Here is a 115,343-nt window from a genome sequence, read left to right on the forward strand (position 1 = left end):
CAAAAAAACCCGCCGTTAGGCGGGTTTTTCTTAATGGGACCTGGCAGTGTCCTACTCTCACATGGGGAAACCCCACACTACCATCGGCGCTAATACGTTTCACTTCTGAGTTCGGAATGGATTCAGGTGGTACCGTATCGCTATGGCTGCCAGGAAAAACTGGTAACAATTTGGGAAAGATAATATTAATTCAATCAGTGAGTAACTACTTTTTACTCTTACTTGCTTACTTTAGCTTGTCTACAACACTTCCAAAAGCCTAAAGCTTCTTGGGCGTTGTATGGTTAAGCCTCTCGGGCAATTAGTACAGGTTAGCTTAACGCCTTACAACGCTTCCACACCCTGCCTATCAACGTCATCGTCTATAACAACCCTTCCAGACCTTAAAGGTCAGGGATGACTCATCTTTGGGCCGGCTTCCCGCTTAGATGCTTTCAGCGGTTATCCGTTCCGAACGTAGCTACCGGGCAATGCCATTGGCATGACAACCCGAACACCAGCGGTTCGTCCACTCCGGTCCTCTCGTACTAGGAGCAGCTCCCATCAATCATCCAACGCCCACACCAGATAGGGACCGAACTGTCTCACGACGTTCTAAACCCAGCTCGCGTACCACTTTAAATGGCGAACAGCCATACCCTTGGGACCGACTTCAGCCCCAGGATGTGATGAGCCGACATCGAGGTGCCAAACACCGCCGTCGATATGAACTCTTGGGCGGTATCAGCCTGTTATCCCCGGAGTACCTTTTATCCGTTGAGCGATGGCCCTTCCATACAGAACCACCGGATCACTATGACCTACTTTCGTACCTGCTCGACGTGTCTGTCTCGCAGTTAAGCTAGCTTATGCCATTGCACTAACCTCACGATGTCCGACCGTGATTAGCTAACCTTCGTGCTCCTCCGTTACTATTTGGGAGGAGACCGCCCCAGTCAAACTACCCACCAGACACTGTCCACAATCCCGATAAGGGACCAATGTTAGAACATCAAACATACAAGGGTGGTATTTCAAGGACGGCTCCACACAATCTAGCGACTGTGTTTCAAAGCCTCCCACCTATCCTACACATGTAGGTTCAATGTTCAGTGCCAAGCTGTAGTAAAGGTTCACGGGGTCTTTCCGTCTAGGTGCGGGTACACAGCATCTTCACTGCGATTTCAATTTCACTGAGTCTCGGGTGGAGACAGCGTGGCCATGGTTACACCATTCGTGCAGGTCGGAACTTACCCGACAAGGAATTTCGCTACCTTAGGACCGTTATAGTTACGGCCGCCGTTTACCGGGGCTTCGATCAAGAGCTTCGTCCGAAAACTAACCCCATCAATTAACCTTCCGGCACCGGGCAGGTGTCACACCCTATACGTCCTCTTACGAGTTTGCAGAGTGCTGTGTTTTTAATAAACAGTCCCAGCCACCTGGTCACTGCGGCCTCCATTTGCTTACCACGCAAAGTGTTCACAAACAGAGGCGTACCTTCTCCCGAAGTTACGGTACAATTTTGCCGAGTTCCTTCACCCGAGTTCTCTCAAGCGCCTTAGTATTCTCTACCTGACCACCTGTGTCGGTTTGGGGTACGGTTCATATAATCATAAGTTTAGAAGCTTTTCCTGGAAGCAGGGCATCAACAACTTCACTCCCTTGGGAGCTCGTCTCGTGTCTCGGCCTTGAAAACCCGGATTTACCTAAGTCTTCAGCCTACGCACTTTCACTTGGACAACCAACGCCAAGCTTGCCTAGCCTTCTCCGTCCCTCCATCACTGATTATATAAGTACGGAAATATTAATCCGTTTCCCATCGACTACGCATTTCTGCCTCGCCTTAGGGGCCGACTTACCCTGCCCTGATTAGCATGGGACAGGAAACCTTGGTCTTCCGGCGTGGGAGTTTTTCACTCCCATTATCGTTACTCATGTCAGCATTCGCACTTGTGATATGTCCAGCAAGCTTTACAACTCACCTTCATCCACTTACACAACGCTCCCCTACCCAGCAAGTAAACTTGCTGCCGCAGCTTCGGTATATTGCTTAGCCCCGTTACATCTTCCGCGCAGGCCGACTCGACTAGTGAGCTATTACGCTTTCTTTAAAGGGTGGCTGCTTCTAAGCCAACCTCCTAGCTGTCTATGCCTTCCCACATCGTTTCCCACTTAGCAATATTTTGGGACCTTAGCTGGCGGTCTGGGTTGTTTCCCTCTCCACGACGGACGTTAGCACCCGCCGTGTGTCTCCCGGATAGTTCTCATTGGTATTCGGAGTTTGCAAAGGGTTGGTAAGTCGGGATGACCCCCTAGCCTTAACAGTGCTCTACCCCCAATGGAATTCGTCCGAGGCTCTACCTAAATAGATTTCGGGGAGAACCAGCTATCTCCCGGTTTGATTGGCCTTTCACCCCCAGCCACAAGTCATCCCCTGACTTTTCAACGTCAGTGGGTTCGGTCCTCCAGTTGATGTTACTCAACCTTCAACCTGCTCATGGCTAGATCACCGGGTTTCGGGTCTATACCTAGCAACTAAACGCGCAGTTAACACTCGCTTTCGCTACGGCTCCGCTATTCGCTTAACCTTGCTACTAAATATAAGTCGCTGACCCATTATACAAAAGGTACGCAGTCACCCCGAAGGGCTCCCACTGCTTGTACGTATACGGTTTCAGGTTCTATTTCACTCCCCTCACAGGGGTTCTTTTCGCCTTTCCCTCACGGTACTGGTTCACTATCGGTCAGTTAGGAGTATTTAGCCTTGGAGGATGGTCCCCCCATATTCAGTCAAGATAACACGTGTCCCGACCTACTCGATTTCACTGTAAAGATTGCGTCGTGTACAGGGCTATCACCTTGTATCGCTCCTCTTCCCAAAGGATTCCACTACATTCAATACAGCTTAAGGGCTGTTCCCCGTTCGCTCGCCGCTACTAGGGGAATCTCAATTGATTTCTTTTCCTAAGGGTACTTAGATGTTTCAGTTCCCCTCGTTCGCCTCGTTACGCTATGTATTCACGTAACGATACCTGTAAACAGGTGGGTTTCCCCATTCGGACATCTGTGGCTCAAATGCATTTTGTCGGCTCACCACAGCTTTTCGCAGACTTACACGTCCTTCATCGCCTCTAACTGCCAAGGCATCCACCGTATACGCTTCGTCACTTAACCATACAACCCCAAACAGCCTTTTGACTTCTGTCTAAGTTATGTCGCATGAATGACAAGCTAATCGGAAGAATTGCCTTGCTATCAATAAATTGATAACAAGCAATTCAGTCAAGTAGAGTAAAAAGTCATCTTTCGATTTCTCAGTTACTCAATTTTGATTGATTACTATTAATATCAGCTTTCCAAATTGTTAAAGAACATTCGATGTTTCCTGCAAAAGCAGTACTTTCATCTTTAGAGTAAAAAACCCTAATCAATGCTTACTGAAACAGTAAATATTCATTAGGATTTCGGGTCCAACGTGACACGTTTCTACCTTTGTTACCTTCCTTTCTTAAAGCAAGGAAATGGTAGGCTTGGGCAGACTTGAACTGCCGACCTCACCCTTATCAGGGGTGCGCTCTAACCAGCTGAGCTACAAGCCTTCAGTTTCTAAGCTTATGCAAGCTCAGTGTCAAGTAGATGGTGGAGCTAAGCAGGATCGAACTGCTGACCTCCTGAATGCAAATCAGGCGCTCTCCCAGCTGAGCTATAGCCCCATAAACTTGTGTCGTTCTTCATTTTAAACAAGACTATCTGTGTAGGCACTGCATCAAGTGCGTCTTTCGACGTAATGGTAAGGAGGTGATCCAACCCCAGGTTCCCCTAGGGTTACCTTGTTACGACTTCACCCCAGTCATGAAACACAAAGTGGTAATCGTCCTCCCGAAGGTTAGACTAACTACTTCTTTTGCATCCCACTCCCATGGTGTGACGGGCGGTGTGTACAAGGCCCGGGAACGTATTCACCGCAGTATTCTGACCTGCGATTACTAGCGATTCCGACTTCATGGAGTCGAGTTGCAGACTCCAATCCGGACTACGACATTCTTTAAGGGGTCCGCTCCACATCACTGTCTCGCTTCCCTCTGTAAATGCCATTGTAGCACGTGTGTAGCCCTACACGTAAGGGCCATGATGACTTGACGTCGTCCCCACCTTCCTCCGGTTTGTCACCGGCAGTCTCCTTAGAGTGCCCAACCTAATGCTGGCAACTAAGGACAAGGGTTGCGCTCGTTGCGGGACTTAACCCAACATCTCACGACACGAGCTGACGACAGCCATGCAGCACCTGTGTCAGAGTTCCCGAAGGCACCAATCCATCTCTGGAAAGTTCTCTGCATGTCAAGTGTAGGTAAGGTTCTTCGCGTTGCATCGAATTAAACCACATGCTCCACCGCTTGTGCGGGCCCCCGTCAATTCATTTGAGTTTTAACCTTGCGGCCGTACTCCCCAGGCGGTCTACTTAGCGCGTTAGCTTCGCTACTCACGACTTAAAGTCACAAACAGCTAGTAGACAGCGTTTACGGTGTGGACTACCAGGGTATCTAATCCTGTTCGCTACCCACACTTTCGCACATGAGCGTCAGTCTTTGGCCAGGGAGTCGCCTTCGCCACTGATGTTCCTCCAGATATCTACGCATTTCACCGCTACACCTGGAATTCCACTCCCCTCTCCAAGACTCTAGTCTGCCAGTTCTAAATGACCATCCCAGGTTGAGCCCGGGGCTTTCACATCTAGCTTAACAAACCGCCTGCGTGCGCTTTACGCCCAGTAATTCCGATTAACGCTCGCACCCTCCGTATTACCGCGGCTGCTGGCACGGAGTTAGCCGGTGCTTCTTCTGTTGTTAACGTCACGGCTAGCAGGTATTAACTACTAACTTTTCCTCACAACTGAAAGTGCTTTACAACCCGAAGGCCTTCTTCACACACGCGGCATGGCTGCATCAGGGTTCCCCCCATTGTGCAATATTCCCCACTGCTGCCTCCCGTAGGAGTCTGGGCCGTGTCTCAGTCCCAGTGTGGCTGATCTTCCTCTCAGAACAGCTAGAGATCGTCGCCTTGGTAAGCCTTTACCTTACCAACTAGCTAATCTCACTTGGGCCTCTCTTTGCGCCGGAGCCGAAGCCCCGTTTGGTCCGTAGACATTATGCGGTATTAGCAGTCGTTTCCAACTGTTATCCCCCTCGCAAAGGCAAGTTCCCAAGCATTACTCACCCGTCCGCCACTCGTCAGCGAAGTGCAAGCACTTCCTGTTACCGTTCGACTTGCATGTGTTAGGCCTGCCGCCAGCGTTCAATCTGAGCCATGATCAAACTCTTCAATTAAATATATCGAAATATGAATCGTCGTTGTGACACTCTTAACGAGTGCCCACACAGATTGTCTTGTCTAAATTGTTAAAGAACGTTGCGACTTCGTCGCAATTCACTAGAAGCCGTTGCTTCTTAGTGACTCACCCTGTTCGAGTGAGGTGCGCATTATACGCTGGAAGTTTTTGTTGTCAACACTTTTTGAAAATTTATTTTCTGAAGCGTTTCTTCTAAACTCCCGTCTTTACTGGCCTATATAGGTAGTAGAGACTTACTTCAGGAGGGTTGCTGTTTTGCTTTTCCCCCGAAGCGGATGCGCATTTTAGGGAAATGAGCGCTCACGTCAACACTTATTTCAAAAAAAACCTTATTTTTCGATCGTTTGCACAAACAACACACAAAACGTTCATTAAAACCACGAATTCACCTCACTTTTAACCATCTATAAGGTTAGTTAAGTGGTATCCGCTGTGTTGTACTATAAATTAAATAACTCGTAGCTATTAAAAAACGCCCTTATCAGGAGCACTCTATGAAGGTTTCGGAATTTAAGACCGCGGGAAAACTCATTACTGGACTAGGTGCTATTAAAGCCCTTACTGATGAAATGAAGCGTTTAGGCGTAAATAACTGTGCTGTGATAACTGATAAAGGCGTATCTTCTTCAGGGCTTCTCGACCAAATACTCACGCTAATTTCTTCTAAACCTGTACTTATTATTGATGACATACCTCCTGAGCCTGAAGTAGATGTTATAGAAAGGAAGTTGGGCTTGCTTCGGGAAAAACAGATAGACGGAATAATCGCGCTGGGCGGAGGCAGTGCTATTGATAGCGCGAAAGTACTTGCCTCTACATATGACTATACCGGACCTCTTGTTGATCTCTTCGGTGAAAATACGCTTACACAAAGAAACCTCCCCCTTATTGTTATCCCCACTACCGCAGGTACAGGTTCCGAAGTTACCAACATTGCTATATTGTCTGACCCAAAGGCGCAAATGAAAAAAGGCATTGTTAGCCACTGCTTATTACCCGATGTAGCAATTGTTGCACCTGAGATGACAAAAACGTGCCCGCCCTCCATTACAGCAGCTAGTGGAATAGACGCATTCGTTCACGCCCTTGAAGCCTATACAAGTGTTAATGCTAGCCCCATTACCGACGCGCTTGCAGAGAAGGCGCTTAAGCTTATCTTTAATTCATTAGTACACGCTTATAATAATGGTGAGAACCTGTCGGCTCGTGAAGATATGGCCACCGGCAGTTTAATGGCTGGTCTTGCGTTTGGAAATGCCGGCGTGGGCGCAGTACATGCACTGGCTTACCCCTTAGGCGGGCGCTTTCATTTATCACATGGCATGAGTAACGCGGTAATGCTTCCTCATGTTTTGAAAGTTAATGCGCCTTTCTGCCAAGACAAACTTTACTGCGTGGCCAAGCTACTGAAGGTATGTGAGCGTCACCATTCAAAAGAAGAAGCAGTTAAGCTGCTATTAGGTGCTATAGAAAAGCTGTGTAGGGATGTAGACATACCCGCTTCACTCACCCATTTTAATATTTCGCCAACTTGTGTAGGGGAACTAGCAGAAGAAGCGAGTAAAGTAACCCGCCTTCTTCGCAATAATCCCAAGCAATTAAGTATTGAAGAGATTGAAGATATATATCGGCTTGCGTTTTAAAGCGGTCTTACCCACATATTTTTGAAGCTCACTAAGTTACCGTGATCTTGCAATTGAAGTGGGGCACATCCGTGCGCTTTATATTTAGGTGCACCTATCCATTCTGTGGTTCCTTGGATCTCGGTATGGTTTTGAACTACTACGCCATTATGTATAACGGTAACATAGCCCTTTGTTGCTAAGTCTTCACCGTTAAAGGTAGGAGCTTTATAGATAATGTCATAGGTTTGCCACTCACCAGGGGCCTTCATAGCATTAACTAACGGGATAGTTTGCTTATATACACTTGCAGCCTGACCATTAGGATAGGTCTTATTCTGATATGAGTCTAATACCTGAATCTCGTATCTTTGTTGAAGGAAGATACCGCTATTATTACGCTGCTGTCCTTCCATACCGGCTTCTGGCTGGGGCGCTTTCCACTCTACGTGCAGTTGTACGTCACAAAACGCTTCGTTCGTTTTAATATCGCCCGCGCCCGGTTTTACGGTAAGTACACCATCTTGAAGCGTCCATTTAGCCTCACCTTCTTTTACCGAACTCCAATTTGATAAGTCATCGCCAATTAAAATGGTGGCATCAGAAGGCACGCCCGCCTTATCAAAAGAAACAACTTCCGGAACCGGCTCCCAAACTTCTGTTTTGGCTGCCTGCTGTTCACGAGTTAGACGTGACTCGCTTTTCTCCGTATCTGCTTCTGTTGTAGCGCACGCGGTAAGCGGCATAAGTAGCGCCACTGTAGAGGCAAGAAGAGTCTTTTTCATTGTGTTAGTACCTTTTCTAATCAGTTTCATCACTATGTAGCGATTGGCTTTTTTATTTTTTCTTTATTCGCACTTAGCTTTATATATCAAGCTTTTGTCTATCAAGCTTATGTATACCAAGCTTACGTGGCCCACGCTTTGTCGCCCTTCTTATAAGGAAATGCTCCGTCGTAACGCCCAGGAATAGCTACATATCGAAGTACTTTGGTAGCACCAACTTGTGACGTGAAAAAGCAATAAAGTGTCAGCTGCTTTAACAAGGTGAAGTAGTGAGGGGTTGGCTCATCGGTACCAGGCTCCCATTGACTTGGCTTGCCTGTTTCAACGCCTTGATAAACGCCACTAGAAAGATTCGCCGCTTTTGCTTCCACATCCAAATCGTTAAAGAAGGTTTCTCGCTCTTGCTTGGTAAGCTGGATAAATGGCTTATTGAAGCGACTTTGACTTAAAGAAGATATTTTCTTTATGCCATCGACAAACGTCTTTTGAAGTAAGGGTGTGTAGCAATCGGTTACCAGCACAGCTATTGTTGCACCAACGTTTGCAGCTTTTGCTCCAGGCGTATCTGTTTGGGGGATGATTACCTCCCCCAACTCGTTGAGTAGAGCCACGTCTTTTTCATTGAATAATGTGTCACTTAGCGGTACCGCAGGAATATCTTTGTAGGCAAACACATTCCCTGCAAATAACGCCGTACCCGTGGCTGTCGCGATAAGTTTAAGTAGTTCTCTGCGTTCCATTAAAGATTACCTCGCTTTAACTCTTCCACGGCAAATTCAGCAGCTCTTGCCGTTAGCGCCATATAGGTTAGCGACGGGTTAACACAACTGCCTGATGTCATTGCTGCACCATCTGTAACAAATACGTTAGGTGCGTCCCATACTTGGTTATGCGCATTTAACACAGACGTTTTTGGATCTCTGCCCATACGCGCCGTACCCATTTCGTGAATACCCATGCCAGGAGCATAGTCGGCATCCCAACCTTGAACATTCTTAAGCCCAGCTGCTTCGAACATATCAACGGCGTCTTGCTGCATATCTTTACGCATCTTGAGTTCGTTTTCCTTGATCTCAACGTCCATGGCAAGTACTGGCAAGCCCCACTTATCGGTGACTTTTTTGTTCAGGTACACTTTGTTTTCGTGATACGGAAGTATTTCACCGAAAGCTGTCATCCCAATGGTCCAAGGACCCGGCTCGGTGATCGCATCTTTTAGTCCTGCTCCTATACCAAGCTCGGCAATGTCTTTGCGCCAGCCTGAACGACTTGCGCTGCCTTGATAGCCGAATCCACGTAGATAGTCACGCTTATCACTACCCCAATTTCTAAACCTTGGTACATAGAAACCGCTTGGTCTGCGTCCGTAAGTATATTTATCCTCAAAGCCTTCTACTTCTGCCGATGCTCCTACTCTAAAATGGTGGTCCATAACGTTGTGGCCTAGCTCGCCACTACTGCTTCCCAATCCACCGTCCCACACATCCGTGGCAGAATTCATTAGTACCCATGCCGAGTTCAAAGCTGACGCATTAACGAAAACGATTTTACTTTTAAATACATAAGTCTCGTTGGTTTCTGCATCGATAATTTCAACGCCAGTGGCGCGCTTTTTGTCTTTGTCGAACAAGATCTCTTTTACAATCGAGAAAGGACGAAGGGTTAAGTTACCTGTTTTAACAGCCGCCGGAAGCGTAGATGCTTGCGTACTAAAGTAGCCACCAAACGGACACCCCAACCAACACTTATTGCGGTACTGACAATGAACACGCCCTTCTTCAGGTTTGCTTTGTGTCATGTTAGATGTTCGACCGTGTACTAAATGGCGCGAGCCTTCGTAAGCTTTTTTAACCCGTGCAGCGACACTTTCCTCTACAATATTCATTGGCATCGGCGGCTGGTAAATACCATCAGGCAACACGTCTAAACCATCTCGGTTGCCGCTGATACCTGCGAATTTTTCAACATAGTCATACCAGGGTGCTAAGTCTTCGTAGCGAATGGGCCAGTCAACCGCTATACCTTCTTTAGCATTGGCTTCAAAATCTTCTTTGTTTAAACGGTAGCTTTGGCGCCCCCATAACAGTGAGCGCCCGCCTACATGGTAGCCTCTGTACCAGTCAAAGCGCTTGTCTTCGGTATAAGGATTTTCTTTTTCATTTGCCCACATACCGTAGGTTTTTTCATTTAGTGGGTAGTCGCGTTTGAGCACGGGATAATCTACTTTCATCGCCTGTGTAGGTAAGTCGCGATGTGGATAATCCCAATCTTCTTTATGCGCATTCTTGTAGTCTTTTATATGTTCAATATTTTGACCACGCTCAAGCATAAGCACTTTTAAGCCTTTCTCGGTAAGCTCTTTCGCAGCAAAACCACCACTGATACCAGACCCAATGACTATTGCATCGTATTCGTTACTCGCCATAACACGTCCTTAAAACTTCATTCGTCGCTGTGCCTGTTCGCACGTTATACATCGCAGATTTGAATCGCTTGGTGTAGCGACGCTATTCTGCTGGCTTTGCTTTTCGGTGTGGGTATAAACTCTTGTGCTAGATAGCCTTTGAATCCGGTCTGAACAATGGCTTTAGCAATGGCTTCATAATTAAGTTCTTGTGAAGCATCTATTTCGTGACGTCCAGGAACGCCGGCCGTGTGATAATGACCAAAGTACTGATGGTTATCGCGAATAGTTCGAATGATATCCCCCTCATTAATTTGCATGTGGTAGATATCGTAAAGTAGTGAGAAGTGCTTCGAGCCAAGGCGTTTGCACAGCTCTATGCCCCACGCAGAGTTGTCGGCCATGTAATCAGGGTGGTCGACTTTACTGTTAAACAGCTCCATAAAAATCACCACATTGCGTTTTTCAGCGTGAGGTAAAATTCGCTGTAATCCTTTGACGGCAGTTTCAAGCCCGTCTTCCGGCGACATTCCTCTGGCATTGCCGCTAAAACAAATAAGGTTGGTGTAACCTGCATCAGCGACCAGATCGATGTGCTTTAAATAACGTGCTTCTAGTTCATCGTGTAACTCAGCATGAATAAAGCCATCTTCAAGGCTAATTTCAGCGCCATTACACATAGAAGAGTCGATGCCATATTGCTTTAGTACAGACCAATCTTCAGGGCCAACTAAGTCAATTGCTCCAAACCCTAATTGCTTAACAGTTTTGCACAACTCTTCAATGCTTAAATCGCCGTAAGTCCATCGACTTACCGAGTGATTCACATTGCCTTTAAGCGGTGTATTCATGGCATTACTACCTTTACCAGCTGTGGTTGACTCAGCTACCGCTAAACTAGAGGCGGTTAATCCTACTCCAGCTATTCCTACCCCAGTCACTGCCATGCTTTGAAGTAACTTTCTGCGGGCATTGTTATGCATCGGCATTAACCTTCTCCTTTCTAAATAGAATGGCAAAGAGTACTAACACCACCGCGGCAAACGCTGCTGGGAATAACCAAACCTGCTGCCAACTATGGGCACCTGTTTCCAACGTATAGGTATCGGTAATTGCGCCTGCTACAGCAAAGCCCACCAGCATACCCACGCCATATGTCGCCAAGGTAATTAGCCCTTGCGCTGCACTTTTTACATTCTCGCCCGCCTTTGCATTGGTATAGATTTGCCCTGATACAAAAAAGAAGTCGTAACAAATACCGTGCAGTGCAATACCGATAATAAGCATGAATAAACTTTCGTCAGCGTTCCCAAATGCGAACAACGCATAGCGAATTACCCAAGCAGCCATACCAATTACTAAGGTGGCTTTAATGCCAAAGCGATTCAAAAATACCGGTAGAGCCAACATGAACAACACTTCAGATACTTGGCCCAAGGTCATTTTTCCTGTGGCGTTTTCAACGCCTATTTCGGTAAGAAAAGGGTTAGCATTCTGGTAGTAAAAGGCCAGCGGAATACAAATGAGTACAGATGAAAGAAAGAACACAAAGAAGTTCTTATATTTGAGCAGTGCCAACGCATCTAAGCCAAGAATGTCGCGTATAGTTACCGCTTTGCCGCTAGATTGAGGAGGCGTGTTTGGTAGCGTAAAACTGAACACACCTAAAATTAACGAGGCAATGCTACATAGTAAGAAGGTGTTTTTGAGCATACCATCGGCAATAGATTGGGCAGAATCCCATGAGAATACATAGCTAATTATAAGACCTGCCACAATCCAGCCGATAGTGCCCCACACACGAACTTTTCCGAACTCTTTCGACGGGTCGACCATTTGCCCGAATGACACCGAGTTGACCAATGCCAGCGTAGGCATATAGGCAATCATGTACGCCAACACATAAGGGTAGAAGCTGGCAAAATCATTCGCTTGGTACATGCAATACATAAGTACGGCGCCAATGAGGTGTAAGAAACCGAGGATCTTTTCTGCATTAAAGAACCGGTCGGCAATAAGCCCCACAATGAAGGGGGCAATAATGGCGCCCCAACTCTGGGTTGAGAAAGCCATACCGATTTGACCGCCATTAGCAGCCAAGGTATTCGACAAGTACGTACCTAATGTTACAAACCAGCCTCCCCAAATGAAGAACTGAAGAAACATCATCAAACTCAGGCGTAGGGTTATCATAGTTATTGCTATCCTGTTGAAGGCGCTTAGCGCTCAAGCCCTAAAATACGATTATTCTTCGCTTCACTCACATCACCACCCGCAAAATCGTCAAACGCGTATTTACTTGGTTCGATAATGTGTGAAGTGATGAACGGTGCGCCTTCTGCAGCACCTTGCGCACTGTCTTTTAAGCAGCATTCCCACTCAAGTACTGCCCAGCCAGTGAAGCCGTACTGGGTAAGCTTGCTAAAAATTCCTTTGAAATCGACCTGCCCATCGCCAAGAGAGCGAAAACGTCCAGCCCGTTCTTGCCAGTCTTGATAGCCGCCATATACACCGTTTCTGCCGTTAGGGTTAAACTCGGCATCTTTGACATGGAACATTTTGATACGGCTGTGGTAACGATCGATAAAGTCGAGGTAGTCAAGCTGCTGTAAAACAAAGTGGCTTGGGTCGAAAAGAATATTTGCCCGAGGGTGGTTATCTACCGCACTTAAAAACTGCTCGAACGACGCGCCATCGTGCAAGTCTTCCCCGGGGTGAATTTCGTAGCATACGTCAACACCCGCATCGTCAAATGCATCCAGTATGGGCTTCCAACGCTTAGCGAGTTCAGCAAAGCCTTGCTCAACCAAGCCAGCTGGACGCTGAGGCCACGGGTAAACCAAGTGCCACATTAATGCACCTGAAAACGTAGCGTGGGCTTTTAACCCCAAACGTTTACTGGCAATAGCCGCACATTTCAGCTGGTTGATTGCCCACTCGGTTCGCTCTTGTGGCTTGCCATGTAAGTGCGCCGGTGCAAAATTATCGAATAACTCGTCGTAAGCAGGGTGCACAGCAACTAACTGACCTTGTAAGTGCGTAGAAAGCTCGGTTATTTCCACGCCAGCGTCTTTACAAATTTGCGCTATATTGTCGCAGTACTCTTGGCTTTCAGCCGCTTTCTCTAAATCGAAAAGACTAGGATCGGTAGGAACTTGTATTCCCTTATAGCCAAGCGACGCTGCCCACTTCGCCATATTTTCGAACGTATCGAAAGGCGCTTCTTTTCCCATAAACTGAGCAAGGAAGATTGCGGGCCCTTTTATAGGTTGTTGGTTAGTAGCCATAAGCGATCACCTTTTTCATATTAAGTTGTAGTTGCATTATTGCGTTTCTTCCTGACTAACCGACTCCCATTTAGTGTCACTGTCAGTACTAGCTAGCATGGCGTCGATAAATACCATCCCGCGTAAGCCTGAATTTATTCCAGGAACGCCGTCAGCTTTGCCTTTTCGATTAGCGCGCACTGCTTTGGCAAAGTCGGTATACAAATTTGCCATGGCTTCTAAGTAACCCTCTGGATGACCAGCTGGAACACGACAACGTTCAGATGCCTCATCACATAGACCAACTTGACCTTGGCCCGCTCTAAAGACTTGATAAGGGGCATCAACAGGGCGATAGATAACAGAGTTGGGCTCCATTTGGCGCCACTCCAGACCACCTTTGTCACCATATACACGGATCTTCAATGCGTTTTCCTCCCCGGCACATACCTGTGAAGCAATCAACACACCCGACGCGCCCTTTCTAGTTTTGATAAGCGCAGCACCGTCATCGTCCAATCGACGTCCTTCAACATGCGTGTTCAACTCGCCACATAGCGAAGTAACACTGTCGTTCAATACAAACTCAACCAGACCAAAGGCATGAGTACCTATGTCTCCCATTGCACCTGTTGCCCCAGAAATTGCTGGGTCGGTGCGCCACTGCGCTTGCTTATTGTGCGTTTCTTCTTCGCCAGACAACCAGCCTTGGGGATACTCAACATACACTTTTCGAATGTTGCCCAGCTTACCGCTTTCAATAAGATGACGAGCTTGCCAAACCATAGGATAACCAAGGTAGGTATGAGCCAAGCCATATAGCGATTCATTTGCGTGAATAACATCTTGCAGCTCTTTTACTTCAGCAAAGCTAACGCCAGCTGGTTTTTCACAGAAGACATGAAAGCCCGCTTTAATTGCGGCAATTGAAATGGGTACATGAAGATGATTAGGTGTGACGATTACTACCACCTGCATGCGCTCTTGCTCAGGCAACTTAGCTTCTTCGTCAAGCATTGCCTGCCAACTACTATATGCGCGAGTTAACGGCACGTTTAAAGATGCGGCAGTGCGTGAGTTATTGTCTTCATTTCGGCTAAATGCGCCACACACCAACTGGTAGTTCCCATCTAACCCTGCGGCATGGCGATGTACGGCACCGATAAATGCACCTTCACCGCCGCCGATCATTCCCATTCGTATTGGTTGCATCGAAATTCCTCTTTGTGCAATTGCACTATTGGTGTAGCTAATGCGATAAAATGTAACCCGTTACATTTTAATGGTCAATACAAAAAACAGCATTTTATTAATCTAAAGTTTACATTTGGCAGTGTAATATTGGCTATCAACCCAAATAAGTGGCGATAAAACGGGCTGAATATAGAAGACGGATGAAGTGAAATTTACAATTAATCTACAAATAACCTTTGACGTTCTCGTTAAAGTACGTATTCTTAAGTCGAAATGAAAACGGTTACATTCCACCTTTACGGTTAATTTTAATTCGCTACCATCGTATAACGCCTACCGTTAGCTGGTTGGGTTTACAATGCATACATGAACTAACAAACAACAAAAATAGAAATGGCAAATATTAGAGATGTAGCAGATAGTGCCGGCGTTTCGGTTGCTACCGTATCAAGAACACTACAACAACCTGAGCGTGTTTCTCCAAAAACACGCAACAAGGTGATGGCTGCAGTTCAGGCTGTGGGATACAAACCTAATTTAATGGCGGTTAAGTTTCGCTCGGGTAAAACCCACAACTTGGTGGTGCTGGTTCCCACTGTGGCGAACGTGTTTTTTGCCCGTGTTATTAGCGGAATGCAGGAAGCCGCTGCAGAGCTAGGTTATTCCATTTTGCTTGCCAACACCCTTGGTAACACTGAAATTGAAAGCCATTACGCCAAAATGGTAAGCACTTCTCAGGCAGACGGGCTTATTCAGCTACGTGCACATAATCCTTTTGATACCACTATGGTCAATGACAATGGTCTACTTCCCATGGTCAATGCTTGTGAAGTGATTGACGATGGCCAATATCCTGTTGTGTCGTTAGATAACCGCGCCGCGGCCAAAGCAATGACCGAGCACCTAATTTCGTTAGGGCATTCCCGCATTGCCATGATCAAGGGGCCAAACTCAAGCCCGCTGACCCAAGACCGGTTAGTTGGCTACCAAGACGCACTAACGCAAGCTGGTATTTCCTTTGATGAAAACTTGCTGTTCCCAGGCGACTTTACATTGCAGGCCGGATACAACGCCGGTGAAACTATCGCCCGTTTGAAAGACAGGCCTACCGCTGTTTTTTGTGAAAACGACGAAACAGCAATTGGTGCTATGCAAGCCTTCAAGCAAGCTAATTTGCATGTACCAAACGATATTTCTGTAGCAGGTTTTGACGACATTGCGTTCTCAGCATTTGTCGACCCGCCGCTCACGACTATTGCACAACCGGCAGAAGAGTTTGGTAGAACAGCAGTTACGCTTTTAGTGGACCTACTGAACGGCAAAATTCGCAAAGCCCCCAAGGTTATTATGCCGTTTGAACTTATTGTACGTGGGAGCACAGGCAAGGCTTTGAGTTAATTAGTGAGAGTAAAGCGCCAGCCCCTATGAAACTAGACATATAAAGGAGCACACAGTGAATTGGAGTAAAAAAGCTTTAAGCAAAACAGTAATTTTAGACGCGGCCAGCAACATTGGCTCTGGCGTTTCAAGACGACAGTTTATTAAATACTCGTCTGGTTTATTGGCGGCTATGAGCGCTCCTGCTGTTTTGGCAGATACGAGTTTGGCGAACGGGCATGGTGGTAATAAAGGAGCAATGATGAAGGGCATGCATAACAGCGCGGTTGGCCTGCAGCTTTATACCCTAAGAGATATTATGAAAGTAAGTGTACCGGCTACGCTTAAACTGGTAGCTGACGTAGGCTATACGGAAATGGAATTCGCAGGCTACTTTGACCATAGTGCAAAAGAGATTAAGCAACTGCTTGATGAAAACGGCCTAACTGCGCCCTCGGCTCATATTCAATTAGATGCGTTTGATACTAACCTTTCACAAATTTTAGATAATGCTCACACCGTTGGTCACAAGTACTTAGTGGTACCTTGGCTTAGCGAAGCACAGCGCGGTACGGGTATAGCGCCTTACCAAGCCCTTGCAGAAAAGCTAAACACCATTGGTGAAGCCTGTAAGAAAGAAGGCATTACCCTTGCCTACCACAACCACGATTTCGAGTTTGAAGTGCGCGATGGCAAGACACCGTTAGACGTACTAATTACCCAGACCGATCCAGACCTTGTTACCATGGAACTTGATTTATATTGGGCGGTAAAAGCAGGTAAAAACCCGGTTGATTATTTCAAGCGGTACCCAGGCCGCTTTAAGCTTTGGCATGTAAAAGATTTGGCGGAAGACGGCAGCTTTGCTGACGTGGGCACAGGCACTATTAACTTTAAAGAGATATTTGCGCACGGCAAGTTAGCTGGCATTGAACATAAATTTGTAGAGCGCGACCATACCACCGACCGCATAGCCACTATTGAACAGGGCTTTAAAGCAGTAAGCGCATTAAATAAAGGCGTTAGCTAACGCTTTAGACCGTACCGTGTTTATAATGGGCACATAGCAAAGCATCATAATAGTAGTAATTTTATGAGTGAACTTTTCAGTGCCCTTTCTCGCGCATTAAGCCCCTATTACACCGAAATGAGCATTATGCTTATGGCCACAATTTTAGTGGTGTACGGCGACCTGATTAACGGCCATGTAAAACGCATTCTTGCGCCTTATCACTTTATTATTCGCGTTAGTTTGTTTGTAGTGCTGTGCGCCTTCGGCTATGGCGCACTAACCTTGTACGGCGCACCTTTCTTGAAACACACCCTAGCCTACTTGCCTTGGCAGTACCAAGGTGCAGGCTATGTGGCATCGTTTCTATTGATAGGCTTTTTGGCGGAAAGGCGTAGGTATGTTTAGCAGCTTTTTTACTCTGTCTTAAAAAAACTAAGCGACAGTTTTACTATATTGTTCTATGTACTTTTTAGGTGGTAGATGCATGACCTTTTTAAAAGAGGTAGAAAAGTAAGCAGCCGTTCCAAAACCCACATCTAGACATGTATCCAAAATGCTATTTCCTTCTAGCAGCAGTGGAATAGACTTTTCGATTCTAAAGCGCGACAGAAACTCGCTGAAATTATAGTCAAACAACTCAGACATCCTTCGATTTAAGCTTCTTGGGCTTATCAATAATTGTGAGGCAGCTTGGTCTCTATTGAATGCTTCGTCTTGATAGTTCTTTTCAAGAACGGCGATGAAGTTTAGATAGAAAGCCATATCCTTCTCGTTATCAAATTCTGGAATTATTAAGCACCCGAATTTGAAAACGGGAAGTGCACTTTCATCATCTTCTTTTTCTTTTGCTTCTCTGACCGACAATAAGTGTTCAACACGCAGTATTATTTCTTCATTTGAGGCAGGCTTTGCTAAGAAGTAATCTACCTTTTCCTCTAGCGCTGCTTTCTCCAGTTCAGCACCTGTTTCAGCAGTGAGCATTAATATTGGAATGTTTGCGTAGCTAGGGTTTTGGCGAATAGCCTTAGTTAAACCAAGCCCATCCATTTCGAGCATCATTTGATCCGTTATTACCAAGTCCACCAAATAATGTTGCATTACATCTAAGGCTTGGACACCATTTCGCGCGACTAGACAACGATATTTGTCTGAGAACAGGTCGAAAAGGTAAGAACGGAATTCTCTGCTGTCATCGACAATTAACAGCGATTTTTTGTTTGTTTTTGCATCCGCTGGCAAAAGATCTTCAGCATGCGAATTCACAAAAGTAATATCATCAATCGGTAGCGTTACGGTTACTTTTGTTCCGACACCTTTTTGGCTTTGAAGGGCAATCTCTCCTTGGTTTAACTCTACTAAAGTTTTAACCGTAGCCAATCCCACACCATTTCCATCTAATTTTGTATTGCCCCTAGCAAACCTTTCAAACACTTTACTTTGCAAGTTCTCCTCTATTCCCTCACCATCATCATTTACAATGATCTTTAGCGTCTTGCTATCCTGTATTGCGCTAACTTTTATCGTGCCAAGTTCAGGTGTAAATTTGATAGCGTTCTTAACTAAGTTAGCCACGATTTTCTCTAGGCTTTCACTGATCAGAGACACATCTTTTTTAACCTTTATCCGCACTTCTAGATTTTGCCGCTTTTGCTTAGCTAAAGGTTCTAGAGATAGCACAATAAAACGGATATTTTCGGGTGAATAGGACTTGTAATAATCTTCTGCTTTGAAAGCTGTAGGGACATCTTGGCTCATTTGATTAATTAACTGCTCAACTCTTTTCATGTTGTCTTGAACACAGACTAACTCTTTGCGCGTGCCCTTATCTGCGTCAGAAATTTTTTCTAGTGAACCGTTAATCACTTGAATAGGTGTTCGAAGTTCAGAGGTGATATCGTTTATAAAACGCTCTTTACTACGCAGCATTTTTTCGAACTTTGAATGCCCATCTGTAATTTCATAGCGAGTAAGATGTGCGTATAGATTGGTGGTTTTGAAATAACTCCAAGCCGCTGCTAAATATTTCAACTTATATGCAATCAACAAACTTAGAGCCACAAGAAGATACCCGCCTAACGCATACCTTTGAAAGTATATTGGTGGTTCTACCTCGAAGGTAAGAGAGGTGATCGGATTTTCGTTACCACTTACTTTTGCTTGAAACTCATACCGACCAGGCGCTAAATCTGCCATGGTGAGAAATGCTTGGGATAACGGGTGTAACTTCCACTCTTCGTCCATACCTAAGATTCTAAACTCTAACTTTTCATTATCATGGTTTGAAAAGCTGCTCGTCCTAACATCAAGAGAAAGTTTATCAAAATCACTTTCTAACTTAATAGACTTCTGAGACGCTGTTGGCTGCGAATAGATGTTATGAGTTTGCATCTTACTATCAGTCCATTCTGCTCTCGTAAATACAACTTTACTTTTCAAGCTTTCTTTGGCTTGCATGGCTGATATCGCTTTTTCTTCGTTGACCAAATAAGAATACTTATCGCCAAGAATAATTAACTGCTCTCCAAATTGGTGTATTCCACGATATTCAAAGTCTGTATCGAATATGCCGTCACTTTCATTAAAGGAAAATAATTTCTTATCTGAAGTGACCACAAAAAGCCCCATATTGGTCAAAAACCACAGATGATTACTTTCACTATGTAGGGCTCCTCTGATAAACCTAGCACCAGTCTCAGCTAATAAATCGGAGGTACTTATCTCTCCTGAACCTTTGTTAATCGATTTGATACCCTGCCCTGAAGTGCAAAGTAAGAATACTTCAGCTACTTCAATCACACAGGTAAGCCCAACCCACCTCCCGTCATCAGGAGAGATAGACTTCCAACTAAACTTGGACATTTGTATATGGAAATTACTATCACTATCAAAACCGACTATTTCACCTGAAGTTGTTAAGAATGAACTAAGCATTTGTCGGGGTGCAGGAATTTTATCTACTACCACACCATTATCTAATATATTGTAAAAGGCGGAATTCCCTTCATCATGATATAAATAGAGAAGAAAACCTGATTGCTGGATGGCGTGACTAAACTTAGAGCTGCAGTAATCACCGTTAAGGATATTACTTTTAGACAGTTCAGCATATTTTGATAAATTTTCATCGATACAGCGGTTCCCCTTCCAAAAACTAAAGGGTTTTAACTCTCCTGTTTCTACATTTATTAGGTAGTCTTGCTTTTGAGTACTAACTCCATACCCAAACTCATCACTAAAACCAAACGACTTGATGTTTTGCCGAAGTACCTGTTCACCTTTATGTAGTAGATTTATAGCTTCGTGTGACTGTGTAATAGAAATAAGCCCAAGCTGAGACGAAGCTAGTAGTAATTCGCCTGAGGGTAGTTCAGCTATTTTAACGATACTTCTTATGCCGTCTGAAGTTATGAGCGGCGCCATAAAATCAGGTTTATTAATTTTTCCATTATTTAATTCATACAGGCCACCTGCAGTGACGTATATTCTGCGTGAACTTGAAACAAATATGTCTGAAACAGGCCCAATAGGATAATCAGGACTTTCTAAAGGGAAAAATGACTTGTTGTTATTTGAGGTGTCGTAAGCGTAGATCCCCTCACTTCCTCCAACATAAAGTATCTCGCCGTATATTGAGACTGCCTCCACAGACGAGAGGTCTGTTAGAAAAGTATCAACTGATATTACTTCGCTTGTTTCTCTTTCGGGGTCAATTTTAACTAAACCGCTTTCAGCCCCTAGGTAGACCGTCCCATCTACCGACACTGCTAAAGAAAGTACATTGTTAACATGCCCAGGCGCAACGTTTGATGCCCATTCCTGTAGCTCTCCGGTCTTTTTGTCAACAACGAGAATACCAGTAATTAGTGAAACTACTGTGTATTGTTCAAGAACACCTATCTTCCAGGCATATCGTGGCCACTTGTCTTCAGAACGAAACTTTTCTGCAGCACCTGTGTCTGTCCTGTACTTAAAAACACCCACTCCAAACTCGACGATCCAGAGCGTATTTTCTTTATCAAAGAATAAGTCCGAAATAGTCCCCCGCTCATTAGAGTCGATGTTATATTCCAACTTTTCTGAACGACCGCCTAAGTACCTAAATAGACCATTTTCAGAAGCGATATAGACTGCGTCGCCAACAACTTCAATATCTCTAATTATTCCTGCGGGAATACCGGCAAACTTAGTTTTTCCATCTAATGTAATGCCAAAAGCACTAACGTTTTGTGAAAAGGTGAGACAAAAAAGCATTAAAATTGCGCCAATGATGGCAAATTTTTCAACAAGTCCCACTTTTGTCTCTAATCGCAAATCCATATGCTTTTTGCCTTGTTACTTTTCTAATGCTTTTTAAGCAATATCAACTAAATGGAAAGGAATAGACTATGAGTATCGAACAAAATATGAACATGCAAGAGCTTACTGAGGAAGACTATACTAAAGTATATGCTGGCACTGGACGCTTTTGCTTATTAGAGGAAGACTTAATGGCAATAATGCCCGAACTGCCAACTCTTCCTTCTGGTCATAAAGTCGACATCTAAACCAACAACCACTTCATCCCAGCATTTTCGGCGGCTTGCTGGTCATAAATAAAGTCGCCTACATACAGGCAGTCTTCAGGTTGAAGCTGCCATGTATTCGCCACCATTAATAAGGCGGTTGGATCGGGTTTAGCTGGGGCATCTTCGCGGGTAAGCACGTAGTCGATAGGTATACTGTTGTTGGCTACTTTAATAGCGGTAGCTTGGCGGCAGTTGCGGGTAACAATTGCCATGGGAAGTTTGTGTTCCTGGACCTTTTCTACCATGGCTTTGCCTATGGCTAGCCATTTTGCATTCTGCGCATCCTCTAGTTCGTGCTGCAAAATAGTGCGGTGTGCATTGGCTTTGGTTTCCGCGCAGCTAAGGGCATCGACAAAGGTAAGAATATCCTCGTCTTGTGGGCAGCCTATGTCGGCGCGCATTCGCGTAAAGTTAAGGCTAGACTCTACCAAGGTGCCGTCTAAATCGAATATTACACCTTTAATGCCGGTTAAGCTCATCTGCTCAATACTCACGTTTTTTTGCCCTTTCAATTCAGTAAAATTGTAAAGACTCGATTAACGCTCACCTAAAACAGCTCAGCGCGTTTTTGCTCATATTTTCTGATACCAACATAATGCCACGAAAGTCTTTCACCTTCTGTTACGTTTACTTAAGGCTATGATGTTTTGACTAAAAACCAACTGGATGATTTAAGTTTACGCCAACTACACCATGCATTAGCATAGCCGCTCTTTTTGGCAGACTAAACGTTGCCCTTTCTCATTTATTCATATTGTTAACAGGTAGTTTATGGGTGTTTTTGCTGCGCTAGGTACAGCGCTTTGTTGGGCTATTGCTGCGCGCTTATTCCGTGGTACGGGTAACGCATTTTCGCCGCTAACTATGAACTTTTGGAAAGGCTTAATTTCAATTACCATTTTGGCCGTTGTGCTACTTTTCGTTCAGCCAACCGGGCTTACTACCAGTGCAGTGTTGTGGCTATTACTTAGTGGACTTATTGGCATAGGCATTGGCGACACCTGTTTCTTTAAAGCCCTACAAAGCATTGGCGATAGCCAAGCGGTACTGGTAGCCGAAACCCTTGCGCCTTTATTTACCGCGCTTTTCGCTATGGCCTTCATTGGCGAATGGATTACATGGCAGCAGTGGGTTGGCGTTGCTGTAGTGCTATTTTCGGTAGATATGGTTATAAAGGCACGTAAACGCAGTTCTACTCATGTATTTGCTACCAGCGGTTATTTATATGGCGTAGGCGCAGCACTGTGTCAGGCTGTAGGCGCGGTAGTCAGCCGCGATATATTAAGCGCCGGTGAAATTGATGCTGCGAGTGCGGCGTTTTTACGCTTAGTGGGCGGTATGGTATTTGTAGTGCCGTTTATAGCCTTAACCAAAACCCGCTATATGCCTGTTATCGACTATCAAAGTAGCCACGGCAGAAGCATATGGCCGGCTTTTGTAGTAGCAACATTGCTTGGCACTACTGCCGCTATCTACTTACAAATGTTTGCATTTGCCTATGCCAAAGCCGCCGTTGTTCAAACGTTAATTGCCACCAGTGCGTTAATGTCGTTAGGGGTAGCCTGGGTGCTTGGTGAAAAAGCGACAAAAGCTACCATTGCATGGTCTGCCGTTGCCTTAGTTGGTGTGGCAATTTTGGTAAGTTTTGGGTCGCCTGTGCATTAGGGGTAATGTGCTTGCCACTTACAATAGCTGCTAAATTCAGACACAAAATACGCATTAGGATACAAAAAAGCATCAAGATTTACGGGCTTTATATAGTAGTTATTGGCTCAAATCGATATTATAAAGAAAAAACGTAAATGCTATCTCTTATGGCTCGAAGGTTATATTTAACAGTCTTATCTTTTTTCAGCGTGTTGTTCGCTTCTTCTGCGACTCTGGCAAATACTGATGTCGATGCCGTTATCGAAAAAGTTCGCTCGCCCTCTTACGATTGCCCAAGTCAATCGTTACTGCCAGAGCTAGAACAAACGCTCACTTTAGAAAGCCTCACACCCCAACAACGTTTTGCTTTGACCGTAGCCAAAGGGCAGTTTTTAATTTGTCGCGGCAAGTATGAAGAAGCAGAAAAGATGCTGCTTAAAGCCATAATGCAAAGCAATATAGATGAGAGCTCGTATGCGTTTGCATCGGCTATTTATCAAATCGGCTTTTCTTATGACGCCAGAGAAAACCCAGCGCGCTGTAAATACTACCAACAGGCCCAAGATTTATCTTCTCCAGAACGCCATAGCGATATTTTTACCAGCTCTTCGCTAGGGCTTATTAACTATTGTTCAGAGTCTACGTCGCCCGAGGTTAGGTTGGGTAAAATGTTTGGCGTACTTAAACGCTATTCCGATAACGGTAGTCCAGGCGAGTTGGCGCATATTCACAATGCTATCGGCCTTCTCTATGGTGATTTAGAACAACACGCTTTGGCCGCAGAACAGTATTTGAAAGCCCATGAAATGGGTCTGCTTGTTTACAAGGGCAGTAATAAGGTAAGTATAATTATTAGTGCCATTGTATCACTGCTAAGCAGCGGACAAACCGACAAAGCCTACCAAAGTATTTTGGAGCTAGGTGCACTGAATAGTGAAATTAACACGCCACTCAGTAATTTTTTGTATCAATATGCACTGTCTATCTATTATAGAAAAACGCGAGATTACAATAACCTAGCCTATACTCTGTCCGATTTAGAAGAAGCATCAGCCAATATCTCTAGCTCTTTTGGTCAAATGCTGGTTGATTGGCACAAAGCAGAACTATGCTTACACAACAATAACCTAACCTGTATAAAGCAATACTTAGCTGACATAGGTGCGTTAGATAAAAGTGCTATTCCAAGGATTTTCGAAACCAACCTAGACTACTTGAGCTTCAACGTTTCAATATTTTTGGCTTTAGGCGATATAGAGCGCGCAAAAGAAGCCCATAGTATCTATTCAAAAGAGGTCATTAAGCGCAGGGAAGTTACCCAAGATACCGCGATGATTGTTGGTGCCGCCAACTTGTATACGCGTATTTATGATCTTGAATCAGCTATTGAAAAGGCCGAAGAACAAAGAAGGAATACTTTGTATACCGCTATCGTTGTGTTCTTAGCGCTCGTTCTTATTGCCGGGTACGTTTTACGTAAAAAGCATTTTGCACGCAAAGCCATCGACCCAGTAACACATTTACTTAACGCCGATTCAGCCATCGCGCGCATTAATAAACTAGATGCGCCTAAAAAGGGTCGAGCCATTGCTATTGCAATATTCGACATCAGTAACCTACGAGAGATAACGCGTAAAATGGGCTCTACAAAAGGCGATTTTGTATTGCGGCAAATTGCACAAACTTTTCAGAACGTTATTCGAGGCAACGATATTCTAGGCCGTTTTGGAACCGACCAATTCATTTTATGCCTTCACAATATTGAAGAACGAAGCGCGCGCCAGTTCTTTGATCGCGTACAAAGCGCGCTAGAAAGCACCTTTGAGAGCGACACCACAGATGACTATATTACGGTTGAGTCTCAAATGAGCGTATTTATTGCTACCGAAAAAATTACTGGGCTTAACGATATACTCGATGACATCGCCATGTCGATTGATATGGAAAGTCGAACCGATACCAATTAGCTTAAATAAAAAACGCGCGAACAGTATTTGCAATGTCGCGCGCTCCCAATACCCTCATGCTCTCCTTCAACGCCAATCCATCGACATTGGTCGTATAGCGCTTTAGCAAAACCAATTCTGTCTTACAGTGGTATAAGCATCAAGCGAGTTGGGATAACACGCAACGTTTAATGTCATTATTAATAGGAAGGTGAAGTGTGACAACAAGAGTTATTTTCTTCGATATCAATGAAACACTCTTAGACATGCAGGCTATTAAAACAGGCTTAGCATCTGTATTAAACGGCGATGAGACACTGGTCGACTTATGGTTTGCTAACCTGCTCCACCATAGTTTGGTTGATATAACATCGGGTCAGTTTCATGACTTTATTGATATTGGGGCGGCAGTGCTTACCATGGTAGCCCACAACAAAGGAATAACCCTTGATGAAACTACCGCGAAAGACACCATTAAACAGCATATAACCAAGCTACCCGCTCATAGTGACGTTATCCCGACGTTGAAGGCACTTCAAAGTGCGGGGTTCTCCTTAGTAGCACTTTCAAATTCATCAAAAGCAGGGCTGGATGCGCAGCTGGAATATGCCAATATTAAGCCGTATTTTTCTCATGTATTGAGTGTGGAAAGCGTACGAACTTACAAGCCTCATGCAGCGGTTTATCACTGGGCCTGCCAACAGGCTAATGTGACGAACGAAGACGCCATGATGGTAGCGGCCCATGGCTGGGATGTAAGCGGCGCAAAGGCGACAGGTATGCAAACTACATTTGTAGAGCGCCCGGGCAAGATGATGTACCCGTTAGGGCTTGCACCTGATCACAGTATTAGTTCGCTGAATGATTTAATACGTATAGTGACTGACTAACTTTATTTACTGTACAAACAAAAAAAGTCTTACCAAGGTAAGACTTTTTTGTTTCTAAACACACTTCGCGATTAAAGCTTTGCTAACTCTGGACGATTGGCTTTAAAGCCTTTTGTGCTACATGAGTTGCGCTTAGTTTCTAATGCACTTAATTGGCGCTTAAGCCATGATTTTTGAATACCAGACTTTGCTACGTCCATTTCAGTGCTTACGCGAGTAATTTCTTTTCCGACGTTTACACATGCTTTCTTATTCGGTTCAAAGCCGCCGTTAGCTAAAACTGAAGAAGAAAACATTAAGGCTGATAGCGCAATTAGCGTTTGCTGTTTCATAAGAGTCCCCAACTACTCGTTATTATCTCGGGTTAGTGTTTTACCGTAAGAATGAGCATATACTTGCTCTCAAATTTGTAAGGAATATAGCAGGCCTTTTTTTGTTATTAGGTACAGCAAAATATACGTAGTAATAAAACTTTGCCTACTTTGCCGCCGCTATCACACATAAACCGTTGTCTTTTATATTATTATGACAACAACGCCTTACCTTACCATTCCACTTACGTATCGATTTTTATATTTTTACGCACTTCCAAGTAAGCCTATCCATAGTATCGGCTTCAGCAACAGCATTCTGAAGCAACATTACCTACTTATTAAGCTATGCTATTAAAACACCTAAACTTTTCTGTAACAAGAAAAGTTATAACAATCGCTTTACAGTTTTTAGGACAAAATTTGCATTCTGTAAGTATTTACTCACTATTCTTATAAGCGACTACCTGCCGAAAGCTTTTCTACAGTTTGCATTACCGCTTTGCCCATATCATCTAAGCTTAATACTTGCTTAGCAGCCCCCTTTTCAATAGCGACTTTAGGCATGCCAAATACAATGCAGCTTGCTTCATCCTGACAGAATGTCTCGCAACCGGCGTTAAATAATTCTTTAAGACCGATAGCACCATCACTACCCATTCCCGTTAACAATACACCTATCGTGTTGCTACCCGCACTTTTGCATAGCGAATTAAACAGTACATCCACAGAGGGCTTATGACCCGATACCCGCGCACCATCGGTAAGCCTTATACGATAGTCGGCTCCGCTTCTTTCAATTTCCATGTGCTTGTCGCCAGGTGCTAGATATGCCTGACCAGGAAGCAAACGCTCGCCGCCCTTCGCTTCTTTAACCTGCATTTGACATACAGAGTCTAGCCGCCTTGCATAGGTAGAAGTGAAGCCTGCCGGCATGTGCTGGGTTATCACCGTTGCAGGGGCATTTGCTGGGAAAGTTCGCAGCACTTCTTTTATGGCTTCTGTGCCGCCAGTCGAGGCACCTATGGCAATGAGCTTTTCTGTACCTGAATAGCTTACCTTATTGACCGAAGATACTTTAGCTGGCGAGGATTTTTTTACTTTTGAACGTGCGGCCGTTCGAATTTTGTCAACGATTAACTCGTGGTATTCCGCCATACCTTGAGCTACACCGATTTTAGGTTTAGCAACAAAATCAATCGCACCTAATTCCAGCGACCGTAATGTGGCGTCAGCCCCTTTCTCTGTTAGCGTTGATATCATCACCACAGGGGTTGGTCTGGCATTCATAAGCACTTCAAGAAAGCGCAAACCATCTACTTTTGGCATTTCGATATCCAATGTTATGACATCGGGAGCCTTTTCTAGCACCAGCTTTTTCGCCACAAACGCATCTGGCGCTGCACCTACCAGCGTCATGTCTGGCTCACTCTTTATGATTTCACTGAGTATTTGGCGGATAAGCGCTGAATCATCTACCACTAACACTTTTATTGTCATGACTAGTCCTCAAATAAATCTACACTGCCACTTGGCGTTTGTTTTGATAATTCCCAGCGGTGCTGACTTTCTCGCTCGATGATTGTTGCGTTGTTTAACTCGTGTATGCGCTTCATCATCACGTGGCCACTACTTGGAAAGAAATAGACTTTTCGCGCATAAACATCGCACAAGTCACTGGCTAAAATAGGTATGCCTTCGGTTTCTAAAAACTGAGTTACAAATTCGGCATTAAACTTACCCACGTCGTTTTGAACAAAAGAAGGAACGACCTTACCGCCGCCGAAGACTTTTGCTTTAAGCCGGTTCTTTTGTGCGCCTACTTTAACGAGTTCATTAATTAAAATTTCCATAGCGTGAACGCCGTATTTTGCTGCCATTCCTTGAACTTGCTCAAATTCACCTGCCGATTTATTCACGGTAGGCAACATAAAATGGTTCATACCACCAAACCCCGTATAGGGGTCGAACAAGCAAGCTGCAACGCAAGAGCCAAGCACCGTGACCAGCATTTTGTCTTTAGTGGTAACAAAATACTGACCGGGTAAAAGCTTTACCGCTTCTTTAGAAAAACGCTTGTCGTAATAAGTTATTGGCAGTTCAAAATTGGGTGACGCCACAATCTCTCCTAACCGACTGGGCGATAAATAGTTTTTCCCACCGGTCTAACAAGATTAGTATACATATTGAAATTTTCAGAATGTCCAGCCATGTATAGCCCCGTTGGCTTTAACATACCCACCATTTTTTGTAATACTTTTAGCTGCGTTGGTTTGTCGAAATAAATCATTACATTACGACAAAATATAATGTCTAGCGGCCCTTTAACATCCCACTTCGCATCGGTGAGGTTTAGTTTTTTAAACTGCACCATATTGCGAAGCTCATCCACCACTTTTACCTTTCCCTCGTTAGCACCTTTACCTTTGTGAAAAAACTGCTTTTGTCGATGTTGCGGTATTTTCGCAATAGAGGCTAAGGGGTAAACACCAGCTCTGGCCTTAGCCAAAACTTTGCTGTCTATGTCTGAAGCAATAATTTTTACCGGCGTTTTAAAACTTCCGTACGCTTCAGCGACTACCATCGCGATTGAGTAGGGCTCTTCGCCGGTTGAGCTGGCAGCGCACCAAATGTTAGTAACATTGTGCTGGCTAAGGTAATCAGCCAGCGCAGTAAAATGATGCGGCTCGCGAAAGAAAGACGTTAGATTTGTGGTTAGTGCATTGATAAACTGCTCTAGCTCCGATTCCGATGTGTTCACTAAAGCAAGATATTCATTAAAACTGCGCAAGTTTCTTGCCCTTATCCGACGCGCTAGCCTGCTGTAGACCATTGCCTCCTTGGCATCAGATAGGTTTATTCCTGCCTTTTTAAACAACATTTGCTGCACGTTCTTGAAGTCCGCCTTTTCAAAGGCGAACTCCCTAGAGCTATCTTTTGTGGAAACAGCCGCCGTCATTAGAATGACTCCCACTCTGCTTCGTTTGGCATAGCCGGTGTTAGCACTTTAGCCTGGGGTGCATGCTCCATTCTTTGTGCAGCTAAACGTTGCGGCTGTTGGAAGTTACCATGCGTTAGTGCCGCTACAGGCCGTTGTTCATTAGTAAATCCTTTGCCTACTTCGAAAACAGAAACCCGTTCGTTCAACTGGAAAGATTGCTGTTTAAGGCTGTCTGCAGCGGCTGCGGCCTCTTCCACCAACGCGGCGTTTTGCTGCGTCATTTCATCCATTTGAATTACGGCTTTACTGACTTCCTCTATCCCCGCAGCTTGCTCTGCAGACGCCGCTGCGATTTCAGACATAATGTCATTAACTCGTTTAATAGAGGTCACAACTTCTGCCATGGTATCGCCTGACTTGACTACTAACTCGTTACCACTGGCAATTTTGCTGACCGAATCAGAGATGAGTTCTTTAATGTCTTTCGCGGCTTCCGCAGAACGCTGCGCTAAATTACGCACTTCAGAAGCAACAACCGCAAACCCACGACCCTGCTCTCCGGCTCGTGCAGCCTCTACTGCGGCGTTCAACGCCAGTATGTTAGTTTGAAACGCAATGCCGTCAATGACACCTATGATGTCTGAGATTTCTTGTGCAGAGTCATTTATCTGCGTCATGGTATCCACGACTTCGCCGATGACCTCCCCTCCTTGAGACGCTATTTTGCTCGCCTGCGCAGCAAGAGAGTTTGCCTGCTCGGCGTTTTCGGCGTTTAGCTTCACGGTGCCAGTTAACTCTTCCATGCTCGACGCTGTTTCTTCAAGGCTTGACGCTTGTTGCTCTGTGCGGCTCGACAAGTCGGCATTTCCAGTCGCAATTTCACCTGAAGCAACATTGATGGTTTCAACCGCTTCATTAATATTGGTGATGGTGCCGCGCATTTCATTGATAAATTGATTTATTGCTTCGCCTAAGACAGCAAAGTCGCCGTCTAATGCGTGGTCGATATTAACGGTTAGATCGCCCTCTGTAAGCTTGGTCATTACGTGCTTAATTTCATCTACAGCCTGAGTTCGGCCTGTAATGTCGGTAGCGAATTTCACAACACGGAAGGGTTTACCGTTATGATCTAAAATGGGGTTATAGGTAGCTTGTATAACGATCTCTTTACCGTTTTTGCCAACTCTGCGGTACTCACCAGAAGAGTAGTTGCCACTGCGCAATGCATCCCAAAATGCTGCATACTCTGGGCTCGCTCGGTATGCTGGGTCGACAAACATACTGTGGTGCTTGCCTTTAATTTCTTCTAGGGTATAGCCCACCGTATTTAGAAAGTTTTCATTGGCATCTTGGATAATGCCGTCCATGTTAAATTCAATAACCGCTTGAGACTTTCCTATGGCCGCTAACTGCCCTTCAAAATAGGCGTTTCTTACTTTTTGTTCGGTAATGTTGCTCGCGTATTTCACCACTTTTACTACATTACCACTCATATCTAAAATGGGGTTGTAGGTTGCCTGAATCCATACATCAGAACCATCTTTGGCAACACGGTGAAACTCACCTGAATAAAACTGGCCTTCAGCCAACTTCTTCCAAAAAGTGCGATACTCTTCAGATTCACGCTCTTGTTTGGTGACAAATATGCGGTGATGTTTGCCCTGAATCTCGTCTAGAGCGTACCCGACCGTGGCTAAGAAATTATCGTTTGCGGTCACGATATTACCATTAGAGTCAAACTCAATAACTGCTTGAGATTTACTTATCGCGTCTATCTGCCCGGTGTTAAATGCATTTTGCAGCTTTTGTTCAGTAACATCGGAAGCGTATTTCACCACCTTCTGAGGCTGACCGAACTCATCAAAAATTGGGTTGTAAGACGCCTGTATCCAAAGCTCGCTACCGTCTTTTTTTACCCGCTTAAACTCTCCTGACTTAAACTCACCTTTTTTCAAGTCGCGCCAAAATGCTGAATATTCAGGGCTCATTTTATAGTTAGGCTCAACAAATATACTGTGATGTTGACCTTGGATTTCACTTAAGTCATAGCCTGTTGTAGCGCAGAAGTTTTCGTTGGCGTATTGGATAACGCCTTCAAGGTCGAACTCAATAACAGCAAGGGACTTGTCGATAGCGTTAATCTGGCCTTCGTAGTCGGCATTTTTGCGTTTTTGTGCCGTCACATCGGTAGCGAATTTAACAACGCGAACAATATTGCCCAACTTATCGTAGATAGGATTATACGAAGCCTGGATCCAAAAATTGTCACCGTTTTTCGCTACGCGACAATACTCACCACTGCTGCGTTTTCCGTTTCTCAGGTTTTCCCAAAATCGGTTATATTCTTCAGATACACCATAGTCAGGCAATACAAACAAACGGTGATGCTTACCGACAATATCTTCTTTCGAATAACCTGTTACTTTGAGAAAGTTATCGTTAGCATCTTCAACAATGCCATCTGGGGTAAAAGAGATTATGGCTTGGCAACGGTCGAGGCCTTCCAATAGGCCGGTTTTATGCTGCAGTTCTTGGTCGTTTATCCACTCCACCATAGTTCCAAGCTTCTCACCTTCGACACTTTTAATCGTGGTGAGATTCAATGTAAATAACAGGTCGCCTATAGGTAGTAAAAAGGTGTCGCTACTGTTACAGGTGTCGTACCGCTGATTTAGTTCACTACTATTTGCGAAGAAGCCTGCAACCGAGGAGCCTGTTAAGTTTTCAAAGTCAATGTTGGGAAGAGAGCGCGAGAATTGTGCGCGAAACTCTGCTGTAAGTTGTTTAAATGCTTTGTTGGCAAAGGTTATCGTTCCCGACGCATCCACCAACATTAAACACGCCGAACTCTCACTCAACGCCTGTTCTTGAAAACGAGAAAGGCTTTGAGCAGCCATCAACTCTTCATTGTGAAATATATTAAAAACACCCATAGCATCACCTATTTTTTGTAGCGCTACGTGTCTGAAGCGCTGAGTAAAACTGCAAACAATAAAAAGGCGAATTCCCTTTTAAAGAATTCGCCTTTAGTTAACTAAAAAGACTCCCACTCATCATTGTTCGGTACTTTAGGAGCTAACTTTTTATTCGTTCTTAGCGTGGCTACGGAAGCCACTTTTTTCTCTGACACTACCTGAGGCGCTTTTTGTGGGCTCGCTTCTGCAACAGCAGCTTTATCACCTATATTAAACGCCGACACACGCTCAGATAGATTACCGGATTGTTGTTGTAAACTTTCGGCAGCTGCCGCGGCTTCTTCTACCAGTGCCGCATTTTGCTGCGTCATTTCGTCCATTTGCACTACCGCTTTACTGACTTCTTCAATGCCTGAAGCTTGTTCAGAGCTCGCTGCAGCAATTTCTGACATGATATCGTTAACCCGTTTGATAGACGTGACTACTTCTTCCATAGTATCGCCAGACTGATTGACAAGTTTATTGCCCCCGTCAATTTTGCTTACCGAGTCTGATATAAGCTCTTTTATCTCTTTTGCCGCTTCAGCAGAACGCTGGGCTAAGCTTCTTACTTCTGATGCCACTACTGCAAAGCCTCGACCTTGCTCACCTGCTCGTGCCGCCTCAACAGCAGCATTTAATGCAAGTATATTGGTTTGAAATGCAATGCCGTCGATAACACCGATGATGTCTGAAATCTCTTGAGCTGACTCGTTGATTGAAGACATGGTGTCAACCACCTGGCGGATGAGCTCACCGCCTCTTGTTGCAATGTCGCAGCTTTGTGACGCCAAGCCATTTGCCTGCTCAGCATTTTCGGCATTGAGTTTTACCGTACCGGTCAGCTCTTCCATACTCGAAGCGGTTTCCTCAAGGCTAGATGCCTGCTGTTCAGTGCGACTTGAAAGATCAGAGTTTCCTGTGGCTATTTCAGACGATGCAGTATTGATGGTTTCTACTGCTTGGTAAATGGAACCGATAGTGCCAGACATTTCACCGACAAACTGGTTTATGGCATCACCCAATACTTGAAACTCGCCCTGGAACTGCTCATCAAGCTCTGCCGTCAAGTCGCCACCCGATAAGCGGGTCATAACGTCACTAATTGTCCCGATAATACGGCGCATATCGTCAATGAAGCGGTTTATTGATGTGCCTAGCTCTTGAAACTCGCCATCGAACTCATGCTCAATGCGGCAATCTAAATTTCCCTGAACCAGTTCATTCATGGCCATTTTGATATCACTTATTGCTTGCTTTCTACCTGTGATATCAATGGCGTATTTTACTACGCGATGCGGCCTACCATTTTGATCCAAAATGGGGTTATAAGATGCCTGGATCCACACCTCTTTACCGCCTTTACCAACGCGCTTAAACTCATCGGTGAACAGCACGCCTTGGCGTAACTGCTCCCAAAACTGGCTATATTCAACACTGCGCTTGTATTCATCTTCAACAAACATGCTGTGATGTTTGCCAACAATTTCATCTAAGCTGTAGCCAACCGTGTTGGTAAAGTTTTCGTTGGCGTTAAGAATTTTTCCCTCAAGGTCAAATTCAATAACCGCCTGCGCTTTGTTTATTGCTTCAATTTGCCCTTCGAAGTACGCGTTTCGCAATTTAGTAGCCGTGATGTCGGTAGCGAATTTAACGACCCGAATCACCTTACCGTCACCGTCAAAGACCGGGTTATACGTGGCTTGGATCCAAACCTCTTTTCCCATTTTATCAAAGCGGCAAAACTCACCATTTTGTAGCTTGCCTGCTTTGAGATCGCGCCAGAACTGCGCGTACTCTTCAGTACGAATATACTGAGAGTCACAAAACATCTTATGATGGTTGCCTACGATCTCGTTGAGGCTATAGCCGAGGGTATTAAGAAAATTATCGTTCGCGTTTTGAACAACGCCATCTGCGTTAAATTCGATAACCGCCTGCGCATTGTTAAGCGCATCAAGCATGGTACTTTTTATAAGCAACTCAGATTGATCAACCCATTCAACCATAGTGCCTATATTTTTATTATCTTGGTCGAAGAAAGGGGTGAGCGTAAGTTTGAAGTTTAAGTCGCCTATGCTTATTGTAGAAGTCATTGTCGACTTGAGTTCTGCAAGAATATTACGCTGATGTGATGGATTGCGGTGAAACTGATCGATATTCTGACCTTCTAAGTTGTCAGCAGAAAAACTGGGAAGGACAGCCTGTAGTTTCTTTTCATTTTCTTTAAGCAGTGTTTTTACCGACTGATTGGCATAAATAATATTTCTATCTGCATCGGCCATCATGATGCAACACGTTGTGGCATCAAGCGCCTGTTTGTTTCTCAATGCTTGATTTACGTCCGTTGCCTTCGTGAAGTCTTCTAACCACGTCATGATTCCCATTGTCTCAGCCCTCAACCGTTTGTGTTTTTGTTTCAACTAAGCCCAATTCGTTACTTGTAATTAAGCTCTCAATGTTCACTAAAATAACCATGTGTTCGTCCACATCCGCCAGCCCATGAAGATATTTACTATCGAAAGCTACCCCGAACTCTGGCGGAGGAAGCATGTCTTCTTCCGAAAGGCGTATCACGTCAGACACCCCGTCGACGACAATGCCAACAATACGCTCGTGAACGTTTAGCATGATCACGATAGTAAAGTCGTTGTAGGTGGCTTCGCCGACATTGAACTTAATTCGCAAATCAACAATGGGTACAATGTCGCCCCGAAGGTTTATCACACCCTTGATAAAACTTGGCGCGTTGGCAATTTTGGTGACCTGCTCATAGCCGCGAATCTCTTTCACCGTTGTAATATCAAGGGCATAGTGTTCTTCGCCCAAGACAAAACTTAAAAACTCATTCTCTTTCGACGCACTAACGGCTTGCTGTAATGCTGCTTCGCTCATAGTGAAACCTCTTCATTTGGAATAGTGGTACAATTTGCTGCTACCGAATCGGCATCCAAAATCATGGCGACCTTGCCATCCCCCATGATGGTAGCGCCGGCGATCCCTGCGACTTTTTTGTAATGTTGCTCTAAGCTCTTGATAACGACTTGCTGCTGACCCACTAAAGAGTCCACCAGCACGCCATAGCGTTTCTTGCTGCTTTCTAGCAATACCACTATGCCTTTGGTCGGTTCGATAATGCCGTCATCTACCTGCATTAGTTGGGTAAGCGATACCAGTGGCCAGTACTGGTCTCTTATCCACAGTACCTTGTCATTACCGAGTGTTTTTACTTGGGAAGCTGTAGGCTGAAAAGACTCGATAACGTTAAGCAGTGGAATAACAAAAATTTGGTCGCCAACAGACACGCACATGCCGTCGACAATGGCGAGCGTAAGGGGTAAATGGATATAAAAGGCTGAGCCCTCGCCTTGCGATGATTCGATTTCAATGCGTCCGCCAATAGATTCGATATTTCGGCGCACTACGTCCATACCAACGCCACGCCCCGATACATCGGTCACTTCAGCGGCGGTAGAAAAACCTGCTTGGAATATAAGCTGCCAAATTTCACTGTCTGGCATATCAGGCGTAACGGCTAGCCCGTTTTGCGTGGCTTTCTCTAAAATCCGCGCTTTGTTTAAGCCTGCCCCATCGTCAATAATGCCAATAATGATGCTGCTGCCTTTTTGCTCTGCACTTAAAATAACGGTTCCGTTTTCAGACTTACCCGCTTGTAAGCGCTTTTCAGGGCTTTCGATACCGTGATCAATACTGTTTCTGACGAGGTGAGTGAGCGGATCGACCAGTTTTTCGATAAGGCTTTTATCAATTTCAGTGTTCCCACCTTGAATGACCAAATCGACTTTTTTGCCTAGCTTTGTTGAAAGGTCACGTACAACCCGAGGAAAGCGATTAAATGTCATGTTCACGGGTAACATACGCATAGACATCACCGATTCTTGTATTTCACGGGTATTGCGCTGCAGCTCATCGATAGCAAGCTGTAAGCGTTCGCCCACCTGCCCTTCAACTTCCTGGCCTACGTTAGAAAGCATGGATTGGGTGATGACGAGTTCACCAACCAAATTAACCATGGCGTCAATTTTGGTTGTGTCTACCCGAATTGAAGCCGCTTCTTTTGCCACTGCTTTGGGCTTGGTTTTTACAGGCTTAACGATAGGTTGTTTGGGGGCAGCTGATTGGGTAACCTCCGGCTTTACAGGGAGGTTTTCTGGCTCGAAGAAGCCAAAGCCTTCGTCGTTTTTACTTGCCTCAGGCGACGCTTCAGCCTGTTTCTCCACTGTTACTTCATCATCTTCAAAGAATCCAAACCCTTCAATTTCCTCTGCTTCTTTTTTATTTTGCGATGTTTCAGATGTGGCGCCTTGCGTCTCAGTATCTTCATCATCGAAAAAGCCAAAACCTTCAATCTCGTTGTCCGAAGCATCTTCAATATCTACGGTTTGATCATGAGGCGCATGTGCGACTTCACCTGAAGCGCTAGCAAGCGTCTCTTCAAGTACTTTTATGCTTGCGTCAATCTGTGCTTGAGGAAGATCTGTCTGCTCTTTATAAGCTGACATGGTGTCTTTAAGTACATCGAGGGTTTGCAGGAAAACATCAACAATTTCAGCTGTCACCTGAATTTCTTGGTTGCGCGCTTTATCGAGCAGATTCTCCATTACGTGAGTAAGGTTCATTAATGCGTCGAAGCCGAAAATTCCGCTTCCGCCTTTTATGGAGTGCGCCGCTCTAAAAATACTGTTTAATTCTTCGGGATCGGGATCATCCACATCTAAGGTCATGAGCAACTGCTCCATGTCTTGGAGGTGCTCATCACTCTCATCAAAAAACACACCGTGAAACTGGTTTACATCAATGGTCATGGTTGACTCCCACTTGCCCTATTAAAACCGACGTTCGATTAGCCCAACACTCGCTTCATCACATCTAGCAGTTTATTTGGATCAAAGGGCTTCACCATCCACCCCGTAGCTCCCGCCGCCTTACCTTTAGCCTTCATATCATCGCCCGCCTCTGTGGTAAGCATTACAATTGGCGTTGAACGGAAGTTGGCTAACCCTCTCAACGACTTAATAAGTGTCAATCCATCCATGCGAGGCATGTTTTGATCGGTCAGTACAAAGTCGAAGCGAGCCCCTTGGCATTTGTCTAACGCATCTTGCCCATCTTGCGCGGTGGTTACGTTGTAGTTCGCTGACTTAAGGGTCATTTCAACCATCTGGCGAATAGACACAGAGTCGTCAACAATCAATATACTTTTACTCATAATTCAATCACCTTTTGAATTGTCGAAATTGCTCTTATCTTGCTTTGAATAGGTTTTGTTACCGCTAAAAAAGCTCCACATCACCCGCATCCATAGAAGTCGCAGAGACCGGATTGTGGTCTGCCTGCCCTTTTTCAGTAAGCGAGTGTTGATAGTTTTCTAGGTTTTCACGCACACGAGCTGCACTTTCTGGGTTGAGCTCTGAAAGTTGCTCAACAATGAAGTCGATAATTTCGCGGGTATACGTCAGGTTTTGGCCATTTATATCGCCAAACTGAAGACCGCGAATGGCAGCTGCTGTGGAATCAGCAAGCTGTTGTCTGATGGCTTCAAGTTCGCTTGCACCTTGTATGTCTGCTTCTGCTTTTTTAATGATGCCTTTAAGCTGTGCGCTAATCGCATCTTTTGCGTTAACAACATGAGAAATATCTTGAGACGCAACAACTTCAGCAGTTTCCGTTAGTTTATCGATGAGGGATCTAATGTTTTCTATCTGGTTTTTTATTACATCGCTAAATTGCGTGGAGCGAGTAGAAAGCGCACGCACCTCATCTGCGACAACTGCGAAGCCGCGACCTGCCTCACCGGCCCGCGCTGCTTCAATGGCTGCGTTCAGCGCTAGTAGATTAGTTTGTGAGGAAATATCATCGATGCCGCTTAACGCTTCAATTACGGTGGGCATTGCTTGCTGTATGGTTTGCACTTGGGTTTCTAACGCTCTTGTAGAATCGGTCATCTCTGTTGTTGATTCGATAAATTGCGTTAACGTAGTGTCTGTGTCAGAGGCAAACGAGCGCATTTTGTCGGCGTAAGCGCACTCACTGTCATCATCGTCTTTTAGCAAATTGTTTATGCTAATTTCTTGCTGACTAAGCAGGGATTGAAGAGAAATAAAAGATTCGCTTAACGTAGCCACCGCATCACTTTGCGTTGAAAAGATGTCGCCAATATTTGATGAAGTAACTGATAATATGTCGCTAGCTTCGCATACTGCAATATTGATGGAATCAGACGCTAGCGAAGCCTCATGAGAATGAGAGTTGTGCTGTTTTGAATGATTAGCGTTAGGCGTCGCTGCTGCCTGACTTACGCTAGTTACTCTTAGTAGTACGAACAGCAGAAAAATCACACAAGCGGAGCTAAGAGCAAGGCCCAAATGCACTACTGACGTAAAGGATAAAGTCCAACTCCCTAACATCATCAAAAACGCCACAACGAAAACATTGCTCTTGCTAGAGAAGAAGTTATCCAAATAATTTGCTGTGATGGCGACCACAATTTCACCTCAATTGTTACTTCCGAGTTAACGGCTGTGCAAAACACAAACAAATTATGGTCTAATTTCCACCAGTGACAATTATACTTTTGATTATTTTTGTTAACTTGTTACTTTAGCGACAATTGCGACATTCATTGATAAAGGTTCCCCGATAACGCATATAGTCTGCAAAAAGGAAAGTACTTGGAGGATTTGTGAAAGCGCCAGAAGGGATAAAAAAGCTTAAAGCCGACTGCCCGCTCCTAATGCTTCGAGTGTATCAAGTATAGCGTCTGATATTTCTTCTAAGGGTTTTATGAAGCTTGCAGCTTTCATTTCTACAGCGGTTTTAGGCATGCCGTATACAACACAGGTTTTTTCATCTTGGCAGAAAGTGACAGAGCCTCTAGTGTGCATGTTCTTTAAACCTTTTGCCCCATCACGTCCCATACCAGTAAGCAATACACCCACTGCGTTTGCACCTGCATGCTCAGCAAGTGAATCAAACATCACATCAACAGAAGGCTTGTGCCCCGACACCTTAGGGCCATCATCAAGAGTTAAGCGATAGTCAGCGCCACTTCGCTCTACCTTTAAGTGTTTATTGCCTGGGGCTAAATAGGCAAAGCCTGGCAATAAGCGCTCTCCCCCCTGCGCTTCTCGTACCGTTATTTCACAAAGGTTATCAAGACGCTTGGCATAGGTGGTGGTAAAACCCGGTGGCATATGTTGGGAAATAATAGTTGCTGGAGCATTGCGAGGAAAATGCATGATGACATCTTTGATCGCTTCGGTTCCCCCAGTTGATGCACCTATTCCAATAAGCTTTTCAGTGCCGGTGTAGCGCATGGAAGCGTGCTTAGTACAGCGAGTTTCGGTGGGATGGCCTAACTTGGAGTGGGCAGCTGCTTTTATCTTTTCTACGATAACTGCGGCATATTCGGCCATACCTTGCGCCACACCTAACTTTGGCTTAGCCATGAAATCAACCGCTCCCAACTCTAGGGCGCGCAATGTTGCATCGGCTCCTCGTTCAGTGAGCGTGGAAATCATTACCACTGGGGTTGGCATCGCCTTCATCATCACTTCTAAAAAGCGAAGCCCATCTACCTTCGGCATTTCAATGTCTAAAGTAATAACATCAGGCCTGAACTCTTGTACCATTCGCTTTGCAACATAGGCGTCTGGCGCCGCCCCCACCAGCGATAAGTTAGGGTCGCGCGTGATAATTTCTGACAGGATTTGGCGTATTAACGCAGAGTCATCAACTACGAGGACTTTTATAGGCATGTGACTGTTCCGAAAATGAAATAACGCCGGTTTTCGCTTGTTCTGAGAGTAATACGCGATGCGTAGATTCTCGCTCGTAAAGCGTTGCATTGTTAAATTCGCGAATTCGCTTCATATAAACTTTTCCGTCTGCCGGAAAATAATAAATTTTTCGAGCATAAGTAGACATTAAATCGCTGCTAACGAGCGGGATGTTGGCATTATCTAGATACTCTAAAACGAACTCTGCATTTACCCGCCCAATGTCTTGTTGCACAAACCCTGGTAACACTTTTCCGCCACCAAATGCTTTCGCCACCAGCTTGTTACGACGCGCGCCTAAATGCACGAGTTGGTCTATCAGCATATTCATAGCGTGCACGCCATATTTTGTGGCCAAGCAGGCTTCGAGATTGGTGGTGAAGTTGAGGTCGGGCAACATGAAGTGATTCATACCGCCAATTTTCTTTTCTTGATCGAAAATGCACGCCGCAACACACGAGCCAAGTATAGTTACCAAAGCTTTGTCTGCGGCAGTAGCATAGTATTGCCCCGGCAGGAGTTTTACCGCTTCTTTTTGAAGGCGGTTATCAAAATAACGTATGGGGTTTTCATCCTGACTCATACTGCAAGTTCCCTTTAAACAACGGGTCGATAAACGGTTTTCCCCATGGGCGCCACAAGTTCAGGGTACATAGTGAAATTTTCAGAGTGCCCTGCTACGTACATGCCGTCACTACACATTAACTTCACCATACGCGCTAAAATTTTGCGCTGCGTAGGTCGGTCAAAATAAATCATGACGTTGCGACAAAAAATTACGTCTATCGGCGCATCTACACACCAGCTTGGCGACATTAAATTGAGCGGTTCAAATTGCACCATTTTTCGCAGTTCATCTACCACCCTTACTCTTCCGGTTTGCGAACCTTTACCTTTGTAGAAGAATTGGGTTTTATAATCGTAAGAAAGCTGACTAATACTGTTTTGGGCATAAACGCCTTGGCGAGCCTTCTGCAACACTTTACTATCAATGTCTGTGGCAAGTATTTGTATGTTGGGCGTAAAGGTGCCAAACACAGACGCCACCGTCATCGCAATACTGTAAGGCTCTTCACCCGTGCTGCTCGCAGCGCACCAAATACGTTTAGTTTGCGGTCGCTTTCGAAGGAAATTTGCTAGCGCTTCAAAGTGATGAGGCTCTCTGAAAAACGCGGTGAGATTGGTGGTAAGCGCATTGATAAAGTGCTCCATTTCATCATCATTGCTTCCAACATAAGCTAAGTATTCTTTGAAGCTATTTATTTCGAGCGCACGCAGCCGCCTCGCAAGGCGGCTATAAACCATCGCGTCTTTAGAGTCGGCTAGGTTAATGCCTGCTTGTTTAAAAAGCAGACCTTTTACCCGCTCGAAATCTCTTCGGCTATATGAAAACTCCCTTTGCGCGTCCGTGCTTTGTATGGCCGACATACACTAAAATGCCTCCCAATCCGACGCATCAGGTGCGGCTGGATTCAGCGCTTTAATTCGCTGTTTTGGCACTTCGCGTTCTCTAGGTAGCCCACTGCCATTTAACGATCGTACCTCTGAGCTCTGTTCGGGCTTTCGATTATTTCCTACTTTGAAAACCGATACTCGCTGCGCGAGTTCACCCGACTGCTGCCGCATACTGTCAGCGGCTGCCGCGGCCTGCTCAACTAAGGCAGCATTTTGCTGGGTCATTTCGTCCATTTGAACCACAGCATTGCTCACTTCTTGAATGCCTGTGGCTTGCTCCGATGATGCCGCAGCAATTTCCGACATAATATCGTTAACACGCTTTATAGCAGTGACGATATTGGCCATGGTCTCACCAGACTTATTCACCAATACATTGCCATCGCCAATTTTTTCCACCGATGCTGAAATTAGCGCCTTAATATCTTTTGCCGCCTCTGCAGAGCGCTGGGCAAGCGTCCTTACTTCAGAGGCAACAACAGCAAATCCGCGTCCTTGTTCGCCCGCTCTTGCCGCTTCAACGGCTGCGTTTAGTGCAAGTATGTTTGTTTGGAAGGCAATGCCATCAATTACGCCGATAATGTCGGAAATACGCTGAGCAGAGTCATTAATTTCACCCATGGTATGCACCACTTGTTCAATAACTTTGCCGCCCTCAGACGCCACATCCGACGCCTGACTTGCCAACCCTTTTGCCTGGTCAGCATTCTCTGCATTTAGCTTCACCGTTCCCGTTAGTTCTTCCATGGCTGAGGCAGTTTCTTCTAAGCTAGAAGCCTGCTGCTCGGTACGACTAGACAGGTCGGCGTTACCCGTGGCTATCTCGTTTGAGGCAGTATCGATGGTTTCAACAGCAGTGTGAATTTTCACTATGGTGTCGCGTAGTTCGCCAATAAAGTGATTGATGGATTCACCGAGTACTTTGAAATCACCATCTAGTGGCTCATCTATTGTTTTCAATAAATCGCCTTCTGTTAAGCTCGCCATAATAGATTTGATACTTTCTACTGCTAAGGTTCTACCCGTAACATCTGTCGCGTATTTCACTACTCTAAACGGCTTGCCGTTTTGGTCTAAGATGGGGTTATAAGAGGCTTGGATATAAACTGGCTTTCCTGATTTGTCGAAACGCTTATACTCGCCGCTGGCATAAACCCCTTGACGCAATTGCTCCCAGAAAGCTGCGTATTCGGGGCTATTTTTAAAAGCAGGATCCACAAAAATACTGTGGTGCTTACCTTTTACTTCATCAAGGGTATAACCCATCGCTGCTAAAAAGTTACTGTTCGCGTTTAAGATTACGCCTTCAAGGTCAAATTCAATGACAGCCTGAGACTTACTTATGGCGTTCAACTGACCTTCAAAATAGGCGTTTTTCAGTTTATCTTCGGTAATATTAGTTGCGTACTTTACTACCCTAAACGGGTTACCGTTCATGTCTTCTATTGGGTTATAAGAAGCTTGAATCCATACGCTACTCCCTGACTTGCTTACTCGCTTAAATTCGCCAGAGAAAAACTTGCCGGATTTGAGTTCACTCCAAAAGCGCTGATATGACTCTGTTTGTCTGTTTTCTTCATCTACAAATAACTGATGATGCTTACCTTTAATTTCGTCTAGGCGGTAGCCCATAGTGTTGAGGAAGTTGTCATTAGCGGTAATGATATTGCCATCTACATCAAACTCGATGACCGCCTGAGATTTACTAATAGCGTTAATTTGCCCTTCGAAATATGCGTTTCTTAGCTTATCTTGGGTTACGTCGGTGGCAAATTTAACTACTTTAAATGGCTTGCCTGTACTGTCAAAAATGGGGTTGTAAGACGCGCGGATCCATATCTCTTTGCCGCCTTTGGCAATGCGTTTATATTCCCCCTCGCTGTGCTCTCCTGCTTTTAAACTCTGCCAAAAAGCAGCGTATTCTGCACTTAGCTTGTAGCTTGGGTCGACAAACATGCTGTGATGCTGCCCTTTAATTTCAGACAGGCTATAGCCCATTGCGGCAAGGAAGTTTTCGTTGGCGTTTAGAATATTTCCCTCTAGGTCGAATTCGATTACGGCCTGAGATTTGTTAATGGCTGTAATTTGCCCTTCAAAATCTGCATTTTTCTGTTTTTGTGCAGTAATGTCAGAAGCAAATTTAATGATGTAATCCACCTCGCCGTTGTCGTCAAACACCGGGTTATAGGTCGCTTGGATCCATACCTCGTCGCCTTGCTTATTGATTCTGCAAAACTCACCACTGTGTACGTCTCCGCTTTTTAGCTTTGTCCAAAACGCTTTGTACTCATCGCTTTGTGCGTAGTCACTGTCTACAAAAATACGATGGTGCTTTCCTACGACTTCAGTCTCGCTATAACCCATGGCGGATAGAAAATTGTCGTTAGCCGATAATATTTCCCCATCTGTAGTAAAGGAGATCACAGCTTGGCTTCGCATAATGGCATCGACCATGCCTTTGTTGCGTTTATTTTCTGTGTTGTCCTGCCATTCTGTGACAAAAAGCTCAGTCCCGCTATCGTCAGCCGTTATCGCAGATGCACTTACGCAAAAGCTATGTTCAGCAAGTGAAACAAGCTGCTTCTTGTCACCTGAAGCATGGGTGAGTAAATAAGACGGATTTTCTGAAGAGCTAGTCCCAACAGTAATATCGTCAATGTGCTTTCCCGATAGTGTGGACTCGCCACCACCGACAGAAAAGTCTTTGGGGTAGGCTTTGGCCATATGCAAGAATGCCGGTGTGCAGTAGTGAATAACCCCAGACTTGTCGATGACCAACAAGTTTGAGGCACTAGCCTTTAAAATATTCGACTTTAATAGCGCGTCGTGTTTCGCTATTTTTAATTCTTCGCCGTTAAGAAAATTAAATACGCCCATAACTAATATTTCCCAATGTCAGGTGTTTCCGTTTAGTGAAGGACCTTGTTACTACGCGTCGTCGTTAACGCTATCAGGTGCAACTAAACCCAGCTCTTCGCTGGTTATTAAGCTCTCAATGTTCACCAGAATGACCATGTTTTCATCCACATCGGCTAAGCCGTGTAAATATCTGCTGTCAAACGCTACGCCAAACTCTGGTGGCGGAAGTACTTGCTCTTCAGACAAGCGAATAACATCGGATACACCATCTACCACGATGCCAACAATGCGTTCTTGAATGTTTAGCATTATCACTATTGTGAAGTCGTTATATGTGGCCTCGCCTACGCTAAACTTGATACGCAAATCCACGATAGGAACTATGTCACCACGCAAATTAATTACCCCCTTGATAAAAGCAGGCGCATTCGCAATTTTAGTAACTTGTTCGTACCCTCTGATTTCCTTCACTGTTGTTATGTCCAAGGCGTAATGCTCATCGCCAAGCACGAAACTTAAGTATTCTTTGTCTTGTCCACCAGTAACCGCTTGATGCAAGGCCGTTTCACTCATGAAAGTAACTCCTCTATTTGGCTGGAGGTATAGGTTGTAGCAATGGAGTCTGCATCGATAATAAGTGCGACTTTACCGTCACCCATAATGGTTGCCCCCGCTATTCCAGCCACTTTACGGTAATGCTCCTCTAGACTTTTAATGACTACCTGCTGCTGACCAACAAGCGCATCAACTAAAACACCAAAGCGCTTTTTACTGCTTTCAAGTAACACCACAATGCCTTCAGTAGGAGAAACTGCAGCCCCTTCTACTTCCATGAAGTCGTAAAGAGGGACCAAAGGCCAGTATTGGTCTCGAATATAAAGTACAGTGTCGTTGCCCAAGGTTTTCAGTTGTTGCTTTGTGGGCTGGAAGGATTCAATAATATTTAAAAGTGGGATCACGAAAATTTGCTTACCCACCGACACACACATGCCATCGACAATAGCTAGCGTAAGCGGTAAGTGAATGAAGAAAGCTGAGCCTTCACCAGCGCTCGATTCAATATCGATACGTCCGCCAATAGACTCGATGTTACGGCGCACCACATCCATACCTACCCCTCTTCCCGAGACATCGGTAATGGCTTCGGCAGTTGAAAATCCAGGTTGAAATATAAGCTGCCATACTTCTGAGTCAGGCATATCATCAGATACGGCAAGCCCGTTACTACGCGCTTTATCAAGAATTTTATCGCGATGAAGACCACCACCATCGTCGATAATACTGATGATAATACTGCCGCCCTTTTGCTCGGCACTTAAGATAACCGTGCCCTTTTCCGGCTTGCCGGCAGCCGTGCGCTTTTCTGGCATTTCGATGCCGTGGTCGATACTGTTGCGCACTAAGTGAGTGAGCGGGTCGACTATTTTTTCAATTAGGCTTTTATCGATTTCCGTACTGCCACCTTGAAGTACCAATTCAACCTGTTTACCCAACTTTCCTGCTAGGTCTCTCACTAAACGGGGGAAGCGATTGAAAGTTGCCGTTAGCGGAAGCATGCGCATAGACATAACCGACTCTTGTATTTCTCGGGTGTTGCGCTGTAACTCATCAATAGCAAGCTGTAGCCGCTCGCCAATTTGCCCATCAACATCTTGTCCTATCATGGAAAGCATTGACTGGGTGATTACCAGTTCGCCCACCAAGTTAACCATGGCATCAATTTTAGTAGTATCTACTCGAATTGAAGCCGACTCTCGAGCAGAGCTTTTTTTCGTAGAAGGTTTAGTTTTCTTTTTAGCAGTTGCAGGCGTAGAGCCAGCCTCAGCTTGCGGTGCTCTAGAGGCTGTTGCTGAACTTTTTGAAGTACTGGCGCTTTGACTTTGCCCGTCGTTAGTTGTGTTTGCTGCAGTATTTATATGGCGAGCCGAAGGTGCGTCTTCGAAAAAGCCAAAGCCTTGGTTTTCCTCTTTGTTGCCACTTTCAGCTTTTGCGGCTTCTGATTTTTCCGTTTTAGATTCGACGAGATTACTTTGGGTATCTTCATCGTCGAAGAACCCAAAGCCTTCTTCAGCTTGAGGTGACGAATGGGTAGTTCCGCTGTCTTGAAGGTTTTGGCTATCAGATACCTCATCAAAAAATCCAAAGCCATCATCGTTTTCTTCGCTGCTTTCGCTAGATAAATTTTGAATAGGCTCATCATCGAAAAAGCCAAAACCGTCGTCAGTAGCTGAACTAGACTCAGAAGGCTCGTCATCAAAGAAGCCAAAGCTGTCATCGTGTTCACTTTCGATTTGCGCGTTCACGCTTACTTCAGTTGACCCATTGTTACCATCTGTCTCGCCATCAGTGGGTTGCCCGTCAATAACAGCGTTGAGTATTTTTATGCGCTCATCAATGCCTTCTTGTGGAATTTCAGTTTCATCACGATAGGCATTTAGGGTGTCTTTTAAAACGTCTAGGGTTTCTAAAAGCACATTAACAATGTCAGCTGTGACGCTAAGTTCATTATTACGGGCTTTGTCTAGTAAATTTTCCATCACATGCGTTAAGTTCATCAACGCATCAAAGCCGAAAATACCGCTACCGCCCTTAATGGAATGAGCAGCGCGAAAAATACTATTGAGTTCTTCAGGATCGGGAGACTCGACGTCCAAGCTCATCAATAGCTGTTCCATATCGTCGAGATGCTCGTCGCTCTCGTCGAAAAATACGCTATGGAACTGTTCAATATCGATGCTCATTCTGAATCCTTCCAGACTTAAGGAATTAGTAAAAGGGACTAACCTAAGACGCGTCTAGTCACATCAAGAAGTTTGTTTGGATCAAAAGGCTTTACCATCCAGCCTGTGGCCCCAGCAGCTTTGCCTTTAGCTTTCATATCGTCGCCCGCTTCTGTGGTAAGCATGACAATTGGGGTTCTGCTGTAGGCCCCTAACCCACGCAAGTTTTTAATAAGCGTAAGGCCATCCATACGAGGCATGTTTTGATCAGTGAGTACAAAGTTAAATTGCTGCCCCTTACATTTATCCAGCGCTTCTTGACCGTCTTGGGCTGTAGTGACGGTATATCCGGCGCCCTTTAGTGTCATCTCTACCATTTGACGAATCGACACCGAATCGTCGACAACTAAAATATGTTTGCTCATATGCTCACTTCTCCAAAATATGTCATTACTGACAGTGCTTCCTGTTCCTTTCTTAGCTTAGAACAATTCAACTTCTCCAGCGTCCATAGAGGTGGCAGACACTGGGTTGTGGTCATTTTTACCTTTTTGTGCGAGCCCTCTTTGGTACTCGCTTAATTCGCTGACGAAACGCTCAATATTGTGGGGATCTAACGTTGCCAACTGTTCTAAAATGAACGTAATCATGTCTTGGGTATATTGGATATGCTGGCCATTGATATCGCCAAACTGCATACCTCGGATAGCAGCATTTATAGACTCATCAAGCTGTGAGCCTATATCTTCAATTTGTTTAGTAGTAACAAGGTCTGCTTCTGCTTTTCTAATGATTTCGGCCAGTTGATCACTTATATGTGATTTAGCATTAACAACCTGAGATATATCTTGCGAGGCTACAAATTCTGCAGTGTCAGTGAGTTTGTCTACCAAACTACGGATATTCTCAACTTGGGTTTTTATAACGTCACTAAATTGTGTAGATCGCGTTGATAATGCGCGCACTTCATCAGCCACCACCGCAAACCCTCGACCAGCTTCGCCTGCCCTTGCCGCTTCTATCGCAGCATTTAGAGCCAACAAGTTGGTTTGCGCGGCAATATCATCAATGCCGCTAAGTGCGTCAATAACCGTTGGCATCGCCTGTTGAATGGTTTGCACCTGTTCCATAAGGTGCTTTGTTGACGAGGACATTTGCTCGGTTGAATCGATAAACTGGGTCAGGGTTCCATCGGTTTCTTGTGCAAACGTACGCATGCGTTCTGAATACGATTGTGTTTGCGTACTATCGACGCTCAATAACGCATCGATACACTGAATTTGCTGTGCAACAAGCGCTTTTAAGCTGCTAAAAGCATTGGATAAGGTTTCAACAGCGTCATCTTGAGTAGACTTAATGGATGATAAATTGCTATCACATGTGCTTAAAGACAGAGCAAGTTCGTCGCTCGCTTTCTTGATATCAGCACTACCCGCTTGTTCGCTTTGCGCTTGGGAGTCGTTACTTGGATAGACCTCGTCAACTTCATCCGCACTTTTGCTATAAATGAAAGCACTAAAGACAACTACGCCTGTTAGTACCGCAAGCGCTGTGAGCGCGGACACAAAAAAGAACAAAGCCCAAGAAACAGCTATGCCTACTACACAAAGTACATATATGCTCTTTAAAGCCCCTTGCTGCATTGAAGGTAAGTTATTAGATGACAAAAAAACTCTCCTTGAAAAAACACTGCGACTTAACTTCAACAGTACTCTTTCATAATTAAGCACGTTACTTGGTTCACGAATTACAAAGCGCTGGGCACACTCTATGAGCGCCAATAGACATAAAGCCTAGCGCAAAGGCAACATAACGTTGTTAGCCAAGTTGGGTAACAACGTTATGCTTAACTGGCTTTGCACACATGAGATAAGCGTAGTACCCAATTTGAAAAGTAGGCAAGAACATGCATAAGTTTTTTATAAAAAAAGCGTTTTAGTCGCTATTTGTGTCTAACTTGCTAAGAAGTGTTAAAGATAGTGTTGATGAGAAAGCACCAAGAGATATGCACATGCAGCAAACTTTGCTGGAACAGTGGTGATGATGATGGCGTTTCGCTATGACATACGTATTCGAGATTGTTCACCTCAGCTGGGCATAAAAAATCCCTTTGTTTTAGCTAGGTAACTTCATCACCCAGTTTGCCCGCTATTTTATCTGTCGACTGGTTTAGTACTTTTTTCTGTCACAGACAATTCATCGTGCTCTTGTTCTGTAAGCTTTGCCCGTTCCGCTTTAGAGATATAAGCTGGCTTATTACTTTTATGAAGTTTAGCCTTAGCTTTCTTATCTTTTTTCTTAAGTTTAGTGAAAATTTTCTTACGACGGTTCATGCTCTGTTCTCTTAATCAGTACCGCATATTGTTCGTATTATACGATGCTCATCGCAAAAGCCGCCATATGAGTTTTCGCGAGCACAAATTTCAAAATAGAGGAAAGTGGTTTGGAATCAAAAAAGCCCCGCATTTTCATGCAGGGCTCTCTGAAAAATGGTGCCTCGACCCGGGATTGTAACGCGCGGTGCAGCCGCAGGGGCACGCGGATTTTCAATGCAACCCTACGCTTTAATTAATTGTTTTTATTAAACTTTCATTTTACTTGCCAATTCTTTGCATAAGCTGGGGTTTCATGACAACTATTAGCATGGCCACTCTAGTTGAACGACTAATGTCTACACAACCACCTGTATGCCTCTAAGTAGTGAGCGTTGTTATGTTGAATAATCAAAAAAAATAGCAGTGCACTTTAATCAGTACTTACGGTTTTATGTGCTTTGTTTCGTGATTAAATCTCTAATGAGAAACCTATCAAAAATGTACGCCCGCTCAATGTAGTATTATAAGCTCGGTCGTTTGAATCGCTGTACAGTTCCTCTCTAACATCAGTTAAATTTAGACCTTCTATAGTCATTCTTAATGATTGACTAAGTTGCATGCTAGCCGATGCATCAATGTAAGTAGTTGCATGATAGCCCGATTCGTCTTGGTCAGTATTTCCTGGCTGGACAGACAATATATAAGGGCTACGGTAGACAGCAGATACACGAGCCGACCAATGCGACTGTTCATAATACAATGTAAAATTATAACTACGTCTAGACAGCCCAGCGAACGTCTTAACCTGATTTTCTCCCGTACCTTGTACGTCTCGGTAAAGGGTTTGACCCTCGGCATAAGTGAAGTTGGTACTAATCCCAAGAAGATCAAAAGGAGAAGGAAGAAATGCTAAATCACGAGAATAAGTCATTTCAAAACCTTTAAATGTGGTTGTATCGGTATTCTTGGGTGTACTAACATAAAAAACATCATCGACACTATCCCCATCTTGAAGCAAGCTAGCGGGGAGTCCCAATTCGCTATACGGTATAGCTTCAACATCTTCCACTACGAAATTATCTATCTGCTTGAAGAAGCCAGAGAGAGCCATAATGCCGCCATCTTCGAAATACCACTCAACACCGGTTTCTACATTCAATGACTTTAGAGGCTTTAAATAAGGATTTCCTAAAAATACTTGCCCAATGTCGCCTTCATTCCGGGATGCTTGCGACACCTCGGCGGTAATAGCCAAATCTTGAATAGACGGGCGCGTGATATTCTCATCAACGCTGGCACGCCACAACCAATTGTCGTTGAGTTCAAGTACGGTATTTACGCTAAAAAGCACATCGTCATAAGTTTTGGTGACGGCGGACGGCAATCCCTTTTGAATACCTGAAGATGTAAACCGCGTATTGAAATACCGAATTCCCCCTTGCGTATAAAGTGGCTTACCCAGCCAATGTCCTACGCTATCGTATATCGCGTAGAGCGCGAGAGTGTTTTCTTTTACCTTAAAGTTGGAACTATTTACTGTATCCTCGGCGGTAAGTTGTACGTTACCCAAGTCAAAATGTGTTTGAATAGCATTAAGGTTGCCCTGCATCCATGTTTTATCTGGGTGCTGACTGAACAGAGATAAGTGCGCTTTAGTCAGCGTATTATCATCAAGAGCCGGGTACACACTTCTAGCGCGATCCATCCCTGTGTTCTCAAAGGATTTATAATGTGCCCCCGCCGACAGGGCATCACCGTTACTAAATAAATAGCGAAGTGATCCCTTTACATTGTTATACGAATTACGTATTTCGTTTTCTTGAAAATAGAGATCTTTTACGGTTAGTCCAGTTAGGGATGCCGTATCCATATTAGTTGAATAGCTCTGGCCGTAAAAACGGTCTTCACGAAAGTCCGTAACGATATCCACCCCAGTTTTACGAATGTTGACTTTATTTACTTTAGGCTGCGAGTAATCACTGGCACTGCTGCCGAGGCTAACGTTAAAGCTTAGTGCAGAAGTGGGCTGCCACTGACTTTCCATACTAATTTGATAAAACGTTGACGTATTTTCATCTTCCCGAGTTTCGATACGCCATGTTGCATCGGTATATTTCGCAAACAATATTTCCTTGTCATTTTTATTTTGTTCCCATGCGAGTAGCGTAACATTGTCATTGTCTTTCACTGCAATATGATGCTCATCAAGGCTATTTTGTAAACGGCTGGCAATACCATTAAACGCAATTTGCCACGTATCGTTTGGCGCGTATTGCAGTGAGGCTGTTACCCCTAATCGACGTTGATTATTATTCCAAAGAGAATATCGATGGCCTCTGGGAAACCAGAATACGCCTTGTGCTAATTCATGCTGCAACACACTATCTTCGTCTCCGCTGTAATGCTTTTTCTCCTGTCGCCACCGCGTAGTATTAGTACCAAACTCAGTAGTGTGTCGCTGACTGTATACGGCGGAAACAAGACCTCCGAATTTATCATTTCGTCGGCTGAACAACCCAATAATACTTGGGTCGAGCTGTTTACTGTTTTCGTTGTAACTTTGTTTCACGGTAAAGCTATTTATGTCATCCGCAAAATCGAAGGGTTTTGGCGTATACAACATAACTGTGCCACCAATACCGCCTTCATCTTGTTCCACCGAATACGACTTACTTACATCAATACGATTAAAAATTTCTGATGCAAATAGAGTGAAGTCAAAGGCTCGGGTACGACTCACACTTCCTCTGGCGTCCATCGCCGAGGATGTCATCGCCATCGCTTCCATACCATTTACCTTTACACGGGTAAAGTCAGGACCTAGTCCCCGAAGTGAAATCTGTCGCCCTTCGCCTCCTTCACGGGTGATAGTAATGCCCGGTATACGTTGTAATGAATCAGCCAAATTCAAATCGGGGAAATCAGTAATGTCTTCTGACAAAATCGATTCTTGTGTGACCATGGCAAGGCGCTTTATCTCTCTGGCACGAATAAGAGATTGCCGAAATCCTGTGACTTCTATTTCAACAGTAGGGTGAGTACGCGTAATAGCATTGCTTTCTGTTTGGGCTGTTTTGCTAGTGCTTTCGTTTTGTTGTGTGTCGCACCAGTGAATAACCCAGCCATTTTGGACAGGCGCTAAACAAAGTGAAAACGGTTCCAGTAGTGAAGATAAATCACTGGCGTTAGTCGTGCGCCATTGTGTAGGCGTTATGGTTAACCCCTTAAGCAAGGTGGGGTCAAATGCAATGGTCTTCCCGGCGTCACGGCTAAATTCAGTGACAAGCTGTGATAAGGGAATAGTATTGATGGCTTTGTCTGCTACCCCTTCTTGAGCAGCAAAACAAGCAGGTGATAAACCGACCGATATTAACCAAAAAACGTGACCCACAATGACCACTGACTTTTTGTTTCTTCGGTTTATCATGCCAATTTAGTTTACTTGTCGACGTATTTCGAAACCTGAACGAGTATCAGCTACCTCCAGTTGATAGAGGGAACTAAGTACCGCTAACGTTTGCGCAGTATCTTCTAGTTTAAAGCGACCAGCCACACGGTGTTTCCCAATAGTGCTATCTATCACCAAAATGGGCTTATCTGAATAACGGTTCAATCGTTCCAACAAATAAGTGAGAGATTCATTATCTACTTCTATCCAGCCTGTACGCCAGTCTACCACTTGTGACAAATTAACACGCTGCACCGGCTCTGCAACTCCCCTATTAATTATTATTTTCTCACCTGCCTTGAGCAATATAGGCGCGCTATCGACCTTACCTCGAACTTCTACAATGCCCTCGTGTACTATCACATCAACACGCTGCCCTTGCCTATCGATGTTGAACGCCGTGCCAACCGCCGTCACTGAAGTCAGTCCGGCCTTAACCACAAACGGGCGAGCCCGGTCTTTCGCCACATCAAAATACACCTGTCCCTTTTTCAAGTTCAAAGCGCGGGTATCGTCAGAAAATAGAACGATTAGCTCACTTTTGGGTTGTAGTTGCACCTCACTACCATCACTTAGTGCCTCGTGCGCGGAAGTAATTAATTGGGATGAGGTTGAGGGTGTTATGATGTGATAGCGTGAAAATACTAGCGCAATCACAAGTAATGACGCAGCAATGGCGCTTCCCCATGTCACAAGTGAATGCCTTCGGTTTGCGATTTTTGACGACTTTTGGGCGTTTAAATAAGCAGCATGAACTGCTGGGTCTTCCCAAGTTGCTATCATCTTTTCTAACGCGTCTTGATGCCGCTCACTTTCATCTAACCAACGGATAAAACGGCGTTTATTTAACGCATCTAAATCTCCATCTGCGAGCCGGTCAATCCACTCACCTGCCTCTAGGTATGTCTTTTCTTGTTGGCTTGTCATTATCTACCTGCTTTATCCAGATGCAGTTGAATATCTGCCATCGCGCGCGAAATATGCTTTGTTACTGCTTCTGCCGAAATATTCAAGCTAGACGCTATGGCTTGACGGCTTTGACCTTCGATACGACGCATTTCGAAAACACGCCGACGTTGAACTGGCATGGCATTAATCACTTGCGCGATGAGCTCGATTCGTTGTTGTGTTTCAAGGTGCAGCTCTGGATTTTGTCGGTAGCATTGTTGTTCATCAGCATTGTCAGTGTCTGGAAGCTGGCGTTTCGAAAGCAGATTTCTCGCTACGCGAAACGCGTATGCGAGAGGATTATCAATAGTGGTTGCTTTAGATTGTTCTAAAACGCGAACGATTGACTCTTGATAAAGGTCTGCCGCCTCTTCACTGTTAACGGAGTGCCTGCGCAAGTATTGCTTGAGGACTTTCGAATTTATCAGCGTTTGAAGTGAAGAGCTGGAGGTTTCTTCTGGCATGTCTAACGACGATACTGCTGTATTAATATGATGGTCACTTATCATCGCACTCGCCTGTGACAGATTCATTGCAGTGTCGAGAAGTGTGAGGATTGGGGTGATGTAAATATACGGGATTGCTGTAAAACCAGAGATCATCCCACGGATTTTCCCCTCTAGGATCAACCTCTGGCTCCAATTCTTCTTTTAAGTTGGTCCCGCGTACTCGTACGTAGGCATCGTTGTCAGGTGCGGGCAAAGAAAATTGCACAACATTATAGGCTCCCTGTCTTTCCCAATCTTGCTGATAAAAACGGTGAATCACCTTCACAGGTGCTTTTTCTGTTTGGGGGTATTTGCCAACCACACCTCCATAGATTATATCTAATCGCTCTACCGTCGGATACTGACGATTAAAGTTAGTACCTTGCGGATCGTGAAACGCCACAGTAACGGTTATAGGCGCTTTATTGTCAACGTCTAAATCTAACGTATCACCAATGTTAACGCGCTTAGCTCCATGTTGAACACTCACATACAGCTCGTCAATCAAATCACCGGTAACGATAAAGACATTTCCTTCGCGCAGACCATCTAGTACGCTGTCGTAGTCTCGTGCCGCTCGTACATACGTTTTTGCGTATTCACCTGGCCAAAAATCTGTGCGGCCTTCGGTATAATGTGCATGGCTATCAGAAACAGCGGTAACCGTCCACTTTCTGCCTTCAGCCAGTAATTTATCCCAAACCCCTCCAACAATTGCCGACATTTGGTCAGTGCCGCCAAGGGTCGGATAGCCAAAATACTCTGCGCGAGGCGCTCTCGGATTATTCGTACCGTCTGGGTTGATTGATGCAGCCTGATGACCAGGAATGGCAGTCATACCGGTAACCACATCTGGCGCGGTATCCTGCCACTCCCGCATTTTTTGCGGTGTAACCTTTTGGTACACATTCAAATCAGTAGCCTTTCGGGCAGGGTGATTCACTACCAACACCGGTCGTGGTGACATATTCTGCATAGCTTCTAACGCGCTAAGCATAAACGCCTGCGTATCTCGTGGAGATTCATCTGGGTAAATTTCTCTGCGGTTGTACTGACTTTCCAACTCAAAAAGTTGATCAGCTTCTTTCTCACTTTTTGGAATAATCAGGGTGCTGTGTCGCGCACCTGGGGTGTCGAACTCCATACCATAGAACTGCATAATTTCTGGGATGGCGGCTCTGGAGGCGACGAGTTCAGGGTACGCTGAATTTCGGTTTACTGCGCTGTGATTTGGACCACCATGGTCGGTTGTTACCATCCAATCTAATTGATGAAATGCTGCCATTTTGGCGTTCAATGCAGTGAAATAGTGGGCGTCACCAAATAAGAGTGGCGAAGGGGGTTGAGTCTTCCAGTTCCATCTTGCACTATATTTGCCGTGAATATGGTGATCACCGGCTAGCCAGTTTTTTCCATCTTCGGGCACAAAAGCACGGCTTTCATTGTGTTGCTGGTTTATTGATACACACGCTGACAAGACGAGTAATCCGCTCGTAAACGTTATCATTAAAACTTTTTTCATTGCTGTTTAAACGTCCATTGGAAAAAGCATACCAGGCAAGCCTGGTATGCTACTTAGTTTAAAATTGCATGGTTGCACCAAGCATATAAGTACGTCCACTGGTGGTGGTATTGTATGCACGATCGTGAGAATCGCTATATAGCTCCTGACGCTCATCGGTGAGGTTAATGCCTTCAAAGCTCAGTTTAATAGTGTCGGTTAACTGGTAGAATGAAGAGAAATCGATAAATGTTGTACCGTGATAACCTGATTCATCCTGATCGCCACTGGAAGACGCGCCAGTAAGGTATGCACTACGGTACGCCGCTGACACTCTAGCTCCCCAGCCTTCCTGCTCGTAGTACAGCGTAAAGTTATAACTATTTTTTGATAGTCCCGTGAACGGTTTTTCCTGATCATTTCCCGCTTCGCCATAGATATTGCGATACAAAGCATCACCATCTGCATAGGTATAGTTTGCAATAACACCTAAATGATTAAATGGAGCAGGAAGAAAATCTAAATCGCGAGAAAAAGTTAACTCTACCCCTTTAATTTTCGAGGCGTCCATATTCTCTGGACGCTGTAAATAAAAAATACTGTCTACGGTTTTATCTACAGGTAGTAATTCTGTCGGTAGGCCTAATGACGAATACACTACTTCGCTGGTAGTATCGACAATGAAATTATCGATATCTTTATAGAAAATCGCAGCTGCGGCATAACCAACGTCATCGAAATACCACTCAAACGCGGTATCTAAATTAATCGATTCAAAGGGTTCCAACATGGGATTTCCCATCGTCACGCTGGTAATCGCATCCCCCGATGTCTGCGAAACTGACGCGTTATAGCTTAGCGACCCCAATGATGGACGGGTTATGTTTTTGCTTGCCGATGCACGCCACAACATGTTTTCTTGCAACTCGTAAACGAGGTTGATAGTAGGTAAAATATCAGAATATGAACGGGTGGTTTCTATGGCAACACCCGATGATTTGCCGGCCGCCGTAATATCTGTTTCAAAATATCGTAATCCCGCACTTACTAACAGTGGGTTACCTGCAAACTCTGTCTCCCAGCCATATTGCACGTACATTGCCAACGTTTCTTCTGTTACTGGCGATTTGTCATTACGCGTAAGCTCACTGCTATCAATGTTATAGCCATTCAGCCCATAAAAGTTTAGCAATGCGTCTAAATCACCTTGAAGCCAGCTTGTGTTGGGATGTTCACTGTACACCTCAACCAAAGCATCATTTAATGTTGTGATACCGGTATTTTCAGGTGCAATATTCTGCGCATTGCTCTGTGTTAATTGGTAAGCAGAATTCTCAAATTTTTTATAGTTCACGCCAAATTGGAATTCTCCAGTTTCACCGACGAGGTAGGTGAAATCGACTTTTGCAGTATCAAAATCATTAGTTATATAGTTTTGCTGCATGTAGATATCTTTCATCTCGTAGCCATCGAGTTGCGTAGTATCAAAATTAGGTGAAGTGCTAATACCGTAGAAACGATCTTGTCTGAAGTCAGTAGCAATATCCACGATGCCCTTGGCATGAATATTCGATTTTATAACTTCAGGCTGATCAAAGTCAGATGAACTTGTTCCAATAACGGCACTGGCATAGAACTCCGGGTTTATTGTCCAGCCCATACTAAGCGTATATTGGTTAAAATCTGACTCATTGTAACGACGAGAATTCTCATTTCGCCACGTTGCATTCTCATACAGCGCGTAAACCACTTCTTTTTGCCCGTCGTTTTCTGCCCATATAAGGTCAGATACAACCTTGTTGTCTTTCACTGCAGAGTGATGTTCATCGGTATTGTTTTCTAATTCTGCATGCATGATGTCTAACGTTAATGAAAAAGAATCAGACGGTTTGTATTGGAATGCGGCAGTAACACCTAAGCGATCTTGAGTATTATTCCAGCGAGAAAAGCGATGACCACGAGGAAACCAAAGTTCACCTGAGTCTAACTCAGCTTGTAGGTCGGTGTTTGCTGGATCCGCAGCAGTTTTTCCGCCTTCCCGGCGCCAGCGCGTAGTATTCGTGCCAAACTCGGCAGTTTCACGTTCACTGTATGCTACTGAAACCAGAGCGCCAAATTTGTTCCAGACATTAGAAATAAGCCCAGCCATGCGAGGGTTGCTTGCTTCGCTATTGGTGTTGTAGCCACCTCGTACCGACAATGCACTTTTGAACCCGTCATAATCGAATGGCTTTGCGGTAAATAGCCCGACCGTTCCGCCAATGCCGCCTTCTTCCTGATCGGCTGAATAAGTTTTGCTGATGTCGATTCGATTAAACAACTCAGATGCGAAAACATTAAAGTCAAAACCACGAGTGCGACTTACACCACCACGAGCATCCATGGGGGATGAAGACGTACCCATGGCTTCCATACCGTTTACTTGAACACGCGTAAAATCGGGGCCTAAGCCACGCAATGAAATTTGGCGGCCTTCGCCACCTTCTCGGGTAATAGTGATCCCTGGTACTCGCTGCAGTGAGTCGGCTAAATTAAGGTCCGGAAAGTCTGCGATATCTTCTGCCAAGATTGTATCGCGGGAAATAATGGCATCTTTTTTCAAGTCTTTCGCTCTAATTAGTGAGCTACGAAAAGAAGTGACTTCAATTACTTCAACGTTTTCTTCGGCTACTGATGACTGCTGTGCTATCACAGGCGTAACACCCGTTAACCCAGCCAATACACTCAACGAGAGTGTGGTTTTGGTAAATTGATTTTTCATGTGTGATCCTAGTTGTGCAAAGTAAGAGATAGATGTTCCGGTGCGCACGGTTAACACATGTAATGAGTCAGTAGCTGAAAAAAGTAGACAGAGTTTTTGATGAAACTTTTGTGACGAAACGAGTGGGAAGGTTTTTTATAAAAATGTGTGGATAGCGTCGCTATTTTAATAAGCAATAATAAATTTCGATAAATAGGTTGGTTATATACAATGTCACCGTTATCCAAAGAAAATGAAGGAGACAGAATAATATATACTTCGAGCTCAAGCGTAGTGAGGATTCATTGTCGCGGGACCGCAACGCGCGGCGCAGCCGCAGGGGCACGTTAGCGTGTGTCTGGTTTTCCAACCGCCGGAATCAAAAAAGCCCTCGCATTTCTGCAAGGGCTTGAATGATGGTGCCTGGACCCGGGATTGTAACGCGTGGCGCAGCCGCAGGGGCACGTTAGCGTGTGCCAGGTTTTCCAACCGCCGGGATCAAAAAAGCCCTCGCATTTCTGCAAGGGCTTGAATGATGGTGCCTCGACCCGGGATCGAACCAGGGACACGCGGATTTTCAATCCGCTGCTCTACCAACTGAGCTATCGAGGCTGAAACTTGTTAGCGTTCTAGGCGTTTACTGCCTGTCCTGCTGTGGGTGCGTATTAAACGGTTTTCGCCTTCACAAGTCAACCGTTTTTCTCGCTTTTTTTGCGCTTTTATTACTGTTTGCACATTGTTTGCTCAAAAAACGCTTTTTTGCTTATTTTTCAGGCGGAACATAGCCTTCAATCGTAGGCTCTACGTCGTCAAATAAGTAAGCCGACATTTTTTCTTCCAAAAATGAACGGGCATTCGGCTCCATCATATTTAACTTGTGTTCGTTAATCAGCATGGTCTGTTTCTTTTGCCATTCAGCCCATGCTTCTTTAGAAATGTTGTCGAAAATACGCTTACCCAGTTCGCCCGGGTAAAGTTGGAAATCTAAGCCGTCTGCTTCTTTTTGAAGCTTGCGACAAAATACCGTTCTTGCCATGTTATTTCCTTTCGTTCGCTATCTGCTTAGCAATTAATACAAGGCTTCCTTTACAAGCCTAACGCATTAACTGCTGAATTATCTTGGTTGTAGGTGCCGCTAAACCAACTTCAATAGGCTCGTTCAACGAAAACCAGCGATATGCCGTTTCAGCTACGCGCTTTGTTGGAGCAGAGTTTACCACGGCCACTACCGGGGTGATATCTAAATGAAAATGACTAAAGGTATGGCGGAAACCTTCAAGCTCTCGGGTATCTTCAACACTGATCCCCCGCTTGTTAAGCTGCTCAATACCCTCTTCTATTGAAGATACCTCGATAAAACCATACAACCCACCCCAGAGACCTGTTGAGGGACGCTGTTCTAAATACACTTGGCTATTGAACTGTGCCACCATCATGAAAGTGGATTTCTCGGGCAGCGCCTTTTTTGGTTTTTTACCCGGGTACTCAGTTTGCGCACCTTGTGCATAGGCAATACAGTCGGCTTGAAGCGGGCACTCGTCACACTTTGGCTTGCTTCGTGTACAGATCATCGCGCCCAAATCCATCATCACTTGGGTATAGTTGGCACAACGTCCACCTTCTGGATTGGTAGGCGTGTTTTTCTCGGCGACCTCCCAAAGTTGGTTTTCCACTTTTTTCTGCCCCGGCCAACCGCTGATTGCATAGTAACGCGCCAAAACACGCTTCACATTGCCATCTAAAATAGGAAAGCGCATATTGCGAGACAGCGACAGAATGGCACCCGCTGTTGAGCGACCTATGCCGGGCAAATCCATAACTTCTTCAAGGCTGTAGGGAAACTCGCTGTTGTATTTATCTACCAGCGTATTTGCCGCTTTGTGAAGATTTCTTGCTCTTGCGTAGTAGCCAAGCCCTGTCCAATGATGGAGCACGTCGTCTTGAGATGCCTTAGCCAAGTCATGCACCGTCGGGAACGACGCCATAAAACGTTCGAAGTAAGGAATTACCGTAGTGACTTGGGTTTGCTGGAGCATAATTTCCGACACCCATACCTTATAGGGCGTTACCTCTTTCTGCCAAGGCAAATGCTTACGCCCATGTTTGTCAAACCATGCAAGCACTCGCTCTGCAAAGCTTCCTGAATATTGTTGTTCTGTCATAATTATCTATATGGGTAATTGCTACTGCTTATTCTTTTACCAATAAAGCTAAATGCTTTCTGCCTAGCGACCATTCATTAACTAGCGCGCTATGGTAGCATGTAACTAGCTAGTTTAATGTTAAGGAGCACACGTGTCTGTGCAGCACCCTGTTTTGTTTTTTCCCGGTACACTCTGCGACGAGCGCGTATTCCTGCCACTATGGCGCACGTTGAATATTTCACAGCGCAGGTATGTGCCGCTTCAATGGGCAGCATCTCAAGAAGAAATGCTGGCATTAAGTGAAGACCGTATCCTCGATGACGAAAAAGTGCACCTTGTAGGTTACTCCATGGGCGGGTTTATAGCTGCACTAGTCGCACAGCGCAATCCTGCTAATGTAGCCTCTGTCACACTTATAGGCTACAACCCAGAAGGTTTGTCAAAAGAAGAAATTGCTAAGCGTAAGCAGCTGACTACCATGCTTAAACAAGGTAACTTTAAACCCGACAATGATGCCTATCTCTCACGGTTTATTCATCCTTCACGTTTGGACGATGAAAACGTGGCTGGCGTTATTAAATCGATGGCACAAGATTTAGGTAAAACAACATTACTTAATCACACACTAGCCACGACGCCACGGGAAAGTACCGTTAAAGCACTCGCAAAGATCAACGCGCCAATCACGTTTATCACCGCACAGCAAGACGCCATTGCACCTGCAGAGGCAATACTACAACTTCAAAGCACACTGCCTAACGCTACGTTTCACACTATTGATGATGCAGGACATATGCTAGTGCTTGAGCAAACTGAAGCAGTAGCATCTATTATTGCTAAACAAATTGGCGTATAAAATTACAGCATTTTTACCACGATAGCGTTGCATAAGCCGTGGGTAAGTGGATAATGCGCCACCAGAAAATTGGGTTAGAAAGGCATTGCAAATGAGGCAATTCAAAAGTCAGGCGGAAGCAGAAGCCGCTGGAGTATATGTAAGCAAGGTAAAAAGCTTCGTTAAACGCGAAGGCAGACTTACAAAAGCACAAGAAAAAGCACTGGCGGATTACTGGCCAACTAAAGGCATAGACTACGTTGACGCGCCCTTGTCGTTGTCAGAGTTGTTTGGCCGCGATGCAGATGTGGTTGTGGAAATTGGCTTTGGTATGGGCAAATCATTGGTTGAAATGGCCGCGAATGCTCCTGAAAAAGACTTCATAGGCATTGAGGTTCACCGCCCTGGTGTTGGCGCATGCTTAGCCGATGCTAGTGAGCAAGGCGTTGAGAACTTGCGTGTAATGGAACATGACGCCGTTGAAGTGCTTAAGAATATGATCCCAGATGGTTCATTGTCTCGCCTGCAGTTGTTTTTCCCAGACCCGTGGCACAAAAAGCGTCACCACAAGCGCCGTATTGTACAGCCTGAATTTGTTGAATTAGTTCGTACTAAGTTGGCTATTGGCGGTTGCTTTCATATGGCGACCGACTGGGAACAGTATGCTGAGCATATGTTAGAGGTCATGACCCAGGCTGAGGGCTACACTAATACCGCAACCGATGGCGACTACGTGCCCCGTCCGGACTACCGTCCGATCACCAAGTTTGAAACTCGCGGTCAAAAACTAGGCCACGGCGTGTGGGATCTAATTTTCGAGCGTACTAAGTAATGATTCTATCTCCTCAAAGCCAGCTGTTAGAACGTAATATTGCGCTTTTTGATGAAGGCCAGTGGGCATTTATTAACCCTACTGACGCGTATTTTTTGGACGGCCTTAAATCGCAAGAAGTCACTGTTCTTCACCAGTATTTCGACATTTTTTCGGAGTGCGTACGCGTAATACCCTCTGTATCGTTTGATAGCAGAGACATTACGCGCACAGGCTTTGAGGTGACGCAAAAGGTTGGCAATCATACCCATATTTTTGCGCCTTTCTTGGCTTTAGAAAAATCCCACACTGACGTAATGATTTTCTTACCTAAAGCAAAAACCCATTTTCAAATGTTACTGCGAATGGCCGCAAGTATGGTTGGCCAACATGGCCGTATTCATGTGGTTGGTGAAAACAAAGGCGGTATTAAAAGTGCCGCCAAGTTAATGCAGCAATATGGCCCTACGCAAAAAGTTGATTCGGCGCGCCACTGTAGCCTGATTACCGTTATAGTTGAAGAGCCTCACCTCGCCTTTGAGCCCGATGCTTGGCTTGATATGAATACCTATGAAGTTGAAGGTACAGCTTGGCAGGTGGCCTCTATGCCTGGTGTTTTTAGTTATAAAGAACTGGATGCAGGAACAGAGCTACTGCTTGAAAAGCTTTCCACGTCGCTGAGCGGTGAAGTATTAGATTTCGCGTGTGGTGCTGGCGTTGTTGGTAGCTACATTATGCTGAAATACCCGCATTTAAAGCTGCACCTAACCGATGTGAGCGCCCTTGCGGTGTATTGTAGTGCTTTGACTTTGGCTGAAAACGAGTTGTCAGCAACCTTATATGCTGCGGATGGTTTGCATGGGTTTTCCCAAAAAGTACAGCATATTGTCACCAACCCACCGTTTCACACCGGCATTAAAACCGACTACACCATTACGAAGCGATTTATCTCAGATGCAAAGGCAACCTTAAGCCATGGTGGCAGTATGCAAATGGTGGCAAACCGATTTTTACCCTACCCAGGTTTACTCGCTGAGCACTTCCAAACGGTTTATACCACGGCACAAACATCACAATTTTCTGTTTATCAGGCAGCTTTGTAATTAAAAAAGCCATTAGCTTGTGCTAACTTAGCTTTTCTACCTGTTGCTTATGCCATTGTGGGTACTTCACAGTGGCACTCAGCGCTTTTCGTACACTTAACTTAAGCATTATGAGTGCACTATATGTACGCTCTGGGAGATTAACTGTGAATATTGTATTTGCTATTTCAGAAGTTGAAGAGTTGGTCAAAACTGGCGGACTTGCAGACGTTGGCAAAGCGCTCCCTCTCGCACTACATAGTATGGGCGAAAGCATCACGATAATAATGCCTTATTACCAAGTACTGGCAGAGCAATTGAACCTGCCCACGGTAGCCGAGCAACAAACCCTGTTCACCGAAGGGCAAGTGTACCATTTCGATATTCGCTATATGCAATGGCACGACATTCCAATTTACTTTGTAGACGCACCTGACTATTTTATGCGTGAAGGGCTATACGCCAATGCCTTTGAAGCTTATGAAGATAATGGCGAGCGCTTTAGTTTATTCAGTGGCGCTGTTCTTCAAACGCTAAAAGCGATTGATAACAAGCCGGATATTATTCACTGCCATGATTGGCACACGGCTATGCTTCCGTTTTTACTTACCCACGACAAATCAGGGTATTTCGACAGTACCAAAACAATATTCACTATTCATAACGCCGCTTTCCAGGGCGTGCACAAACTAGAAACCATCCCGTTTCTTCGGCATCACCCGAACATATTGGCGCAAGTACACGGCGGGTACATCAACATGCTGCAAAGCGGTATTGAGTTTGCCTCGAAAGTGACGACTGTAAGTCCTAATTATGCAAAAGAGCTGCTTACTGACTTAGGCAGTCACGGACTGCACGAACGCCTTGTAAAGCGTCAAGCCGACTTAAGCGGTATCTTGAACGGATGTGATTACACCCAGTGGAACCCCGAAACAGATACATTTCTGCCAGAGCACTACAGTGCAGATAACCTTCATCCAAAAACGGCCTGTAAGCAGGTATTACAGGAAAAGTCAGCACTGCCTGAGAATAGCAATGTTCCGCTTATTGGAATGGTATGCCGCCTTACAGAACAAAAAGGTTTTGGGTATATACTGCCCATTTTAGACGACCTAATTAAGCATAATATTCAAATGGTCATTGTAGGCACTGGCGATCCAAAGGTATGTATGGACCTTGGTGAGTTTGCCCAACAGCACCCTGACAAATTTGCCTTTATCAACGGGTTTAGTTCAGAGCATGCACACTTAGTAGAGGCTGGCGCTGACTTTTTCCTTATGCCTTCACAATTTGAACCATGTGGGTTAAATCAAATGTACAGCCTGGCCTACGGCACTATCCCTATTGTGCGTTCAGTAGGAGGGCTTAAAGACACGGTCATTGACTATAGCAACGATAGTGAAGGTACAGGTTTTGTGTTTGATGAACCTACGCCGCATGCTTTGTTAGCTTGTATCCGACGTGCTCTGCTGGCTTTCTATGAAGATAAGGGCAAGTTCAGGGCAATGCAGCAACGGGGGATGAGAACCCGCTTTACGTGGGAAACGTCTGCCAAACATTATCAGCAGCTGTATTTATCGGCGACTAACTAGTCGCCACTGTAGTTGTATTTTTGTCTTTTTACCCCCTTATTGGAACACTGACTTTACTATAAGCAGTTGCGATATCAGCGTATAAAAAACGTAGCGAGAATAGGTTATAGCTCTATAACCTTCTACATTAATTATTGTTTATAAGCGCCTTTCTTTTTGCCTACTTTTGCGCCACTATTAAAAAACGGATGACGTGAATGGACAGTACACAAGGCAGGTATGACGGATAAAGCAGTAAAGCTTTCTATAAAAAGCCTCTTTCTTTGGGTGGTAATGTCTATTATTACCTTCTCAATTGCAGTGTTGTCGGGCCTTGCTGTTTATACGCAAATAAAAACCTATCGCCATGAGCTTGAATCTAACGCAATGATGCTTGCTAAGTTGGTTGCTAGAAGCTCATCTATCTACCTTTATGATGAAACCCCTGAACGTATAGAAGTTGCGTTAAGTAACCTTACAGCTGCAGAGCATGTACTCAATGCTCACGTGTACAAAGCCCAAAACGGCATATCGCAGCCAGAAATTTTTGCTTCGTACAATAAAGAGGGGCAGCTTTTATTAGGTGGCAAGGAAAACCAGTTAGCTTCCATGGTTATGAATCCAATACTAGCTGATAATGGGCATTACCTTGAACTGAGTGCAAAAGTGTTCGACCCAGAGACCAACATCCAGTTAGGGTGGGTATATTTAAGGGTTTCCTCAGACAACTTTAACCAACTGGTAGGGAAGTCAATTTGGCTAAATTTAGCAGTAGCTTTAGTGCTGTTGGCCATAAGCTTTTACTCTGCACTCAGAATGCAGCGCTTTGTAACTGGCCCGGTGGAAAGTATAGCCAACTTTTTACAACGCACGTCGCGACAGCGTGACTATTCAGCTCGCGCTACTGGCTCAAGCATTAAAGAGCTCGACATTCTAGCTGACGCGGTGAACGTATTGCTGCTGCGCATGCAAGAATACATGCAAAAACAAAGACAGGCAGAGGAGCAGCACAGAAAACTTAATGCCAGTCTTGAAGATATGGTCAGCCACCGAACAACAGCACTTAAAGACGCGAACCAAGAGCTTATTCAAACATTAGAAAAGCTGCATCAATTTCAGCGGCAAATCGTGCAGAATGAAAAAATGGCGTCCCTTGGTGATATGGTTGCCGGTGTTGCCCATGAAGTTAATACACCAATAGGTTTAGGCGTTACAGCATCAACCATGATGCTAGACAGGTTGGCTGTTATTCAGAAAGACTTTGAAAATAAAACGCTGAAAGCCAGCGCAATGAAGCGCTTCTTGGAAGAAAGTAACGAAAACCTCAATATTATTTACCGTAACTTGAACAGAGCTGCAGAGCTTATCAGTAGTTTTAAGCAGGTTGCCGTCGATCAAACCTCAGAATCTAGTAGAAGTTTTTGCGTTGTACAGCTAGTTAATGAGATACTATTGTCATTGCAGCCTCGACTCAAAAAATTAAAACACAACATCAACGTAAATTGCGACCCTACCCTTAGCGTTGAAACGAAGGCTGGCCCAATAAATCAAATTTTGATTAATTTAATAATGAATTCGGTTATCCATGGGTTTGAATCTATGGATAAAGGCACCATTGATATTCGTGCCGAGTTGGTTAGCAGTGATAAGCTCAAGCTAGTTTATACCGATAACGGAAAAGGCATTTCCCCGGAAATCCGCAAGCGGATTTTTGACCCCTTCGTTACCACCAAACGTGGGCAAGGCGGTTCAGGATTAGGAATGCACTTAGTGTACAACTTAGTAACGCAAGCCCTTAACGGTTCAATATCGCTTACCAGCGAGGAGGGCAATGGGGTAGAATTTGTCATTATCTTCCCTGTTGTTAATGCGAAAACATCAGAATAGTTGTATAAAGTATGAACTTTTCTTGATTTTTATTGGCTAACCCCAATACCTTAACAATAAGAATATTCACAAGTTACTTGCAATCAAGTACATGAATATTAAAATTTAACCAGTTAGTTGCTTAAATCGTATTTTAGAAAGAGTGTAAAACACCATGCAGACGCCAAATGTGTTAATTGTTGAAGATGAGGTGGTAACCCGTACCACGCTTAAGAGTTTATTTGAAGCGGAAGGGTATAATGTATTTGAAGCCGAAAATGGTGATCAAATGCATGATTTCTTCGAGAATCACGCTATCAATTTGGTTATCATGGATATCAACCTTCCAGGCAAAAACGGCCTGATTTTAGCCCGTGAAGTACGTGACCGTAAAAACGTTGGTCTTATCTTCCTAACAGGCCGTGACAACGACGTTGATCGCATTCTAGGTCTTGAAATTGGCGCAGACGACTATCTGACTAAGCCGTTCAACCCTCGTGAATTAACTATCCGCGCGCGCAACTTACTGTCTCGTACAACAAACTCTTCAGAAGATGACGATTTACCAAGTCGTGTAAGCTTTAACGGTTGGACTCTTGACGGTGACAGCCGTTCATTGATTTCTCCTAACGGTAAAGAATTCCGTCTACCTCGTAGTGAATTCCGTGCGCTTCACCTTTTCCTAAGCAACCCAGGTAAGATCCTTACCCGTGAACAGCTCATTATGGAAATGACAGGTCGCGAGCTTCGTCCAAATGACCGTACGGTTGACGTTACTATTCGTCGTATTCGTAAGCACTTCGAGTCAGATCCAACAGATGAAGAATTGATTGTAACTATCCACGGTGAAGGTTACCGTTTCTGCGGTCAGGTTGACGGCTAAACCGCTGCCTGAACGAGTATTGAGTTAATAAAGCCGCTACCATGTAGCGGCTTTTTTGTGCGTAATGGTATCTGACTAGCTAGCAGTAGCGCTAAAGCAAACCGAGTAGCGATAACGCTTTTCTTCCAATAAGAACGCTTTGTGCGTGCTCGGGCTCCACGAGTCATCGCCGCCCACGCCCATGTGCGCATGGTCAATATAAACAAACACACAATCTTGAGGGGTTAAATCACAGGTATGTTTTGCCTTATCCAACTGTGCTTGCCCATATTCACTTACGCTGAAGTGGAACTGCCCGCTGGCAGTTAATTCACCAATGGCCAACTTTTTACAGTGACTGCGCAAGCCATTATCCGTTGGGAACACATAGCGCGTTTGCATAGCGTTAATAGGTAAGGAGAAGTGGCCATAGCGTGCCGCCGCTTTTCTGTCAGGGTAGTTCTCAAACGGCCCAAGCCCCTGCCAAGTCACCTGCGTACACTCTTCGGCTACTGGCACTGCCGTTTGCATACCAATGCGCGGCATTGGTGGTAAGCCATCGTCTAACAACACGTCTACATCGACTGAAAGCTCGGCTTGTACATCTAGGGTATAAGCCCACTTAGTTGAAGCCATTAGCTTTTGACCATAGTGGTATTCAAATAAAGTTGTTATTCGCACGTCTTGGGCGCCCTGCTCGACGTTTACGCCCGTACAAGTGCGCGACCATTCGCCTATACCAGCACGACGCCAGCGGGACTCCCATGCATTCGGATCGGGGTTATCCACTTCACTTACCCCAATATCGTTATCTAGCGGCGCTCGAAAGAAATTATCCTCTAACGGCGCGCTAATTATTTCCTCCGCGCCGTGAAGCCACGAGGTTAATAGCCCGCTTTCACTATTAAAGCTAAATACGTTGTTTTGGACATTTACCAGTAGCATCCCGTCTTGGGCCTCAATAACTAGTTCACTTTTGTCGTCTTGTTCATTGAAAGAAAACGGGACCATACCGCACATATTGGTTATTGCTAACTGCGCAGTGTCCATAACATGCCCTGCACCAGCCCACGCACAGTCATTCGCTGTTACAACATCAATATTTAAATGATACTCAGCGCCTGATTTAAACGTGACTTCAGGAGATAGCGTTAGGGTCTGTGCTTGCTGCGGACCTATATTGATTTCGCACTCGCCCTTTGCATTTGCGATGGGTTTTCCGTTTTCTAGTACTTGCCAACACAACAACTCATTGTCTGTATGTCTAAATAGGTAATCGCTGCTTACGGTTAGCTCAAATTTTTTATCTTTTTCAAATAGCGAAAAGCTTAAGTGCTGCTGACAGTATTTTGCTTCAAACAAATGGGGATGAGGCGTTCTGTCTGGGAACAGCAATCCGTTAATACAGAACTGACGATCGTTATCGGTATCACCGAAGTCGCCACCGTAAGCCCAGTAAGCTTCACCACTGTCAGTGTACTTAGTTAACCCTTGGTCAACCCAGTCCCAGATAAATCCGCCCTGAAGACGTGGATAGTCTTTAAATGCCTTCCAATATTCATCAAAGCTGCCCAAACTGTTACCCATAGCGTGGGCGTACTCACATAAAATAACGGGGCGGTTTTCACCGGGCATAGACAGCCACTTTTTGATAGCCCATTTAGGTACAGCGTCGTCTTCCACATCCGTATCTACCCGCGCATACATAGGCGCGATGATATCGGTAGCCGTAGTGTCGGCACCACCACCTTCATATTGCACAGGTCTTGATGGGTCAAATGACTTCGCCCAGCCATACATGGCATCATGGGTAGGCCCATGACCACATTCGTTACCTAACGACCAAATGATAATACAAGGGTGGTTTTTGTCCCGTTCAACCATTTGGGTGAAGCGGGCCATGTAAGCACCTGCCCAAAGCGGGTCGCGAGACAACCGACCCATGGGAAACATTCCGTGGGTCTCGATATTCGCTTCATCGACCACATAGAGCCCATATTCATCGCAAAGCTCGTACCAGCGAGGGTGATTGGGATAATGTGCAGTACGCACGGCATTAAAGTTGTTTTGTTTTAATAGCTTAATGTCTTCAAGCATGTCATCTTCATTGATGGCATGGCCTTTTTCCTGATGATGCTCATGTCGGTTTACCCCGCGAATAAGCACAACTTTGCCATTAACCAATAGCTGGCCGTTTCTCATTTCAATATTTCGAAAGCCAACATTGTAAGCTTCACGGTCTACAGTTTCACCGCTCTCATCAATAAGGGAAACTACGATGCGATACAAATTAGGGGTTTCAGCAGTCCAGTGTTTGGGCTCTTTCACATCTAATGTTTGGAAAACCACATCATCCCAACCGCCCTTTTCATCAATACGCTTATTGTTGGTACCGGTAATAACTTGCTCGGTAATAGCGTCATCGCCATCAAAGAGCTGGATACCCACTTTAAAGGTAGATGGCGCATTGATGGCTGTACGAACTGAAACCGTAGCGTCGCGGTAACACGCATCAAGCTTTGGTGTAACGAACACATCTTGAAGGTGATGCTGAGGCTTGGTGACCAGATTAACGTCGCGAAAGATGCCGCTGAGCCACCACATATCTTGGTCTTCTAAATAGCTGCCGTCAGACCATCTGATCACCATAACAGCCAAGCGGTTTTCACCCTCTAGTAAGAGGCGGGATAAATCGAATTCAGCAGGCAAGCGACTGTCTTGAGAATAACCTACATACTCGCCGTTACACCAAAGGTGAAAAGCGCTATTCACGCCTTCAAACACAATATGATTGCGCTGCTTTAGTTCATCCTTGGTAACGTTGAACGCAGTACGATAGCAACCCGTTGGGTTATCGCTAGGTACTACAGGAGGATTTACTGCAAACGGATATTTAACGTTGCAATAAATAGGTTTGTCGTAGCCCTGTAGCTGCCAGTTGGACGGCACGATAATAGGCTGCCAATTTTCAAATTCATCACTACTTAACGTTTGAGAAAGTAGGCTTTCAGGTACGCTTTCTGGGGCATCAAACAAACGAAAATCCCATTGACCATTTAAACTGCGCTTTTGCGCATTGGTACTGTGCAATGCATCTTCTAGCGTTTTGTAACCATGATGAGGACTATGGGCATTGATGCGGTTTCTTTGAAACACAACCGGGTTTTGCCAGTCTTTTTGAGCGACTACTTGAGCAACATTAAGCATGTCATATCCTTTACTTTTTCGTTAAGCAAAATATAGCTAACTTTTCACAGATACTTTATGCTCTAAACTTACATCTATTTATCCAAAACTATCATTTTACATTTATGCAAACTAGCTTCAAAGATATTGTAGATATTGGCCCCAACTGCTTTGAACGCTTTATAGATAGCAGTAACGCGCCTGAAATCAGTGACCTAGGCATTGAACTGGCAGGATGCTCTAACTTATCAGGGAACTATACAGTGGGGCGTGTTTCTCCGCCCAACCATACTTTGTTCTACAGCATAAAGGGGCAAGGAAAGTTTCGCGTTCCATCAGGCGAACTACAGCTAAATGAAGGGCAGCTTATTATTTTACCTGCTGGACAAAGCTTTGAAGTTTCAATTATCAGCGACCAGTGGGACATAATTTGGGTAAATTTAGCTAATGTCGAGCGCTGGAAGTCATTTAGAAAAAGTGATGCCCTAGTTGTAGATAACGCCATGCTAGAAGGACTCCATCACGCCATGGAACTTGTGTACTTGGAACGCGACCTTGATAGCCGTCGCGCTGCCATGCAGTTTGTTTCTCGTTATCTGTACCTCATAGCTGATGCTCCATTAGGTAAAAAGCATGCCAGTGACGATAAGGAGCGACGCCAAATAAGCCGGGTACATGCTTTGTTTTCAGTGGTGGATAAACAACTTCAGTTTGACTGGGATATGAAAAGCTTAAGTGAAAAGGCGCATTACTCTGCCCCTCACCTTCATAGGTTGTGCTTACAAGTGTTTGGGCGAAGCCCAAAACAGCACGTTATTCATTTGCGGATGGCACGGGCCAAAAGCTTACTGTTAAGCACGCAGTGGCCCATTTCCTACATTGCAAGCTATGTGGGCTACACAAATGTATTTACTTTCTCAAAACGCTTTAAGAAATCGACAGGTCTTTCCCCTTCAGCGTTTCGAGAAAACGCGAGCTAGCTGCCCGCTATCTTCATTTGGTCGATAAGTACAGAGCCAGTTTGTACACTGCCGCGCACATCTTTTTCAGCGCCAATTGCCACAATGCCTTTGAACATATCTTTTAAGTTACCGGCAATGGTTACTTCATGGACGGGGTATTGAATAATGCCATTCTCGACCCAGTAGCCCGCAGCACCGCGCGAGTAATCACCAGTTACACCATTAACGCCCTGCCCCATAAGCTCGGTTACAAATAGTCCTGTGCCCATTTCTTTTAGAAGCTCAGCGTCGCTATGTCCTGTATCGCCTACTAGCCAGTTGTGAATACCACCAGCATGGCCATTCGAGCGGGTATTAAGCTTACGCGAAGAGTATGTTGTATAAAGGTATGTGGCTAATTTACCGCCATCGACGATTGTCATATCTGCACAGGCTACACCTTCGTTGTCGAAGCTAGAGCTTGCTAAGCCGCCTTTAATAAACGGGCGTTCTTCAACGTTAAGCCATTCTGGGAAAACTTGCTCTCCAAGGCTATCAAGTAAGAAGCTTGAACGACGATAAAGGCTGCCACCGCTGATAGCACCGACATAATGACCGAACAGGCTAGATGCGATGTCGCGGTGTAAAAGTACAGGTACGTTCGCCGTATTAATCTTACGGGCGCCTAAGCGGTCTACAGTTGCTTTTGCAGCGTCAATGCCTACAGCACTTGCTGATTGCAACAAATCGGCCTTCCGGCTTACCGTGTAGGCATAATCGCGCTGCATATCGTCATCTTGTGCGCCAATAACCATACAGCTTAAAGAATAGCGGCTACTAGGGTAGCCTGCGTTTATACCATGGGTATTGCCATAAACACGCATACCTAAATTTGCGTTATACGACGCGCCATCTGAATTGGTAATGCGCGAGTCGTAATCCATTGCTGCTTTTTCAGCTTCAATGGTGGTTTTAATGGCTTTTTCAGTATCTAGCTCTTCGGGGTGATACAGGTCTAAATCTGGGAATTCAGTAGCAATAAGGTCAGCATCGGCCAAACCAGTACAAGGATCTTCACTGGTGTAACGTGCAATATCTACGGCTTTTTCTACCGCTAATGTTAATGCTGCTTTGCTCAAATCAGCAGTAGAAGCACTGCCTTTTCGCTTGCCTACGTATACGCTTATACCTAAGCCACCGTCGTTGGTAAATTCAACGTTTTCAACTTCTTGCATACGTGAAGATACGGCGATACCCTGCACTTTCGACATGCTGGCTTCAGCTTGCGTAGCGCCTTTTGAAACGGCCAATTTTAGTACATCATCTACGACATTTTGAATGTCGGCTAACTGCTGCTCAATTTGCATAGTAAGTTTCGCTGTCTTAATTCGACTGTGATAGTTACAATTTAGCTAAAGTGTAACACTAATGAGTTTGAAATGAGTGATCAGAAATACAATTCTCCTGAAGATCCTTACTTCGAAGATGCGCAAGCAGATGAGTTCGAAGAGGAAGAGTTTGTCAGTAAAACTGAGCTGAAGCGTCAAGCAAAAGAGCTTCACAAGCTAGGCGAAACCTTAGTTAACTTAACCGATGCAAACATTGCCACTATTCCTATGGATGAAGAGCTGGCCGATGCGGTTGCTATTGCCCGTAAAGTTAACAAGAAAAAAGATGGTTATCGACGCCAACTTCAGTTTATTGGTAAAGCACTGCGTAATCGCGATACTGCCGACATAGAAGAAGCTCTTGCGAAACTTACCCACCAGCACCAAGCAGCAAACGCGGCTTTTCATGCGCTAGAGAAAGCCAGAGAAGCGGTAATTGAACAGGGTGACCCAGCTATTCAGAAGTTGATTGAAGCGCACCCTGAGCTCGATCGCCAGAAGCTGCGTCAATTCCACCGCCAAATTAAGAAAGAGCGTGAAAAGAATGCACCACCCAAAGCGTTCAGAGAGCTGTTTCAGTATTTAAAAGACGTTATTCACGAAGATTAATGGTCTATAATTACACTAATATCTACATCAGAGTATCCTTCACCAGCCAAGGGGAGATAGTGTGAAAATATTTTCTAACCCTAACGCAACATTGAAAAGCAAGTACGGTCAGTATCAAATTGCTGTACTTGGTAACATTGTTGGCGTGTCGGCTGAAGGTATTGCCGATGACTCAGCCATAGAGCGCTATGCGAGGGATATGATGGATGTGATTAACAGCTTTGGTGGGGATCACTGGGCATTTTTAGGTTTTTTGCATGGTTCAGCCCTTCTTACTAAAGCCGGCGAAAAAGAACTTCAACGTTCGGTTGAGTGGCGTGCGCAACACGGAATGGCGCTTGGTGCGCTAGTTATTGGTGACACTACAGTACAACCCATTGTAAGAGCGCAATTTCAGAGAATTTACGACAATGCAGACCTTGAATTAGGTATTTTTACCAACGAGGAAGATGCTATTGAGTGGTTAAATGAAAAAGGGTTTGAAAGTTAGCCGCGACTTATACCAGTTCGCATACAAAAAAGGTTGGTGCCTATGCCCAACCTTTTTTAGTTCTATGAGTGACTGTGTGAGCTGAGCTACGCCGTACCGCCCACTGTTAGCTCGTCAATTTTAAGCGTAGGCTGACCTACACCTACTGGTACGCTTTGACCGTCTTTACCGCATACACCCACGCCTTTATCTAACGCAGTGTCGTTACCAATCATTGAGATTTTTTGCATAACCTCAGGGCCGTTACCAATTAAGGTTGTCCCTTTAACGGGTGCAGTAATTTTACCGTTTTCGATAAGATAAGCTTCAGCGCTAGAGAACACGAATTTGCCAGAGGTAATATCTACCTGACCGCCAGCGAAGTTCGGCGCATAAATCCCTTTGTCGATAGAGGCGATAATTTCTTTCGGATCGTGCTCACCTTCCAGCATGTAAGTATTGGTCATACGAGGCATAGGCAAGTGAGCGTAAGATTCACGACGGCCATTTCCGGTAGGTGCAACGCCCATTAGCTTGGCGTTATGTTTATCCTGCATGTAGCCCTTCAAAATACCGTCTTCAATTAGCACGTTATGCGCCGTTGGCGTGCCTTCGTCATCCACTGACAACGAACCGCGACGGTCGCTTAATGTACCATCATCAACAACCGTTACACCTTTGGCTGCCACGCGCTCGCCAATGCGACCGCTGAAGGTTGATGCACCTTTACGGTTAAAGTCACCTTCAAGACCGTGACCTACAGCTTCGTGAAGCAAAACACCAGGCCAACCGTTACCTAATACCACAGGCATAGCGCCTGCGGGTGAGGCTACTGCCTGCATGTTAACCCGCGCCATGTGAAGTGCATCATCGGCTAGTTGCTCATAATAGGGTTTGCCATCTTCATCTTGCTTAAAGAATGAGTAAGCATATCGCCCACCTGCACCCGCTGAACCGCGCTCGCGTCTGTCACCTTGCTCTAGCAATACTGAGCAGTTTAAGCGTACAAGCGGACGAATATCTGTGGCTAACGTACCGTCGCTACCAGCAACTAAAATTTCTTCATATACGCCGCTTAAACTTACTACCACCTGATTGGCAGACGGCTCTTGCTTACGGATATAAGCATCTACAGCTTTAAGCAGTGAAATTTTCTCGGCATCTTGCATCGCAAGAATAGGGTTATTTTCGGCATAGCGTGCTTCGAAAGGCTTGTGACCTAAACCAACAACTTGTTGGGTGCCGCCACTTGGCGCAATACCGCGGGCCGCTTTGCACGCTTTAGCTAACGCTTCTTCACTTATTTCATCAGAATAAGCAAAGCCCGTTTTTTCACCACTAATTGCACGCACGCCTACGCCGCGCTCAATGTTATAGCTGCCTTCTTTGATAATACCGTCTTCCAAAACCCAACTTTCGTGTTGGCTCGACTGAAAATATAAATCGGCATAATCGGTGTCGTGGCGATGAATGGTCGCTAGCGCGCTCTCTAGCTTTGTAATATCTAGGCCTGAGTCAGATAATAAATGACGCTCAACAGATTTAGACAAAATGACTCCTGAATCGGTTATGTTCGGCAACCGGCATATTCTGTTTAATGGTTTCTCTTGCTGCAATATCTACGTTTGCCGATACCAGCCCCGTTTCACAGACTCGTTCGGCAAGGGTTTCTCCCCAAGGCGATAGGATAATACTATGCCCATAAGTTTCGCGACCGTTAGCATGAACGCCACTTTGATTTGGCGCTACCACAAAACACTGTTTTTCAATGGCTCTGGCTTGCAGCAACGCGTGCCAATGGGCCTCTCCAGTACGCTGTGTAAAGGCCGCAGGCAACACCAAAATATCGATATCGCCCATTGCAGTAAATAACCCTGGAAAACGTACATCATAGCACACCGCAAGCCCAATGTTGCCTATTGGCGTTTGAACAGTGACGACTTCGCTTCCTGCCTCAGTGGTAGCCGACTCTTTGTAGCTGCCAGTGTTATCGTTTACCGATACGTCGAACATATGAATTTTACGATAGTCAGCCAAAAGCTCGCCACTTGGGCCAAATAACATGCATGCAGCAGAAAACTTATCGGGGTTTTCCGTTTTAACCGGAAATGTTCCTGACACTATGTAGCATTGATGCTGCTTAGCAAGTGAGGATAAACGACGCTGTATTGCACCATCACCTTTTACTTCAGCGACTTCAAGTTGACCTTTGTCTTTGCCGCCAAAGCAGGCGAAGCACTCTGGCAACACCACTAGGCTGTCCTTTGCAATATTAGCCGCCGCCATTTCACTTGCAACCGTATCGAGATTCTCTTCTACGTTTGGCGTAGAAGTCATTTGTAGTGCTACTAAATTAACCATCGATCACCTCCATTTTCAGCCTGCGTACGTCATCATCCGTTAACGGCCTGTCTTGCGGATTCTCTGGAACAGGCACATTTTGGGCAGGTAAGCTAATGTCTTTACTGTTACGTTCAACTTCATCGAACTTAGGTTCTTTTATGGTACCCGTTACGCGATAGTTCACATTTGAAATGACTTTCGCAGAGGTCAACACTTGGTCAATGGCAAGGGCAGCTAATGCGGTAGGCGGCGTTGCTAAGAAATACACAAGAAACGGAAGATTTCCGGTTACGTTGGGCGCAAATGACACATTATAATTTAACCCGCCTGTATTCAAATCAGTGAAGCCGGTAATTTCTATTTCTCCAGCGCCGCCGTCAATTTCAGTATCGTCAGTATATGCTTTGCCGTTAACAATGCTTAAGGTACCGCCCATGTCATCGTAGAAAAAGCCTTTGGCAAAAACGTCTCGAAAATCAAGGCTGAGCTTTCTTACTAACGAGTTTAAGCTAAACAAGGTAAATATTCGCGACCCTTTGTCACTTAACTCCGTTAGATAACCATCAGACAGCGACCACTCTACGTTACCGTTAAGTTGTTCAAACCCAAAGTCCATTGGCGCATTGGGCCAGTTAATGTCGAACTGTACGTTTGCATTAGAATCTTTAATGCCCGATTCAACGCCATACTCTTTTAGCATTTGACCAACATCAGGAGACGTTAAAGTTCCGTTTAACGCGCTTTTAACCTCACCTCCAATGTGCTTCCAATAACCCGTTGCGGTTACGTTGCTTTCATCAGATTTCACTAAAAGCTGGCGAATGGCTAGGCCGTTATCTTCTTTCGCCACGTCTAACGTTACTTCGCCTAAATCAATGCCATGCACGCCACAAGACTGACAATAAAAATAAATGGGTGGCAGCGTGTTAGGGTCGATATTATAAGGAGACTCATCTTCGTTGCCTGGGGCAGCGCTACTAGCTGCTAATACGCCGTTGATATTGTCTGCATTCTCAGATTCAGCAGGTTTATCTAGCGATAAGTAGTCGGCATTTACCTCAATGCCTTGCTCATCTAAATCACTGTTAATGCGAATGGTCGCCCTGGCCTGTGGGGAGGCTAGGTCTAAAATCCAATCCTTGTTGCGCTCAGTTACATTCAGTTCTGCCTTTTTAATGCTATGACCAGCGAAATTAAGCATGTCGGCTTTAGCAAATATACGCGACGGTGTGCCGAACAAATTCGTGCGCTTAGCTTCAGGAGCCTTTGAATCGATAGATGGTTGAACATTAGTTTGCGCATAGGTGTTACCCGCACCTTTTCCTTTGCCTGAAAGCAACATGTCGATTGTGGTAAACCACTCTTGTACATCCGCTTGAGCCAAATTTGCACTAATACTAAAGCCTGTTCCAATATTGGCAATATCGCTTTCACCCAGGGCCAAGTGCGCCCGCGAAAACTGCATTTCTTTGTGGGGAAGCACACCGTCAAAACGGATATTACTACCAAGCGTAGCTTTGACGTTCGATGCTTTGCCATCGCCAGTACTGATTATCTGTAGAGGTAAGCTAGTACCGGCTGCAGTATCAAAAGGAGCAGGTAATATACTTTGTGTTGCCGTTAAATCTGCCGAGAGATTTGCAGAGTATTTAAACCCGCTATTAGAAAGTGTTAAATCTACTTTGGTGTTCCAATCACTTTCACCATCGATGTACGTGGTAAGATCCGTGTTTACATAGTTAGCCAGCGGGTGTACGTGCCAACGCCCACCTAATTCTACATGGAGATCGTAGGTGTCGCTCTGCCTGCCAGACAGCGACAAATTTACCGGCTGCTGAAGAAATTGCGCAGTAAGATCCCCTGCATCTATATCTCCATTAGTAAATGACACATCACCCGACGCTTTATCAAAAAGCATGTTAGTTTTTGTGATATAGACAGGGTTGTTAGATAAATGCGCGGTACCCGATGCCACCACATCTTTGCCTTTAAAAGGTATATCTAACTTAATGTCGGCAGAAAGCGGCCCACTAATTTGCACATCATCGTTCAATACCTTACCCAGCGAATTTTTAAGGGATGAGTCCATCATCAGCGCCGTAAGCGCCTCGCCAGAACCTGTGCCGGTAGCATAGATTGCCAAGCGAGCCCCAGGCTTAAAACTAGGTATAGCAGCCGACATATTGCTTATTTTCACATCAGCAAGAGTTGCACTTGGGCTTTCCATCACTAAGGCATTGTTCACAAAATACAAAGACAAATCTAAGTTATTGAGCGCAGGCCAGTTAGGCGCAAAAAGAAAATCTCCCTGCTTAATATCAACATAAGCTTGGAAGATGCCGGTATTGTCTTCAAAGGGGAAGTCACTTGTACGGCCATGCCATAGCACACGAGCATTTGTAATTTGCCCTTCTCCAGTGAACGCGCGAGTGAGGTATTTGTCGGTATTAGCTCCCATTAGGGAAGTCGGAAACAGGCTACTCACTTCATTTAAAGCCAGCGGGCTCACATCGACATACAGCGACATAAACCCGGTTGCCGTATTCAGTTTAAACTGAGGGTGCAAAGTAACAGCGTCACTATCTAGTAGCATGTCGCTACCTTTTACTATCCACTGCTTTGCTGCTTGGCCTGCTTGCTCTGGATAAATATAAAACCGGGATTTGAACTGGTTTATATGAATGTCTTTTTTGATGACGCCATCAGCGCTAAACACGCTATCCTGACTTTCTAGGTAAACGGCGCCATTATTTTTATACCAAAACAGTTCGGCGTTGAGGGAAGAAAGGCCTGGCACCTTATCTGTTTTATCCCACTGCACATCTAGCACTTTAGCGGCCAAAGAAGGCTGACCGTTATGCAGCTGTATCTGCAACGTGGCTAACTCGCCTTTTGGATTTAGCCCACGTATTTCCTCTTCACTGGTATCATCCATAAAAAGGGGTAATAACAGTAAAAACGGGTTAATTTGCAGGGGCTTCATGGTGTTTATTAGCACATCACCGTTTGCACTAATGCTACCAATAAGATCTGTGGTTAGGGTTTCATTACTTGAAGCAAGTACAAGCTGGTCAACTCTAACATTCCACCCGCCTTGTTTACTTCCAGAGTTCGGCAACGCCTGTAAGCTACCACCGCTGATGCCGGTTACCGTTTTCGCACGGCCACTTCCCCACTCTAAAAGGCTTTCACTTAGTTCGGCTTGTATACTCGTAATGTCACTTTGAGAAAAGTTCGTCCATACCTCAAAGTTTGCACGGCTTTGGGCTAACGGGCGCTTAGTTTTTATCAGGTCGCTTACCCAAGGAGAAATATCAAGTTCTTCGGCTTTGGCGTAGAACACGCCCTCAAACTCTTCTCGCGTACCCGTTATATCAATAATGAAAGACGCAGAGTTAGCAGCTAAATCTGCAACTTTCAGTTGTCCTAACCCTTGGTGCCTCTCTTTATGGTTGTTCCAGGATAAGCTCTCTATATCGAAAGAATTGGTTTCGCTGAGGTGGGTCACGGAAACCACACCGTCTTCTAGCGAAAAGCTTTGCAGTTGTTCTAGGAAAAGTCGCTCAAGGGCTTTAACCACGGGAAAGTTATTTTTACCGTCACCGGACAGGCGATCGGCATCAATATCGAGTTTTAAGCCTCGCAGTTCAAAACGGTTGGATGAAATAAGCTGGTGGCGTAGCGATTCCCAAAAATCTAGCTCAACGTAGATTTGTCTGATGTCCAATGCCACAGGAGACGCATCGTTTTTAGCCAGCGACACAGAATTGAGCACAATGCTGGGGCCGCTGCGCTGCCAAACTGCATGCACACTTTTAATAGATAGATTTACACCATACTGCTCATTTATATAATTTTCCAACAAATGTTTGTTGTGCTCAATATGCGGCAGAGCATAGCGTGCAGCGCTCAAAACAAGCGCGAAAAGTACAAGCAATACGGCAATTAGCAGCCAAAACTTCTTGAGTAGATAAGCGGCTACCGACGAAAAATTTGTCACATTTTGCCTTCGTATACGTTAATGCATTACATCATGACGACGTCGTACTTATCCTGATTGTACAGTGTTTCGGTTTGGACCTTGATCTGTTTAGACACAAATACTTCTAGTTCCGCCAGCATATGAGACTCTTCACCCATTAAGGCTTCTGCCACTTTTGGTGAGGCATAAACCACAAACTTGTCTGCGTCATAGGCGCGATTCACCCTTACAATCTCACGCATAATTTCAAAGCAAATGGTTTCAATAGTTTTTACTGTGCCTCGGCCTTTACACACCGGGCATTCGCCGCACAGTATATGCTCAATGCTTTCACGGGTGCGCTTACGGGTCATTTCAATAAGCCCTAGCGCGGTAAAACCGTGAATGTTTATTTTGGCTCTGTCCTTGTTCGTCGCCACCTCTAATGAATGTAAGACACGTCGTTTATGGTCTGGTTCAATCATATCGATGAAGTCGATAAGGATCATACCGCCTAAGTTACGCAATCTTAGTTGACGGGCAATCGCCTGCGTCGCCTCAATATTGGTGTTAAAAATTGTTTCTTCTAAATTACGGTGACCAACAAAGGCACCCGTATTGATATCGATAGTGGTCATGGCTTCGGTTTGATCGATGATCAAATAGCCGCCCGATTTCAAGTCCACGCGACGCTCTAGCGCACGCTGCGCTTCGTTTTCCACATCATACAAATCAAAAATAGGTCTATCACCCGGGTAATACTCGAGCTTGCCGTTCATTTCCGGCACGTACTCTTTGGTAAACTGATGTAGTTCGTTGAATGATAGTTTTGAGTCGATTCGAATTCTGTCTAGCTCTGTGCCTACAAAGTCGCGTAGGACTCGTCGTGCTAGCGGTAAGTCTTCGTAAAGCACGTTCGACTTGCGCTTTTTCATACGCGACTGAATTTTATCCCACAGCCTTCGCAAAAACGCGGCGTCTGACTGCAACTCATTTTTACCCACACCTTCGGCAGCCGTGCGTAAAATAAAGCCGCCGTTTTCATCGCAAAACTCTTGAACCAGCGACTTTAAGCGGTCTCTTTCTGCTTCTTCTTCAATGCGTTGAGATACACCCACGTGAGTTACCGAAGGCATAAAAACCAGATAACGGCTAGGGATAGTGATATCTGTGGTAAGGCGTGCACCTTTGGTACCGATGGGATCTTTTACCACCTGAACCACAATATCTTGACCATCACGCACCAACTCACGAATGTCCTGCTTCTGTATGTGACTTGCCGAGACTTCTTCAGCAATTTCATTGTGAATGACGATGTCAGAGGCATGTAAGAACGCCGCTTTTTCTAAGCCAATATCGACAAATGCTGCCTGCATTCCCGGCAATACACGGCTTACTTTTCCACGATAAATATTGCCAACTAAACCCCGTTTAGTATGACGCTCTACGTGAATTTCTTGCAGTATTCCGTTTTCAATAAGCGCCACCCGTGACTCTGACGGGGTAACGTTGATAAGCAGTTCAGCACTCACGATACTACTCCAAATTCATTCAGTCCAAATGCATTAAGTAATTGGCGGGTTTCGTATAGCGGTAGACCTATTACGGCACTTGCACTACCGTTGATAGAGACCACAAATTCACCACCAATACCCTGAATAGCGTAACTCCCTGCTTTGTCAGCAGGTTCTCCTGTTTCCCAGTATGCGTCAATTTGCTCATCCGTCAATGCTGCAAAAGTCACAGATGTGGTAATGACTTGGGTCTGATGCTGAGCGTCATCGAGTACACAAATAGCCGTAAGTACGTCATGAGTTTTACCAGAAAGCATGGTAAGAATGCGTTTTGAGTCGGCTTTATCTTCAGGTTTACCCACACTTCGCCCGTTAAAAGATATCAGGGTGTCGCTGGCTAAAATGACTTTGTCTTTTGTCATTGCGCCCTGAGACACTAGCTGCGCCTTTACTGCTTGGGCTTTTTCAGTAGCAAGCCTTGCTACAAGCTCCATCGGTGTTTCATTGTCACGAGGCGACTCGTCAATATCGGCAGGTTGTATTGTATGGGCTATGTTCATTTGCTTGAGCAAAGCAGTGCGTCGTGGTGAGGCTGACGCTAACACTACCGATTTTGTCATTGGCTTACCCTTGGTTTAATCGTGAAGGTGTTTACATTAAGAAATTGATAGTTGCCTACGCGTGCGTCTAAGCAGCCAAAACACCCACGGCCATAGCACCATAGACGTTAAGACTGGCCACAAGTAATCAACTTGGAAATAGATATCCGTTAAAAGGTGCTGAACCCAAAACGTCAATAAATGATATAGCGAAGCAAGTAGACCAATGATAATTGCCTGCTGCCATACAGAGTAATTTCTTAGCCTTTGGTAATTAGCAGCCAATACATAAACACAAATACTTAAACCGAAGCTGTGAATGCCCAGCGTCGTGCCAACCAGCACATCCATAGCAACACCAGTTAAAAACGCCACACCTACATTTACTCTATGGGGCAAGGCCATACTCCAGTATGCGAGCACAACTAGCACCCAGTCAGGGCGATACACATCTACTTGAGTGGGCAAAGGAACAATTTGCAGTACCAGCGCCACTAACAGACTCAACCAAATAACGAGGTTACGTTTACGCATCTGAAGACTCTTCCTCGCTGGTAGCAGGTGTATTTACCTTTTCATCCTTTTCAGTGTCAGACTTTTGTGATGAATCATCCGTACGCCATAAAAGCAAAAGATGACGAAGTCTGTCTAAATTCGCCATGGGTGTAACTATCACTCGAGCAAAGGGACGGCTTTCATCTCTCACTACCTGTTTAACTGTTGCCACAGGGTAACCTTCTGGAAATACCTTACCCAGCCCCGATGAAATAAGGGTATCGCCTTCCTGAATGTCTACGCTGTGCGGTACATGTTCAAGATATAACTCGTTAAGCGCACCGCTGCCGGTGGCAATAAAGCGGATATCATTTCGAAGGGAGCGCACTGGGATGGCGTGTGTCACATCAGCAATCAGCAATACACGACTGTTGGTTGACCCCACTTCCATCACCTGACCCACAATACCTTTTTCATCAAGAACCGGTTGCGATGGATATACCCCATCTATCGCCCCTTTATTGATGACAACCTGCTGACTATAGGGGTTTTTATCTACCGCCATCAGCTCGGCAACCATCTTTTTAGAAGATAGGCGCACGGGTGCTTGCAGCAGTTCGCGAAGCTGAGCATTTTCTTTTGCAATAACATCGTACTGCTGGAGTTTTTCGCTCATTAGCAACAGTTGATTATTCAGCTTTTGATTTTCAGCCAGTAGCTGTTCTTTAGAGGTAAGGCGCTGGGCGCTTTCGCTTAGCATTAACCCGGGGAGGTTAGCAATGTATTGAAGTGGGCTCATCAAAGAGTTGAGGTACACCCGCGTAGATTTGAAGCCATCCATTTTGTGATCAACAAATATCAGTGTTACTGACAACACAAGCGCCAGCGTAAGCCTGATATTTAGAGAAGGGCCGCGAGTAAAAATAGTATCCATGATACAAATAAGGCAACCTTACGGTTGCCTTTCCTGTTTATTCGTAGCTAAACAGGTCGCCACCGTGAAGGTCAATCATATCGAAAGCCTTACCACCGCCGCGTGCTACACAGGTTAACGGATCATCAGCGATAACCACTGGGATACCCGTTTCTTCCATTAATAGCCTATCTAGATCTTTAAGAAGTGCACCACCGCCGGTAAGTACCATACCGCGCTCAGAAATATCAGAAGCAAGTTCTGGTGGAGACTGCTCTAGCGCCACCATAACGGCAGAAACAATACCCGTTAGCGGTTCTTGAAGTGCTTCAAGAATTTCATTTGAATTTAGCGTGAACCCGCGAGGCACGCCTTCTGCTAGGTTGCGACCACGAACTTCAATCTCACGAACCTCTTCGCCTGGATACGCCGCGCCAATTTCGTGCTTAATACGCTCAGCAGTAGCTTCACCAATAAGAGAACCGAAATTACGACGAATATAGTTAATGATAGCTTCGTCGAACTTATCACCACCAATACGAACAGAAGATGAATAGACCACGCCGTTTAGTGAAATGATAGCAACTTCGGTAGTACCACCACCGATATCTACCACCATAGAACCCTGCGCTTCTGATACAGGCAAGCCTGCACCGATTGCCGCAGCCATTGGCTCGTCAATAAGGTAAACTTCTCGCGCACCCGCACCCAAAGCAGATTCTTTAATCGCTCGGCGTTCTACTTGTGTTGAACCACAAGGTACACATACCAATACACGAGGACTAGGACGCAAGAAATTATTATCATGCACTTGCTTAATAAAGTGCTGAAGCATTTTTTCAGTCACGTAAAAGTCGGCGATAACACCGTCTTTCATCGGGCGGATAGCGCGTATATTACCTGGTGTACGACCAAGCATTCGCTTAGCTTCTGCACCTACTGCCGCAACACTTTTCGGCCCGGCTGCGCGCTCTTGACGAATAGCTACTACTGAAGGCTCGTTTAGAACAATACCTTGGTCTTTTACATAAATCAGCGTGTTAGCTGTTCCGAGGTCGATGGACAGATCATTAGAGAACATGCCTCGAAGCTTTTTAAACATGAAGTGTGTATTCCTGTTTCTGTGTTAACGCGTATTTGCAAAGGTGAGATGGCGACGCTTTAACGTGAAGTCGATATTTATTCGCACACTTTAACAATGGGGGCAATTTTGGGCAAGTGATGCTGTCACTTAGAGCCAAAATAACTACTTTATTAACAAGCAAATTCGGCGACTGCCCCATAAAGGCATAGCACTTACGCGTTAATCGATTGATTCCTACTTTAGACCCACTAATGACCTTACAAAAAACGGAAGGTTCAAAAACCTTGGTCGATTAGCCAGGTCTTTTTGTATTGAGGTCGCGATGGTGTTTTTAACGCACAGCGTTACGACCAAATCCAGCCCATACTTTTCTAATTGTTGATTTGCTCGCGCTTGTAAATGATGTTGTCGTTCCCTCTGTAAACACCATAGGTTAGCGTGGCGTTAGGCGGATTGTCAGCTTCGCCATCTCCATCCCAATCCCACAGTAACCAAGCATCGGGGGTATACGTTAACGAATAATTACCCGCCCCGTTTGGCGATGATAAACGCATGCCTTCGCCGGTGGTATACGCACCTTCACTTAGGGTTCCGTCTTCAGAAGAAACTAGCTCACCTGAGGCATCATTTATATTAGCGTGTGCAAAATCCGTGCAGCTGTCGTACGTGTTTATGCGCCACGTTTGACCATCCCAGTACTGAGTGCGAAGGGGAAGCAATAGGGCTTCATCAGCCCCGCCGTAATTGTTTATCAAGGTTGCCCGACCATAAGCGAACGTCAAATCACTATCAATGGTCGCAACACAATCGCTTGTGCAAGAAATACCATTCACCGTAGCACCGTCAACAAGAGAAGACGCAAACGTTAGCACTAGCGACGTATCCTCAAAAGGTCCGTCTGTATCTGTTGCAGAACTCCCCAAACGCGTAAATGTCACGTCGTTGTCAACGATACTCAATACGCCAGTAGCCCCGCTTTGCGGCCACGTCCCTGTATCATCATTAATGAGTCTGTCGAGCCGTGTAAGCGGCGTGCCGTAGGCAACCTCAAGGCCCATAGCGTTCAACTTATCAAACCCGGCAAAGTAGTTCTGAGTAACCGAGCCCAAATGATTTGTGGCAGCAAGGGTATAGGTAACGCTAGGAATTGGCTGGCCAAAGTAAGTAAAATTATCATTTACACTGCACGCTGGGGTCACTTCACCAGATAAGGTAAAGTTTGAAGGCGCGAATCGGCCTACATTAGCCGCTAACCCCGTTACTGTAGAACTAGCAAGGTAATTGCTTGTAGCGGCGATACTTATTATTCCAACTTCACTGTAATTCAACGCTACATTTAATTCGCTCTCATTATCGAAGATCACACCGCTTTCAGCCCCTGCTAGAGTCCCGGTTGATCCACCTGCTGGTAGTGAAGTGGTAGGCGAAAGCGAAACGCTTCCAGAAAAATGCTCTGCCGTGCGGTTGTTTTGCAGTTGTCCATAATTATCTGGAATACCATCATCATTGGCGTCTTCACCATCAACCCACTGCACACTTTTTATTCCAAGAATAAAATCTTCACCTGTTAACTTAAGTAGTGAATCGTTAGCGCTGTTAGCATAGCCATTTGGGTTCGTTGTATTGCCTGCATCATCTAGTATATCCAGCGCAAAACCAAACGGCCTGACTATGAAAGTATTAGATGACCCAGAAATAGGACTTCGGTCAGCAATTTCAGCACTAAGCGATAGTTCGCCAGCATCGGGGTACTGAATAGAAAAAATAGCCTGCGAATTATCGTCAAATTGCAGTTGGAATGTATCTGAACTTGTTCCTAGTTCATATTCATTGCCATTATTTTCAAAGACCAGTTTATTTGAACAGGTAGACGCGCTTCCACAGTTGTAATTCAACTCAACATCTACAAGCTTGTTTCTAAGTAAGTCTGTATCTCCGCAAGCCTCAATAGCGTATTGCTTCCCGTTGAAGCCCACTTCCGAAGGCTTACCCGATAGCTGCGTGACTAAGGTATTACTGTTATCTGTAAGGTTTTTAAAAGTAAGACCATCGGCTTCAAAATTTATTTTACAGCTGTTGAGGTTAACTTCAGAACCCCCGATGAAGCAACGAAGCTGTGATGATGGTGTCTCGCCTGAAGTAGCAAGCGTGGGGTCGTTTCCGTTTAGGCTATCTATGGCAAGTGATGTTTGCCCGATAAAGGTAACACTGTCGCTGGGTGACCATGTATAATTATTGGAGCTTGGTAAAAGACCTACTGTTGCGCTTTGAGAATACAACAAATCACAATTAACGTCCGCACACGCTTTCAACGTCACTTCTTTCGCGGCACAGCTACTGCCCCTGTTATCCGCTAACTCAAATCGATAGTGGTTTAATACTTCTATAACCTCACGACCGCATATACCGGGTATATTGTTTGGAACCGTCGTTTCTTGAACACTTAGCTCTGCTCGGGATTCTATGCCAGCGCCGGCGGTAAACGAGCCCACGATAGTTTCGCCTGATACATTTACAAACGTTATACTACCTGTCGCAAGCACAACGGCGTGTGGGTTAGAACCATCAATAACTACATCGCCGTTGACATATATAGCAAGATAAGCGCCGTCAGCCACATTTATGCTTGCATCTACCATCGAGAAAATCGTTGAAACCCCTAAAGGGTTATCCCCCGGATCATTGATATAAATTCGCGTTGGCGCAATAACATTATAAATACCCAACCCCATATTTACGGTAGCTCGACTGAAATAATAATCCCCCGCTAAATCCCCAGGAGTAATTTCTGGGCCGCTGTCGTCAATAGTAATGGAAGGTATAGCCCGAGCTTGAGATTCACTTAACGCATCAGTATTTGAAGGAAAACACGCAACAGCATTTTCACCACATTTAGGAAAAGCTTCTGCTGTATCTGCATCACTATCCACACCAAAGGTAGTTAATACCCCGCCGTTATCATCAAATATTCGGCTATTTGCTCCTAGATAAATTTCACTGCCTCCGAAGGTAGCCAGGGCACCAGGAAAAGCAACTTCACAGCTAGGAAACTCACCACTAAAAACAAATTCCGAGGTCATCGCAATAATACTGGCATCTTCTGGGTCGTGACTTCGCTCATTATCCCGGCTTCTATCCTCATCCACACGAAGACCTAAGCGCGTGCTATTCACGCCACAACTTCTCAACCAGCCTCCGTCGCCACCATTGCGGCTAATTTTACTGGCAGCAACAAGAGGCGTTTGGGCATAATTATTTCTATAAAAATTATACGTACACCTGTCACTCCACCCCACTATTTGGTTATCGGCAAAGAACGCTTCCCAGTCAACTTGCACCCCATTGTCGTCAAAAAACACCCGACCATCGCCTTCAGTAGTTGCCATATACGCCAGTGTTTCTGTGCGCGTAACAGGTTCATAAAGCGTTTCCGATGCCTCTAGTGCAACAAAGTAAGCTTGGCTTAGCTGAGGAGTAGGTGGTTGAGCATTGCTACCGATAGCGTCGTATTTCGCTGCCACCGTTAAATAGGGGAGAAGGTATGTGTCAGGGGGAGCCTCCCCTCGTACATCAACTTGGTTATTAACAGTCTGAAGCGAATGGAAAAAAACCGGTTGCTCGCCAAAGTCTGTTTGCAGCGGTACTTGTGCGTATCGCGCATCTTCTTCTCCGATTCTTAGCGGCCCATTGGGTTCGTACCAAGGAGAATTAACTGATGCCTGTATAGTATCAGCACCTAACTCCATTTTTCCTACTTCAACGATATCGCCGTCAGGAAATTCGTGAATACCGTAAGCAATGGCCAAGTAATGACCACCCATAGTGATATGAGGGCCATCTTCACCGGAAGGCTCAAGTGGCAGTGCTTCAAAACCCGTTCGGGTAACGTTGCGAATCTTGACTATAGCAGGGTTTCCCCCCTGATTTGTCGATAGCATAAACACGGCTGGAGGCTCGTCGTACACCTGCGAAAAGCTTATGGTTGTCCACTCTGCTTTGTTGTAGGTATTTTGAAGTTCGATGAACCTGCCTTCGATTTGGGGGACGGCTAACACAGGCAGAGCTAACACAGATAGCATACAAATCAAAAGGGCTCGAACACGAGATATACGGTATGTCATTATTCTTCCTGCCTTACTTCAACAAGAACGCGTTTTGAGGTTTCGAGTTGGCCTGCACTGCACTGCGCTTCTGCGCTTAACGCATAAACCCTAATTTCACCAGCGGCAACTTCAGGCTCTTCGACCTCGGTCTCCACTTCACAAGATAGTGTAATTGTACAATTCTGCACGTTAGCTGCGCTGATAGTTACTGGCTGAGTAATAACGGAACACGCGGGGTTGTTCCCGTTAATTAGTCTCGAAATCGCGACTTCCATTCCACTTTGCGCGGCCAAATAAGCGCGAGCGCCATAATATTCAATTGATTGCTGGCGTATATTGGATGAGATTTGATTAGACAGTGCAATACCAAGCCCTAAAAGAACAATGCTTATAATGATCGCAACAATCGTTGTAGAACCTTTTTGCCGAGCAGGAGAACTACATAGACCAACAGGCCGTCGGTTTTTGCTATGAGTCGAATTTGGTCGCGTTTTTTTATGGCACATTAGGGAAGTGCACCTCGTGTACAACGGATATCTGCTCATCATCACTGCTTTCTAAGGTCATTTGCAGCTCTATAAGACCATTTTGCCGTAGCCCTGCGGTTACTACGTTCGCGCTCCACGCCGCTACATTAGTACCAATAATGCCGGAAGTAGCACCTTGCGTTCTGATTAAACGCTCTCCCTGAGCGGAAGATGTTCTGCATACTGTCACTTGCGCTTCAGGAACAAAGAAACGTTTGCCTGGAGAGGATTGTGTGTTCGCGGCGCTAAGCGTGAGATCATATTGATTATCGCTAGTTGGCGCAGAAGCCGCATCAGCAATAGTATCTATTGTTCGTCCATTATCATTCACGCTCTGCGGGTTTGTGGGGTATATCACAAGTGTGTCATTCACGCTTAACTGACTATTAAACACGACTACGTGCATCGGGTTGTTAAACGCATCACCCACGTAGGTGCCACTTTCTTTAATCGGGTAATAAGACAGACACCCTAAACTCGCATCAAACGACACAGAGTTTGGCACCACATTACGTAGCTCTTTTTCCAGTCGCAATATAATAAAGCGCGCATCGGAAACAAGGCGTGTACGCTCTGCGCCTGTTATGTAAATTTGGGCACTGAGTGAAATCACTTGCGCCACAGATACGCTAATGACACCTAAGATGGTGATCACCAAAATAAGCTCTATAAGCGTAAAACCGTGCTGACGCTGTGCTTTGCGTGGAAACATTAATAGCTCCCTCGATAAGCACTGAAATTGTAGACTTGGCCGTCTGGAGCAGTCACAGCTATATCAATACGCTTGAACGTTTGCCCATCAGTTGGCGTACTGTCATCTAAGTCACTGTCGTAATCTACCGCTACAGCAAAGCCAAAATTGTTATAGTTTCCGCCCACATTGCTGACTACATAACCATTGTAGTCGTCAACATCGTCATAGTCGTCTTCACTCGCCTCTTCAGGACCAAGGGTTGTTGAGCAATTTCCTTTAGTATTACAGGTTTCAAATGGCGGGCTTCTGTCGCTGTTTTCATCATAAGAGCGGCTTAGAATATCGTTCATTAACGACTGACCTAACTTAGCTGCTTTTACTTGGCGAAATGGTTCAGCCGTTTGTTCAGCTTGCGGCACAATTAGCGATAGCACAATGGTTAAGCTGATAGTGAATACAACAATACCAATTACGAGCTCTAATAAAGTAAAGCCTTTACTGTGTTTTCTGAAGTTAGGCAACGTTGCGCTAGCACGCATAAATTGCCCCTTCGCTGTGCAAACACATGGCAAAGGTACTTATTTGAATTTTGCAGTTATTTGAACAGGCAATGTTTCGCGGTCTGCCGAACCCATCAAACTGAATTTGAGAAAAGCTATCGCCGTTTTCATCTGCAGTTTGAAAAGTGAAATCAGTATTGGACGCATTGATAACTTGGTCGTCATCAAACGCAGTGGAAAGAGCGTTTGCGCAGTCGTGTCCAGCGGGGGGAGCAATAACTGTATTCGTTATTTTCACACAACTGGTATCTTGTACGTTTTGCATGGCGCGAAGCTGCATATTTCGCACTAACTGAAGGGTTCTGTCCCGAAGCGCAATGGCCTCTTCGGTGTCGTTACCAAGAAAGCGAGGTGCGGCGGTTACCGCCAGCACCCCAATAACCAATATGGTTATAATAAGTTCTACTAGTGTAAAACCGTTTTTCTTCACATTAACCTTCGCAAGGTACTACCGTGATAGAAGGACGCTCGCCCTCACCACCAGAGTTTACATATGAAAGGGAGCACGCTTCACCTGGATCAGGCGCCTCTTCATAATCGCCAGTATAGTAAATAGTTACTGTATCTGTTTCGTTCGAGACAGCTGCATAATCGCTATCTGCGCCCAAATCCACTTCAATGATCGCTGTCAAATTGGCTACATCACTTGCATCGGGATAACCATAAACAACGTCGAGCGTAGTACCATCAACGGTTACAGAGGAATCAGCGCTTCCGGCAGCGTCTTGAATCAGCGCTTTACCGTAAACGATAGATGATGCCGACTCTATTGATCCAGCGATCCCTTGTAAAACAGAATCACGTGCATCGTCTTGAAGGTTCAAAAACTTAGGTGCTGCGGTTACCGCTAGGATACCCAGCAATACAATAACAATGATTAACTCGATTAGGGTAAAACCCTGTTGCTTTGATACTTTTTGCATAATCAAACTTCCTGAGTATTAATTAAAAAACAGTAACCTGGCCAGTGGCTGGGTTGTAAGTGAAACCGTCAAACGAGGTACCGTCAGGCGTGCCGTCTGCTGGTGCTGAAGTATTAGGTAAACCCATAGACTCAACTAAGTAGTAAACACAAAGCGTGTTTGCACCAGAGTCATCTGAACGTACCGCGTATCTGAAATCGGCAACAACCGTATCGTTTGTCGATGTGGTATTGGTAGGTGCCGACTGTAGAATTAGGTCGAACGTGTTTTTACACTCGGTATTGTTAACCGTAGAAATAAGCGTATTACCAGTAGAGCTGCCGGTCGGGTAGCCAATGGTACCGTCAACGCCCACTGGCGTTTGGTCGTAAGTAACTACTGTGCCATTGCCGTTCCCGTTGTTGCCACTTGGGCGACCTTCCACTTCCCATTGTGCGCGCACAAGACCTACAGCGGCGGCAAAGCCCCCTGCTACACCCTCTACACTGGCTTCTCGAGCTTCATCGGTAACATCGATAAAACGCGGTAGTGCCGTAGCCGCAAGCAAGCCTAAAATAATTACAACAATGATAAGCTCTATTAGCGTAAAGCCTTGCTGTCTCGTGTTCATAGCATCTCCTAGATTACAAATAAGCGCATAACTCCGACGCTTAGTTAACTTTTTCTTTCTCTTACAACGCCGCTACCAGCGTTATACTCAAACCAAACTTTGTCTTGAATAAAGAATGCACACTGCAAATATCCGTTTGCGTATTCATCGCTTACCGATATTTTTGACGACACATCGAATTCTCTTAATGTCGCTAATGTAAACAGGTATTCACACGCATTTCCTTGGCCCGGTTCGAGCCCTTCAGGCCAACCCTTTGTATTTACGAATAACTCTGCAGCCACTTCTTTTTGCTGTTTTATGCCGCCGCTGGCATCAAAGTCAATTTCGTAAATCAAAACCTTTGATTGCTTGGTCTTTATCCACTGGGCCCTTGCCAACATAACAACCCGTTGAAACTGAGCCACTGCGTTTTCTTTGTTAACTTTTTCAGCTTCTTTTATTACTGGTGTTGCGTGATAAACATACGTAGCAGTCACAACAGCAAGCACCAAACCAATCACAATAAAGTTAAATAACCCTGCTCTAGTACTAGCCACGCTTTACCCCATTAAAAAGGCGCGAAACTCTTACCCGCCTTTCACCGCCGACATCATGTTCCACATTGGCGTAAAGATGCCAAGCGCCAGTATTAATACCATTACCGCTACAAAACCTATCAAGATGGGCTCAATCTTGGCGGTTAAGCTCTTGAGATCGAAGTCGACTTCACGTTCATAATAATCTGCGCTTTCTTCTAAAAGCGGCTCTAGCCGACCGGTTTCCTCACCTACAGCTATCATCTGTAGTACAAGTGTAGAAAACAGTTCGCTATTTTTCGAAACTCTCAGCAAACTTTCGCCTTTTTCTATGCCTTGGCGCATCTCTTTGATGCGCATTTGCATATGAGCGTTATCTACAGCATCCGCTGTTAGTGACAAACCCGCCGTTAACGGCACACCTGCCCGCAGAATCATAGAAAAGCTACGGCTATATCTTGCTAATAATGATCGCTCAATAATGCTGCCTACAACAGGCAACTTTAGTTTAAATTTGTCCCATTTAAGTCGTCCATTAGTCGAATTAACGTATTGTATAGCCGAAAAAAGTGTTCCAATTAATACAATTAAAATTAACCACCAGTAGTTTACAAAGAAGTTCGAAGTACCTATTAACACGCGTGTCATTATGGGAAGCTCGGTGTCGAACCGCTCGAACATTTGTGTGAAAACGGGTACAACGAAAAGATTCAATATAAACATAGCAATAGCGAGCGCTATCAATACGAAAGTGGGGTATCGCAATGCCGATTTAATACGCTTTCGCGTTTCCTGTTCCCGTTCGAAATAGAGGGCTAACTGCAGGAAAACATCGTCTAGCTTACCGGTATTTTCACCTACTACGACAACAGAAATGGTTAACCGCGTGAAGACTTTTTCATACTTTGTCATGGCCGAAGATAAGCTTCTGCCTTGCTCAAGCTGATCAGCGATGTCCTTTAAAATTTCTTGGAAACGCTTATGTGAGGCGTTTTCACTTAGCCCTTTAATTGCCCGAATAATCGGAATACCCGCTTTAAGAAGCGAGTACATTTGGCGAGAAAAGATGATCATCTCATCTAGTCCGACTTTAGGTTCGAATAGATGCCCTATGTCTAAACCACCGCCTGCTTTTGCTGCCTTTTTAGTTTCTTCTATCGAAATAGGCACTATGTTTTTAGACAACAAAGCCTGCGCCGCTGCTTGCGCAGACGCAGCCTCAATAATGCCTTTTTGAGGGCCACCTTGAGCCGATTTACCCGCATAACTAAATTGAGGCATTAGTGGTTCACCACCTCAGGCACAAATTCAGCCACCTTAAAGACCTCATCTAACGAGGTTTTACCTTCTGCGGCATAATCTAGTGCCATATGTGAAAGGGGCACAAAGTCTTTGTTGGCCTTTGTCGCATCAACAAAACCTTGAGTATTGTCGTCGCGCAGGGCCTCCATCATGTCTTCATTCATTTCTAAAAATTCGAAAACACCAATACGCCCCTTGTAGCCTGTATGGTTACAGCTATTACAGCCTCTACCTTTACAAAATGTCGCACTTGCTAGCTCTGGCTTTAAGAAGCCTACCCATGCTTGCTCTTGCGCACTGGGCGCTCGCTCCTCTTTACAATTTTCACATAAGCGACGTACTAAGCGCTGCGCCAATACTCCACGCAATGAGGTAGCAACTAGATAAGGCGCTGCGCCCATATCGATAAGGCGTATGGCACTGGTTACAGAGTCATTAGTGTGAAGCGTGCTTAATACCAAGTGGCCTGTTAGTGCGCCTCTAAGCCCTATTTCTACGGTTTCTTGATCGCGCATCTCCCCCACCATGATAATGTCAGGGTCTTGTCGAAGCGTGGTACGCAAAATTGACGCGAAATCTAGGCCAATTTTTGAGTTCACTTGTACTTGGTTTATACGAGGCAAGCGATATTCAATGGGGTCTTCAGCGGTAATGATTTTCAAGTCGGGTTTATTGAGCTCGCTTAGCGCGCCGTACAAGGTTGTGGTTTTACCCGAACCTGTCGGCCCAGTAACCAATATCATGCCGTGGGGTCGGTTTATTGCTGCGCGAAATTTCTCGGCCATTGCATCCGGCATCCCCGTCTGATCTAACGTCAAAAGACCCGCGGATTGATCTAGCAAACGCATCACCACCGCTTCACCGTTAGCGACAGGCATGGTGGAAACACGCACATCAAGGGTGTGACCCTTCACTTTAATATTGAAACGCCCATCTTGAGGAATGCGCTTTTCTGAAATGTCCAAACCTGACATTAGCTTTAGCCTAAGTACCAATGCCGACGCAATTTTAACCTGGCCTAGCGTATTTTCCTGCAGCACGCCGTCAACACGCTGCCTTATGCGCAGAATATTTTCATCTGGCTCAATATGAATATCAGATGCACGCACCTGTACTGCATCTTCAAAAATAGAGTGAAGCAGCTTTACTACTGTGGCATCGGAAGTGGTATCGTCTAAGGCAGAGAGTTCAAAGTCGGCTTCATCGGCGTATTCTTCGCCTAACTTTTCTGCAAATGACGCAATATCCTGAGTACGACGATAAACTGAATCAAACGCTTCTAACATTTGATTCTCTTGTACTATTGCCAGTTCAATATTACGCGGCGCCACTAGCGGCCCAAGCTGATCAAGACCGCCTAAGTCGGTGGGGTCGCTCATACCTAGCAGCACTTCATCGTCGTCAGCTTCGAGTACTAGTGCGCGATAACGTCTTGCATAGGTTTCTGGGATAAGTTGTGCTTGCTCTGGATCTATTCGACGCTGTGTAATATCTAAAAAAGGAATATTGAGCTGCTGGGCAAGAAAGCGAAGAAGTTGCGGTTCGCTGATAAACCCTAAGCCAATAAGCGTATCACCAAGTTTTCGCCCGGATGACCGCTGTGCCGATAGCGCATTATCAAGCTGCTCGCTGGTAATAATATTTTCGTGAACTAATAAATCGCCGAGGCGCATCTTTAATCGAGGACGCATTAAGGTTGCTCCTGTAAATCGGTTAGGCGGGCACTAGCATATTGCGATGATGTAGAAGAGAGGCCACCAATCGCAAGGGCTCTGGAATATGAAGATATGGCTAAACGCTTGTCAGACAGTGCGTCGTAATTAACCCCCAGTGCCAACCACCATTTTGCATTATTCGGTTGTAGCGAGGCCATGGCGCTAAACGCCGAGATAGCTTGTTCTGGTTTATTGATTGTCTGTGCAGAGGTCCCTTTTAGTATCAGATAATCGATACGCTTTTCAGCCAGTGCTTTCGCATCTAAGCTATCTGGCATAAGGTTCAGAGCTTCTTCAAAGCGACTTTCTTGAACCAGAATCTTAGCCATGAGTTCGCGCCACACTAACGCCTCTGGTGATATTACAACGCCTTCTGAAAGTACCTGTAACGCTTGTAGGTTGTTATTTTGACCAAAATAAAGCGCGGCCAACTGTTTGCGAGCCTCGGTGTTTTGCGGGTAGGTAGATAGTGCAAGAGTAAAGCTTTTTTGAGCGTCGTCGAAAATACCAAAATTATAAGCTTTAAGCCCTGCCTCTAAATGAACGGCGCTTTGTTGCTCTGGCGATTTAGGCGTAACGTCAATCGCTGGCTCACGTGAAATAATGCTATCTGGTTTAGGCGAGCTTAATTCACCAGTTGTTTTAACGTTTGTTCCAGGGTTTGTCCTGCTTGCCGTTTGTATGTTTGCTTTTTCTTGGGTTAAGCCTGAGGCTTTCACTACCGCCGAGCCGGTTTCTTCAGTCTCTTCTGATACGTTTGCGGCTGATAGGGTTTCGTCTTTAACTTCGGCTGCCTGTTTATCTGTCTTTTTATCTGGCTTTTGATCTGATTGGGCATCCGAGTTTGAGCTTGAAGCATTAGCAACTTGCGTACGTTGCCTATATTCTGCCTCGTCATCGACTACCGTTTCATCAATACTGTTAAATACAATCTCAGCCACGTCTGACGGCGTATTTTGGTATGCCAAATCTTGCTCGGATAACGGTGTAGACTTCATGCCCTCTAACTGTTGTTCGGCACTATCGACACCTTGCTTGGAAGTACTTTCACTGTCCGTTTGGATGGGCTTATTTTCCATTGAGCTTGCTGCTGTATTCTGTACATCGTCTTTTGCAACAATGTCAGCGCTACCTGTATGACCAACACTCTTGTTATCCCCAAGCTCAGTCATACTACTCAACATCAACCATATAACTAGACCTAGTACAATGAGCGCAATCAGCACCTTAGGCCAAAGCGAACGATTTTCGACGTGCACCGTAGGCGGCAAGCCAAAATCTTCATTCTGGTTTCGCTCATCTAACGATTTTAAGGTGTCATTTAAAATGCTCATAAGCCCTGCGCCCCGTAAAGGTAAAGCGCACTTGCTACAGCAACCGCAGCTATGGAAAAAATAACAATGCTTTGTCTAGGAACAAGCCTTCGCTTGCAGTCATCAGTATCAAACACTGCATTTATCGTATGTTGCCAAGTCGCAGCGCTTTTACCCTGGCCGTAAGCGCGAAGAAGAATTTTGTGGCAAACAATATTAACCAACCGTGGCGTTCCTCGGGTGACTAATGCGATAAAAGCCCGTAAACCTTTAGAAATTAACTGCTCGCTGCCGCCGGCCGTTGTTAGTCTGTGGCCTATGTAATATTCCACTTCTGCCGACGTCATTGTGCGCAGCGTGTACGAAAAGCTGATGCGCTGACGAATTTGCCTAACCTTGGGGTTTGACAGGTTAGCGTCAAGCTCTGGCTGGCCGAATAAAACGATTTGAAGCAGCTTACTTTTCTCAGTTTCTAAGTTGCTAAATAAGCGCAGCATCTCAAGTGCATCCCAGCTTAACGATTGCGCTTCATCGATAATCAGTACCGCTTGCCGCCCCTCTTGTTTAAGTGCTAAAAGCCTTGACTCGATGGCACTGTGTAACCCTTGAGAAGCTTCGTTTTTACATATATCAATACCTAATTCATTGGCGAATGCTATACGCAACTCGTCAGGGCTTAGGTATGGATTCGGTAAGTAACAGGCTACAAATTTGTCCGAAAGGTGATTTATCAATTTGCGGCACAACAGGGTTTTACCTGTACCTACTTCACCGGTCACTTTAATAAAGCCTTCAGACATACTTAACGCAGACAAAATGACTTTTAACGCTTCATTGTGCGGCGCCAGTGCACAAAAGAAATCCGTGTTCGGCGTAAGCGAAAACGGCATTTCTGTGAAATGATAAAAGCCTTGGTACATAATTAGTTTCTATACCATTGATCAAGTAATGACTGAGTGCGAAGGCGCTGCTTTTCCCACGTATCTGGCTGTACCACAGAAGGGCGAATGAGAATAACCAATTCGCGCTTGCTCTGGGTTTTCGCTTTGTTTTTAAACGCGTTACCGATAATAGGGATATCACCTAACAGCGGTGTTTTGGATTCTTGCTCGCTGGTAACCGTTTCCATTAAACCGCCTATCACCACAATTTCACCGTCGCGAGCGCGGATCACGGTGTCAGATTCACGAATATTGCTTTGTGCTAGCGGTAACAAAATTTGTTGGTCACCTACTTGGATAACCTTTGTCTGTTCCGCCGTTTCTGTTACTGAAGGGTGAACATGCAGTATTACAGAGCCACTTCTGTCTATTTGCGGTGTTACGTCCAGCGCGATACCAGAAAAGAAAGGAGTAAGTTCGATGTCATTCTCGTTCTCTGTGCTTGTTGTGCTTTGATCTTCACTGGTCGACACATCGGTAACAAAGTACTCGTCTTGCCCTACTTTAATAACGGCCTTTTGGTTGTTAGTTACCGTAACGCGAGGGTTACTTAGCATTTGCACGTCACCCTGGGTTTGAAGCATATTGATAACACCATCAAAGTCGCCGCGAGAAATACGAAGCGTTGATACTCCACCGATATCGGTAGAAATAGTATTGCCAATTGCATTTACTGCATTAATAGCTGGGTCGATTCCCGCTGCAGTGTTTGCTGCAAAATTAGAAGCAAGCGCCCCGCCGCTAAACCCAAAATTGAGGCTCCCCGTTAAGCCGCTTGCTATACGGTCCCATCTAACGCCTTGTTGGTAACCATCATTTAGCGTGACTTCAATAATGCGAGCTTCTAGAACTACCTGACGTTGCAGGCTTTCTTGGCTTTGATTTAGAAAATCTTTCACCACGGCAATTTCGCTTGGTAGCGCGCGCACCGTTACCAAGCCCGCTTGCGGCGAGACCACAACCTGACGGCCTTCTGTGGGCGATACTAATACCTTCAAAGCCTCTTTTAAGTCACTCCAAAAATCGTTTTCACTGGTGGTTTGAATGTTTGAGCCATTAAGCTGTTGGATATTGTTGCCGCCAAGACCACCTTGGCCACCAAAACCGCCTTGCCCCCCCAGAGCGTTACCGCTGATGTTATTGTTGCCGTTAATACCGCCGTTGTTACCGCCATTATTTTGGTCCTGCTCGCTAACACCGCCCGCAATTACGCTTACGTTCGATACACCAAAACGCTTGATCATTAGGAAGTTAACCGGGATAGATTCTGTCTTTAACTGCGACGGCATCACCTGGATGACTTTGCCTTCTAAAAATACATCCAGCGGATACATTCTAGAAATAATCGTAAGCACATCATCAAGGGCTACGTCTTTAAGGGTTAGGCTGATTTGACCTGAGACCGCTGGATGCACAGCCACACTATATGGCGTATCTTCCACTAGCGCATCGAAGAAAGGGCGAACATCTACATTATTGGCCGATACGGCAAATAGCTTCTGAGACGTAGGAGCTGGTAGCGACTGATAGCGAGCTACTTCTGACAGCAGTTCTTGGTTTAACTGCGGTGGAGGAGCTGGTTTGGTCGCAGGTACATTTTGGGAACGATTGAGTTCATCGCGAATATGCGGTTTCACTTCCTCGCCAACACCATAGGTTTGACAACCCGCGATAACAAACGCCGCAGCTAGCATCAGTGCGTTAGAAATAAGGCTATTTTTTAATTTCATATGCATACATTCTTAGTATTTTCTGCTGACGACCGTCAGTTATAATCACGTGTTTAGGGGTTATTTTGGACACAGTAAATTCATTCAGCGTGTCGCCCTCTCGATAAGACTTGCCAGATATGATCGCGCTGTAACCGGAACTGCGTTTAAAAATTGACTGCAGTGCCAATTCTCCATCTAAAAAGTTGCTTTCGCTTGCACTCGCCCCTTTGAACTGGGCAGGTTTGGTTGGGTCTACCGCGGCTATTGCGGGCTTAAGAACACTACCTACTACCAACAAACTAAATATGAAGCATTTCATTTTCTTCACCTAGCCTCCCTAAAGCGAAATGAAGGTAGCGTTATTGCTTACTGTCGCTAACCCCAGTGTCAGTGATGCACTGGGGTATTCGTCGACGTTATAAGCGAAGTCCGTCACAATGACTTTTTCTGGTGCCGCTTGTAGACGCGCTAGATAACTGCGTAAGTCGAAGTAACTACCCTCAATCACTAAACGCATATTGTGACGATAGAATGATGTACTTTGCGTTTCACCTTCACCAAAACGAAGGGTTTGAGTAGGTTCTACGTTAAAGTTAACCAAGCTCACATTGTTTTCTTCATTTAATAGCGTCATTAACAACTCAGGCATTCTGTCTGCAGCCACGAAACCTTCATTCAACGACAGCAGTGCATTGTCGACATCCAACAACGCTTTTCTTGCGCTATCCAGTTCCTGTTGCATACGCTGGGTGTAGTCAACGGTTAGTGCTTGTTGAATCGCGTCGCGTTGAATAACCAGTGCTTTGTATTCACTTTCTTTTCGAGTAAGGGTTTTATCTGCACCAGACATGCCATCTAGCGCAGGCGATATGCCGAACCAGAAAAACAAGTAAACAATAAGACCAAAGCTCACCCACAAGATAAGCTGCTTTTCTCTCTTTTCTAAAGCAGAGAACTTATCAGAGAGCTGTTGATACTGATTCATCAGCTTCCCCTTCAAAATCGGTTGATAGTAAAAATTGCTTCACGCTTTCATCCCCGTCCACTTCGTCAAACTTCACTGACGAGAATGACTTGCCTTGGAAGAAAGGTGACTGCTGCAATTTTTTAAGCCAGACAGGTATCGACGACGGTGCTATCGTTTGCCCCGACAGACGAATTTTCTGGGTGTCTATATTGATGCTAGTAAGCCAAAGGTTTTGGTTGTGATAATCAGCTAAATCGTCCATCACTTCGCCATACTTGGTTGCGTCAAAAGACAGCTCTCCACTTTCTAAATAGGCAAGCAACTGCTTTCTGTTTTGAATCTTGGCATTCACTTGCTCAAGCTGCTGTTGCAGCGTTTTGGTATCTCGTTTTTTCTCTAGCGCGTCATTAAGCGCTTTAATTTCGTTATTAATTTGAGTAGTTAACGCCGTTTGCTGCTGTATTTTTTCTTGCTTCGCGGTTAAAAGCACGTTTAAAGCAACAACAGCAATAAGCATTACGCCAAACGCTAAGCCGTTAACCCACAACACTTTTGATAAAGGTAAGCGCTCTTTTTTCGGCTTAAGAGACGGATGGTAAAGATTTATGGAACGTTTCACTGTGCATCCCTCGCGGCAACAAGCGCACTTGCCAAAGCAAAGTGACAAGTGGAGTCGACAACGTCAGCTAAATCAAGCTGCGGAACAAGTACATTCATTGCCGCAGGCTGGAAGGGCTTTAAACGTTCTATGACAGGTTCGCAATCGAACTGTGTTCTAAATAAGATCTCTTTAAGCGGCGGTTGTTTTAACTGTGATTCATAGAAATCCATTGAACGTTGGATTTCTAGACCGAGCATATCACTTAACTGTGCTAAGTCTTGTTGCGCATTGGCTTTGTTCACAAAGCCTCGTAAACGTCGTGATAACCAAATTGCACGAGAACGTACAATCATTAGAAACGGTTCGCTATTGGGCTCTTGAATAATCAGTAATCGGGCGTAATCATCGTCTGGCACCATTTCTGTCGCCAAGACTTCTTTGGCATGAATATGGGTAAGCTTAACGTTTTTCGCTTTTTCCATACTTTGCACTAAAGCAGAAAGTGGCGACTTTTCGGCGGCAAATACATCAATTTTCTTTCCGCCAGTTCTTGTTTGTACCGGGTAATCAACATAGTCCAAGACAATATTGTCTGAGTCAAAAGGTACAAGTTCACCTAGCGTCCAAGGCAATGCGGTAGTGATATCCTCATCTGGTAAATCAGGCTTTTCTACCTGCACCATGTGATACATATCTTGCGAAAGCACAACAGACACCCGACACCCTTCTTTTTCAAAATCACGCAACGCGTTGCAAACTTGCTTTTCGAAAGGTTGGCGATTGTCAAAAGGAACAGAGGTTACAGAACTTAGAACATAGCCACTGTCGCCATGACTAATAGCGGTAATATGCAGTTCTTTCGCACTCACAGAAACACCTACTGTGGGCGATGCAACGTTCTTTTGAGATGAGAATAAGCCAGATAGCATATGTCTACTTAATTCGTTAGTGTCGAGTATTATCTTGTTATCAACAATACCTTAAGGTGCCAGATTGTGACATGGCGCTAACTCAAAAGTAGACTAATTATCTAAATAGAACAAATACCTACATAGGGGAAAATTTATATTAATATGTATGGATATGAAGACCTTATTAGTCTTTCAAAGGCATAAGTGAACCACTTGCTGGGTAATAGTCGAAGTAAGTTCCTTTACTTAAGCTGTAGCGGCACCAATAGTTGTCTTCATCGACATCTAACTCTGCGTAATACCTCGCGTGAATTTTAAAGCCATCCACGCGAAGCGGAGATGCAACTACTGATTGCCAAATTTTCTCACATCCCACATCAGACAAATCCGCTGTTGGCCACCCATTGTGATTCATACGTACTGGCGTTCGGTTTATTTCTCTGCCTGAGTCGTCATAGTGTATAAGCATGATCATTGTGGTAGGTTGACGGACTCGCCATTGCCAATGAGAAGAAACAACGTGACGTTTAAACGTATCGAACTGGCCTGTTAGCGCCTTTACCGTTGTATCTTCTTCACCGATGTGAAAAAAGTTTATTGCCAGGCCCAATGAAATGGCAAAAACCAATGCAATCGATGCTTTTATAAGGTTTTTAGTAGTATCTGAATCTTTTTTGTTGTTATTCATTCGTGCTTCCTCAGCCTAAACTGAAGTAATAAATCTCTATTTAGGGCCGGCTTTCTTCGCTGCATACATTACATTAAGTTGATATAACAACCAACAGGTGCCCTGCAACATCACTACGTTATCGGCATTTGAAAGGAAAATTAAAGTGTCTTAAAAGAATAGGTTAAACCCAACTAAAACGTAGGAGCTTATAACCCGTAATGATAGGGTTGTGTTAGCCTAACTTTTACAAACTACCTTTTGCAAAATTGTTACTCCCCAGAAATCGCTATCTTTCTCTTTTAGCTGCCAGCCTTTTTTTATCAATGCTTTTCGCGTGAAGTAGTTCGTCATACCATGTCCGAATAATACAACTCGAGGGTGATTACTGCTTATATCATCAATATGCGTGGCAAGTTTTTCCACCCTTTGCTTTGCAAATTTGAAACTTTCGAAGCGGCCTTTAGTTCCCATAAACCAAAGGGCTCTACTTAACAAAACCCAGTGCCAACTACGTAAAGTGAAAGGCAGCTTATAATAGGGAATATCCATTTCCTTTAGATATGGTAGCTCTTCATCTATTGAAGTTACGCCATAGTGAGCCGCGGTTAGCTTTGCTCTTAAAAGCGGACTCACAGCAATATAGCTATTGTTAAGATGCGTTATTTGTTTTGGTTGACTGGCGGGATCTAAGGGAGACTTATTGTAATTACGCACCCAGTTTGCATACTCTGCTGCGTTCACTTTTTCGTTGTGAGCAGAAAGTGGCTTCCCATGGCGAATAAAAACCACTTCTTTTGGCTTACTGTTGCTTAAAACATCCCTGTTCATTGTTACTTCACTTAATTCGAATTTGCGATTCTACAGGCCGCTAAAATTTGCCAATGCGCTAAATTTTTTTAGACCTGTTACTAACATGGCTTCATAGTTGCCAAATTTAATAACAGACTCAAAGTCACGATACTAGGCGCTAGCTAATACCGGATCGGCAGTTTGCCTATCATTAGCAGACAAATTCACTTTCTGATCGATATATTGGGACAGCGCTACTTGCTGTTCTTCACTTAAACGCAATCCATGCTTAGTTCTGCGCCAAATTACATCTTCCAGCGTACATGCCCACTCACTCTCAATTAAATAGTCTACTTCTGCGCGATACATGCCTGCGCCAAAGTCTTCTCCCATCTCAGCAATTGACAATTTTCCTTTTAAAAATCTGTAGCTTAAAAGGCCATATTGACGGGCATAACGTTGAGCAATATCTTTGTTCAACCACGGGAACTCACCAATTAACTTATTTACAAGCTCGTCTTGGCTTTCGAATGCGCCACCTGGTAAAGGAACATCTTTAGTCCATGCTTTCTTGGCTTTAGGGAAACATGTAGTCAGTTTGTCTACTGCATGCTCAGCTAATTTTCTGTAGGTCGTTATTTTCCCACCAAAAATATTGAGCAACACAGGCTTACCTGTCTCACCTTTTAGCTCAACTTTGTAGTCTCGTGTTAACTCTTGAGCAGAAGCATTCTTTTCTTCCAGTAAAGGTCTTACGCCACTGTAAGAGTGAACAATATCGCTTAGGGTAATTTTTGATTTAAAGTATGTGTTTACCACGTCAATTAAGTATTCGGTTTCTTCATCCGATATAGCAGCATCTGATGGATTGCCTTTGAAGTCTTCATCAGTAGTACCTACCAGAGAGAAATCTCCTTCATACGGAATAACAAAAACAATACGCCCGTCTTTGTTTTGCAGTATGTATGCTTCATCAGTATCGTAAAGTTTCGGCACAATGAAGTGGCTTCCTTTTACCATACGCATAGCATTTGGGTTGTTAACATTTACTAAACGATCTAAGAAGGATACCGCCCAAGGGCCTGCAGCATTGACAATAGACTTCGCTTTTACTGTAAACGTTTTCCCTTTTGCTGTTTTAAGCTCAACGCTCCACAGGTTGTCTAGCTTTTCAGCTTTCACACATTCAGTGCGGGTGTAAATTTGTGCGCCTTGATCTTGTGCGGCTAGTGCGTTCAATACCACTAAGCGTGCATCGTCTACCCACCCGTCAGAATATTCAAAACAGGTTGTAATACCGCTAACTAAAGGGCTTTCGCTGGTTGTGGACAGCTTACGTGAGCGAGGTAGCATGTTGCGTTTCGCCAGTGAATCGTAAAGGAACAAACCAATTCGAATCATCCACGCTGGGCGTAAATGCTTTTGATGCGGCAAGCGAAAGCGCAAGGGCCACATGATATGAGGGGCTTTTTGAAGCAATACTTCCCGTTCCGCCAATGCTTCTTTTACTAAACGGAACTCGTAATGTTCCAAATATCTGAGGCCGCCGTGAATGAGCTTGCTACTTGATGAAGATGTAGCGCCAGCAAGGTCACCTTTTTCACATAATGCTACTGAAAGCCCACGTCCTGCAGCGTCTAGCGCCACGCCAACACCGTTAACGCCGCCGCCAACAACTAAAACGTCGACTGTTTTTTCAGATTCATTGCTGTGACTCATAGTTTGCCCCTGCTCGTATTTACATTTTCTTTATCTAGTTGTTGGCTATTTGACAACCAAAAGGAAAACATGTCAACACAAAACGAACATTATCGAACATTAAAGAAAGTTAAATGAACCCAATTATGCGTTAACTTGCTGGTAATAATGCAAAGGAAGAATAAAGGGTTTAGCTAATCTATATACGCTGAGTCGCATATTTGTAAATACAACTAGACGAGTGAATCAATACAAAACCATGTGCAAGGAGCACTTGGCATCGCACAACATTATCGAATGATAAGGCTAGTCTAGAATTATGACAGATCTGTGATTGTGACGATAAGTCAGTAATACAGCTAATGGTTATGCTTTTACAAAAGTAATGTTATTTTCTTTTATAATTTTGCCTATGCTTGGCGGTGGTGTTTTGTCGCAAACTAAACAGTCGACTTGTGATATATGGCCCTGTTCAACCATGGCGCGGCGTTCAAATTTACTGTAGTCGGCAGCAAGGATGACGTGTTGAGTATGCTCTAAAATAGCTTGTGAAACTTTCACTTCTCTGAAGTCAAAGTCTAATAACGCGCCGTCTGAACTTATACCACTTATACCAATGATGCCGTAGTCCATTCGAAACTGACTAATAAAGTCACAGGTTGCTTCACCAATAATACCGCCGTCGCGATACCGTACTTCACCTGCGGCAATAATCACCGAGAAGTCTTCTTTAGCAGATAGGATTGTCGCTACATGAATGTTGTTTGTTACTACGTGTAGATTTTTATGATTTAGTAGCTTAGTAGCAATAAGTTCAGTCGTAGTACCAATATTGATAAACAAAGACGCACCATCGGGAATCATGGCCGCTACAGCTTCAGCAATTTTTTCTTTTACTTCACTGTTTTGCGTTTTACGTTCTTGATAAGGCGTGTTTTCCCAGCTTCGGTTTAAACCTGCGCCGCCGTGGTAGCGACTGACCACGCCATTCTCAGCAAGCTGATTTAAATCTCTTCGAATGGTTTGTGGCGTCACTTCACAAGCATTAACCAAATCATCAATAGACATAAAACCATGTTGCTTTATTAGCCCAACAATTTTTTCGTGTCTTTGCGTTTGGTTCATCACACATCCTCATAAATAAAAACGACAATAATTATACGTGCTTAATGACAAACTTCACGCGATAAAACGAAAATCAGATGTTCGTTTTCGAAAATATGGCATTGTTAAACACCTGTAAATGATGCAAACTCTATGAAAATTATCTTCAGGAGTGACCTTATGGGACAACATATTCTTGCCATTGACCAAGGCACAACAAGCTCTCGCAGCATTATTTTCTCTGCAAAAGGCAGTATTGAAGCCATCGCTCAACAGGAGTTTTCTCAAAAGTACCCTAAAGATGGCTGGGTTGAACACGACCCGGAAGAAATTTGGGAAAGCGTTGTCGCTACCCTGAAGGAAGTTTTTAACAAATGTAATATAACCCCGTCTGACGTCGCCGCTATTGGTATCACGAATCAGCGCGAAACCACGCTAGTTTGGGATAAGCAATCAGGAAAGCCTGTTTACCCTGCAATAGTTTGGCAAGACAGACGCACAGCACAATACTGCAGAGATTTTAGCGAAGACGAAGAATTCGTTTCGTACATAACAGAGTCAACAGGGCTTTTACTTGACCCTTACTTCTCAGCAACGAAAGTCGCATGGATACTAGATAACGTCGAAGGCGCCCGAGAGAAGGCAGAAAACGGCAAGCTTCTGTTTGGTACCGTGGATACGTATTTGATTTGGCGCTTAACGGGCGGTGAATCACATAAAACTGATGCCACCAATGCGTCTAGAACCATGTTGTTCGATATTCATAACCAGTGTTGGGATGAAAAGCTTCTTGATAAATTTAACATTCCAGCTTCAATGCTGCCTGAAGTTATGGACTGTGCCGCAGATTTTGGGGTAATTAAAGAAGACATCATCGGAAAAGCTATTCCTATTCAGGGTGTAGCAGGCGATCAGCAAGCAGCACTTGTGGGCCAAGCGTGTTTTGAAAAAGGCATGGCAAAGAGTACGTACGGAACCGGATGCTTTATGATCCTTAACACCGGCGACGCCCCTCTTCAGTCAAAGAACCGCTTACTTACTACTGTAGGTTACCGACTAAATGGCAAAACCACCTATGCGTTAGAAGGCAGCATATTTATGGCTGGCGCTACTGTGCAATGGCTCCGTGATGGCCTAAAGCTTATTGACGACGCGGCAGAATCTGAAGCTCTAGCACAGCGCGCTAGAGAAGATAACGGTGTATTTTTAGTTCCCGCGTTTACCGGGTTAGGCGCGCCTTATTGGGATCCTGATGCTCGTGGCGCCATTTTAGGGCTTACCCGTGATACAGGGATAAGCGAGATCGTTGCAGCAGGCCTGCAATCGGTTTGCTACCAAACCAAGGACCTTCAAAAGGCAATGGAGAGCGACGGAGCACGCCCTACGAATATACGTGTAGACGGCGGTATGTCACGTAACGACTGGGTAATGGGCTTCTTATCAGACATTTTGGGGGCTGAAGTAGAACGCCCTGAAATTACCGAAACAACCGCGTTAGGCGCCGCCTTCCTTGCCGGATTACAAGCAGGTGTGTTTAACAGTATTGATGATCTAACCCAGTGCTGGAAGAGTGATAGCGTTTTCACCCCAAGACTATCGAAGCAGGAACGTGATCAAGCCTATGACGGTTGGAAAGCTGCTGTAGACCGTATCCGCTGTAGTTAATTTCTCCTTATTTTTCCTATTGTTAATAAAGTGCGGTTATATACCGCACTTTTTTTATACAAAAAAATTTTTATAACATTGTAATTACATTGTCATTTTGTGCTAGTATTGGATCCAAGGTAAACGTTTCACCTTTTACCTTGAAATAGAAACGCTATATTTTTCATAAAGTTACAAATAATAATCGAGAAAATATAACGTTAAATGTGTAAAAGTAATGTTAATAAGCTTGATCCGCACATACTAAAAACGTAATTTAAGTGCAAAGTACGTTAAAACGTAGCCTACTCACGGAGAAAACACAGTGACACATAAAATTAACACATCACAGTTAGGCCCAATTGCGAAACGCTCACTTTTAGGTGTTGCTATCGCCTCTGCCCTACACGCACCGGTAGCATTTTCTCAAGATGCTGACACTCAAAGTGTAAACGATGCACCTGTTGAAGTTATTGAAGTTCGCGGCATTGTAAGCAGCTTGAAAAGAGCAATGTCTGATAAGAAAGAAAACCTCGCTGTTTCAGACGGTATCGCAGCGGAAGATTTAGGTAAATTCCCAGATCTAAACGTTGCTGAATCACTTCAGCGTATCACTGGTGTTTCTATCGACCGTAATGGTGGTGAAGGCCAAAAAGTTACGGTACGTGGTTTCGGCCCACAGTTTAACACGGTACTTGTAAACGGTCGCCAACTCGCTACTGACGACGCTGGCCGTGCATTTAACTTCGACGTACTTGCTGCCGACCAAATTACTGGCGCAAGTATTTATAAAAGTGGCGTTGCCAACCTTCAATCTGGCGGCATCGGCTCTACCATCAATGTATCGACTGCTCGTCCATTCGACTATGACGGTTTCCAAGCGGTAGGAAGCGTGAAAGGTGTGTATGAAACCCTTTCAGAAGAAACGTCTCCACAAGCCTCTTTCTTAGTTAGCAACACATTTGCTGACGATAAATTTGGCTTGCTACTTGCGGTATCTCATCAAGAGCGTCAGGTTCAAATTAACCGTATTCAAACAGCGGGCTGGCGTCCGGGCCTAACACTTTCTAACCGTGGCGATGGCGAAACGGCTGAGATTATTGCTACTGATGTTTATTTGCCTCGTAACTGGGACCAAGTTGTAGACCAGCAAGACAGAACTCGTACTAATGCATCGCTTGTTGCGCAGTTCGCGCCATCTGATGATGTAACCATTACCCTAGACGGTTTTATCTCGAAGTTTGAAGTTGATTCACAGGTTACTGACCTTGCATCATGGTTTGAACCAGACCGCGTAGGTTCTGCCACTATTTCTGAGTTTGGTACAGCTGTACAATTTACGCAGGAAATTGACTTACACCAAGGTAGCGGCAACCCAGCATCTGACTTCGTATCATCAACCCGTGGTGTACGTGACGTAACTAACAAAGGCTTCGGCTTAAATGTTGATTGGCAGGTAACTGACGCCCTTTCAGCAACTTTCGATGTATCAACATCTGAAGCTGAAAACGACGTTGCTGGCGAAGGTCGCTTTAACGTTGTAGGTATTATCAACAACTACGAGTTTGACAGCACAGGTGGTACACCTACTGTAATTCACGACGGTTTTGGCAATGGTCAGTTACCTGATATTTCGCTTAACCGCCTTCACTATAACGACTTAGGTAACGTTGTTGCGTCTGAAGACGAAGTAACAGAATACAAAGCTGACTTCACTTACCTTGCTGACTCTGACGTTTTCCGTAAAGTTGACTTCGGTATTTTGCGTTCAGAGCGTGAGAAGTTCGTTTTCCAAGAGTTTGCGTCACAATGTGTATTCTGTGGTTATGGCACAGAGGCGCCAATCGATGAACTGAACATTCGTCCGTTCACCGCGAACAACTTCTTCAGCGGTCTGATTGACACTTGGTACACGTATGATGGCGATGCATACCTCGACTACCTTGCTTCTCAAGGCGCACCAGTGGTACCAACGCTTCAGCCTAACTATTACAACATCGAAGAAGACGTAACCGCGCTTTACGCTAACTTCGAATTTGGTTATGACATCGGTGATATGCCGTTAACCATGAACTTTGGTGCTCGCTACGAAGAAACCAGTGTTTCAGTTTCTGCAGTACAAGCCCTTATCGCTGACGTTGTTCCTACTACTGACTTGACCTTGTTTTCAAATGTTTTCGCTCCATCAGAAAACATCACAGGTTCATCTTCATACGCAAACCTACTACCTAGCCTGAACGTTAAGTTAGAAGTACAAGAAGATATGATCGTGCGCTTCTCGCGCTACGACTCTTTGACACGCCCTACTATGTCTCAGATGTCGCCAGCGACTACTTTCAACGAGCCTCGCCGTCAAAACCTTCAGGCAAGCGGTGGTAACCCTGACCTTAAGCCATTTAGCGCTGAAAACTGGGATCTATCATTTGAGTGGTATTACAGCGATGACTCTGTGTTCTCGTTTGCAGTATTTAGCAAAGAAGTAGAAGACTTCATTGTTACGCTTTCTGGCGATGAAACTTATACCATGACGAATCGCCTTCCAAGTGACTATCGTTGTGCAGCGGATGACTGTGCGGTGGGCGTATCGCTTGACCCACAAGACCCTGATCGCGACGTAGTGGCGGACACAGAAGAGCTTAATGGTGCAAGCGAAGTTTACACTGTTACACGCCCTCAAAACGGCGAAACAGCAACAGTTAATGGTTATGAAGTAGCGATTACCCACGTATGGGATAACGGCTTTGGTGTAACCGCTAACGCTACTGTAGTAAACAGCGATGCGGAAGTATCTGGCGATACAACTCAGACGTTTGCGCTAGCAGGTCTTGGAGATTCACAAAACCTTATCGTGTTCTACGAGCGTGATGCGTTCCAGGCACGTGTAGCGTTTAACAACCGTGAGTCGTTCCTATTTGCACTAGATAACACTGAAGTTGGCGGCGCGACTGGCGAGCCAATTACGACTGAAACTTACGGTCAATGGGATGTAAGTGCAAGTTACGACATCAACGAACACCTTACGGTATTTGTTGAAGGTATCAACGTGACTGAAGAAGAGCTTACTCAAGTAGGTCGCTTCCCAGACCAAATTTACTCAATTGAAGACAATGGTGCTCGCTACTCTGTAGGTATCCGAGGCTCATTCTAAGATTTGTGTGTGTGTGTTTTGGCAGGGGTAAAACCCTGCCATTTATCCATAAGCCTATTGGCAAAACGAGTACGTTTATGGATAAATGTAGAAAACAGTCATAATTCCATTTAAGCAGTGTTGTTTCATGAATCATTCATCTAATACATCTCAAAAACAGCGTATTGTCATCGTAGGTGGCGGCACCGCTGGCTGGCTTACTGCCGCCATAGTCGCGGCTAAACATAAGGTAGCAATGGGTGAATGTGGCTTAGATATTACTTTGGTCGAATCCAGTGATATTCCTACTGTCGGCGTAGGTGAAGGAACGTGGCCAACCATGCGCAACACGCTGAAAGACATTGGCCTGTCTGAAAAGGAAGTATTTAGACGCTGCAGCGCTGCATTCAAGCAGGGCGGTAAGTTTGTAAATTGGGTAAACGGCGACGGCGACTTTTATTACCACCCGTTTACCGTTCCGCTAGGTTATGGTCGCGTAGAAATGGCCCCCTATGTAGGCGATATTGCAAATTTTGCCAACGCCACTAACTTTCAGCAGCACGTGTGTGAGCGCAATATGGCGCCTCGCACGCTCAGCGAACAAGAATACAGCAGCGCACAGTCGAACTATGCGTATCATTTAGATGCTGGCGCATTTGCTGACATGTTACGAGACTTCAGCAAAACGGAGCTAGGCGTTAAACACATTGTCGCCACGGTAGAAAGCGTAGCCGCAACATCAAACGAACATATCGAAAGCGTTACGCTTAACAACGGCATGGTTTTACATGCCGATTTATTTGTCGACTGTTCTGGTTTTCGCTCACTACTGCTTGGCGAAACCCTAGGTGAAAGCGTTATTTCCACAGACGACGTGCTATTTAATAACTCTGCCCTTGCCCTTCATGTACCCCACGATGAAGACTTCGAAATAAAGCCCTATACCCAAGCAACAGCACAAGAAGCAGGCTGGATTTGGGATATTGGTTTATCTTCAAGAAGAGGTGTAGGTCATGTTTATTCCACCGATTTTACTACCGACGAACGCGCCGAAGAAGTATTGCGTGAGTACGTCGGTGACAAGCACGGTGATTTGAAAGCGCGCACAATTCGCTTTAACTCTGGTTATAAGAAGCGTATTTGGAAAGGAAACTGTATCGCAGTCGGTCTTTCCGCAGGGTTTGTAGAGCCATTAGAGGCAACAGCCCTCATGCTTATTGAGATTTCAGCACGTTATATTGCAGAGCAAATGCCGCTGCCCGCCTCGGCTATGCCTATAGTCAGCCAGCGCTTTAACAAACAAATGAACTATCGCTGGCAGCGCATTATCGACTTCTTGAAACTTCATTATATTTTTAATCAACGCAGTGAACCTTACTGGGTTGCCAACCGCGACGCGTCTTCTATCCCCGACTCTTTGAAAGAAGATTTGGAAATTTGGAAGTATCGCGGCCCACAAATTGCTGATTTTTCAGCGGCAATAGAGTTATTCCCTGCCGCCAGCTATCAGTACGTACTATATGGAATGGGATTTTCTCCAGACTTTTCTTTGCAATCTCATTTCTACAACGAACGTGACCTAGCTGATAAAGTAATTCAACAAAATCAGCTAATCACGCAGCAAAAACTAAGCAGCTTACCTAATCACCGCGACTACATTGAGCAGTGGTTGGCAAGCTAACGAGAATTATAATATGCCAACATTTGAAACCTTATCGGCTGATACCCACAGCGCTCTTACTATTGATGAGAGCAAGCTTGCTAGTACTTATTCGAAATTTCACCTTCTCAACATTGAGATAAAAGAAGCCGTTCAAGCATCTAGCGACTTCCCTCTGTTTTTCAGCAAATCTACTGATGCACAGTATTGGACAATTTCGGCCCTGTGCGGCCTAGCTCCTCAAGAGAACGTATTTGAAACGCAAGGCACGTGGCTAGGTCACTATGCACCGCTTAGCCTTCGCACATTGCCTTTTATCGTACGATTGGGAAATGATGCTCAACAGCAAGAAGTTTTAGTTGATGTCGACTCGCCAGCTGTTTCTTCTCAAAACGGTGAAGCGCTCTTTTTACCTTCAAAGCGCCCTACTGCGTACTTAGATAATAAAAAGAAATTGATGGATGAGCGCGTTACCGCCATGCAGCAAACCGCTGTAATGATGAATCAAATTAGCGAGATGGGACTCATTCATACTGTCGACTTGATTATAGAGTACAAAGACAACACAAATCAGCGCGTAGGCGGGCTAGCTACGGTGAATGAACAACGCTTGCAAAACCTTACGGGTGAAGAACTGGCTAGTTTGAATCAAAAGGGCCTGCTCAACGTGCTTTTCAATATTCTTGGTTCTATTTTGCAAGTGAACCGCGTTATTCGTCTTCATAACACTAAATTCCCTGATCGCGCTGTAAACAACATTAAGTTCGAAACCAGCAAGTCATAACTTTCCTTTAGGAGTAAAACATGTTTTCCAGCACTATTCAGGTGTCTGTTTTTGTCTTTGTGACTGCTTTAATCGGTTTTCTTACCTATTTAAGTTGCCGCGGACAAAATAGAAATGCTCAAAACCAAAACCGCGAATACTTTCTTGCAGGCGGAGGTCTAGCTTGGTATTTCGTTGCAGGTAGTATCACGCTCACCAACCTAAGTACTGACCAGCTAGTAGGTATGAACGGTAACCAAATGGCCTTGTTAGCACTATGGGAGCTAGCAGCCGTTGTAGGCCTTTTCGTACTGGCAAAAGTATTTCTGCCTGTGTATTACAAGTTCAAGTGTACAACGACAACAGAACTTCTAGAGCAGCGCTATCACGACAAGCACATACGCGCAGTTATTAGTGCGCTCTTCTTCGCAGGCAGTGCTTTAATTTTCTGCCCAGCGGTAATCTATTCGGGTTCTTTGTTTATGCAGTCAATGTTTAACGTTGAGCTGCCGCTGATGTACATTGCAGTTATCTTCGTTATCGTTGGTGCTCTATACGCTATCTTCGGAGGCCTTCGCGCAGTAGCGGTGTCTGATACCTACTCAGGCGTGCTGCTTTTAACCATGGCCGTACTGGTGGTTATTTTAGCGCTTCAAGCCATCGACTATAACTTTGACGGCATTCCGCAAGAGCGTCTTACGTTAATTGGCGATGATGAGTCTCCAATCCCTTGGCACACCTTGCTTACCGGTATGATTTTCATCCAAATGTTTTACTGGGGTACTAACCAAGTTATTACTCAGCGCGCGATGGCGGCACCTTCTTTGAAAGAAGCGCAAAAAGGCGTATTCGCTGCGGCCGGTATCCGCTTGCTAATTGTACCTGCCATTATTGTTATTCCAGGTATCGTTTCATACAAACTATTTGGTGATATTGGTGATAGTGCTTACGGAAAAATTGTTGCAACGGTATTGCCTGATTGGCTTTCTGGCGTATTCGCTGCGGCTATGGCGGCTGCGGTGTTAACCACGTTTAACAGTAATTTGAACTCTGCTACTGCGCTATATGTTTGTGATATCCACGAAAGCTATATCAACAAAACACCTAACGTACCTAAGTTAAGCGGCTACGTTACGGTCTTATTGTGTTTAGTATCGCTTGCGCTAATCCCCGTATACCAACAAGCTGATAGTATTATTAACCTAGTTCAAAAGCTGTACGGTCTATTAAGCATGCCTATTCTTTCGGTATTCATCGTAGGCTTACTGTTTAGAAACGTGCATGCATTCGCAGCCATTGGTG

The 115,343-nt window shown here is 44.9% G+C and carries 88 protein-coding genes, 3 tRNA genes and 3 rRNA genes (1 of these 94 running past the window's edge); 22 read left to right on the plus strand and 72 right to left on the minus strand.

Annotation, left to right across the window (positions count from 1 at the left end; all coding sequences use genetic code 11):
* Positions 1–38: 38 nt before the first annotated feature.
* The 5 genes from rrf to ACYX4N_RS00025 form a co-directional block, all read right to left on the minus strand.
* Positions 39–154 (minus strand): 5S ribosomal RNA (rrf, locus tag ACYX4N_RS00005).
* Positions 155–280: 126 nt separating this feature from the next.
* Positions 281–3,156 (minus strand): 23S ribosomal RNA (locus ACYX4N_RS00010).
* Positions 3,157–3,504: 348 nt separating this feature from the next.
* Positions 3,505–3,581: transfer RNA gene (locus tag ACYX4N_RS00015), tRNA-Ile, on the minus strand.
* A 38-nt stretch (positions 3,582–3,619) separates the two neighbouring features.
* A tRNA-Ala gene (locus ACYX4N_RS00020) sits at positions 3,620–3,695 on the minus strand.
* Positions 3,696–3,773: 78 nt separating this feature from the next.
* A 16S ribosomal RNA gene (locus ACYX4N_RS00025) occupies positions 3,774–5,306 on the minus strand.
* Together the 16S, 23S and 5S rRNA genes with 2 tRNA genes alongside form the textbook arrangement of a ribosomal RNA operon.
* Positions 5,307–5,823: 517 nt before the next feature.
* On the opposite strand from ACYX4N_RS00025, the gene ACYX4N_RS00030 reads away from it, so the two are divergent.
* A complete protein-coding gene (locus ACYX4N_RS00030; protein ID WP_476055189.1) occupies positions 5,824–6,972 on the plus strand; it encodes an iron-containing alcohol dehydrogenase in 1,149 nt (382 codons plus the stop codon).
* On the opposite strand, the gene ACYX4N_RS00035 is transcribed toward ACYX4N_RS00030, so the two are convergent.
* The 7 genes from ACYX4N_RS00035 to ACYX4N_RS00065 form a co-directional block, all read right to left on the minus strand.
* Entirely contained in the window at positions 6,969–7,736 is a 768-nt protein-coding gene (locus ACYX4N_RS00035; RefSeq protein ID WP_476055190.1) for a 3-keto-disaccharide hydrolase, read from the minus strand. The two genes, ACYX4N_RS00030 and ACYX4N_RS00035, sit on opposite strands and share 4 nt — an antisense overlap.
* 122 nt (positions 7,737–7,858) lie before the next feature.
* Positions 7,859–8,476 (minus strand): gluconate 2-dehydrogenase subunit 3 family protein, encoded by a 618-nt coding sequence (locus ACYX4N_RS00040; protein ID WP_476055191.1) that lies wholly within the window; start codon positions 8,474–8,476, stop codon positions 7,859–7,861.
* Positions 8,476–10,161, minus strand: a complete 1,686-nt coding sequence (locus ACYX4N_RS00045) for a GMC oxidoreductase (protein WP_476055192.1) — start codon at positions 10,159–10,161, stop codon at positions 8,476–8,478. The genes ACYX4N_RS00040 and ACYX4N_RS00045 overlap by 1 nt, the downstream gene beginning before the upstream one ends.
* Before the next feature lie 44 nt (positions 10,162–10,205).
* The gene (locus ACYX4N_RS00050) at positions 10,206–11,123 is read right to left on the minus strand and encodes a hydroxypyruvate isomerase family protein (RefSeq protein ID WP_476056399.1); all 918 of its coding nucleotides are present in this window, start codon (positions 11,121–11,123) and stop codon (positions 10,206–10,208) included.
* Positions 11,116–12,333 (minus strand): nucleoside permease, encoded by a 1,218-nt coding sequence (locus tag ACYX4N_RS00055; RefSeq protein WP_476055193.1) that lies wholly within the window; start codon positions 12,331–12,333, stop codon positions 11,116–11,118. The genes ACYX4N_RS00050 and ACYX4N_RS00055 overlap by 8 nt, the downstream gene beginning before the upstream one ends.
* A gap of 26 nt (positions 12,334–12,359) precedes the next feature.
* On the minus strand, positions 12,360–13,427 hold the full coding sequence (locus ACYX4N_RS00060; protein WP_476055194.1) for a sugar phosphate isomerase/epimerase family protein: 1,068 nt from the start codon (positions 13,425–13,427) through the stop codon (positions 12,360–12,362).
* 36 nt (positions 13,428–13,463) lie between these two features.
* A complete protein-coding gene (locus ACYX4N_RS00065) occupies positions 13,464–14,618 on the minus strand; it encodes a Gfo/Idh/MocA family protein (RefSeq protein WP_476055195.1) in 1,155 nt (384 codons plus the stop codon).
* Positions 14,619–14,993: 375 nt separating this feature from the next.
* Between ACYX4N_RS00065 and ACYX4N_RS00070 the strand changes: the two genes are divergently transcribed.
* From ACYX4N_RS00070 to ACYX4N_RS00080, 3 genes are all read left to right on the plus strand, one after another.
* Positions 14,994–15,998 carry a LacI family DNA-binding transcriptional regulator gene (locus ACYX4N_RS00070; RefSeq protein ID WP_476055196.1) on the plus strand — a complete coding sequence of 335 codons (1,005 nt, stop codon included), beginning with the start codon at positions 14,994–14,996 and terminating at the stop codon, positions 15,996–15,998.
* Positions 15,999–16,053: 55 nt separating this feature from the next.
* Positions 16,054–17,007: a sugar phosphate isomerase/epimerase family protein gene (locus tag ACYX4N_RS00075; RefSeq protein WP_476055197.1), complete on the plus strand. Its 954-nt coding sequence runs from the start codon at positions 16,054–16,056 to the stop codon at positions 17,005–17,007.
* A gap of 63 nt (positions 17,008–17,070) precedes the next feature.
* The gene (locus ACYX4N_RS00080; protein ID WP_476055198.1) at positions 17,071–17,394 is read left to right on the plus strand and encodes a DUF3392 family protein; all 324 of its coding nucleotides are present in this window, start codon (positions 17,071–17,073) and stop codon (positions 17,392–17,394) included.
* A 27-nt stretch (positions 17,395–17,421) separates the two neighbouring features.
* Here the strand turns inward: ACYX4N_RS00080 and ACYX4N_RS00085 are convergent, their stop codons facing one another.
* Positions 17,422–21,306: an ATP-binding protein gene (locus ACYX4N_RS00085; RefSeq protein WP_476055199.1), complete on the minus strand. Its 3,885-nt coding sequence runs from the start codon at positions 21,304–21,306 to the stop codon at positions 17,422–17,424.
* A gap of 68 nt (positions 21,307–21,374) precedes the next feature.
* Between ACYX4N_RS00085 and ACYX4N_RS00090 the strand changes: the two genes are divergently transcribed.
* Positions 21,375–21,533 (plus strand): hypothetical protein, encoded by a 159-nt coding sequence (locus ACYX4N_RS00090; RefSeq protein WP_269918800.1) that lies wholly within the window; start codon positions 21,375–21,377, stop codon positions 21,531–21,533.
* Here the strand turns inward: ACYX4N_RS00090 and ACYX4N_RS00095 are convergent.
* On the minus strand, positions 21,530–22,048 hold the full coding sequence (locus ACYX4N_RS00095) for an HAD family hydrolase (RefSeq protein WP_476055200.1): 519 nt from the start codon (positions 22,046–22,048) through the stop codon (positions 21,530–21,532). The genes ACYX4N_RS00090 and ACYX4N_RS00095 overlap by 4 nt on opposite strands.
* A 277-nt stretch (positions 22,049–22,325) precedes the next feature.
* Between ACYX4N_RS00095 and ACYX4N_RS00100 the strand changes: the two genes are divergently transcribed.
* The 3 genes from ACYX4N_RS00100 (at position 22,326) to ACYX4N_RS00110 (ending at position 26,037) form a co-directional block, all read left to right on the plus strand.
* Positions 22,326–23,219, plus strand: coding sequence for a DMT family transporter (locus ACYX4N_RS00100; protein ID WP_476055201.1), 894 nt, complete (start codon positions 22,326–22,328; stop codon positions 23,217–23,219).
* 149 nt (positions 23,220–23,368) lie between these two features.
* Positions 23,369–25,168 (plus strand): GGDEF domain-containing protein, encoded by a 1,800-nt coding sequence (locus tag ACYX4N_RS00105; protein ID WP_476055202.1) that lies wholly within the window; start codon positions 23,369–23,371, stop codon positions 25,166–25,168.
* Between the two features lie 197 nt (positions 25,169–25,365).
* The gene (locus ACYX4N_RS00110) at positions 25,366–26,037 is read left to right on the plus strand and encodes a haloacid dehalogenase type II (RefSeq protein WP_476055203.1); all 672 of its coding nucleotides are present in this window, start codon (positions 25,366–25,368) and stop codon (positions 26,035–26,037) included.
* A gap of 71 nt (positions 26,038–26,108) precedes the next feature.
* On the opposite strand, the gene ACYX4N_RS00115 is transcribed toward ACYX4N_RS00110, so the two are convergent.
* The 27 genes from ACYX4N_RS00115 to mutY form a co-directional block, all read right to left on the minus strand.
* Complete coding sequence (locus tag ACYX4N_RS00115) at positions 26,109–26,369, minus strand: hypothetical protein (RefSeq protein WP_474802642.1); 261 nt, start codon at positions 26,367–26,369, stop codon at positions 26,109–26,111.
* A 432-nt stretch (positions 26,370–26,801) separates the two neighbouring features.
* Positions 26,802–27,848, minus strand: coding sequence for a protein-glutamate methylesterase/protein-glutamine glutaminase (locus ACYX4N_RS00120; RefSeq protein WP_476055204.1), 1,047 nt, complete (start codon positions 27,846–27,848; stop codon positions 26,802–26,804).
* A 2-nt stretch (positions 27,849–27,850) separates the two neighbouring features.
* Entirely contained in the window at positions 27,851–28,468 is a 618-nt protein-coding gene (gene cheD / locus ACYX4N_RS00125) for a chemoreceptor glutamine deamidase CheD (RefSeq protein ID WP_476055205.1), read from the minus strand.
* 8 nt (positions 28,469–28,476) lie between these two features.
* On the minus strand, positions 28,477–29,307 hold the full coding sequence (locus ACYX4N_RS00130) for a CheR family methyltransferase (protein ID WP_476055206.1): 831 nt from the start codon (positions 29,305–29,307) through the stop codon (positions 28,477–28,479).
* Positions 29,307–32,222 carry a methyl-accepting chemotaxis protein gene (locus ACYX4N_RS00135; protein ID WP_476055207.1) on the minus strand — a complete coding sequence of 972 codons (2,916 nt, stop codon included), beginning with the start codon at positions 32,220–32,222 and terminating at the stop codon, positions 29,307–29,309. The genes ACYX4N_RS00130 and ACYX4N_RS00135 overlap by 1 nt, the downstream gene beginning before the upstream one ends.
* A gap of 101 nt (positions 32,223–32,323) precedes the next feature.
* Positions 32,324–34,630: a methyl-accepting chemotaxis protein gene (locus ACYX4N_RS00140; protein WP_476055208.1), complete on the minus strand. Its 2,307-nt coding sequence runs from the start codon at positions 34,628–34,630 to the stop codon at positions 32,324–32,326.
* A 4-nt stretch (positions 34,631–34,634) separates the two neighbouring features.
* Positions 34,635–35,138, minus strand: a complete 504-nt coding sequence (locus ACYX4N_RS00145; RefSeq protein WP_179982088.1) for a chemotaxis protein CheW — start codon at positions 35,136–35,138, stop codon at positions 34,635–34,637.
* Positions 35,135–37,069, minus strand: a complete 1,935-nt coding sequence (locus ACYX4N_RS00150; protein WP_476055209.1) for a chemotaxis protein CheA — start codon at positions 37,067–37,069, stop codon at positions 35,135–35,137. Before ACYX4N_RS00150 ends, ACYX4N_RS00145 begins: the two co-directional genes overlap by 4 nt.
* 38 nt (positions 37,070–37,107) lie before the next feature.
* Entirely contained in the window at positions 37,108–37,473 is a 366-nt protein-coding gene (locus tag ACYX4N_RS00155) for a response regulator (RefSeq protein WP_039217225.1), read from the minus strand.
* Positions 37,474–37,537: 64 nt separating this feature from the next.
* Positions 37,538–38,749, minus strand: a complete 1,212-nt coding sequence (locus ACYX4N_RS00160; protein WP_476055210.1) for a methyl-accepting chemotaxis protein — start codon at positions 38,747–38,749, stop codon at positions 37,538–37,540.
* A gap of 225 nt (positions 38,750–38,974) precedes the next feature.
* On the minus strand, positions 38,975–40,021 hold the full coding sequence (locus tag ACYX4N_RS00165) for a protein-glutamate methylesterase/protein-glutamine glutaminase (protein ID WP_476055211.1): 1,047 nt from the start codon (positions 40,019–40,021) through the stop codon (positions 38,975–38,977).
* On the minus strand, positions 39,996–40,625 hold the full coding sequence (cheD, locus tag ACYX4N_RS00170) for a chemoreceptor glutamine deamidase CheD (protein ID WP_476055212.1): 630 nt from the start codon (positions 40,623–40,625) through the stop codon (positions 39,996–39,998). The genes ACYX4N_RS00165 and cheD (ACYX4N_RS00170) overlap by 26 nt, the downstream gene beginning before the upstream one ends.
* 14 nt (positions 40,626–40,639) lie before the next feature.
* On the minus strand, positions 40,640–41,470 hold the full coding sequence (locus ACYX4N_RS00175) for a CheR family methyltransferase (RefSeq protein WP_476055213.1): 831 nt from the start codon (positions 41,468–41,470) through the stop codon (positions 40,640–40,642).
* A 3-nt stretch (positions 41,471–41,473) separates the two neighbouring features.
* Positions 41,474–43,951 carry a methyl-accepting chemotaxis protein gene (locus ACYX4N_RS00180; RefSeq protein ID WP_476056400.1) on the minus strand — a complete coding sequence of 826 codons (2,478 nt, stop codon included), beginning with the start codon at positions 43,949–43,951 and terminating at the stop codon, positions 41,474–41,476.
* Between the two features lie 474 nt (positions 43,952–44,425).
* Entirely contained in the window at positions 44,426–44,929 is a 504-nt protein-coding gene (locus ACYX4N_RS00185; RefSeq protein ID WP_474802664.1) for a chemotaxis protein CheW, read from the minus strand.
* The gene (locus tag ACYX4N_RS00190; RefSeq protein ID WP_476055214.1) at positions 44,926–47,097 is read right to left on the minus strand and encodes a chemotaxis protein CheW; all 2,172 of its coding nucleotides are present in this window, start codon (positions 47,095–47,097) and stop codon (positions 44,926–44,928) included. The genes ACYX4N_RS00185 and ACYX4N_RS00190 overlap by 4 nt, the downstream gene beginning before the upstream one ends.
* 38 nt (positions 47,098–47,135) lie before the next feature.
* Entirely contained in the window at positions 47,136–47,501 is a 366-nt protein-coding gene (locus tag ACYX4N_RS00195) for a response regulator (protein WP_474802668.1), read from the minus strand.
* 57 nt (positions 47,502–47,558) lie between these two features.
* The gene (locus ACYX4N_RS00200) at positions 47,559–48,719 is read right to left on the minus strand and encodes a methyl-accepting chemotaxis protein (protein WP_476056401.1); all 1,161 of its coding nucleotides are present in this window, start codon (positions 48,717–48,719) and stop codon (positions 47,559–47,561) included.
* A 510-nt stretch (positions 48,720–49,229) separates the two neighbouring features.
* A complete protein-coding gene (locus tag ACYX4N_RS00205) occupies positions 49,230–49,409 on the minus strand; it encodes a DUF2986 domain-containing protein (protein WP_474857357.1) in 180 nt (59 codons plus the stop codon).
* A gap of 451 nt (positions 49,410–49,860) precedes the next feature.
* Entirely contained in the window at positions 49,861–52,818 is a 2,958-nt protein-coding gene (locus tag ACYX4N_RS00210; protein ID WP_476055215.1) for a TonB-dependent receptor, read from the minus strand.
* A gap of 6 nt (positions 52,819–52,824) precedes the next feature.
* Positions 52,825–53,766: a FecR family protein gene (locus ACYX4N_RS00215; RefSeq protein ID WP_476055216.1), complete on the minus strand. Its 942-nt coding sequence runs from the start codon at positions 53,764–53,766 to the stop codon at positions 52,825–52,827.
* Positions 53,766–54,296, minus strand: a complete 531-nt coding sequence (locus ACYX4N_RS00220) for a sigma-70 family RNA polymerase sigma factor (RefSeq protein ID WP_474802677.1) — start codon at positions 54,294–54,296, stop codon at positions 53,766–53,768. Before ACYX4N_RS00220 ends, ACYX4N_RS00215 begins: the two co-directional genes overlap by 1 nt.
* The gene (locus ACYX4N_RS00225) at positions 54,286–55,782 is read right to left on the minus strand and encodes a CehA/McbA family metallohydrolase domain-containing protein (RefSeq protein WP_476055217.1); all 1,497 of its coding nucleotides are present in this window, start codon (positions 55,780–55,782) and stop codon (positions 54,286–54,288) included. Before ACYX4N_RS00225 ends, ACYX4N_RS00220 begins: the two co-directional genes overlap by 11 nt.
* Before the next feature lie 73 nt (positions 55,783–55,855).
* A complete protein-coding gene (locus tag ACYX4N_RS00230) occupies positions 55,856–58,537 on the minus strand; it encodes a TonB-dependent receptor (RefSeq protein ID WP_476055218.1) in 2,682 nt (893 codons plus the stop codon).
* A gap of 515 nt (positions 58,538–59,052) precedes the next feature.
* Positions 59,053–59,128, minus strand: a tRNA-Phe gene (locus ACYX4N_RS00235).
* 151 nt (positions 59,129–59,279) lie between these two features.
* Positions 59,280–59,552 (minus strand): oxidative damage protection protein, encoded by a 273-nt coding sequence (locus ACYX4N_RS00240; RefSeq protein ID WP_025256893.1) that lies wholly within the window; start codon positions 59,550–59,552, stop codon positions 59,280–59,282.
* 58 nt (positions 59,553–59,610) lie between these two features.
* Positions 59,611–60,678: an A/G-specific adenine glycosylase gene (mutY, locus tag ACYX4N_RS00245; protein WP_476055219.1), complete on the minus strand. Its 1,068-nt coding sequence runs from the start codon at positions 60,676–60,678 to the stop codon at positions 59,611–59,613.
* 133 nt (positions 60,679–60,811) lie between these two features.
* Here mutY and ACYX4N_RS00250 point away from each other — a divergent pair, with 133 nt between their 5' ends.
* The 6 genes from ACYX4N_RS00250 to arcA all read left to right on the plus strand — a co-directional run bounded on the left by ACYX4N_RS00250 (position 60,812) and on the right by arcA (position 67,708).
* Positions 60,812–61,516 (plus strand): alpha/beta fold hydrolase, encoded by a 705-nt coding sequence (locus ACYX4N_RS00250; protein ID WP_474802687.1) that lies wholly within the window; start codon positions 60,812–60,814, stop codon positions 61,514–61,516.
* Positions 61,517–61,607: 91 nt separating this feature from the next.
* Entirely contained in the window at positions 61,608–62,327 is a 720-nt protein-coding gene (gene trmB, locus ACYX4N_RS00255) for a tRNA (guanosine(46)-N7)-methyltransferase TrmB (protein WP_474802689.1), read from the plus strand.
* The gene (locus tag ACYX4N_RS00260; RefSeq protein ID WP_476055220.1) at positions 62,327–63,409 is read left to right on the plus strand and encodes a methyltransferase; all 1,083 of its coding nucleotides are present in this window, start codon (positions 62,327–62,329) and stop codon (positions 63,407–63,409) included. Before trmB ends, ACYX4N_RS00260 begins: the two co-directional genes overlap by 1 nt.
* Before the next feature lie 146 nt (positions 63,410–63,555).
* Positions 63,556–64,980, plus strand: coding sequence for a glycogen synthase GlgA (gene glgA / locus ACYX4N_RS00265; RefSeq protein ID WP_476055221.1), 1,425 nt, complete (start codon positions 63,556–63,558; stop codon positions 64,978–64,980).
* 219 nt (positions 64,981–65,199) lie between these two features.
* Entirely contained in the window at positions 65,200–66,846 is a 1,647-nt protein-coding gene (locus tag ACYX4N_RS00270; protein WP_476055222.1) for a sensor histidine kinase, read from the plus strand.
* Positions 66,847–67,000: 154 nt separating this feature from the next.
* Positions 67,001–67,708, plus strand: coding sequence for a two-component system response regulator ArcA (gene arcA, locus ACYX4N_RS00275; protein ID WP_014996957.1), 708 nt, complete (start codon positions 67,001–67,003; stop codon positions 67,706–67,708).
* Positions 67,709–67,783: 75 nt separating this feature from the next.
* On the opposite strand, the gene ACYX4N_RS00280 is transcribed toward arcA, so the two are convergent.
* Positions 67,784–70,894 (minus strand): beta-galactosidase, encoded by a 3,111-nt coding sequence (locus tag ACYX4N_RS00280; RefSeq protein WP_476055223.1) that lies wholly within the window; start codon positions 70,892–70,894, stop codon positions 67,784–67,786.
* A gap of 104 nt (positions 70,895–70,998) precedes the next feature.
* Between ACYX4N_RS00280 and ACYX4N_RS00285 the strand changes: the two genes are divergently transcribed.
* The gene (locus tag ACYX4N_RS00285) at positions 70,999–71,853 is read left to right on the plus strand and encodes an AraC family transcriptional regulator (protein ID WP_476055224.1); all 855 of its coding nucleotides are present in this window, start codon (positions 70,999–71,001) and stop codon (positions 71,851–71,853) included.
* Here ACYX4N_RS00285 and pmbA read toward each other — a convergent pair.
* On the minus strand, positions 71,850–73,181 hold the full coding sequence (gene pmbA, locus ACYX4N_RS00290) for a metalloprotease PmbA (protein ID WP_476055225.1): 1,332 nt from the start codon (positions 73,179–73,181) through the stop codon (positions 71,850–71,852). The two genes, ACYX4N_RS00285 and pmbA, sit on opposite strands and share 4 nt — an antisense overlap.
* 72 nt (positions 73,182–73,253) lie before the next feature.
* Here pmbA and yjgA point away from each other — a divergent pair, with 72 nt between their 5' ends.
* Together yjgA and ACYX4N_RS00300 are read left to right on the plus strand one after the other, a co-directional pair.
* The gene (yjgA, locus tag ACYX4N_RS00295) at positions 73,254–73,811 is read left to right on the plus strand and encodes a ribosome biogenesis factor YjgA (protein ID WP_334058562.1); all 558 of its coding nucleotides are present in this window, start codon (positions 73,254–73,256) and stop codon (positions 73,809–73,811) included.
* A gap of 61 nt (positions 73,812–73,872) precedes the next feature.
* Entirely contained in the window at positions 73,873–74,301 is a 429-nt protein-coding gene (locus tag ACYX4N_RS00300; RefSeq protein ID WP_476055226.1) for a hypothetical protein, read from the plus strand.
* An 86-nt stretch (positions 74,302–74,387) separates the two neighbouring features.
* On the opposite strand, the gene tldD is transcribed toward ACYX4N_RS00300, so the two are convergent.
* The 29 genes from tldD to ACYX4N_RS00445 all read right to left on the minus strand — a co-directional run bounded on the left by tldD (position 74,388) and on the right by ACYX4N_RS00445 (position 106,868).
* Positions 74,388–75,830, minus strand: coding sequence for a metalloprotease TldD (tldD, locus tag ACYX4N_RS00305; protein WP_476055227.1), 1,443 nt, complete (start codon positions 75,828–75,830; stop codon positions 74,388–74,390).
* Positions 75,823–76,641, minus strand: a complete 819-nt coding sequence (locus ACYX4N_RS00310) for a carbon-nitrogen hydrolase family protein (protein WP_476055228.1) — start codon at positions 76,639–76,641, stop codon at positions 75,823–75,825. The genes tldD and ACYX4N_RS00310 overlap by 8 nt, the downstream gene beginning before the upstream one ends.
* Positions 76,634–80,623 (minus strand): YhdP family protein, encoded by a 3,990-nt coding sequence (locus tag ACYX4N_RS00315; protein ID WP_476055229.1) that lies wholly within the window; start codon positions 80,621–80,623, stop codon positions 76,634–76,636. The genes ACYX4N_RS00310 and ACYX4N_RS00315 overlap by 8 nt, the downstream gene beginning before the upstream one ends.
* A 26-nt stretch (positions 80,624–80,649) precedes the next feature.
* Positions 80,650–82,116 carry a ribonuclease E/G gene (gene rng, locus ACYX4N_RS00320; RefSeq protein WP_474802711.1) on the minus strand — a complete coding sequence of 489 codons (1,467 nt, stop codon included), beginning with the start codon at positions 82,114–82,116 and terminating at the stop codon, positions 80,650–80,652.
* Positions 82,113–82,718: a Maf family protein gene (locus ACYX4N_RS00325; RefSeq protein ID WP_476055230.1), complete on the minus strand. Its 606-nt coding sequence runs from the start codon at positions 82,716–82,718 to the stop codon at positions 82,113–82,115. Before ACYX4N_RS00325 ends, rng begins: the two co-directional genes overlap by 4 nt.
* Before the next feature lie 36 nt (positions 82,719–82,754).
* Positions 82,755–83,231, minus strand: a complete 477-nt coding sequence (gene mreD / locus ACYX4N_RS00330; RefSeq protein WP_118490591.1) for a rod shape-determining protein MreD — start codon at positions 83,229–83,231, stop codon at positions 82,755–82,757.
* Positions 83,224–84,126, minus strand: a complete 903-nt coding sequence (gene mreC, locus ACYX4N_RS00335) for a rod shape-determining protein MreC (RefSeq protein WP_476055231.1) — start codon at positions 84,124–84,126, stop codon at positions 83,224–83,226. Before mreC ends, mreD begins: the two co-directional genes overlap by 8 nt.
* Positions 84,127–84,163: 37 nt before the next feature.
* Entirely contained in the window at positions 84,164–85,207 is a 1,044-nt protein-coding gene (locus tag ACYX4N_RS00340) for a rod shape-determining protein (RefSeq protein WP_118490596.1), read from the minus strand.
* 353 nt (positions 85,208–85,560) lie between these two features.
* Complete coding sequence (locus ACYX4N_RS00345; protein ID WP_476055232.1) at positions 85,561–89,310, minus strand: DUF6701 domain-containing protein; 3,750 nt, start codon at positions 89,308–89,310, stop codon at positions 85,561–85,563.
* Complete coding sequence (locus ACYX4N_RS00350) at positions 89,310–89,798, minus strand: pilus assembly PilX family protein (protein ID WP_476055233.1); 489 nt, start codon at positions 89,796–89,798, stop codon at positions 89,310–89,312. Before ACYX4N_RS00350 ends, ACYX4N_RS00345 begins: the two co-directional genes overlap by 1 nt.
* Positions 89,788–90,531, minus strand: coding sequence for a prepilin-type N-terminal cleavage/methylation domain-containing protein (locus ACYX4N_RS00355; protein WP_476055234.1), 744 nt, complete (start codon positions 90,529–90,531; stop codon positions 89,788–89,790). The genes ACYX4N_RS00350 and ACYX4N_RS00355 overlap by 11 nt, the downstream gene beginning before the upstream one ends.
* Positions 90,531–91,052, minus strand: coding sequence for a prepilin-type N-terminal cleavage/methylation domain-containing protein (locus ACYX4N_RS00360; RefSeq protein ID WP_476055235.1), 522 nt, complete (start codon positions 91,050–91,052; stop codon positions 90,531–90,533). Before ACYX4N_RS00360 ends, ACYX4N_RS00355 begins: the two co-directional genes overlap by 1 nt.
* Positions 91,042–91,503 (minus strand): type II secretion system protein, encoded by a 462-nt coding sequence (locus ACYX4N_RS00365; protein WP_476055236.1) that lies wholly within the window; start codon positions 91,501–91,503, stop codon positions 91,042–91,044. Before ACYX4N_RS00365 ends, ACYX4N_RS00360 begins: the two co-directional genes overlap by 11 nt.
* A gap of 1 nt (position 91,504) precedes the next feature.
* Positions 91,505–91,996, minus strand: coding sequence for a prepilin-type N-terminal cleavage/methylation domain-containing protein (locus tag ACYX4N_RS00370; RefSeq protein WP_476055237.1), 492 nt, complete (start codon positions 91,994–91,996; stop codon positions 91,505–91,507).
* 22 nt (positions 91,997–92,018) lie between these two features.
* Positions 92,019–92,606 carry a prepilin-type N-terminal cleavage/methylation domain-containing protein gene (locus tag ACYX4N_RS00375; RefSeq protein WP_269917640.1) on the minus strand — a complete coding sequence of 196 codons (588 nt, stop codon included), beginning with the start codon at positions 92,604–92,606 and terminating at the stop codon, positions 92,019–92,021.
* Positions 92,607–92,650: 44 nt separating this feature from the next.
* Positions 92,651–93,145: a hypothetical protein gene (locus ACYX4N_RS00380; protein ID WP_476055238.1), complete on the minus strand. Its 495-nt coding sequence runs from the start codon at positions 93,143–93,145 to the stop codon at positions 92,651–92,653.
* A gap of 30 nt (positions 93,146–93,175) precedes the next feature.
* Positions 93,176–94,405 (minus strand): type II secretion system F family protein, encoded by a 1,230-nt coding sequence (locus ACYX4N_RS00385; protein ID WP_476055239.1) that lies wholly within the window; start codon positions 94,403–94,405, stop codon positions 93,176–93,178.
* Positions 94,405–96,117, minus strand: coding sequence for a GspE/PulE family protein (locus tag ACYX4N_RS00390; protein WP_476055240.1), 1,713 nt, complete (start codon positions 96,115–96,117; stop codon positions 94,405–94,407). Before ACYX4N_RS00390 ends, ACYX4N_RS00385 begins: the two co-directional genes overlap by 1 nt.
* A complete protein-coding gene (locus ACYX4N_RS00395) occupies positions 96,117–97,475 on the minus strand; it encodes a tetratricopeptide repeat protein (RefSeq protein WP_476055241.1) in 1,359 nt (452 codons plus the stop codon). Before ACYX4N_RS00395 ends, ACYX4N_RS00390 begins: the two co-directional genes overlap by 1 nt.
* Positions 97,472–98,374, minus strand: a complete 903-nt coding sequence (locus tag ACYX4N_RS00400; protein WP_474802738.1) for an ExeA family protein — start codon at positions 98,372–98,374, stop codon at positions 97,472–97,474. The genes ACYX4N_RS00395 and ACYX4N_RS00400 overlap by 4 nt, the downstream gene beginning before the upstream one ends.
* 2 nt (positions 98,375–98,376) lie before the next feature.
* Positions 98,377–100,125 (minus strand): pilus (MSHA type) biogenesis protein MshL, encoded by a 1,749-nt coding sequence (mshL, locus tag ACYX4N_RS00405; RefSeq protein WP_476055242.1) that lies wholly within the window; start codon positions 100,123–100,125, stop codon positions 98,377–98,379.
* Positions 100,109–100,426, minus strand: coding sequence for an agglutinin biogenesis protein MshK (locus tag ACYX4N_RS00410; RefSeq protein ID WP_476056402.1), 318 nt, complete (start codon positions 100,424–100,426; stop codon positions 100,109–100,111). Before ACYX4N_RS00410 ends, mshL begins: the two co-directional genes overlap by 17 nt.
* An 18-nt stretch (positions 100,427–100,444) precedes the next feature.
* Positions 100,445–101,092 (minus strand): agglutinin biogenesis protein MshJ, encoded by a 648-nt coding sequence (locus ACYX4N_RS00415; protein WP_476055243.1) that lies wholly within the window; start codon positions 101,090–101,092, stop codon positions 100,445–100,447.
* Positions 101,067–101,693 (minus strand): PilN domain-containing protein, encoded by a 627-nt coding sequence (locus ACYX4N_RS00420; protein ID WP_423078683.1) that lies wholly within the window; start codon positions 101,691–101,693, stop codon positions 101,067–101,069. Before ACYX4N_RS00420 ends, ACYX4N_RS00415 begins: the two co-directional genes overlap by 26 nt.
* The gene (locus ACYX4N_RS00425) at positions 101,690–102,604 is read right to left on the minus strand and encodes an agglutinin biogenesis protein MshI (protein WP_476055244.1); all 915 of its coding nucleotides are present in this window, start codon (positions 102,602–102,604) and stop codon (positions 101,690–101,692) included. Before ACYX4N_RS00425 ends, ACYX4N_RS00420 begins: the two co-directional genes overlap by 4 nt.
* Before the next feature lie 166 nt (positions 102,605–102,770).
* Positions 102,771–103,274: a hypothetical protein gene (locus tag ACYX4N_RS00430; RefSeq protein WP_476055245.1), complete on the minus strand. Its 504-nt coding sequence runs from the start codon at positions 103,272–103,274 to the stop codon at positions 102,771–102,773.
* Between the two features lie 219 nt (positions 103,275–103,493).
* Positions 103,494–104,045: a phosphoglycerate mutase family protein gene (locus ACYX4N_RS00435; RefSeq protein WP_476055246.1), complete on the minus strand. Its 552-nt coding sequence runs from the start codon at positions 104,043–104,045 to the stop codon at positions 103,494–103,496.
* 171 nt (positions 104,046–104,216) lie between these two features.
* Entirely contained in the window at positions 104,217–105,764 is a 1,548-nt protein-coding gene (glpD, locus tag ACYX4N_RS00440) for a glycerol-3-phosphate dehydrogenase (protein ID WP_476055247.1), read from the minus strand.
* A 345-nt stretch (positions 105,765–106,109) separates the two neighbouring features.
* Positions 106,110–106,868 carry a DeoR/GlpR family transcriptional regulator gene (locus ACYX4N_RS00445; RefSeq protein WP_474802760.1) on the minus strand — a complete coding sequence of 253 codons (759 nt, stop codon included), beginning with the start codon at positions 106,866–106,868 and terminating at the stop codon, positions 106,110–106,112.
* A gap of 159 nt (positions 106,869–107,027) precedes the next feature.
* Between ACYX4N_RS00445 and glpK the strand changes: the two genes are divergently transcribed.
* The 5 genes from glpK to ACYX4N_RS00470 all read left to right on the plus strand — a co-directional run.
* Positions 107,028–108,512: a glycerol kinase GlpK gene (gene glpK, locus ACYX4N_RS00450; RefSeq protein ID WP_476055248.1), complete on the plus strand. Its 1,485-nt coding sequence runs from the start codon at positions 107,028–107,030 to the stop codon at positions 108,510–108,512.
* Between the two features lie 304 nt (positions 108,513–108,816).
* Positions 108,817–111,639, plus strand: a complete 2,823-nt coding sequence (locus ACYX4N_RS00455) for a TonB-dependent receptor (protein ID WP_474802766.1) — start codon at positions 108,817–108,819, stop codon at positions 111,637–111,639.
* Between the two features lie 127 nt (positions 111,640–111,766).
* Positions 111,767–113,299 (plus strand): tryptophan halogenase family protein, encoded by a 1,533-nt coding sequence (locus ACYX4N_RS00460; protein ID WP_476055249.1) that lies wholly within the window; start codon positions 111,767–111,769, stop codon positions 113,297–113,299.
* Between the two features lie 13 nt (positions 113,300–113,312).
* On the plus strand, positions 113,313–114,062 hold the full coding sequence (locus tag ACYX4N_RS00465; protein WP_476055250.1) for a SapC family protein: 750 nt from the start codon (positions 113,313–113,315) through the stop codon (positions 114,060–114,062).
* A gap of 20 nt (positions 114,063–114,082) precedes the next feature.
* Positions 114,083–115,343: the 5' portion of an SLC5 family protein gene (locus ACYX4N_RS00470; protein ID WP_476055251.1), read on the plus strand. 197 nt of this gene lie beyond the right edge of the window; only the first 1,261 of its 1,458 coding nucleotides appear in the window; its start codon is at positions 114,083–114,085; the stop codon falls past the right edge of the window.

The organism is Alteromonas sp. ABH4_452 (genome assembly GCF_056311825.1).

What these genes read in the sequence shown, in the direction of transcription:
- ACYX4N_RS00030 (WP_476055189.1), top strand. Translation starts at nt 5,824, where the DNA reads ATGAAGGTTTCGGAATTTAAGACCGCGGGAAAACTCATTACTGGACTA.
- ACYX4N_RS00035 (WP_476055190.1), bottom strand. Translation starts at nt 7,736, where the DNA reads ATGAAAAAGACTCTTCTTGCCTCTACAGTGGCGCTACTTATGCCGCTT.
- ACYX4N_RS00040 (WP_476055191.1), bottom strand. Translation starts at nt 8,476, where the DNA reads ATGGAACGCAGAGAACTACTTAAACTTATCGCGACAGCCACGGGTACG.
- ACYX4N_RS00045 (WP_476055192.1), bottom strand. Translation starts at nt 10,161, where the DNA reads ATGGCGAGTAACGAATACGATGCAATAGTCATTGGGTCTGGTATCAGT.
- ACYX4N_RS00050 (WP_476056399.1), bottom strand. Translation starts at nt 11,123, where the DNA reads ATGCATAACAATGCCCGCAGAAAGTTACTTCAAAGCATGGCAGTGACT.
- ACYX4N_RS00055 (WP_476055193.1), bottom strand. Translation starts at nt 12,333, where the DNA reads ATGATAACCCTACGCCTGAGTTTGATGATGTTTCTTCAGTTCTTCATT.
- ACYX4N_RS00060 (WP_476055194.1), bottom strand. Translation starts at nt 13,427, where the DNA reads ATGGCTACTAACCAACAACCTATAAAAGGGCCCGCAATCTTCCTTGCT.
- ACYX4N_RS00065 (WP_476055195.1), bottom strand. Translation starts at nt 14,618, where the DNA reads ATGCAACCAATACGAATGGGAATGATCGGCGGCGGTGAAGGTGCATTT.
- ACYX4N_RS00070 (WP_476055196.1), top strand. Translation starts at nt 14,994, where the DNA reads ATGGCAAATATTAGAGATGTAGCAGATAGTGCCGGCGTTTCGGTTGCT.
- ACYX4N_RS00080 (WP_476055198.1), top strand. Translation starts at nt 17,071, where the DNA reads ATGAGTGAACTTTTCAGTGCCCTTTCTCGCGCATTAAGCCCCTATTAC.
- ACYX4N_RS00085 (WP_476055199.1), bottom strand. Translation starts at nt 21,306, where the DNA reads ATGGATTTGCGATTAGAGACAAAAGTGGGACTTGTTGAAAAATTTGCC.
- ACYX4N_RS00090 (WP_269918800.1), top strand. Translation starts at nt 21,375, where the DNA reads ATGAGTATCGAACAAAATATGAACATGCAAGAGCTTACTGAGGAAGAC.
- ACYX4N_RS00100 (WP_476055201.1), top strand. Translation starts at nt 22,326, where the DNA reads ATGGGTGTTTTTGCTGCGCTAGGTACAGCGCTTTGTTGGGCTATTGCT.
- ACYX4N_RS00105 (WP_476055202.1), top strand. Translation starts at nt 23,369, where the DNA reads ATGGCTCGAAGGTTATATTTAACAGTCTTATCTTTTTTCAGCGTGTTG.
- ACYX4N_RS00115 (WP_474802642.1), bottom strand. Translation starts at nt 26,369, where the DNA reads ATGAAACAGCAAACGCTAATTGCGCTATCAGCCTTAATGTTTTCTTCT.
- ACYX4N_RS00120 (WP_476055204.1), bottom strand. Translation starts at nt 27,848, where the DNA reads ATGACAATAAAAGTGTTAGTGGTAGATGATTCAGCGCTTATCCGCCAA.
- ACYX4N_RS00130 (WP_476055206.1), bottom strand. Translation starts at nt 29,307, where the DNA reads ATGACGGCGGCTGTTTCCACAAAAGATAGCTCTAGGGAGTTCGCCTTT.
- ACYX4N_RS00135 (WP_476055207.1), bottom strand. Translation starts at nt 32,222, where the DNA reads ATGGGTGTTTTTAATATATTTCACAATGAAGAGTTGATGGCTGCTCAA.
- ACYX4N_RS00140 (WP_476055208.1), bottom strand. Translation starts at nt 34,630, where the DNA reads ATGGGAATCATGACGTGGTTAGAAGACTTCACGAAGGCAACGGACGTA.
- ACYX4N_RS00145 (WP_179982088.1), bottom strand. Translation starts at nt 35,138, where the DNA reads ATGAGCGAAGCAGCATTACAGCAAGCCGTTAGTGCGTCGAAAGAGAAT.
- ACYX4N_RS00150 (WP_476055209.1), bottom strand. Translation starts at nt 37,069, where the DNA reads ATGACCATTGATGTAAACCAGTTTCACGGTGTGTTTTTTGATGAGAGT.
- ACYX4N_RS00155 (WP_039217225.1), bottom strand. Translation starts at nt 37,473, where the DNA reads ATGAGTAAAAGTATATTGATTGTTGACGACTCTGTGTCTATTCGCCAG.
- ACYX4N_RS00165 (WP_476055211.1), bottom strand. Translation starts at nt 40,021, where the DNA reads ATGCCTATAAAAGTCCTCGTAGTTGATGACTCTGCGTTAATACGCCAA.
- cheD (WP_476055212.1), bottom strand. Translation starts at nt 40,625, where the DNA reads ATGAGTCAGGATGAAAACCCCATACGTTATTTTGATAACCGCCTTCAA.
- ACYX4N_RS00175 (WP_476055213.1), bottom strand. Translation starts at nt 41,470, where the DNA reads ATGTCGGCCATACAAAGCACGGACGCGCAAAGGGAGTTTTCATATAGC.
- ACYX4N_RS00180 (WP_476056400.1), bottom strand. Translation starts at nt 43,951, where the DNA reads ATGGTCGATGCCATTATGCGAAGCCAAGCTGTGATCTCCTTTACTACA.
- ACYX4N_RS00185 (WP_474802664.1), bottom strand. Translation starts at nt 44,929, where the DNA reads ATGAGTGAAACGGCCTTGCATCAAGCGGTTACTGGTGGACAAGACAAA.
- ACYX4N_RS00190 (WP_476055214.1), bottom strand. Translation starts at nt 47,097, where the DNA reads ATGAGCATCGATATTGAACAGTTCCATAGCGTATTTTTCGACGAGAGC.
- ACYX4N_RS00195 (WP_474802668.1), bottom strand. Translation starts at nt 47,501, where the DNA reads ATGAGCAAACATATTTTAGTTGTCGACGATTCGGTGTCGATTCGTCAA.
- ACYX4N_RS00200 (WP_476056401.1), bottom strand. Translation starts at nt 48,719, where the DNA reads ATGCAGCAAGGGGCTTTAAAGAGCATATATGTACTTTGTGTAGTAGGC.
- ACYX4N_RS00205 (WP_474857357.1), bottom strand. Translation starts at nt 49,409, where the DNA reads ATGAACCGTCGTAAGAAAATTTTCACTAAACTTAAGAAAAAAGATAAG.
- ACYX4N_RS00210 (WP_476055215.1), bottom strand. Translation starts at nt 52,818, where the DNA reads ATGATAAACCGAAGAAACAAAAAGTCAGTGGTCATTGTGGGTCACGTT.
- ACYX4N_RS00215 (WP_476055216.1), bottom strand. Translation starts at nt 53,766, where the DNA reads ATGACAAGCCAACAAGAAAAGACATACCTAGAGGCAGGTGAGTGGATT.
- ACYX4N_RS00220 (WP_474802677.1), bottom strand. Translation starts at nt 54,296, where the DNA reads ATGATAAGTGACCATCATATTAATACAGCAGTATCGTCGTTAGACATG.
- ACYX4N_RS00225 (WP_476055217.1), bottom strand. Translation starts at nt 55,782, where the DNA reads ATGATAACGTTTACGAGCGGATTACTCGTCTTGTCAGCGTGTGTATCA.
- ACYX4N_RS00230 (WP_476055218.1), bottom strand. Translation starts at nt 58,537, where the DNA reads ATGAAAAATCAATTTACCAAAACCACACTCTCGTTGAGTGTATTGGCT.
- ACYX4N_RS00240 (WP_025256893.1), bottom strand. Translation starts at nt 59,552, where the DNA reads ATGGCAAGAACGGTATTTTGTCGCAAGCTTCAAAAAGAAGCAGACGGC.
- mutY (WP_476055219.1), bottom strand. Translation starts at nt 60,678, where the DNA reads ATGACAGAACAACAATATTCAGGAAGCTTTGCAGAGCGAGTGCTTGCA.
- trmB (WP_474802689.1), top strand. Translation starts at nt 61,608, where the DNA reads ATGAGGCAATTCAAAAGTCAGGCGGAAGCAGAAGCCGCTGGAGTATAT.
- ACYX4N_RS00260 (WP_476055220.1), top strand. Translation starts at nt 62,327, where the DNA reads ATGATTCTATCTCCTCAAAGCCAGCTGTTAGAACGTAATATTGCGCTT.
- ACYX4N_RS00270 (WP_476055222.1), top strand. Translation starts at nt 65,200, where the DNA reads ATGACGGATAAAGCAGTAAAGCTTTCTATAAAAAGCCTCTTTCTTTGG.
- arcA (WP_014996957.1), top strand. Translation starts at nt 67,001, where the DNA reads ATGCAGACGCCAAATGTGTTAATTGTTGAAGATGAGGTGGTAACCCGT.
- ACYX4N_RS00280 (WP_476055223.1), bottom strand. Translation starts at nt 70,894, where the DNA reads ATGCTTAATGTTGCTCAAGTAGTCGCTCAAAAAGACTGGCAAAACCCG.
- ACYX4N_RS00285 (WP_476055224.1), top strand. Translation starts at nt 70,999, where the DNA reads ATGCAAACTAGCTTCAAAGATATTGTAGATATTGGCCCCAACTGCTTT.
- pmbA (WP_476055225.1), bottom strand. Translation starts at nt 73,181, where the DNA reads ATGCAAATTGAGCAGCAGTTAGCCGACATTCAAAATGTCGTAGATGAT.
- yjgA (WP_334058562.1), top strand. Translation starts at nt 73,254, where the DNA reads ATGAGTGATCAGAAATACAATTCTCCTGAAGATCCTTACTTCGAAGAT.
- ACYX4N_RS00310 (WP_476055228.1), bottom strand. Translation starts at nt 76,641, where the DNA reads ATGGTTAATTTAGTAGCACTACAAATGACTTCTACGCCAAACGTAGAA.
- ACYX4N_RS00325 (WP_476055230.1), bottom strand. Translation starts at nt 82,718, where the DNA reads ATGACAAAATCGGTAGTGTTAGCGTCAGCCTCACCACGACGCACTGCT.
- mreD (WP_118490591.1), bottom strand. Translation starts at nt 83,231, where the DNA reads ATGCGTAAACGTAACCTCGTTATTTGGTTGAGTCTGTTAGTGGCGCTG.
- mreC (WP_476055231.1), bottom strand. Translation starts at nt 84,126, where the DNA reads ATGGATACTATTTTTACTCGCGGCCCTTCTCTAAATATCAGGCTTACG.
- ACYX4N_RS00340 (WP_118490596.1), bottom strand. Translation starts at nt 85,207, where the DNA reads ATGTTTAAAAAGCTTCGAGGCATGTTCTCTAATGATCTGTCCATCGAC.
- ACYX4N_RS00345 (WP_476055232.1), bottom strand. Translation starts at nt 89,310, where the DNA reads ATGACATACCGTATATCTCGTGTTCGAGCCCTTTTGATTTGTATGCTA.
- ACYX4N_RS00350 (WP_476055233.1), bottom strand. Translation starts at nt 89,798, where the DNA reads ATGTGCCATAAAAAAACGCGACCAAATTCGACTCATAGCAAAAACCGA.
- ACYX4N_RS00355 (WP_476055234.1), bottom strand. Translation starts at nt 90,531, where the DNA reads ATGTTTCCACGCAAAGCACAGCGTCAGCACGGTTTTACGCTTATAGAG.
- ACYX4N_RS00360 (WP_476055235.1), bottom strand. Translation starts at nt 91,052, where the DNA reads ATGCGTGCTAGCGCAACGTTGCCTAACTTCAGAAAACACAGTAAAGGC.
- ACYX4N_RS00370 (WP_476055237.1), bottom strand. Translation starts at nt 91,996, where the DNA reads ATGCAAAAAGTATCAAAGCAACAGGGTTTTACCCTAATCGAGTTAATC.
- ACYX4N_RS00375 (WP_269917640.1), bottom strand. Translation starts at nt 92,606, where the DNA reads ATGAACACGAGACAGCAAGGCTTTACGCTAATAGAGCTTATCATTGTT.
- ACYX4N_RS00385 (WP_476055239.1), bottom strand. Translation starts at nt 94,405, where the DNA reads ATGCCTCAATTTAGTTATGCGGGTAAATCGGCTCAAGGTGGCCCTCAA.
- ACYX4N_RS00390 (WP_476055240.1), bottom strand. Translation starts at nt 96,117, where the DNA reads ATGCGTCCTCGATTAAAGATGCGCCTCGGCGATTTATTAGTTCACGAA.
- ACYX4N_RS00395 (WP_476055241.1), bottom strand. Translation starts at nt 97,475, where the DNA reads ATGAGCATTTTAAATGACACCTTAAAATCGTTAGATGAGCGAAACCAG.
- ACYX4N_RS00400 (WP_474802738.1), bottom strand. Translation starts at nt 98,374, where the DNA reads ATGTACCAAGGCTTTTATCATTTCACAGAAATGCCGTTTTCGCTTACG.
- mshL (WP_476055242.1), bottom strand. Translation starts at nt 100,125, where the DNA reads ATGAAATTAAAAAATAGCCTTATTTCTAACGCACTGATGCTAGCTGCG.
- ACYX4N_RS00410 (WP_476056402.1), bottom strand. Translation starts at nt 100,426, where the DNA reads ATGAAATGCTTCATATTTAGTTTGTTGGTAGTAGGTAGTGTTCTTAAG.
- ACYX4N_RS00415 (WP_476055243.1), bottom strand. Translation starts at nt 101,092, where the DNA reads ATGAATCAGTATCAACAGCTCTCTGATAAGTTCTCTGCTTTAGAAAAG.
- ACYX4N_RS00425 (WP_476055244.1), bottom strand. Translation starts at nt 102,604, where the DNA reads ATGCTATCTGGCTTATTCTCATCTCAAAAGAACGTTGCATCGCCCACA.
- ACYX4N_RS00430 (WP_476055245.1), bottom strand. Translation starts at nt 103,274, where the DNA reads ATGAATAACAACAAAAAAGATTCAGATACTACTAAAAACCTTATAAAA.
- glpD (WP_476055247.1), bottom strand. Translation starts at nt 105,764, where the DNA reads ATGAGTCACAGCAATGAATCTGAAAAAACAGTCGACGTTTTAGTTGTT.
- ACYX4N_RS00445 (WP_474802760.1), bottom strand. Translation starts at nt 106,868, where the DNA reads ATGAACCAAACGCAAAGACACGAAAAAATTGTTGGGCTAATAAAGCAA.
- glpK (WP_476055248.1), top strand. Translation starts at nt 107,028, where the DNA reads ATGGGACAACATATTCTTGCCATTGACCAAGGCACAACAAGCTCTCGC.
- ACYX4N_RS00460 (WP_476055249.1), top strand. Translation starts at nt 111,767, where the DNA reads ATGAATCATTCATCTAATACATCTCAAAAACAGCGTATTGTCATCGTA.
- ACYX4N_RS00465 (WP_476055250.1), top strand. Translation starts at nt 113,313, where the DNA reads ATGCCAACATTTGAAACCTTATCGGCTGATACCCACAGCGCTCTTACT.